This is a genomic window from Streptomyces sp. G7(2002) (assembly GCF_028870195.1).
GTDB classification, from domain to species: Bacteria; Actinomycetota; Actinomycetes; order Streptomycetales; family Streptomycetaceae; genus Streptomyces; species Streptomyces nigrescens.
In genome coordinates this window covers 9,268,111-9,364,413 of record NZ_CP102609.1, presented here as the reverse complement: position 1 = coordinate 9,364,413, position 96,303 = coordinate 9,268,111, and the positions used below count along the sequence as shown (strand labels likewise).

Genomic DNA, 96,303 nt, shown 5'->3' with positions numbered 1-96,303 from the left:
CAGCTTCGGGAGTACCGGGCCATGACCGAGCGCCTGGCCGAACAGGCCGCCCGTGTACGGCGGGAGGCCGACCAGGCCCGGCGCCAGCAGGAACAGGCCCAGCGGTGGCGGCGCGAAGCCGCTACCCGACCGGCCCGGCCCTGGAAGCCCGCCCTACTCCCGCCCGTGCGGCCAGTGCCCCGGCCCGCGGGCCGGGGGGGCCATTCTGCGAGGTCTGCAACCGCCCGCTGGCCGAACCCCTGGTGCGCTACGGACGGCACATCCTGTGCTGAACAGGAGCCGGGACGCTCCTGTGGGCCGCCCGGACGAGGGCGAGCCCCGGGGCGTTGCTGCGGCTACAGTCCACGCGACGGGGGCCGGAGCCACTGGCATTGGCTCCCGCCCCCGTCATCCGGCGGTGAGGACGCGGGTCAGTCGGTGTCCTCGTGCGGTTCGAGCAGGGCGAAGTACGTCGCACGCTGCTCATCGGTCAGCTCACCGTCGAGCGAGAGCGCCGAGCGCAATGCGCTCAGGGTGTCCGCCGCCGGCGCCTTCCACGTGTTGCGGGCCTGGCGCTGGATCTCACCGATGGTGGCGTACGCCTCGGCGGGGAAGCACCGGATGTACCAGCCCAGCGTCTTGGCCACCGACGGCGTCAGGTTGAGGTGCCACCACGCCTCGAGGCCCTCGCCGTTCTCGTCGTCCTTGAACATCCCGACGGACTCGGCGAAGTCGAACAGCACCGGCACCGCGGCCCGCACGGCCCGGCCCAGGTGCTCGGTGGGGACGATCTCGTCAAGACTGACGGCCACCGACCAGGCCAACGTGCCGGCGACCTCGGAGACGGACTCCTTGTTGCGGTGGCGCAGCACCCACCGCTTGCGCACGTCGGGCCGGTCGTACAGCGTGTGCTGGAAGTCGACGGCGAACCGGTCGCGGACCTCGACCGCACCGGGCGAGAGGCTGTCGGGGTCCCCGCCCGACATGGCGGTCTTGACGCCCTGGTAGGAGCGCTGGCGGGACTCCACGAAGCTGCTCGGGGTCTCGCGGACCACGCTGTACAAGTACGTGCCGGAGCTGTCGGCCGCCGGTCGCGACTCCCTGGTGCCGAGCGCCGCGCCCGCCGTGCTGCCCGCTCCGCGCTGATCCCGTCTCATCGCTCTCATGACGGTGTCCTGTCCTAAAAGACAGGACACCGTCATGTCACAGGTGATTGATCCACCAGAGGATGCCGGTGACGAGTGCACCACCCGCAGCCGCCGCGATGCCATGCACGAGGCCGTGACTAGCGGTGCGGGCAAGGGAGCGCAAGGGGACTCGGCGTGCCGGCTTCTTCGGTTGCCCCGTAGGGTCGGATGCAGTGCTGATGGTTCCTCCTGGTGCGGAGCTGTCGGTCGCTTAACGAGGCGGCTCCCTGGGCCAACAGGGGGCCGCCGCCCCTTTTCGGGCGGCGGCCGTCGCCGCAGCCGAACCTCACCAACTGCTGGGCGAGTTCGACGTTCTCGTACCTAGTCTCAGGGCTGCTCCGACCAGTTGGTCACTTGTGTTTGCGCTGGTCACCGCTGGTTTTTCGGTTGCCAAAGCTGGCCATGAGGAAGTCTTCGTATGCCATGGGTTGTCATCGGTAGACTTTGCTGGTCAAAGGCCAGGGGAGGGCTCGATGGCACAGGTCTTGCGGATGCCGAGCACAATGGAGCTGCCGACAGGTCCGCGACGGCAGTTCGTCGAGGAGTTGTTCTCGCACTACCGGGATGCCGGGCGCCCCACGCTGCGGGTCATCGCTGAGGAGATAGACGAGAACCCGGAGTTCGACGCTTTCACGGCTAGCCGTGAAACCATCCGCAAGATGCTGCGGGGCAAGACCGTTCCGTTGAGCTGGGCAGTGGTCGACGCAGTCCTGACGGTGCTGTGCGCGCGAGCCGGTGTCGACCCCGACGCGGAGCGATGGGCGGACGGCTTCAATGGCGAACCAACCTCACACCGGCAGAGCCTGCGAAACTTGTGGAACGAGGCGATAGACGCTCCGCCCACTCCTCCTGCTCGGTCTTCCGCCTGGGGAGGTCAGAACGATCCCTGGGCAGCGTCGAGTAGGCCCTACGCTGACGAACCGCCGTTCTGAGGCTCCCAGGCGGCCGAAGCTGGGCCGTGTGTCCGGCTTCGGCCGCGTGTACGTCACGTCTGCGGCTCGGAAGCCGGGGATTGGTCGTCGCTCCGGCTACTGCTGAACCAGAGAGTGCGAACCATGTCGGCCGCCGCGCGGCGCCGCGCAGGCTTCTTCGCGTACACCGCGGTAAGTGACAGCAGGATGATCAGCAGCAGGTAGAGCAGCACGACCGCGAGCAAGGCCCACACCAGCAGTGGAACCCGGGCGATGAACGGCAGAAACGCCGTCACGGCGACCCCCATCAAAGTGTCAGAGCAATCTCCGCACTGACGGGGCGGCTTACCGCAACGGCCAGCGCCCGATCCGACGATCTTGAATCGTCGGCCGGGTCCACCCTCCCTTGACTTGGCTGGGGGGAAGTGCCGTTGCGTACCCTCCGGTGGTCGTGAGCCACCTGCCGAGCGGTCCCGGTCGAGAGCTGCTTCAAGGATGCCATGTCGGCCAGCGCGGCCGTCTCGGTGTCGCAGAAATCGGCATAACTGTGACACCGACCGCCACTCAGAAACCGCCGGCTGTCCACTTCCGTCCATTCGGCACCCGGCTGGTGCCAGCGTTTACCCGTGACCGAACTCGCACTGAACGTCATCGCGGGCCCGAGCGCTGGAATTCGCGCAGGTCAGCGGTATCGCCCCGCGGGGCAACACCGCTCGGAGCGTCACTGTGCTGGTGGCCCGCCGCTTCCGCCCGTGTTCATCAGGAGGTAGGCGAGAGTCACCACCCCGACCCCGACGAGTACCGCGATGCCGACAGCGGGGTGCATGTACGCGATGTATGCCGCGACGGTGCCTAGCAGCAACAGGACAAGAGCGCGCAGATCCAAGGGGCCGGTCACCGGGCCAGCTCGGGGTCGAGTTCGCGGGATACGGCCGCTGCCAGGTCGGCCTTCGCCTTTTCCGCCGAGCGGTCCGCCATCCCAATCGTCTCGGTGTAACCGGCCTGGCGCATGTCGCCCCGCTGGACGCCGTAGGGGAGGTGGAAGACGTTCCGCCAGAGGCCGAGGACGGCGGCCTCCACGGCACGTGCCTGGTGGCCGAGCATGGAGGCGCTGATCAGCTCATGCCAGCCCTCCCGCTTGTGTTCCTCTAGCCGGTCGCTGCCGTGCTTGCCGATCCCGACCTTTACCGCGGCGAGGCCGTCGTGCGTCGCGAGGTACACAAACGCCGGGTCGTCAGCGCGGATGCCGTAGCCACCGCAGTACCTGCATGCGCCAGTCTTGGCATGTTTGATGCTGTCGAAGACCGGAGCGACCTCGCGCCCGCACTCCTCGTTAAGGCATCGGGCTTGCCACGGTTTCTTGACGCCGGGGAACCGCACCAGGGGTTCGGCGCCGGCAACGCGCATGAGGTCGACGGCCTCTTCGGGTGCAATGGCGCCGTTGCGACGGCAGAGGTCGCAGCCCCTGCCTTGTTCCTGGCGGAGGGCCTTACGGACGCTGGTGAGCGTGGGCGCGGTGATGCCGTTGCACGTGCCGCACACAGACATCCAGGGGGTGCCGTTGCCGGGGTAGGGGCCTTGGGGGGTGAGTCCGCGCTCGGCCATGATCGCGCGAGCTTCGCCCTCAGTGCGCTTCTCACAGCCAGAGCAGCGGCGGCACGGCCCCTGCCCGCTCGTGACGACGTTGGCGTAGCGAGGAGAGCAAGGGTGTCCGCACTTGTCGCAGGTGCCGGGCCATGGGGCGGTGGCGCCGGGATAGGTGACGGACGGGGTGAAGCCGCGGGCGCGCATCTCGGCGGCGGCCTCCTCCGGATCCTTTTTCTTAGGCATAAACAAGCATCATGGTTCTTGTGGAGCAGCCGTGTTGGCCGTTTATGGAAACCGGCCTCACGGAGCGCCGCGTTCGGCGCGACCGGCGTGGTCCTCTCCCTGACCGGGCACGAAGGGGCCGGCATCGCCCTGCTGAGCGCCTGCTCGCTGGGGCGGGGCGTCAGCCTGCAGCACGCTGGGGAGCTGTAGAGCTGCCTGCCGCGACATCGCGGCGTACCCCAGGGGCCGGACGATTCGTCCGGCCCCTTCGGCGCACCCGGGGCGGTGCTGAGGTTCTCGGGGACGGAAGGCGGGGCCGGGCAGGGGCGGGATCAACACCACGGGCGGGTCGCGGCGCACGCTGGAAGACGAGACGCCCCGAATCACTCGGAACACGTCGGGTGCCGCTGCTGTCCTCGCGGCCCCCGGGATCGGCAAGGGGCGAAAGACGCTTCGCCGATGCCCGGAGGTTCCTGTGTTCCTCGACCTGCTCCACGCCCTGCTCGACCAGGCGGCCCGCGCCGTCCCCGACGGCGGCGCCCCGGCGCTGCTGGGAGAACTGGCCCGTGCCATCTCCGCGGTGACCGGCCTGGTGCAGCTGCTGCGCCGTTCCGGCCGGCGCCGCGTCCGCCGGGTGGTAGAACCGGGCATGACCTTCGTAACGGCGGGCGTCGCCGCTGCCGGCATCAAAGCGACGGGCAGCGTCACCTCCGCGCTGATCGGGCGCTACCGGCCCTCAGGCGTGCCCCGGCTGGGCAGCAAGGAAGACCGGGCGGAGGCGTACCGGCGGCTGCTGGACGCCTCCACCCGCTCGTTCAACTGGGCGTTTCAGTTCTCCCACCTACAGCGCGAGGCGGGCCGGGCGGCGCACAAGCTGCTGCTGGGCCAGCTCCCCCAGGCGTGGGAGGTCAGCGGCGAACTCATCGGCGCGCTGCACGGCGTACGGCTGTGCGGCACCGTGCCGGTCATTGCCGCGGCGGAGGACCTGGTCGCCGCGACCAGCGACCTGGAGCTGAACGAGAAGGACGGCGACCGCTTCCAGCAGCAGGCTGAGGCGGTCGTCGCAGCCCAGGGCGCATTCCTCGACGTCTGCCGGGAGGACCTGTCGTACGCCACGAAGCGGTGGCAACTGCTGCGCCGATACAAGGAGCGGCGCTTCCTGCGGCAGCAGGCCGGCCGCTGACGGTGCCCGTCGGACACAGCCTGCTCCCTGTCCCGTCGAGGGGCCCTCTGAAATCGCGTTCTGTGGCTCGTCTCTCGCATCTGATCCACAGGGCGAAAGCCCTCTGAACGGCGGCTAGTTGTAGGCGGGGGAATGGGTGTCGGCGGACTCGCTAGAGTGGTGCCTGCTTACCCGGATCCTCCCTTTGGACTGGGCGCGAGGGACTCGTTCCCGGACGCCCAGCGCCTGCGATCAGCAGGTGCCGTTTTGGAGGAGAAGGGGGGTGCTGATGAGCGGCAACCGGCGCAAGCGTCGCGGCAGGAAGTGGACTGGCAGTGAGAAGGTCCAAACCGTCCTGGGTGCGGCGCGCTTACTGGTGACAGTCATCAACGCCCTGTGGGGCTGATACCCCACACCGAACCCGTCGGACACGACTTGGGCCACGCAAGCAGCGAGCCCGGTCGGCATCTACTCGACCGGGCTCGGTAACTGCAGGAGAGGCTCGGATCGGTCTTGCACCGCTTGAGGCATGCCTGGAGGTGCTCGTTCGTGGCACCAGACGTGGACCGCAACAACGGAAATGGAGCAGTGGGACCCATCAGCTCTTGGTCGTGACGTCTGTCGGGTCGTGAGCAGGGGGCCTCAGGCCAACGGCCTGGAGGGCCTGTCGGCGGTCGGGGGTGAGGCTGTGCCAACGACGTCGGATGTTGCTGATCCATTGGCCCAGGCGCATCGGCTCTGCACCCAGATCTTCGACATGGCGCTGCGGAACGTCGAGGTGGCCCTCACGTGCGCGGAATGCACGCGCCGCCGCAAGTCCGCGGTGGAAGGCGCGATCGCGGGCTGAGCGCCTGTCGAGAGCCGACTGCCGTTTTGGCAGGCTGCCGCTGTTCAGGCCCAGGTGGGTGAGGAGTTGCTGTTGTTGGGGGTTTGCTGGGGGTCGGTTGCGTTGGGTATGGAGCCACTCCCCCAGACGCAGGCCGTCGTCGGTGACGTAGTCCCGGCGCAGGTCGGTCAGTGAATGGCCGGCGTCGCTGTGTCGGTGGGCGGCGTGGTAGGCGCGCTGCCAGGTCAGTGGCCAGGCTGGGTTCCAGTGGGGATCCAGGTCTAGCAGTGCCTGCGTGCGAGCGGGGGTGAGCTGGTCGGCGCGTTTGCGTTGGGTGGCGAGCCAACGGCCGAGGGCGAAGCCGTCCTGGCGTTGATCGACGGGCACGGACAGATGTCCGTGGGTTGCGGCGTAGGCGGCCGCGTGGGCGAGTCCACGGTCGAATGCCTGCTGGCGGGGGTTCCAGACAATGTTCAAGCGTTCCAGGGCTGCGGTGCGAGCGGTGTCCAGGGCGTCGGTGCTGTGCAGGTGGCGCTGCCAGGTCAGCCATCGTCCCAGCGGGTAGTTGGTGTCGTCCTCGTATGCCTGGGGGATGTCGAGGTGGTGGTGGGTTCGGTGGTAGCGGCGGGCCGCGGCCAGGCCGCGGCGCCATTCGGCGCTCTTGGGGTTCAGGACGCGCAGGGTGAGGGCGAGGGCGACTTCTTCTTCCTGGGTGGGTCGGTCGAAGCGGAGCCAGGCGCCGGGGTCATCGCTGGGGAGGGTGGGGCGGTGGGTGCGGGGGTCTGCGAGGCGGGCGGTGAGGCGTTCGTCGTGGGCGCGCAGAGCTTGGACGGTGCGCCATAGGGGGGTGTAGGCATCGGCGCCGAGGAGATCGTCGGGGTCTTCATCGGGGGTGAGGTAGACGGGGACGATCAGGGTGGCTTTTTTGCCGGCGCCGGGTGGTTGGCGCAGGGCGCGGCCGACAGCCTGGACGGTGTCGACGGGGCTGTTTTTGGGGTCGGCGAAGACGACGGCGTCGATGGAGGGGACGTCGATGCCTTCGCCCAGGACGCGGGCGTTGGCGAGAACGGCGGGGGTGTGGGGGTTGGTGTGGGCAGCAAATTCGAGCAGGAGGCGGCGGCGGATGCGGGGTGGGTGGGTGCCGCTGATCCAGTTCGCCCAGAGGCCGTCGGGTTGCAGGTCGGTGGGGAGGGCTGCGGCGGTGTCGGGGAGGGTGGTGGCGAAGGCTCGGGCGTCGGCGACGCGATGGTGGAAGGTGAGCACGCGGCGCAGTTTGTGGTCGTGGATGGCCCTGAGGACGGCGACTTGCCGGCCGGCTAGGCGCAGGCCGTCGGCGCCGGCGTCGGGTCCGGTGGCGAGCCAGTCGCGAAGGTCGGTGTTGTCGACGACGGGGACGAGGATCTGGTAGTCGGCGAGTAGGCCGAGGTCGATGGCGTCGGAGAGGGTCAGGCGGTAGGCGACGGGCCCGTAGAGGGTTTCGTCGTCCATGGAGGCGACGGGGTCGTCGGCGCGGTCGCTGTCGGGGTCCCAGATCCGAGGGGTGGCCGTGAGGTAGAGGCGGCGGGTCGCGGGGACCTGGTCGTCGTGGTGGATGGCAGCCCAGGCTTTGCCGAGGCGGCCGGCGGTGCGGTGCGCTTCGTCGACGACGGCGAGGTCCCAGGCGGGTAGGTGAAGGGTGTGGTGGGCGGTGAGCAGGGTGGGCAGAGAGGCGTAGGTGGCGTAGACCGTGACTGGCCCGTCCTCGGCCGGGGTGAGGGCTGCGAGTTCGGCGGGGTCGGTGGTCATTGGGATGTCGCCGGCCGAGGGGTGCTCGACTGCCTGGCGTGCTGAACAGACGGCCACGGCACGGCCTTTGCGGCCAGCTGCGTGCCAGGAACGCACAGTCTGAGACAGCAGGTCCAGCGTGGGGACGAGGACAAGGACGCGGCCGTGGGCAGCCAACCGGGAAGCGGTTCGCGCGGCAATGAGGGTTTTCCCGGTGCCGCAAGCGGCCACCACGCTCGCGCGATCGTGGGTGCGCAGCGTCTTGACTGCTGCTGTGACCGCTTCCTTCTGGTGTGGCCTCAGTTCGAGGTCGGTGGGGGCCATGGTGTGTGCCGCTCCGGTGCTGGGCTGGTGGGGGCGGGGCATTGTTGCATCGAGGGCTAATCGGCTGCTTCGGTTACGAGGGCCAGGGTGGAGCCGCTGGCGCTCTTGCGGACGTGGAGCCGGTTGGTGATGCGTCGGCGTAGTTCGGGAACGTGGCTGATTAGTCCGACGGTGCGGTCGTGGGCGCGTAGGGAGTCGAGAACGTCGAGGACGTGGTGGAGGGTGTCTTCATCTAGGGTGCCGAATCCTTCGTCGATGAAGAGGGTGTCCAGTGCGCGTCCGCCTGCTTCGTGGGTGACGACGTCGGCGAGGCCGAGAGCGAGTGAGAGGGAGGCGAAGAAGGATTCTCCTCCGGAGAGGGTGTCGGTGTCGCGGTCCCGGCCGGTCCAGGCGTCGGTGATCTTCAGGCCGAGGCCTGAGCGGGCACCGCGGGATGCTCGGTGGTCGCTGTGGGAGAGGGTGTAGCGGTGGTCGGACATGCGTAGCAGGCGGGTGTTGGCGGCCGTGACGACTTGTTCGAGACGTGCGGTCAGGACGTAGGCCTCGAGTTCCATGCGGTCTCTGTTGCTGGGTGAGGTGCCGTGGATGAGGTCCTGGAGGTGGTGGACGGTGTCGTACGCGTCCTGGAGAGGTTCCAGGCGCTGGATGCGGGTGCCTAGTTCTGTGGTGAGGCTGGTGAGGTTGTCGTGGCGGGTGCGTGAGGCTGTGGTGGCGGCGACGGCCTGGGTGTGACGTTCTGCGGCGGTGTCACGCAGGGCGACGGCGGCCTCAAGGTCGGCGGGTGGCTGGGCTGCGGCCTGCACGAGCTCGGGTTTGTCCAGGACGGCGGTGTGCGCGGCGCACTGGTGGCTCCATTGCCTGATCTCTTCCTCGATGGTGTTCAGTGCATCGTCGTCGAGGAGTGCCTGCTCGGCGGCCTGAAGAGTCTCGAAGCCACGGGCCTGTGCGGCGGCAGCGGCCTGTATGGTGCGCTCGTCCCGTTCCGAGGCGGTGCGGGTGGCGGTGGTGGCGGCTTCGCTTGCAGCCTTGAGATGGTCGGCACTGTGGGTGAGGTCGGCGACGCGTGCAGCAACCGAGGACGCGCCTTCACGTGCCGCATCCAGCTTGGCGTGGAGGTCCTGCAGCCGTGCAGCAGCGTGGTCGTATTCCGCATTGCGCGCCGAGAGCTGTTCGCCGGCCGTAGTGCCCTTGTGGACCATGTCGGCCTGTTCGTGCTCCAGGGTGGCGAGTTCCTCGGACGCTGTGCCGAAGCCTGCGGCTTGCTCGAGGGCTTGGGCCAGCTTCTTTTCGACGGTGTGGCATTGGGCTTGGAGCTCTGCCAGAGATGCATCGCCTGCCTCTCCGCCTGCCGATGCTGCGCGTTCACGGGCCTGTTGCAGTGTGGCGCTGATGGCCTGCTCGTCCTGCTGGGCCTTGGTGTGGCGGGTTTCTGCGGCCTGCTCGTCGGCGCGTGTCGGCTGTCCGGGGTGGGGGGCAGCTGGCGCAGGATGAGTACAGGATCCGCAGACAGGACAGGGACTACCGTCCTCAAGGCCGGCGGCCAGCTCGGCCGCCATGCCTTCCGTGCGCTGACGCCGGATGTCGATGTAGGCCGCGGCGACCTGGGCGGTGACGGCGCGGGCGTTGGCCAGGTGCTCCTCGGCTTCGGCCACCTCGGCTCGGCGGGCGTCGCGCAGTTCGGCGGCTTTGACGCGTCGGTGTACGTCATCCAGGGCGGTCTCGTGGTGGCGGATGTCTGCCTCGGCGCTGCGGGCAGTGGCCATGCGGGCGGTGAGGGCCGTGCGGCGGGTGGGCGCCTGCTCAAGCCAGGTGCGGGCCTCGCGTTGCTCGGCCGCTAATTCCACGCGCTCGGCATCGAGGCGTTCGAGGTCGCTGGTCAGCTGTTGAACAGTTGCTTCTTGCGGCAGCAGCGCTGCGGCGAGGGCGGCCTGGGCACGCAGCTGTTGTTCGGCAGCGGTGAGTTGCTCGGCCGTGGTCGTGTCATGGTCGGAGGCGAGACTGCTGCGGGCGTCGGCCTCGTGGCGGGCGGCGCGGTCGTGCTCGGCGCTCGCAGTGTTGGCCGCATGGACGACGGCTGCCAGCTTCCCGGCGCGACGGGCCTTCTCGAGCTGGTCGTTGAGTTCCTGCTGTCGGGGCGCCTGTTTCTGGAGCAGGTCAAGCTGGTCTCGGGCGCTGCGGTGTTGGGTCTGCTGTTGATGAAGTTCGCGGACGGTGAGCTCGAATGTCTGCTGGGTGCTCAGGTCAGCGGCTGCCGTCGCTGCTTCAGCGGTGGTGCGCTCCAGGTGCGTTGCCGTAGCCTCCGCCAGCGCTGTGGCCCAGCTGTGGGCAGGGCCGGTGAGAGTGTGTGGATCGTCGCTGGTCGGAGCGTCGTGCTCGTGGTCGAGGTCCCCGGCTGCCTGGTGGATGCGTTCGATCAGGCTGGTCACGTCTCCGCGGGCGGCCTTGAGGGCCTTCTCCGCTTCGCGGCTGCGGTCGAGGAGCCATCGGTCGATGTTGGTGAACCTGCCGGTGCGGAAGAGTTTGCCGAGGAGGTCCCTGCGTTCGGGTGCCTTGGCGCGCAGGAACTGGGTGAACTGGTTCTGTGGCAGGAGAACGACCTGGCAGAACTGGTCACGGCTCATGCCCAGCAGCGCAAGGATTTCGTCGCCGACCTCTTGATGGGACTTGCTGGATGCCTCCCATCGGCCCTGCCCCAAGGTGTCGTCGTGCGTCCACTCGCGCAGAGTGGTTTTCGCGCTTTGTGTGGTGTCCCCTGTCCCTCGGGTCTTGGGCCTGGTCTGCTGCGGGATGCGGGTGATCTCCAGGCGGCGGCCGGAGAGGGTGGCCTCCAGCGTCACCTGTGTGAGCAGATGTGGGGCGGCGTGGTCGCTGCGCAGCAGCAGGTCCCGGTCCCCGGGCGGCTTGCCGTACAGGGCAAAGCAGATGGCGGCGAAGACTGTGCTCTTGCCGGCGCCGGTGTCGCCGTGGAGGAGGAAGAGGCCGTCGGCGGAGAGGGATTCGAAGTCGATGGTGTGGATTCCTGCGAAGGGTCCGAAGGCCTGCAGGGTCAGGCTATGCAGGCGCATCTAGACGGTCTCCTCTTGCATGGAACGGATGCGGGAGGCTTCGACGGCCTGGCGCAGCAGGTCTTGCTCGGTGGGGGTGGGGTCGGTGCCGCGGACCTTCTTGATGAAGTCGCTGGCAATCTCCAGGTCGGTGCGGCCGTCGAGGCGGTCAGTGTAGGTGGGGCCGTCCGTCTGGGGGTTCTCTGGGGGTTTGTGCAGGAGGTGCATGGTGTGTGGGAAGCGGCGCCGTAGTCGGGCCATGGGCTCGTACGGAAGGGCCGGGTCGGTGAGGGTGACCTGTAGCCAGCTGCCTGTTAGGTGCTCGTGGGCGGGGTTGGTCAGTAGGTCCTGGAAGGTGCCTTTCAGGCAGGCGAGGGCGCGCGGCACAGGGGTGGGCATGCGGGTGAGGGTGACCGTGCCGTCGCCGGCCAGGTCGACCACGGTGAGGGTCTTGGTGTGGCCGGCTTCGGAGAAGGAGTACGCCAGGGGGGAGCCGCTGTAGTGGATGCGGTCGTTGATGTTCTGCGCGCCGTGGAGGTGGCCGAGGGCGACGTAGTCGATGCCGTCAAAGACGCTCGCCGTGACATGGGCGACGCCGCCGACGTTGATGTCGCGTTCGCTGTCGCAGGGGGCAGCGCCGGTGACGAACGCGTGGGCGAGGACCACGGAGCGGGTTCCGGGCGGGTAGGTGGCGAGGTCGGCCCGGACGAGATCCATGGCCGCGGTGGCCACTGCCTGGTGAGAGGTTTTGTCGGCGCCGAGGTCCGTGCGGGCCAGGGAAGGTTCTAGGTAGGGCAGGCCGTAGACGGCGACGGTGCCATGTGTGTCGTCCAGCAGGACGGGGGTGGTGCAGGCGGTGACCGGATCGGTCCGCAGGTGGACGCCGGCGCGGGCCAGGAGGCGTGAGCCGACTCCGAGACGGTGGGCGGAGTCGTGGTTGCCGCTGATCATGATGATCGGCAGGTTGAGGCCGGCCAACTGATTCAGGGCATCGTTGAACAGGCGCACAGCGTCCAGGCTGGGGATGGCACGGTCATAGATGTCCCCTGCTACCAGGATCGCCTCAACCTGCTGATCTCGTGCCGTGTCGTGCACGTGTGTAAGGAAGGCATTCTGGGCGTCGATCAAGTCTGCCTCGTGGAACCGGCGGCCCAGGTGCCAGTCCGAGGTGTGCAAGAACCGCATGGGCACAGACCGTAACCATGAGCGGAACCCTACCGGGCGGTTTTCCCGATAAACATGCTGGCTTGTAGGGGTATGAAGGTAGATGAGGAATCGTTTTCCCTCATCGTCTGAGGGCTCTGACAGGCAACGGGCACGCCGGGTGATTTGTCAGTGGCAGGGGGGAAGATGAGCAGTGGGGGAAGGGAGAATGACATGTCCTTACCGCGTTCTGCTCGGTCCGAGTGCGTGCCGGCGCCCAGCGGCTGTCGGTGGTGCGGGATCGAGGCACGTGGACATGCTCGGCAATGGGTTGCGGACGTGGGCTGGCACGCGTGGACAGCGCCGACGGTCCAGCAACGCAAGGAACGCATGCTCAAGCGGCGTAAGGGCCGTCCGCATTCCTAGTCAGTGAGCCAGCTTCTGCAGCTGAGCGAAGACGTCACGCAGTTGCTGTGGGACATCCTGGGCCGCCGTGAGGGTGGTGGCCAGGCCGTAGACCATGGCGGGCTTACCGCTGGGGCTGTCATCGGCCGCCTGTTCTTTGATCATGCGCAGAATGTCCCCACTGAATTTTCTGCCTCCGCGGTGGGCGGTGAAGTCGTCTGCCGTCCAGGTCTGCGGTGCAGGGCGGGGCCAGCGGGCGTTGGCGGCGGTGGCCCATTGCGCGTCGGTGAAGAGTTCTTCCAGTTCGTTGAAGCCCTCGCCTTCTCCCACGTAGGTGACTTGCGTGTCGAGGTCGAGTCCGGCGCGGCGCAGCCTCTCGTCCTTGAGTAGCTTGTTGCTGCGACTGTCAGCATCGATCATGAGCATGACTGTGCGCTGGTGTTTGACGAGGTATCGGGCCAGGTGCAGGGCCCCCTCGTTATTCTCGCAGCCCCACAGAGCGATACCGGCCGCCTGCAGGGACAGCTTCTGAGAGAGGCGGAACAGCAAAGGCATGGCCTGCTGCTCGGTCTCCCCTTCCACAGCGAGGAAGCAGCGCTCGTGGAGCAGGACCGAGTTGCGCAGCCCCAGAGCAGCAGCGATCTGCCCCAGCACGACGGTGCGGCCGCTGTCGTTGAGCTTGAGGTGGACGACGTCGGCGATATCGACGCCGTCGATGAGGTTCATCGAGTGGGTCGCCACCATGACGCTGACATGCGGTAAAGCGCACTGCTTGCGGATGATGTCCATCACGGTGCGCTGGTGGCGGTAGTCGAGGTGGGTGTCGGGCTCGTCGTAGACGACGATTGTCTGGGTTGGCTCGCCGTCCGTCTCCTCCGTCGCAGCCAGTTCGGTGCTCTCCAGGAGGTCGCTGGTCCACTCCCATACCGCGAGGGCAATCCGTCGGGTGCTGCCCTGCCCTGAGCGTGTCAGGTCGACGGGTTCGCCATCGGCCCGGGAGACGTGCAGGGGAGCCCGCTTGAAGCCTCCTTTGAAGGAGACTTCAGGTTTGACGTCCACTCCGACGAATTCGCTGCAGTGCTGGCGGATGTGGCTGCACAGGGAGTCGGCCTCCTTCTCTAAGCGCTGGGTGATCGCTGTTTCGATCTCCCGCACCTGTCCTTGCAGGGTCTCGTCCTCCAGATGCGCCTCGTAGCAGTTGCTGAGGGCGGTCCGTACAGCATCATCGGGGCTCTCGTCCTTGCCGCTGAAGGCGAGAAGTCTGGGCAAGCGGGCTTCCAAACTTTTGGGAAGCGGCTGCCACTCTTCGGTCTGAGGCAGGGTAGCCGCGTGGTCGATGACCGCGGCGAGCAAGTCCTCCTTGAGGGTGCCGGCCGGGGTAAGCCCGAACTCAGCAACGAGGGTGGCGAGGGCCGGCTTGAGCAGCCTGTCCAGTCCGTGGAGGCGGCTATCGGTGGGTTGGCTCCCGAAGTACTCCCAGCAGGTTGCGTCACCCGACCTGGCTCGGCGGCGGATGCTTACCTGGGCGGGAAGACCGCTGCTGTCCCGTTCACCGGAGTCGAGAGTGAACCTACCCTCCACCCAAGTCTCCGAACAGCGGCGCCCCTTGGCCCCTTCGCCTTGCTCATAGGTCCGGTCCTCTTCGGTCAATCGGTATGCGCCCACCAGGAAGGCGAGAGCGGTAAGCACAGCGCTCTTACCGCCGTCATTACGGCCCGCGAGGATCGTGGGACTACTGATCGGAATGTCCGTCACGTGTGTCAGGGAGCGGAAGCCGCACGCGGAAAGGCTGTCGAGGTGCACCGTGAGCTGCTCCGTATCTCCCCTGCTCAGACCAGACAGAGGTATGACCTGCGGGTAACGCGTGCGCTGCAGAGTCAGCTGGGTCGTCAGCGCAGGCAGTCATACTAGAGGCCATTGAGCAACAGGACGCTACTTACCGGCTGTTAACGGTGCGCCTCACAGCGGCCGAAAGGGCATCGCGCTGGGTTCGATCCTGGCTTGAACACCATCGCCAAGCGTCCATTGCGGTCCCCTCCGGCCGACGTGGATCTATCGATCACGCACTCCGAGACTCGAACCACCGAACACTTCCGCACTTTTGTTCGCATGTGGGCGCGGCAACAGGCGGCACCTCGATGACGGACGTCCATGGCGAGAGCCCACTCCTGTTGACAATGTCCCTGTGTTCGAGAGCGCTTGACAGTGCATGTCACGGCCCGCAACGCTGAGAGGGATGAACGCTGCCGCGAGCCACGAAGGATTAACCCGAGCCAGTGCAACCCGGGCATTGGTGGCTGCCTGCAGCGTTGCGGGACTTGGCTCTGACCAGGCGGACTTGTTGCGTCTGGGAGAGAACGCCATCTATGCACTGCCACGCGAGGGCGTGGTTGTGAGGGTGGCTCGCTCGGATACGGGAGAGATCGAAGAGAAGGTCACCAAGGAGCTTGCTGTCGCTCGGTGGCTGATGTCTACGGGCTTCCCCGCGGTTGGGCCTCGCGAAGACCTCCCGCAGCCTGTGCGGGCTGAGGGGCGACTCGTTACCTTCTGGGAGTACATCCCTCCGAGTCGGACTGAACCGGGTTTGACGGATCTCGCCATGCTGCTGCGCAACCTACACACGCTGCCCGGACCGGACTTTCCCGTTCGCGCTTTGGACCCGTTTCCGATCATGTGGCGGCGTCTTGAACAGGCTCACGGAGTTAAGCAGCAGGACGTGGACTTTCTCAGCGAAGCGTGCGCCGGCAGCGAGGCCGCCTTCCGCGAGGTCGTAGGCCAGCACCCCACGGGCCTGGTTCACGGAGATGCCCACCGCGGAAATCTTCTCGCGCGCGGTGAGCAGGTTCTGCTCATTGACTATGAAGCGGTTGCTGTGGGTCCTCAAGCCTGGGACCTTCTTCCCACCGCCATTGCAGTCGACAGGTTCGCACTCCCCCGCCGCGACTATGAAGCTTTCTGCCGCAGCTACGGGCAGGATGTCACCGCCTCGGCGGGCTACGAGGAGCTGCGCACGGTGCGGGAGTTGGGGATGACCACCTGGCTTATGCAGAACGCCCAATCAGGTTCAGCTGCCCAGGAGTTCACTCTTCGTATGGAGTCGTTGCGAAAGGAAGACCGTGAGCGCCGCTGGCACGCACTCTGACGGGCCGGTGCCCTTACCTTTCGATCCCTACGTCTCCAGGGAAAAGACCCGCCTGACCACCGTCTACTCGACCCCCTGGACTTATGACCCGGCTCAGGTCGACGGGGCCGCCGAGCGGCCCGGTGACGTCCTGAACCTAGGGCGGCTGGCGAGGCACTACGGCAGGTCCGGCCAGCAGCTGCCGCGGGTCCTCAAACGTGAGGCGTTCGACTGCTCCAGCCTGACGTTTCAGCGTTGGTCGGGCGGGGAGCCGGCGGCTGCGCAGCTGTGGCACTTCCTTCTGCCTTCCGGGCAGGTGGTTGTAGCCCTCACTCTGGATGTGAGCGCAACGCTCATCGAAACGATCCCCCTGCTGGAGGACCTTTACTACGCGAGCGTGGAGTGCGCGGGGCTGCCTTTGGAGCAGATCGCAGCGGAGCGGATCGGCTGTGCCCCGAACGGGGACGGGCAGGTCCCCGGGTTCCTTCCTGAACGCCACCAACTGGTCTTCAGCAGCATCGATGCACCGGAACGAGTTCCTGATGAGGACACGGTCCAGCGCGTCATCTACCGCACCGACCTGCCCTACCGTGCGCAGCACAGTTCGATCTGCTACCCGATGGAGCTCAATCGCCGCCCGACCACTGTGGGGGCTCTGGGCCCGTATGTGAGTCTTGTGTGCGGGCATCAGGACTACATCGAGAACTGTGTGCTGCTCTCTGCCGTGCAGGCTGTGGGGTCCGCTGCCCGGCTCCGCGAGATCCGCGAAGTCGCTTATGCCTACGTTCACAGGTTCCGGCACCGCAGCGCCGGCCAGGGCAGCGCTCACGACCGCCGCGCGGCGCTGGAGGACATCACTGACGGGCTGAGCCAGCTCGAACTCGAGCTCAGTTACAGCGTTGAGGTCGGCAGCGATATCGGGACGCTCGTACCGGCCCTGCGTGTCGAGAGCTTCCACCAGGAACTGTTCGGCGCCATGGGCCTGACCGAACGGGCCGCCACCATCGGCCAGATGCTCCAGCGTCTCGGGAACGCCACCGCTGCGGAGTTGACTTCCGTGGAAAGCATGGAACGGCGTGCCGCTGACCGCCGGCGGGTCCGCACCGTCGTGTCCGTCACCTTTGTCACCACCATCACCGGAACACTCAGCCTGCTGTTCGGCTTCTTCGGCATCAATGCACGACAGGTCGACCAGCAGCGGTCGATGTTCGACGACCACTACACACCGATTTACGCACTGATCACCGCCATCTTGCTGTGTGCCATGGCGATCTTCGGTGCGATGCGCCTCCAAGAACGGTGGGAAGAACGACGCGATCGCGGCAGGACACGGACCTGGGAAGGCACCCACCGGCTTTTGGCGCGCGAAGTCGGCACCGTCATCCTTGATCCAGCAGATGCGCCTGGGGCCCGCCGCATCCCCGGTTCACGCCCTGCGGGCGGAGCTGACCGGCGAACGCGCTCCGCCGGCCGCTGACGTGCAAGCTGAGTGAGCAGGTGCGGGGCGGCCTTCAGCGGCATGGTGACCACCACGACCTCGGCACCGCATATCACCTCGGCCACGGTGGTGGGGGTGGCGCCGGTTTCCTCTGCGAGCGAGGTCAGGGTGTGCGGGCCGCGCGAGTTGGCGACGGCCACCTCGTGGCCGAGCGCGGTGATAGCCGTGCGAAGGGGGCTCAGTCGAGCCAGGCGAGGGGGTCCTCTTCCTGAAGGTCCGTGGGAACGGACGTCTTGAAGAAGACGGGAAGCAATAGAGTGTTGAGTTCTGCCAGGGTGCTTGGCGACAGGCGAAGTTTTGCGCCTGTCTCGACTGTTCCGGAAATCTCGATGTGAAGCGCGTGCCCAGAATTTCGAAGTTCGCGCATTCCCTCCGCGCGGGAGGAGAGGATTCCCGACAAGGCCTTCACTTGATCTTCAATGTTTCGAGAGTGGCGTTCGTCGCACGAGAGCGACCACTGCGCGCCATCGCTACGCAGTTCGATTCCCTGTTGTGTAGTGTCTTCGGCGGCGAGGTTCGGCACGAGGGTTTCGGTGATGAGCTGGGCAGAAATGACGTCTTTGGTAACAATCAAGGAGGTTCGGAAGTCTTCCCAGTTCATCGCTGACCCTTCGTTCTCAGAGTAAAGTATTTCAACATCCGGTTAGCGAGCGTTTGTGTTTGGCGCCAGTTCGAGGGAAATGCCGAGCTGAGAAATACGGTTCCACTCGCGTTGCGAGAACGCAATGGTTGCCTCATGGTGAGTGAATCCGTAGACCCTGAGGTACACCTCATAGCCTTCGGATGCGAGGCTCAGGATTTCTTCCTTCACCGGTACGGCACCGGAGAGGACAGTATCCAACTGCTCAGAGAAATCCCGTGTTGTCCGCTCGTCACACTGAATGCGCCATTCACCACTGGGGTCTCGTGGGTCGGATCCTGGCTCCACGACGAGCGTGGGCGTGAGTCCCAGCCGCTGGGTGAGCATCGCCGAGTCGAGGCTGCGGGACTTGATGACCAGTGCGACATCGGTCAATGCCCATTCCTGAGGCACTCGCGTGTGGCGTTCCGTTTCCACAATCGCTCCTTCAATAGATTCAGCTGACACGAATTCTACCCCTTGTATTCACGGCAAGCTGCCCAGTGGACATTTCCCATGCCCGGCTTGAGCAAGTCACCCAACGAGGTCCTCTGAGCGACGGTGGCCGAGTTTTCGTAAACGGTGAATCCTCCACCCCCGCTGGCTTCTGGAGGAGCAAGGGTGTAGTTGGGGATCCGCTGTCCCGGATGAAACGTCTCTACCGCTGCCCCGGGGTAGGTGCCGCCCTCCACCGCCACACCGTTCAACCCGGGTATGAGCTCGCCGTCTTCCACGTAGAACGAGATCTTGGTTCCCGGCGGCACCGTCACCTCGCCGGCACCTCGCTCCAGGTATCCGTGTCCGGCGAACACCTTCTCCCCATCTGCCCGACCGCCCGCGAGGACTCGTGTTGCGTAGTAACGGCCGTCGTCGTCTGGCCACTTCCGCGAAACGATCTGGGGCCGGCTTTCAGCTACTGCTTTCTTCACCTCATCGAAAGGTGGCAGGTGGCCGCCTGACCCCCGGCTGCCCATAGATCCGAGGCGAGGGATATGAAGGCCTTTGAAGGCACCAGCTTCCGCGACGGTACGAGCTGCGGCCCCCGCGCCACCGAACGCACCACCCATCAACATGCCGTACGTCGCCGCTGAGCCAGCCTCGCTCAGGTTGATGCCCTGCTGGTCGCCGAGCAGATTCCTGCCACCTTGAGCAACGACGACGTCCACTGTGATCGCCTCGACGCCGCCGATGGCTGCGGTCGCCAGTACAGTGCCGGCGATCTCAGCGATGGTCGTGGATACAGCCACTCCCGCCGTGCTCGCCGCAGCGACAATCGCTTCGGTCGCGGCCCCCGCCGCAACTTCGCTGATGCCGCCGGTGAACAGGGCCAGAACGGTGCCGGCGACAAGGACCGCTCCCGCGATCTCCAGTTCGTGTTCGATCTTCTTCTTGGCTTCAGCTATCTGGTCCGCGTACTTGTCGAGAGCCTTGGCCATGTCGCGAGCGGCAGTCGCGACATCGTCTAAGTAGCCTTTGCCGCCCCCGTGATACTGGCGCCAGAACTTGCTGAATGCCTCAATTCCTTGACCCTTGTTGTTGTCGATGACGTCCTGCGCCTTCTTGTGGCAGGCGGCCGTGCAGTCTTCGACGTCGTCGGCGTAGGTACGCCAGGCCCGGGCGGCTTCGCGTAGCTGGTCTTCGTCGCCCTCGGGCCACCACATGCCTGTGAGGTCTTGGACGATCTCCTTGGCTTTGTCGGCCGCGCTCACTTCGCCCCCCGGTGGCCGTCGAAGCCGGAAGCCGCGGAGCGGTCTGCCTCCTCGTGGTTGTCCGCCATGTCCTTCAAGGTGTCGTGGATGCTCTGAAGGCCCTTGGTCAGGGCGTGAGCCGCCTTCTCGATGCTCTGAAGGTGCGGGGTGTAGGCGTGCTCGAACTTCTGCCCCTGCTCATCGTCACCCCACGGCTTACCGAGCCCCGCCAGGCTGTGCTTGAGCTTGGTCGACGCCCGTTCGAGTGCGGCCGACTCCCTGTGGAACGTCGGTGCAGCGGACTTGAGTTGGTCTGTGTCTACGTCAAAGCCAGACCCGGCCATGCTTCCCCCCGGAGTATGTTCCCGATTCCGAACTGCAACCAACGTACAAGCAGGCACTGACAACCCGGCCGCCGACTGCGACAGGAAGGGTTTCACTGGCAGGTGCTGCACTCAACTCCGTTGCAGGGCAAGCACCTTCGCCAAAACGTTGATGCGTTGAATTGTTTACAAGTGCGCACATCGAGCGGAGGCGGCTGCTCAGACCCCTCCCACTCTGGGGCCAGCAGTCCGCCTCGTCGGTGAGGGCCAGCCCGATCGGTTTCCATTCGTAAACCGCGCAGTTGGTCTGTTCATTTCTTGTTAAAGGCGCACCCCAGCGTCCTGCGCGGAGCCGTTGCCAGCGCACCACGCAGGTCTTGGGCAAGGGTTCAACCGTGCCAGGTACCGCCTGACGCAGGCGGTACCTGTTCTGGTGCGGCAGTCGGCTGTAACAGCCTTGCGCGAAGCGCACTTGGTCCAGCAGCGGCCAGCAGCTCACCACCCTAGGTGCACACTCCCCCGCGCCTACCAGCACAAACGCAACACCCCTTACACCCATCCAGACGCCCCAAGGGATTACCGCTGGTGCGGCCGACGTGCTTCAGTGGCCGGGCGGCTTCCGTCAGGGTGCTGATCGACCCAAGCAAGGCCCCCGATATCGAGTCGGGTCCGCGTTCGGGTCACGGCGACGTAGGCGAGACGGGCTTCGCCGTCATCGATCGGGCCGGGAATGGGACGGCCGGAATCGTCCTGCTCGTCGCTGTCGCGAGGTGGTGGGAAGTCGCCGGCGATCCGCACGCTGGGCCATTCGCGGCCTTTGGCTTTGTGCGCGGTCGAGACAGTCACGTGCGCCTGGTCTTCACCAGTGAGCTGGTTGACGGCGGCGAGGATGGCCTCCGTGCCGTGCTTGTCGACGAGATCGACCAGCGGCTGCAGGTCGCGACCTGCTGGGTCGTAGGAGGCGTAGTCCTGCAAGTCGCCCCAGGAGGTGAACAGCACGAGTTCGGGGTGACTGGTTCGACGGCCTTCCTTCAGATCGCGGGCAGCCAGGGCCAGGGCGCGCAGGCTGCCCCCTCCCCCGACGAGGGCTACGCGGCGTCCGGTAGCGAGAAGTTGGATGACTTTCGGTGATGGCGCCGACGTTCGTGCGGCACAAGACGGCGTCCGGGCAGGGGACCAGGCCGAGTTCGGTCGGGATCGCTTCGCTGCCTTGCAGGCGGATGGGCGCGTCGGCGATGGCGAGCCAGCGGTTGGCTTCGTGGGCGAGGAGAGGGCCGAACCGGAAGGACTTCGACAGGGTTAGGGCGGTGCCGTCGAAGCCGGTCATGACGTCTTTGGCGCCGCGCCATTGGTAGATGGCCTGTGCGGAGTCACCGACCATGACCAGTTGGGCGTGGCTGCGCTGGTTGTTGAAGATCTGCTCGACGACGGGGTTGGTGTCCTGTGCTTCGTCCAGGAGTAGGAAGTCGGCGGCGATCTTCGGGTTCGTGAGTGACCAGATCTTGAGGTAGTGGTCGTGGTCGAAGCGGACCTTGCCGTCGTCCGGGTGTTGGAGGTCGGCCCAGGCTTTGTGGGCGAAGGGCGTGATCAATTGGGCGAGTTGTTGGTGCAGCGGTGGTTCTTCGAGTCCTCGGAGGCGGGGGACGTGGTGGTGGGTGATGGCGGGGTCGGCGGAGTGGCAGAAGCGGGTGACGGTGCGCAGGGTGGCGTGGGAAAGGGTTTTGGGTGAGAGGTCGCGTTCGCCGATGCGGACGGGCTTGGTGATGCCTAGGTCGTGTCCGGTGTGCCAGGCGGGGCGGCGTGGGGCGTTCAGGCGGCGGGCGTAGCGGTGGCCGATGGCTGCGAAGGCCAGGGCGTGGGCGGTCTTGCAGGTGACGGTGGTGGGGAAGCGGGTGGCGGCGTCGCGGGCGATGGCTTTGTTGTAGGCGATGTAGCGGCCGAGGCGTTTGGTGTTGTGGGCGAGTAGGGCGAGAGTGGTGGTTTTGCCGGTGCCGGCTCCGGCTTGGAGGGCGAGGTGGTCGCCGGCGTGGAAGTGGTCTGCAGCGGCGGCTTGTTCGGCCTCGGGGAACATCGGTACAGCGGTTATCGGCGAGAACGATCATGGTTAGGGCGTGAGCGTGCTGACCCGGTGCTCGTACTCGCGGCGGGCCTTGCGCTGGGCCGGAACAGCCGGAACGCCGTGGCCACCGTCGAGCGGCTGGCAGCGGGCGAGGAGCTGACGGTGCACGGCGGGGACGGCGGTCACGCGCAGGATGTAGCCCTGGCCGCGCCGTACGGCCACCCCCTGGTCGAGCGCAGCCTGCTGGGCGGGCTCCAGCTCGGTGGTGCGGAGGAAGCCGGCGATCTTGCCCGGCATGTCGAGGGTGACCGGCAACTCCGGGGCGGGGGCGTCGTCCTCGTTGGCGGTGTGGTCGGGCAGGAGGTCGGCGACGGCGGTGCGGATCGCCCCGCGGCTGACGCCGTGGTCGCGGGCGAGGGCGGCGATCGAGCGGCCTTCCAGGTACGCGGTGCGCACGTCATCGGTCTTCGCGGCCGCCACGGCGGGGCGGCGTCCGCCCTTGCTGCCCTTGGCCTCGGCGGCGCGCAGTCCGTCGTAGGTCAGTTCGCGCTGGAGGTCGCGTTGGAGTTCGCCGGCGGCGGCGAGGGTCTGCACCATGAACTTCACCGTGGACAGCAGCTCTCCGGTGCGTGGGTGGCGGGCGGTGAGGTCCATCGCGGAGAACGCGCCGTCGTGGATGCGCAGGGCGAGGCGTTCGCGGTGGAGGACGTCGAGCACGTCGAGGATGTGCCCGGTACCGCGTACGAGGCGGAACATCTCGGAGATGTCCACGGTGTCCCCGGGCCGCGCGTAGTCGAGGAGCGCGCGGAACTTCGGGCGCTGGAGGGGGTGGAGGCGGCTGGAGGCGCCGTCGTCCTCCTCGAAGACGACCGGGTCCTCGATCCCGGCCTCGTCCAGGACGAGGTTCTGCCGGGCGGTCGACTGCTGGTCGGTCGAGACCCGCTTGTAGACAAGGTTTGCCACCGAGGGCCCCTTCCGTACGGAGGAATGGACCCCATCCGTCGTCAAACCCTGTCATCAATCACCGTCGGATCTGATTTGATTCGAGCCGCCGCGAACCCCCGGATCACACGGGTTCATTGGGCACGCTGCCGCCCTGTCTTCAAAGGATCGTTTGCCGACAGGCAGCAGGCGCGTCCGGGTGTTGTAGTCGGGACAGACTGCTGTCTGCCATCGGTGAACGCCACCCCGAGCGGGCGCAACGGTCATTACCGTCCAGACTCATGACAACGATTACGACGCGCACGGTCGAGTATCCGGCCGACGGTTTGACGATGATCGGGCACCTCGCGCTCCCGGCCGGTGTCGACCGTCGGCCCGCGGTGCTGCTCGGACCAGAGGGCACGGGGCTCAGCGACGTCGAGCGCCGCCGGGCCGATGCTCTCGCGGAGCTGGGATATGTAGCGCTGGCCTTCGACCTTCACGGTGGGCACTATTTGGGGGACCCCGAGGAGATGCTGGCCCGCTGCATGCCGCTGCTCGCCGACCCCGACCGGATGCGAGGCATCGGCCACGCGGCGCTCGACGTACTGCGCGCCGAACCGCGGACCGACCCCGACCGGATAGCCGCCGTCGGCTACGGCACCGGAGGCGCCATCGCGCTGGAACTCGGGCGCGACGGCGTCAACCTGCGCGCGATCGCGACAGTCAACGGCCTGATCACAGGCCGACCGGGCGAGGCGGCACGCATCTGCTGCCCGGTGTGGGCCGGGGTCGGGTCGGAAGACCCCATCATGGTGCCCGCCCAACGGGACGCGTTCACCGCAGAGATGCAGGCCGCAGGCGTCGACTGGCGCCTCGTGGTCTACGGAGGAGCCCTGCACGCCTTCCACCATCCACCGGTCGACCACACCGTGCGTCCCGGCGTCGGCTACCACCCACGGCACGCACAGCGAGCCTGGCGTGACATCGTCGCCCTGCTCGCCGAGTGCCTGCCCGTCACGGATTGATCCGATCGGCTCCCGATACTCACTCCTGCCCGCCGTCGTCGTCTTCGTCCAGCTCTGGGGCATCCGGGTCGCGCAGCGGGCGCAGGGCGCCGGCGGCCGGGGTCGAGGCGGTGAAGCTGTAGCGGCCGAGCAGGTTCAGGTTGCGATGCTTGAGCGGGGAGAGCCGGGCGATGTCCTCGTCCCGGATCTCGTGGCCCTCGGCTTTCAGCTGGGCGACGGCAACGTCGATGTAGCGGGTTGTCCAGAGCACGATGGCGTTGAGGACCAGGCCGAGCGCGCCGAGCTGGTCCTCCATGCCGTCGCGGTACGCCTGGTGGATGGTGCCGCGCTTGCCGTGGCACACGTCCCGGGCCAGCTTGTGGCGGGACTCCTGCACGGTGAGCTGCCGGTTCATCTGTCGGCGGTAGGTTTCGTCCACCGGGTCGATGACCCGCAGCAGGTGTTCGGTCTTGGCGATCCGCCCGTACTCCGCGAATGCCGCCCCGAGCGGGGTCGGGCGGCCGTCGCGTCCGAACATGCGCAGCAGGTCGTAGGCGCGGACCTGGTTGGTGACCAGGGAACCGGCGACCTTCAGCATGTCCGGCCAGTGCGTGATCACCTTGTTCAAGTTCACGCGGTTGCGGCCCAGGTCCTCCACCACGCCGTAGCTGGCGGTCTCGACGCCGGGCATCGTGGCCCGCCAGAACCGCTGGTCGTCCAGATCGCGGAACCGGGGGCTGAAGTTGTAGCCGAGGATCTTGAACAGGCCAAACACCATGTCGGAGTACGAGGCGTTGTCGGTCGCCACCATCTCCGGCTTCACGCCGCCGTCCAGGTTCAGCAGGGCGTCCAGGATGTGCAGGGAGTCGCGCGGGGTGCCGGGTACGACCATCTGCCCGATGCCGGCGACCTGGTCGTTGACGGCGTTGTACAGCGTCTGACGGCGCTCCGTGTACCGCTTGACCACCGACGGGTCCTCAATGCCGAGCTGCACGGCCAGGTGCTCGATCACCGGCCACGGCACCGCGAGCGGGTCCTCCAGGAACAGGCCGACGTACCGCACCGTGCACATCTGGAGCGCGAACCCGAGCCGGTGATGCTCCGTCCGCCGCAGGGCGATCAGGTCCCGGTCCACGTAATCCAGGAAGAAGAACCGCTCCAGCTCGGGCCTCGTCGGCTCCTCGGCGAACGTCCCGTACACCTCGGCCTGCTCATCACTCAGAAATTCCACCGGCACGAGCCGGACCGTAGCCAGCCCCGGACCAGGGCCGGAGGCGTTTCACCGAACCCCAGCGGTGAAGTGGATCACTGTGCTAGACGGCCGTGATCGTTCTCACCGATAACCGCTGTACCGATGTTCCCCGAGGCCGTCTTCGCGGGCGAGTGTCTGCCAGTGGACTGACGGGCGTCGTGCAGCCACGAGAAGGGCAGTTCGAATTCCTGGAGCGGCGATTTTGGGCCGAAGTCACGGGATCTTGCAGAAACGTACTGAGTCCCTCTCTCCTGGCCAGGCAGGCCAGTTCAGCTGCCACGGTGAAGTCGTCGGCGGCGGCCGAAAGCCGCTGCAGGTCTCAAGGTGCTCTTCTGGGTGCCCTTGCAGGCGGGGATGGGCATGCTGGACCCTGGGCCTGTTAAGGGCAAGCCTGATTGCAAAGAGCTGCGGGACTTGATTCCTCTTTCTCCTGCTAAGTGAAAACCTCATCGGTTGAAAAGCTGACTGGCCCCAGATCAACGGCAGAGCCGGACCGCCTCATCACATTTTGCTGAACCATTGCCCGTAGTGCTCAGGCCGACGAAAAGGGCATTCCTCATGGCTCACCCTCCACAGCAGAACGTCCCCGACCTGGACGCGCCCGGCCCGGCCCATACCGTCGTCTACCCCGGGGACAACAAAACCCGGAACTACCCGATCATCGTCCAAATCCAGGCCCCGCAATACACGCACATCACCGACATCCCCATCGACTGCTCCGGTGCCAATTGCTCGATCTCGATCGCCGCCGACGGCAAGTCCGCGACCGTCACGATCACCGCCAACACACCGATGACCTCCAGTCGCCCCTTCAACGTCTCCGTCGCAGCAGACGCCAACGCACCTCTCGCCGGCGGCCAGTACAGCGGCTCCTTCACCTACGACTCCGACACCACGCCCCTGACGGTGAACATCACCCCTGGCGCCCCCGGCAACCTCCAGATCGCCACGAGCAACGCCCCCAGCAACGGCGGCGTCAGGATCCAGTCCGTCCCGCCCACCTCCAGCGGCGCTAGCGCCGGCCTCCAACCCAATGACGTCATCACCGCCATCGACGGCCTGCCCACCCCGAACATCGGCACCTACTACCAGGTCATGAACAACTACCGCGTCGGTGCCACCGTCCCCTTCACCGTCCAACGCGGCGGCCAGACCATCACCGTCCAGGTCACCCTTGAGCCCTGACACACCTCCCACCCACCTGAGACGTGCACGACGGGGTTCGATCAGGTCCTTCCAGTAGGCAGGCGCGCGGGTCGGACCACCGGTGCAAGGGGGACACGTAGATGGGGGCTGGCCGGAGTACGTCGGAACCGTGCCGTTGACGCAACGGCCCGCAGGCCAGACGTTGTGACGCTGTATCGGGAAGTAAACCGCTCGCGGGTCGTGATGCAGATGGGCCAGCGGAAGATCGAGTGCACCGAGACCATCACACGCCGGGAACCGGCAGACCTGCGCGAGATCCCGAAAACGAGCGTCGTTCACTTCGACCGCGAGATCGTCGGCGAGGGCATGTGGAGCGCCGTGCGCGACCGGCTGACCGAAGCCAGCCCGGAAACGACGCTCTGGGAGAGCGAGAACGAATACCGGTTCAGCGGCTTTCTGATGAAGCTGGTGGGACTTCTGATGCCCAGCGCCTTCCGCAAGCAATCGCAACAGCACATGCAGGACTTCAAGGCGTTCGACGAGCAGGGAAAGGACGTCCGCGAGGCGACGGACTGATCTGCCGTAACTGGTCAGGCGTCTGACGGCGTGGCGTGTTGATCTTGCCTTCGTTCGGGCTGTGGCCACCCGCTACGAAAAGCTCGCGGTCCACTTTGAGGCCACTGTCCTCGTAGCGGCCATCAACGAGTGGCTGTGATCAGCACGCAACTCTAGAGCTCGAAGTCCTGGGCCAGTTCCTCCCAGTGAATGCTGCGAAGCGCGAAATCAGCGTCCTCGCCTGACGGGACAACCGGGACGGGCTGGAACCAGGCCACGGTGAGCACGGAATGGTGCAGCACGGGGTCGAGCTCGGGAGCGACAGCTGTCGAGTGGAAGACGCCGATGCAAGCCACGGAAGGCAGCACTTCAACAGGGCCGAAGGGGCCGGCCGTCTTGTCTGGGTGCTCACGGAAGGGCGGAACGAGGTGGACCGGCGCGAAGGAAAACTCGCGTTCGGCCTCCCGCTGGAGGCCATTGGCCTTCATGTCGTTGATGGACTTGCACGGGTAGCCCTCCAGAATCCCTCCATAGGTCGAAGACATCCGCAGCTCGGTGAGCTCAATCGAACGACCAGACGAGAGGACTATGTGGCTCAGCGACATACCGACACCCTATGCGCATGATCCACTTCTGATACACGACCTAGCAGATACCCGAGCTCAGCTACTAAGGACTGTCCCGTAAGTGATCTTCGAACCGGTGGGATCAGAGCCTCAGGACGCGGGTGGCCAAGCCTGATCTGATGGCAGGATGATCGACCCGACGATCCTGAGGGGCCATGTCCGTGCATACGCCTGCCGACTACCTCGAACTGGCGCGTGCCGAGAACGACAGCGCCGTTCTGCATCGACTCGCGCGTTGTCCGTACCCCTTCGTCTGGCAGGCGCTGGCCGCCAATCCCTCCACGGCGCCTGGCACTCTGCTGGAGCTGAGCACGGCCCAAGACAGCACCTGGAACGACAACAGGCTTCTTTGCCTGCTGGCGGAGCATCCGAGTGCGGACCACACGGTGCTGCGAGCCGTCCGTGACGCCGTGGCGGCAAAGCTTGCCGAGGGCGAACGCCCCTACGCTGCGGTGCTCGCGCTGGCGGGACAGACGGAACTTGCGGCGGCAGAAGTGCGACCGCTCGGGGCGCTTCGTGGAGCTTCTGCTCGGCTGCGCAGCCATCTTGATCGGCGCCTTGGGCTCCGTAGTTGACCCGCGCACGCCGCAGTCAGGTCACGATGGAACGATCTTGATGTGACTGCAGTGATCACGGCGTCGGAGCCGTCCTGGATAGGCCCCTTCACCGGGCTGAGCCCGCGCTGCTTCGGCAAGTTGGTGACCGCCGTGCGGCGCAAGATGGCTGCAAAGTTGAAGCGTGGGCGACCCTGGGGGCTCCCGCTCGAGGACCGCACTCTGCTGATAGCGGCCTACTGGCGGACAAATTTGACTATGCGCCGGATTGCTCCACTGTTCGGCATCTCGAAATCCGCTGCGGACCGGATCATCGACCATCTCGGACCGCTGCTTGCCATGCAGCCGCGTGAGCGGTTCCGCAAGGGCACTGTGCTGATCGTGAACGGCACCCTGGTGCCCACTCGCGACCACACGGTGGCCGAGCAGTCCAAGAACTATCGCTACTCCACAGCCCATCAGGTGGTCACCGACGCTGACAGTCACCTGGTCGTCGTGGTCGGCCGGCCCTTGCCGGGCAATCGGCACGACTCCCGTGGCTGGGAGGAGTCCGGAGCCAAGGCCACCGTCGGCAACACCATGACCATCGCCGACGGCGGCTACCAAGGGACCGGACTGGTCATTCCACACCGTCGACGCAAGGGCGAAGAACTCCCGGCCTGGAAAGAGGAACACAACCGGTCGCACAAGCAGTTCAGGGCCCGCGTCGAGCACGCCCTCGCCCGCATGAAGGGCTGGAAGATCCTGCGTGACTGTCGCCTCAAGGGCGACGGCGTCCATCACGCCATGCTTGGCATCGCCCGCCTGCACAACCTGGCCCTCGTCGGATAGGCGAACGGAAGGCACCACAGCAGACCTTGCCTCTCCCGGCTCCGAGATCGTTACGGGACGAGCCTTAACCGACGATTCATAGGTGTGCGCTCGTGAAACACGCCGAAGGTCGCCGGTCACGCTGCGGGTTTCATGGGCCCGGCCCGGCCCGAGCTGGATAGGGCCGTCAAGCTCGCCGGCGAACTGCGCGCCTGCAGTGTGCTCGTCGCCCTCGTCGTCCACGAGCACAAACGGCCTCGTCCGGTCCCTGTTGGGCGGCTGACCGCAGGACCGCCGCAGCGTGAGGGGCAGGTACGCGGCTGGAGCTTGATCAGATGCACCGGCTCGCCGTCGAGCAGCGGCTCGTCGACTAGGGCGTCGGTGATCTCACTGCCCTGCGCACAGCCCACGACTACCGACACGCTCCGCACACCATCAGGCGAACGGCCCGACATCACCAATCAAGGCCAGTAGCTACAGGGGTTGTCGAGCCGGAGGCATTGAGGGGGCAAGGCCGGACGGTGCCTCCACCGGAGTCCGTGAGCCACGACGGCTTGCTCTGGTGGTTGCCACGGTGCGCCGCCTCGGAGCTAGTGCCGCGCGCAGCGCCGGTGTGAGCACGCGGCGGGTCTCGGACGGGAGGAGGGCGGCGGGGGTGGGCAGGGGGTTGAGGTAGCGGGTGTAGATGAGGCCGCCGAGGATCGTCACCACAGCCGTGGCGCGGGCGGTCGCGTCCCGGCCGCCGAGAAATTCAACAAGCCGGGTCAGCAGCTCGCGTTCCAAGTATTCGCGGATCACCTCGGCGGCCTCCTCGCCGCGGGCGGTCAGCTGTCGGAAGTCCGCGTCCTCCCACAGGTCCGTCACCGCGTCGATCAGGCGGTCGGGGAGGGTGGCCGGGTCTCCGCTCAGGACGGCGTCCACCGTCAGCGCATTGGCGCACTGGACCTGCATCACGTCCGCGAACAGACCCTTCTTCGAGCCGAAGTGGTACGCGATCAGCGCCGGGTCGACCCCCGCGGCCCCGGCCACCGCACGCAGGGTGGTGCGCCGGTAGCCGTGCTCCAGGAACAGCGCACGGGCCGCGGAGACGATCGACTCGCGGGTCGGTGGGTTGCCGCGGGGACGGCCTCTGGGCCGGATGGGTGCGGGGGCAGCGTTATTCATCAGTGATGAGACTGCGTTTCGTGATCGGCACAGTCAAGGGCATTCCGGGAACCACACGAAGGGATGCCCCGACACCATGCGTATCGCCATCTTCGGCGCCAACGGACCGACCGGCCGCCGGCTCACCGACCAGGCCCTCGCAGCCGGCCACGAGGTCGTCGCCGTGACCCGCCGATCCGGCTCCATCCCCGCACGGCCCGGCCTGACCGTCGCCGTCGCCGACGCCACCGCCCCGGCGGCCGTCGACGCCGCGATCGACGGCACCGACGCCGTCCTGTCCGCGCTGGGCGCCCGCTTCAGCAAGCAGACCATCACCACCTACTCGGCGAGCGCCACGGCGATCACCGGGGCCATGGCCCGCCACGGCATCAAGCGACTGCTCGCCGTCAGCTCCAGCATCGCTGACCCGAACTGGCGCCCCACCGGCGCCCACTTCTTCAATCATGTACTCGACCCGCTGGTGAACCGACGCCTCGGCCGTACCCTCCACGAGGACATGCGCCGCATGGAGGAAGTGATCCGTCAGACAGACCTCGACTGGACCCTCGTCCGGCCCTCGGGCCTCTTCGAGCACCCCGTCGTCACGGCCTACCACACCGCCGAGAACAGCGCCGACGGCGTCTTCACCGCCCGTGCCGACCTCGCCGCCGGCATGCTGCACGAGATGGAGGAGCGGCGATATGTCCGTACGGCCATGGGCATCATCACCACGGCCGTGCAGCCGAACATCGCCAAGCTGATCTGGAACGAGGGCGTGAAGAAGAAGTGAGCCGGGCGCGCGCCGAACCCACGGCCGACGCACGGGCATTCCCCCGCCCCCACACAGCCACACTCACCACCCTCCGCCCCGACGGCACCCCGCACGTCACCCCCGTCCGCTTCAGCTTCGACCCGGCCTCGGGCCTGGCCCGGGTGACACCCGGGCCCGGGCCGCGCTCGGCCAGGCGGACGGCATCCGCTGGATCACCCTCAAGGGGCAGGCCGTGGTCAGCGCCGCCCCCGCATGCCGAGGACGACCGCACGGTCGCGCGGTTCGTCGGCCGCCCGGTGGCGCTCATCCGGGCCGGTCTGGGCTTCGACCTCAAAGGGCCACCGCTCACCGACAGCAGTTGGGAACACGTCCTGTTCCCGCCCGAGGAGGACTACCCCACCTATGACTGGCCGATCCGCCTCGGCGACGCGGACCGCCTCTCGGACGGTCTGATCGGGTACTACGCAACGGCAGGGGAGCCGGGTGACGAGATCAGCTATGACCGTCTGCACGCGGTCGACCCGCTCGACGACAGCGGCTACACCATCCCGATCGGGAAGGACGAAGGACTGGCCATGCCCGCCAGGACCACCTGCCAAGAGCCGCTGACCCACCACCTCCTCCTGCTCGCCGACCCGCACGTCCCCGTGCACGCCACGACGGGGATCCTGACGATCGCCTCCCTCGCCCTGCCGGCCGACCTGATTCACCAGTCCCTGCTCCGGATCCGGGCGTCGTTCCGGCTGAACCCGCTGCTGGCACCGGTACGACAGGCGGCAGCCCAGGAGAAGGACGAACCGATCCCGCCCGGCCTCGTCATGCCGCAGCCCGCCTCCTGGCACGGGACGTCATCTTCGCTGCCGAGCCGTTCCGCCCCGGCGGCGAAGATGACGTCCCGGAGTGGTCGGAGACCGCCATCGCCCCGGCCGACACCCGCTTCCACCCCGACGACCCCGCCCCTGAGGCCCGCGCCGGATACCTCCAGCTCGACCCGACCCGGCCCGAGTAGGCAAAGGAGACACCAGCGCCATGCCCCAACTCATCCGATCCGCTTCCTCATTGCTCGAGTACGCCATCGAGACCTATCCGCCGCAGCTCAACGCCAGCACACCGAGCGACCCCGTCACCGCGACGCTGATGGTCACGGTCCGCCGCAAGGCACCGTCGAGGAACGTACGATGCGACAAGCTCTCACTCAGGCTCCGTACCGGTGCGCTACTTCCACGACTGCTACTCGGTCGGCGACCACACCCTCTGGGGCGTCAACCGCCGCAAGAAGGGAGCCGCGAACACCCTGGCCGCCCTGACGACGCCTCGATCTACGTCATCCTGGACAACCTGTCCGCCCACAAGGGCGCCGACATCCGTCGCTGGGCGAAGAAGAACAAGGTCAACCTGTGCTTCACCCCGACCTATGCGTCCTGGGCCAGAAGGGCATCCGCTGGGGCTGCAAGCCTCTCCAAGTCACAGCCTGACCCAGCCCGGCGAAGCCCACACGGTCACGACACTAGCTTCGGCTGCGCATCATCGACATCAGCAGCCCGTGGGTTTCGTCGTCGGCGGCGACCACAAGCCCACAACCTGCCGCACCAATCGGGGCACCGTCGATCCCGGTGACAACGCAGCCAGCAGCCCGGCACAAAGCAATGCCGGCCGCGAAATGCACACTCCTGGAGAAGTCGCCACCATCAGTGACATACGCGGCGCGCTTGCCGGCAGCAACCCAGGCCAGCGCCAGCGTCGTGGATACGACGCGCGGCCGGAAACGTTCGACGAACTCAGGGTGGGCCAGCAGATCCACGGCTCGGAATCCGGGTGCGCTCGGGAACGGCGGATCCAGGTTGACGTCCACCAGCCGGGTAGCGGGTGTGGGCGTCAGCAGTGCGTCGTCGGCCCCGTCATGACGCACCCAGGCGCTCTCCCCGTCGGTGAAGAAAACCTCGCCGCTGAACGGGTCGGCCACGGCCGCAGCCCCATCGCGCAGCGCCACGTTCACGGCTACCAGCATGTTGCCGACGGCGTAGTTCAGCGTGCCGCACAGGGGATCCACCAACCACTGGCGCACAGCCTCGGCGGCGCCCTGCTGCCCGCCTTCCTCGCCGAGTACCGCGTCATCGGGCCGTACGGCACGGATGACGCCGAGGATCGCCTTCTCGGCCTCCACATCGGCGGCGGTGGCAAAGTCCCCGGCACCCTTGTCGATACGGTTGAGCCGCTGGCCGTACATGTTGCGGACCACATCCGCGCCAGCCCGCGCCCCGGCTATCGCGACTGCAGCATCGTCGGAGCTCGCGTATGAGTTGATCACACCGTGCAGACTATCGAGGCGAAGCTACCGCCCCGGCGAACCTTCCCGGTCAGAGCACTAGCGCAGGTGGCGTCCTTGGCGTGCGGCATCCATTCGACGGCGTCCTAGTCACCCTTGCTCGAGCAGTGAATCCCCAGTTGGCGAAACCGGGGACCCTGCGCACCATTGGTAATCCACCGCCACTCCCTGACCGCCACGCCGAAAGGCAGCACCACAACCGACCCACAGCGCAACATGCTCCGCCCAGTCGGCCCAGAGGAGAAGCTCCTACGCCGCGGCGTAGCTGAGGCGGAACAGGTCTTGGGCACGTTCCAGGTCTCGGTTCGTGCGCAGCTGCAGCTCCAGGTCGCCCGTGCCGTGGTGGCCGAGCCCTGTCACGTCCCGGGTGAAGCCGGGAATGAGGCCGACCTCCTTTGGGTCGGCCTTGAGGTAAACGAGGACCTTGGCCTGCTGTGGCGGGCAGACGCACGCGAAGTTCCGCAGCCGCTGGTAGGCACGGAACTGCTTGCGCTGCACCCGGGTGATGCCATCCCCAAGGCCGAGCAATGCCTCGTCGACCGCCGCAGCAGGTCCGTCAGCGCGCCGTCCCGCCTGCGCGTGCTCGTAACGCCGCCCGCGCGACGGCGTGCCGCCGCGGGGGCAGTCTTCTGTCCGGTGTACGAAGCCACGGTCTCAAGGCCGATGTGGTCGTCGCCGAAGAGGCGATAGCGGACCAGGTCGATGCTTCGCCGCCTGCCTCGCGGTCGCGGCCTACGGGATCGACCTGATCGTTCCCGGCTGACACCACCCCTGCTGCCTCCATCGCCTGGTGCGCGAGGTGCCCCGCGCACCAGGCCCGGGAAAGGCTGCGTGGGCGTTCGTGGGTGATCGAGGAGAGACTGGAAGGGGTGTCGGCGCCGGGTCGTGTCGAGCCACTCCCTGACCGTGCACAGAGCTGGAAGGAGATCGCCGTGCGGTCGTGCTGTGGCTGGAGGGGCACCAGCTCTGACAGCCGGGATTGGCACCGGGCCGTGTTGAGCGCGGCGAGGAGGAGAACATGACCGCCCCATACGAGACCATCAGCGTCAGCACCCGGTTGGACGGCAACGTCCTGTTCGCCACCTTCAACGCCCCGCCGATCAACCTCATCGGTCCCGAGGTCGTGCGGGACCTGGTCGGGCTGCTGGAGGAGGTTTCCCGGCCGGCGAGTGCACGGGTGGTGGTCTTCGACAGCGCGGATCTCGACTTCTTCTTTCCGCACGTCGACCTGACAAAAGTGTCCGAATACACCGCTGAAGCCGCGAAAGCCGGGGGTCCGGGCGACGCCTCCCTGGGGATGCTGTTCCGCAAGCTCAGCGAGATCCCGGCCGTGACTGTCGCCAAGCTGCGCGGCCGTGCACGAGGGGCGGGCAGCGAGTTCGCCCTCGCCTGCGACATGCGCTTCGCCTCCCGGGAGAACGCTGTCCTGGGCCAGCCCGAAGTCGGCATCGGCACCCCGCCCGGCGCGGGAGCGATCCAGCACCTCACCCGTCTGATGGGCCGGGGCCGAGCGCTCGAAGCCGTACTGACGTCGGCCGACTTCGATGCCGAACTCGCCGAACGCTACGGATGGATCAACCGCGCGGTGCCCGACGCCGAGCTGGACGAGTTCGTCGCCGGCATTGCCGCGCGCATCGGGGACTTCCCCCGCGATGCGCTGATCGTGGCCAAAGCAGCCATCAACGCCATCAGCCTGCCAACTCCGGCCGACGTACGCGCGGATGCTGCCATGTTCCAGCAGCTCGTACGGGGTGAGGCCACGCAGCAACGCACGACGGAGCTGTTCGAGCGGGGCTTCCAGACCCGTGGCCGCACCGAACTCAACCTCGGTGACGCACTGGGCGACTTGAAGGCCGTCGACTGATACCAATGACCAACCATGCATCCGACCAGTGGCCTGCAGGTACTTCGACCCAGAGCTATGACGTTGATCGGCCGCGTCGACCGTGGCCGGGATCGCGTCCGACCCTGCCAAGCTGGCCCTCCTCGTCACCGGCCTCATCTCCGCCACCTTGCGGGTGTCAGCAGGGGTAGGCGCGTCCGGCTTCTCCGCCTCGTCGGGCTCGGCACGTCTGTATGTGAGGGCCGGGATACGGCCTGCGGCCTGTCCGTGGGCAGTGCAGAGTGGGGGTATGGGCTTCCGGCGCCGCGTTGCGGATCTGTGGCAGCCGTGGCAGACGGGTCACGCGCTCTTGGCGATACCGCTCGGGCTGATCGTTGTGATCACGGTCGTGGACGTTCTGATCCCTGGTGACATCCATCTGGGGCCGCTCCTAATCGTCGCCCCCGCCATCACTCCCTGGTTCGCCGGCCCCTGGCTGACCGGACTGGTCGGCGCGCTCGCCGTGGTGGCCCAGGCGCTCATCGGGGTCCTACGCGACCCGAACGAGCTGTTCTCGACCAACCACCAGGTACAGATAGCCTCCCTCGCGTTGCTCTCCCTCGTCATCGTGGTCTTCAGCCGCCAGCGCGAGCGCCGCAGACGCCAGCTGGAATAAGTACGGTCGGTGTCCGAAGCCACACAACGGGTGGTCCTGCCGCCGCTGCCCCATCGCATGGGTCCGCTGCGGATCGCCTCGGCCTACCGAGCAGCCGATGACGAGTCGCTGATCGGCGGGGACCTGTACGCGGCGACCCGGACGGGCAACGGCGCACGTCTGCTCATCGGTGACGTCCGCGGCAAAGGAATGACCGCCATCAGCGACGCCTCGGTGATCATGGGGTCCTTCCGCGACGCCGCCCACCGGGCCGCCACCCTCGCGGACCTGGCTGCCGCTCTCGAGGAGAGCATCTGCCGGCACCTGGCCGAGCACGCCCCGCACCCCGAGGCGGACGAGCTGTACGAGCAGTTCGTCACCGTCCTGATGCTCGACATCCCCGACGAAGATCCTCTGGCTCAGATGATCAATTGCGGGCACCCGCCGCCCCTGTTGCTGCGCAATCATCACGTCACCGCCCTCTACCCCCGCCGCGCAGAGCCCCCGCTGGGCATGTGCGATCTGCCCAGAACCGGCCTGACCGTTGACCCGTTCACCTTCGAGGGCGATGACACGCTCCTGCTCTACACCGACGGGATCATCGAGGCCCGCTCCTCCGATGGTTCGTTCTACCCGCTCGCCGAGCGCGTCGCCCAATGGACCGACAGCGGCCCCGAAGCACTGCTGCATCACATCCGCGCCGACCTCATAGCCCACATCGGAGGGCAGCTCAACGATGACGCGGCCGCAGTTGCGATCCAACGCTCCCCCAGGCTCGCCACCGGCCACCAGCTCAAGAAGATGGTCCACCTCACCGGCTCACCCGACCAGGCCGACTGACCAGCTGGCGGGTCTCGGCGACCCGTGAGCGACCGAGCGGCGACCGAAACCTGCGGTAGGTCCTGGGGCCCTGCCATGAAGACATGGCCCCGAACCGCCCCGACCTGGTCGGGCAACTGCCCGACGACAACGAGATCTACCGCGACGGCGAGACGGTGGTAGGCGCGGTCCCGGTGTTCGTCTCGCTGGTCTGCTCGGCATTACGCTCCGGTAGAGCCCGACGCGGTTATCGGCATCCTCGTGTAGTCGCGACTGCCCCTCCGTGTCGTTGTTCATCTGCCGCGGGGCGGATGCCTTCTGAGACGCCCCGGTGGCCTGAATAGGGTCGCACTAAACCCGTTCGAACTGGGAGGCAACGTGGTGCAGTTAGTGCGAAGGCAGGAGTTGCAGGTAGGTGTGGAGTACCACAGCTTCGCGCTGCAGGAGTCGGATGATGCATTGCTCTCCGTGCCCTACCCGGACGGCAGCGAGTTCGGGAAGTATCTGAACGTTTTTCCGGGCCGTCTCGACTTCTACAGTGCCGGGCATACGCACACCGCTGCGGTCACGGTGGAGGTGTGGGATGAGCCCCCTGCTGCGTGGTCGGAGGCGGACTGGGAGGAGCAGGAGGAGGCGGTGCTCGAGACGGCTGGAGGCCAGCTGGCTGTGTGGGGCATGGAACGCGCGGACGACATCGTGCTTCTGGGAGATGCCGGGGGGCTTTGGCGGGTGCGAGTGGGGTCGGCCGGGCGAGCTGCGGTGGAGCGGATGACCGAGGATGTCGGCGTCGTCCACGGGGTGGAGCGGTGGCTTGTGCAGGTCTGGCCTGACCAGGCGTGAGGTGGTGCGGGGCGCACGACGGCGGGGCGTTCGGTGGATGGCTCACCCCAGGGGCGCACCGCCTGGCTCACCGAGCCCTACCTCACCCCGCCCGACGGTCAGGACGAGGACTACCGCGGCTATGCGACCCTGCCGGATAAGGACGTCCTGGCCCAGGTCCGGGCGGGTTTCGCCAACAACTGGCACGTCATCGCGCACGTGACGGCGACGCCGCCATCGACCAACTCCTCCAGTGCGTGCGCGCGGCCACCAAGGAAGCCGGACAGGACCGGCGTACGACGGCCATCCACTGCCAGACCGCCCGCGAGGACCAGGTCGAGGCGTTTCGGGAACTCGGCATCATCCCGTCGTTCTTCTCCATGCACACCTACTACTGGGGTGACTGGTACCGCAAGACCGTGCTCGGCCCCGAACGCGCTGTCAACATCTCGCCGGCCCGGTGGGCGGTGGACCGCGGCATGGCCTACACCTCACACCACGACGCCCCCGTCGCCCTGCCCAACTCGATCGACATCCTGTCCAGCCAGGTCACCCGCGTCACCCGCACCTCAGGAAGCGTCCTGGGCCCGGACCAGTGCGTGTCGATCCTGGACGCGGTGAAGTCCGTCACCATCAACGCCGCCCGCCAGTACTTCGAAGAGGACACCAAGGGCAGCATCGAGGTGGGCAAGCTCGCCGACTTCGTGATCCTCAGCCACAACCCGCTCACGATCCCCGAGCAAAAGATCAAGGACATCACCGTCGTGGAGACCAACAAGAAGGGCAGGATCGTCTACCCGCCACCCAAAGCCCGCCCCCGTCCTACAAAAGGAAATGTCCGTAGCAATTGCCCACCACTGCTGACGCCCTGGGAAGGTCACCTAGTTGAGGGGCTGACCAGCAGTCCAGATCGACTGAGCCGACGTGCGGCATCCGCGCGCAATCCGGATTCCACCGACGTGGAGTGAAGCGCTTTTTCTGGCCAGAACGTCAGCGCAGTTGCTCGGTCAGTCCGACGATGATGCCCTCCGGGCCGCGGACGTAGCAGAGCAGATGGCTGTCCTCGAACCGGGCGATCTCACCGACGAGTTCGGCGCCGTGAGGGCTCAGGCGGGCAACGGTGTCCTCGATGTCGTCGACGGCGAACATGACACGGTGCGTGCCCAGAATGTTGTGCGGCCGGTTGCGCGGCCCAGCGCTGATCACCGCGGGGCTGCGGTACTTAGCCAGCTCGAGCCGGCTGTGACCGTCCAGGGTCCGGACCATCGCGATGTCACAGCGGACGCCGTCGAGTCCGGTGCACCGGTGCGCTGCAGTCCGAGATCGAGCGCGCCGTAAGCCACCACCGGCTCCAGCAATCCGAGAAAAAGGTAGTGTCGTAGCAGTACGGTCCTGCGGGGACGTACGCGCAGCATGGTGATCCACAGCGCGGCCGCAGCAGTGCCGACCTCGATGAAGAGGGTAGTGAATGGGCCGATCCCGTCCACGGCGTATTTCGCTACGGCGGTAGCCACACCCCAGCTTCCCGCAGCGGCAATCAAGGCCCGTAAGGCCGCAAGCGATGCAATTCAACTCCATGAACGACTCTCGCGGTGAAGTCGGAGGGATCCGTTCGCGCTTTCTCCCTGGATGCCGAAGAAAGGAAACGGATCGGCCACACACCGGTGGCCGGGCGATCATGATCCTGAAGGTCAACGCGCGGAACTGTCAAGGGTGTTGGTGTTTCCTCCGTTCCTCCGCAAGGCGCTCCCCTTTGGGCACCCGAGGCCGCATCTGTCACGATTTACGAATGCCCGGACGGTAAAGGACCGACAAAGCTGGTCCGGCATGCTACCGAATCCGTACGGTCGCTCTGCCAAGGTGATTCTGATGTCACGCTTGTTCTGTTGTCGCCGCAACAGCGTTGAACTTCGAAATCAGTTGAGAGTAAGGCATGCGCAGCCGGTGACTCCGCTGTCGTCGCGAGGCAACAGAGCGGACAACGCGATGGTCCGAGTAGTAGGCGGGGAGGGGAACGTGGGAGCTGACGACTAGGCGTTGTCCGGCCGATCACGTCCGGAGCCAGATGGTGAGGGCGGCAACGGTAGCGGTGCCGAGGTAGACATAGCAGCGCTTGTCGTAGCGAGTGGCCACGGCCCGTTCTGCTTCAGCCGGTTGATGGCTCGTTCAACGGTGTTGCGTTTTTTGTACCGCTCTTCTTCGAAGCCGGGTGGCCGTCCGCCGCGTGAACCTTTGCGCAGGCGGGCGGCCTGGCTGTTGGTCTTCTCAGGGATGGCGTGTCGGATGCCCCGGCGCCTCAGATAGTCGCGGCAGGGTCCGTTGCTGTAGGCCTTGTCCGCCGCAACGCTGTCAGGCTTCTCGCGGGGCCTGCCCGGCCGGAGTCGTGGAACGCGGATCCTCTCCAACACCGGCGTGAACTGGGTACAGTCCGCTCGCTGACCTGGCGTAACCACCAGGGACAGCGGGCGGCAGCGGCCGTCCGCGCTCAGATGGAGCTTGGTGGTGAACCCGCCGCGCGAGCGACCCAGGCCCTCACTTCCCGCACCACCTCCGCCAGGCGGGCGTGCAGGGCCGACCACGGCGCCTCGTTCTGGTGTTCTGGCGTTTCGGCTCCTTTTGAGGCGGGCGCCGGCGGCGGATCGGTACGAGCGCCCGCCGCGTGCTGATGTGCGCGCACGATGGTGGAGTCAACCGAGATGTCCCAGTCGATTTCGCCCGCCGCATCCTCTGCCGCCTGGACCTGCTGAAGTAGACGCTCCCAGGTCCTGTCGGCCGACCACAGCCGATGGCGTTCATAGACCGTCTTCCATGGCCCAAACCGTTCCGGCAGGTCCCACCACTGCACGCCGGTCCCAACCCGGTGCAGAATTCCGTCGATCACCTGTCGATGGTCCCGCCACCGGCCGCAACGCCTGTCACTGACCGGCAGAAACGGCCGCAGCCGGTCCCCCTCGGTATCACTCAGATCACCCCGCCACACGTCCACATCAACGACCTCGCCACGGAGCAGTCACCTGAACGACTGTTCAAGTCCCAAGTACCGCAGGTACCGAGGGCCATAACAGACGGTTCTGGATGCCAGAAGATCAAGATCTTGGACTTATGGCGGATACCCCGCAACCCTTGCATTCATGGAGATGCCGCCGAACCCCGCGCTGGTGGCAGCCCCGGCACCCTGCCACCTACCAGAGCCGACCACACGCCCCAAGAGCCAACGTACTGGAGCCGACGAACATGCGCATCAAAATCGTCCACGGACTCGCCCTGCTCTCCACCGGCCTCCTCGCCGGCGCGTTTGGCTACGGCGCGGCCAATCTCGTCCCCACCTTCAATGCCGTACCGCTCGGCATGCGACTGTCGTTCCATGCCGAACTGATGAAGATGAACGGCATCACCATGCAGGCAGCGATGGGCACGGCGTTCCTCAGTTCCCTGACCCTCGCCGTCCTGACAGGCGGCCGCGCCCGTCTGATCGCGGGTGCGGCAAGTCTGCTGACCCTCGCTTCCTTCCTGATAACCCGGTTCGGCAACGTGCCGATCAACGGACAGATCAAGCGATGGGCGGTTACCTCAGCCCCGGCCGAGCACGCAGAGATCCTGGGGCGCTGGGAGTTGTTCAACAACATGCGCATGCTCACCGCCCTCGCAGCCTTTGGCCTGCTGATCGTCCTCGCCGTCCGCGGGCTACGTCCGGTCACCCGCCCCGAACATGATCGGGCGGACAAGTCCTAGTACTCCCGCGAGTGACCACCATCCCTGTTCGGCGACGACCGACGCTACGGCGCTATCAACAGATCATGATCAAGACGACTGTCCGCGCCTTCGCGGCCTGTGGGAGCGGGGCGAGAACGATGGCGCCCTGATTGACCTTCGGATCAGACGGTCAGCCAGGGCTACGCGTCGCTGCACAGGGTTGCGGTCTTCGTCTCGGTCCAGGAGTCTGGCCCAACAATGAGCTCGTAGCGTTGCGGGGGTCCTGGCGTCGGCAGCTGGTTGAGGTCGGTCGGGTCCCTCCGCCAACTGATTCCGACACGATCAACGAAGAACAGCGCGGCAGGCTTGCCGCCGCGGGTCCACAGTGTGGTATCGCTGGTGGCCCCGACGAAGCCGCCCTTCTTGGGCATGAAGACGGTTTCACTGCACGGCGCCAGGCTCCCCAGATAGATGGCGACCCTGCCCGTGTTGTAGGTGCGCACGAGGTACACCGAAGTTACGACGTCCGGGGACCTGTTAGCGATGTGTGGTCGGAGGCCGTCCTTGGTCGGCGCGAGCCAAAACGTAATGCGGCTGGCCTGGCTGCTCCTTATTTGAGCGGCCTCTTCCTTGGACTGTTCGAGCTGGTCCTTCGCAGTCTGCTGACTCCAGTACGTGGTTACGGCCTGGGCCCAGAGACCTCCGATCGCCGCGATTGCTGCGATCGCCGTACCAACCACCGTGATGATGTGCGACCACCGGGCGCTTCTTAGGCGCTGCCAGATCCTCGAAGCCCGTGTTGCCTCAGGCTCGGGTTGCGAATCGGGTTCCGGCTGCGGCTGTGGACTGGGTTCCGGCTCCGGCTGTGGCCCGGGTTCCGGCTCCGGCTGTGGCCCGGGTTCCGGCCCGGGCATCTCGTCGCGCATTCGCGCACGGACGCGGCCCGGGGCCGGCCTCCGTCGCACGAGCCGTAGCCGGACCTGACGCTGTGGTTCGTTGGTCACACGCCCTCCTTGTCTCATCGGAGGCTGGGACGCTCACACGGCTCGCCTGGCTCCCTGAGCTCACTTGCCGATCCTCCTGCTGTACGCCGACGCCGTCCCGCTCGTCCGCCCGGACAGCTGCGACGCCGTATGTAGGAGCCGCGACAGAGCATCGAAACCGGCAGCGGCGCCCGAGCAGCGCTGCGTTGATGCGGGCCGAGGTCGGTCTGCCTCCCGCGCACACCACTGTCGGCTGGATGTGGATTGCTCCGGCCACAGCAGCGGGCTGGGTGTGCGGACTGCCGACGGGCAGGCGGATGCGCACCTTCTTCAGGGCGGGGATGAACCTCTGGGATCGCGCGAGGTTCTTGGCGAGGTACGCGGCCCGGGTACCCTTGCCGGCCCCCAGGGTCCGACGAGGACGATTCGCATCAGCGGAGGAACCCTTCGTAGTTGCGCTGCTGAAGCTGGCTCTCGATCTGCTTCACGGTCTCCAGGCCCACACTCACGATGATGAGGATGCTTGTCCCGCCGAAGGGGAAGTTCTGGTTCGCGTTGAAAAGCACCAACTCCATTGTTGGTACGAGCGCGATCAGCCCCAGGTACAGCGAGCCCGGCCACGTGATCCGGTTGAGCACGTAGCTGAGGTACTCGGCCGTCGGACGACCGGCCCGGATGCCCGGGACGAAGCCACCGTGCTTCTTCATGTTGTCGGCGACTTCTTCGGGGTTGAAGCTGATGGCCACGTAGAAGAAGGCGAAGAACACGATCAACAAGACGTACGCGGCGAGGTAAACGGGGTGGTCTCCCTTGGTGAAGGTGGTGGCGAGCCAAGTCGCCCATGCCGCCTTCGACCCGCTGAACTGTGCGATGAGCGCCGGGATGGAGAGCAGCGAGGACGCGAAGATGACGGGAATCACGCCTGCCTGGTTCACCTTGAGCGGGATGTAGGTGGACGTACCGCCGTAGGACCGGCGCCCGATCATGCGCTTCGCGTACTGCACCGGAATGCGCCGCTGGGCCTGCTCGACGAAGATCACCAGGGCGACCATCGCCAGGCCCACCAGGATCACGGCGAAGAACTCGATCCAGCCGCCGGCGAGCTCGCCCTCGAGCTTGACCTGCCACAGCGCGCCCGGGAAGCGGGCGGCGATCGAAATGAACATCAGGATCGACATGCCGTTGCCGATACCTCGGCCGGTGACCAGCTCACCGAGCCACATGGTCAGGCAGGTACCGGCGGTCATCGTGATCACCATCGTGATGGCGATGAAGACCGAGCCGCTGGGCACTATCTGGCGCGTGCAGCCCGGGAAGAGCGTACCGCCGCGGGCGGCGGCCACCAGACCGGTGCCCTCCAGGGCGGCGAGCGCCACGGTCAGATAGCGGGTGTACTGGGTGATCTTCGCCTGGCCGGTCTGGCCCTCCTTCTTGAGGGCCTCCAGCCGCGGGATCACCACGGTCAGCAGCTGGAGAATGATGCTCGCCGTGATGTACGGCATGATCCCCAGCGCGAAGATCGTGACCTGCAGCAGCGCACCACCGCTGAACATGTTCACCAGGCCGAACAACCCGCTGTCGGCGTGGGGCCGCTCCATGCAGAACTCGACGTTCGCGTACTTCACCCCTGGGACCGGGATGTGCACTCCGATCCGGTAGAGCACGATGATGCCCAATGTGAACAGCAGCTTCTTGCGCAGATCGGGCGTCTTGAACGCGCGGGCGAACGCGGTGAGCACGGTACCTCCTGCGCCTCCCGCCACTGTTAAGGCCGGGAGGCGACGGTCTTGAGGATCGACGAATACATAGCGGATGTACGGCGCGGAGCTCGTCCGCTCGGCGGGAGCCGAGGCAGGGGCGTGTGGCCGACTTGGTTGCCCAGGGCGCGGTACGCGCGCAAACGAAGTCGCCGTCTCCCTCTCACCGAGGTCTACGGAAACTGGGCTTCTGTACACACCCATCGGGACCGCTTGAACGCGGCCAGGGCGCTACCTGGCGGTCGAGGTTTGTGTCGGCGTCGGAACCGGACCGGTAGTTGAGGTGCAGGTCGGCATCGGAACTGGCTTGAGGGGTGATGTACGGCTGGGCATCGAAGGCGCGGCGGTCGAGAGGTGATAGGGCATCGGCACCGGCCGGGCGGTTGACGTGCAGGTCGGCATCGGCGCCGTGGCAGTGGGCACGGGGCGGGGCCTCGACGGCGTCGGGCCCGACTCCGCAGGAGTGCCGCGGCGGTGCTGAGGGCCGGTGGGGCCGTCGTGAGCGAAGGAGCTCGGCAGGACCATCAGTCCGACTCCGAGTCCGGCAACGGTCAGCACGGAACCGGTGGCCGTCCAGGCCGCTCGAGCCCTCCGGCGTGCGCGAACGCCGGCGTGCAGTCGGTCTCGGTGCCGGTCCTCATAGAGCGTTTCCTCGTGGCTGTCGCGCATCATCCGCGCCAGCTCCTGTTCGAAGTGATCCATAGCTCCCTCTTCACTCCACCGGCTCTGCCTCAGCCAGAAGCTGACGCAGCCGTGCAACGCCGCGGGTCGTCAGTGAACGGGCGGTACCCACCGGACAGCCCAGCACCTCCGCGACATCCCGCTCGGGCAGGTCCTGGTAGTAGCGCAGCACCACCGCAGCCCGCTGCCGCGTCGGCAGCAACGCCAACACGGCCTCCAACCGGGTCTGCTCGTCCACGGCAGCGGTCTCATCTGCCACCTCGGGCGGGTCGGGCAGCTGGTCCACAGGGTGCTCGCCCCACCAGCGACGCCGTGCCGAGCGAGCCGCAGCACGGGCCAGAACCCTGCGGACATACGCCTCGGGCGCCTGATCGGCCACCTTCGGCCAGGCAAACCACAGTTTGACAAGCGCTTCCTGCAGCAGATCCTCGGCCCGGTGCCGGTCTCCGCCGGTGAACAGCCGCGCCAGGTGAAGCAACGCCGACCACCGAGCCGCCACGAACCGGTCGAACTCATCGGCCCGCAACTGCCCCATCAGCGTCACTCCCTCACCTCAACACGCCCCTACACCCTCAATAAAGACACTGGCCCCTGCCCCGCTATGCACCCCCGACAAGTGACATGGCTCACGCATGCCATCCCGGCCGTGTCCACGGCTCGACGTGTCCGGGGCGGCGGCAGCCGGTCGGACGGGATGTTAGCGGGCGGTGGGCGGCGGTCAGGGCCGCGTACGGGTTGCCGGGCGGGCCCACGACCCAGCGTTTGTCGCGGAGTTGGGCGAGCAGTTGCGGGTGTCCGGGGCGGACCGGAGGTACTCGGCTACGGGCGTGGCCTCTGCTGACGCCTCATCGCGCCCCCTTCCAGGTCACCTTGGCGTTCGGGCAGCTGGCGGCAACCTGCTTCAGCTTGGTCTTCTCGGCCCCGTCCGCGGTCAGGCTCCAGCGCAGTTTCGCGGCCACCCAATCCGTAACGTAGGTGCAGGCCGCAAATTCGGAGGGCGGCATCGACTCGGCCGGATCCTTGTAACACACCTTCACCAACCCTCATGCGATCCGCGAGGTCACCTCGAAGCAGCGACTCGGTCGCGGCGACGACGCTGTGGGCTTGGGTTTCGGCGTCTTCGGCTGCCATGCGGGCGTCGTCGTCCCAGGGGACGATCGGTGGTGCGGCGGATCAGTGGGTAGTGGACGGTGCCGCCTCGTACGGTGATGCCCCGGCGCTCCAGTAGCAGGCAGTAGTGGCGGACCTGGGCTGCGTGTGCGGGTGAGGGGGCGCGTGAGGATTTCGTCTCGTGGACAACGGCACCGGTGGTGACCCAGTCGATCTTCGCTTCGCCCAGGTCGATGTCGCGTCGGCGGGTGAAGGTGGTGTCGGCTACCACTTCGCCGAAGGCCACCCGGTCACTGCGGTGCTCGGGCCGGTAGCCGCGTGCGTACAGCCAGAGCTGTCTCGGGCAGTGGACGAGGTACTTGATGTGGACGCCGCCGACCGCGGCGCCGTCGTCGGCCGAGAAGTCGTCGAGGCTGCTCACAGGATGGTCTCCCGCTCGGCCCGCGGTCGCAGGCCGAGTGTGCTGTCGTACTCGCCGTCGATCAGGCGCATCTGCAGGTTCCGGTCGAATTCGGTTTGGTACATGGTGAGCTGGCGGTATCGGAGGGGGATGAGGAGGCGGGCCGCGAGCAGGGAGTCGCCGTTCTTTCCGCGAGTCAGCTTGCGGTATTCGTCGGTGTCGTCGCGGTGCAGGACTTCCACGCTGTCGAACTTCTCGCTCAGTTCCCTCGCGAATTCGCTGCGGTCGTGGAAGGGGTCGGTGAAGGTGAGGAAGTGCGTGGTGAACTCGTCACGGTGGCGGCGGGCTTCTTCCTCCCACCTTTTGCCCCACTCTGTCGCGTAGGCGTGGTCGAGTAGTTGGTCGATGTCCTGCTCGCTGAGGTCAGTGGCGCCTTGGTCGGTAAGGGTGGTGAGGGCCGACCAGGCGGCGTCCACCGCCCCGGCCTCGTACGGCAGGTGTCCCTCGGTGCGGTGGACGCGGAACCCGACGGGCCCGTCGGGGTGGAGTCCGCGCCGGTTGACGCGGCCGGCGCGCTGTGCGACGGCCTCGATGGGGGCGCTCTCGACGGCGCCGCGGTCGAAGTCGAGTTGGAGCGAGACCTCCACCGCCTGGGTGGCGACGACGAGACCGCCGCGCCGTGGGTTCTCGCCGGGCCGCCGCTCGGGGTGACGCTTGAGGAGTACCTTCTCGATGGCGTCCCGGTCGCCGTTCTTGAAGCGCGAGTGGAGGAGCAGGGCCGCATACGGGTCGCCGGGCAGCACCGCGCGGGCGTCGTCGGCGAGTTGCTCGAACAGGCTCTGGGCACCGGCCACCGTGTTGACCACGACGAGCACGCTGTGCCCCTCGCGCAGCCAGGACCTCAGCCGCTCGATGCTCGCCGCCGCGGTGACGGGGGTCTCGTCGAGGACCAGTCGGTGCCGTACGGGGCTGGTGCCGTGGGGCGCTCGATGCACGGTGACCGGATGTTCGACGCTCTCTTGGATGAGGCGGGTCATCACACCGGCGAGGGTCGCGGAAAGTACGGCGAACCGGCTACCGAGCTGTTCCCACAGGCGCATTGCCGCCAACAGCCGGCCGAAGGTCTCGGGCTCGTAGGCATGCAGCTCGTCCAGGATGAACAGTGAGTTGGCCTGTTCGAGCAGGACGGAGGAGTACGACGGTCCGGCGATGGCGCCGCTCAGGAGCTGGTGGGGCGTGGCCACCCGCAGCCGCTGGGTGAACAGGCGCATCGCGCCGGCCTGCGCTCGGGCCTTGCGGGCCTGGGAGGCCGTCGGCTCGGCGTGCGAGGTGCCGGCGGCGCAGTCGTCGTCGAGTGCTTCGGTGAGCAGGGTCTGGGCGACCGTGCCGTGCAGCAGACCGATGTCGGCTTTCTTCTCGCCGGGGGCGGGGACGAGGTCGTCGGCGAGGCGGCGTCGGATCGCGTTCAGCGAGGCGCGGTAGGGCAGGGTCCACACCACCCGCGGCAGACCGGGCATGGTGCGCAGCTGCCCGGCGGCCCAGGCGAGCCCGGCTTCGGTCTTACCGCTGCCGGTCGGTGCCGCGAGCACCAGATGGCCGCCGGTGCCTGCTGCCTGCTTTTGATGTGGGTAGGGCTCATACGGCAGTCGGGCGAGGTAGCCGGGCAGCAGCGGCATGTGCGCCTGGAGGCTCTCGTGCGCCGAACCGGAGTGGTCGGCGAGGGTGAGCGCGCCCTGCGCAAGGACGGCGAGCAGCCCCTGGTGCGGCTTGGCAGGGTGCCTCCAGATGTCCAGGAGCACTTCCAGCAGGTCCCGGTGCAGGAACCGCGGGACCTGGACCACTGCCTGGTCCGGTGTGGCCCCGGCGGTGGTGCCGAACGCCTCCTCCCATGCGGTCTTCTGGTTGTACTGCAGGGCCAGGGCCGGCTTGCCGCCGCCGGTGGAGGCGGCGTGCAGGGGGCGATGGTGGGTGGCCACCAGAGTCGCCACCATCACCCGGTCCTCGTCACTCCAGGCGCCCGCTCCCGCGAGCAGGTCCACGTACGCGAGGGACAGCACTTCGTGCCGTTCGCCCCACGGAGTGCCGCCCGGCTCGACCTGACGCTGAAATCCCTCGGCAATCTTGCCCGCGTCGTGGAGGAGGGCCGCCCTGCGGACGCGGGACCAGAACGCGGGCTCGGTGGCCAGGATTCCCGCGTTTTGGATGCGGTCCTCGATCTGGGCGACCGCGGCATGAATGGTGCGGGAGTGTGTGGTCAACCGCTCCCGGTCCTCGGCCGGCGTGGATTTCGCCCGGATGTCGTCCAGAGAACCTCGCCGTGGGACCGGACCGGTCACGGAGCCAGCAGCCACAGCGCCCTCCCCCGTGCGCCGTCCGGACGCGTTCCGTCGTCGTACCCGGTGTCCTGGTAGGCGCCGCGCACGCGATGGCGGCCGGCCGGCAGGTCTCACCACAGGTAGTCGCTCCAGCGGGTGCTCATCCGGTCGGTCGAGATGGACGCCGCCATGCGGTGGGCGACCGCGGACGGCACGTCGTGACCGGAGACCGGCGCCAGCGCATGCCCCACGATCGCCTCCTCGACAGGCTCCAGCACCACCTGAGCACGCGCTTCGACATGGACGAGATCCTGCGACCGGCCCAGGCGCAGTGCCCAGCGCGGTCGCCGGAACGCCCGCGCGACACGGTCGCCCTCCCTACCCGGCAGCCACACCGTCAGGTGCACGCCCGTCAGGAAGGGGCGGCTGCGGAGCGTCATACCGCCCTTCCCGGCACGCACCCGCCCGGACACAGCCGGGTTCAGGCCGGTGGCGTCGATGGGGCGATACGTCTCGGCGTCCACGCCCTCGCCCTCGGAGCAGGCCGTCATCCCGAAGGCCAGGGACTCGCAGGGCGCGCCAGTGGCAGCGGCGAGCAGTCCCCGCACCGTCGAGGGCGGCGGCACCGGAAGGCCCCGGGTGAGGCCAGGGAAGAACGGATCACGGAAGGACGCCACGGGGGCGTAGAACTCAAGCCGCCAAGCGGGCAGCGGCTCGCCGCACGACACCTCGGTCACCGGGCGGGATCCTCGAACCAGGCGTCCAGCGCCGTGGACCGCATCTCGGCCGCCAGCCCGCGCAGGACCGCCCGCGAATGGTCGATCACGACGGTCTGCTCGGCGAGTTCCTCCGCGCACTCCTTCTCGAAGTCCTCGCGCAAGTCATCGCGGAACCCGGGACGCCAGCCGATACGCACCGGGGCCTCCCACTCCCCCTCCCACGCGGCCAGTTCCTTGCGCAGCACGTCGCCGCGCACCCGCAAGCCCGTCTCCTCATCGCCGTCGATCACATGGGCGAGCGGGTTGACGCCCCCCTTGAAGGGGACCAGCACGATCAACGACGGGACTCGGTCGCCGTAGTGCAGCGCCTGCTTGGCTCCGCCGCTGAGGTGGGCCAGCGACTCCAGAAGCAGCGCGGCCCGTCGCTTGCGCTCCTCGATCGGCAGCCGCACGGCGTGCTGATCCCGGAACGTCGTAGCGGTGGCACCGGAGGCCGCCGCTTCAGCGACCTGCAGGGCCTGCTCGCTGGTCAGGTAGTTCGGACGTCCAACGCCATTGGCACCCGGCAGCGTGAAGGTGCCGATCCTCGGCAGGTCCAGGAGAAACGGGGACGCGAGGTCGGCGGTGTAGAACTCGTGGCCGTGCAGCTGACGCGATCGGCGAGTACCTCGACGCGGCGCTGGACTACAACCGTGCCGATGCCGAGGTCGCGGCACCCGCAGAGTCGTCATCCGACGGCTAGGGCGTGTCTCCCCCTAGCGGCATGCCGCAGATCGGCCCCGTTCGAGGCAGGCGGGCCCACACCCCGCTCGGTACCGACGAGGCCGAACCGGGCGCCGGGGCGTTAGCGGGACATCAGCCGGGCGTGAGCCAAACGCCAGCGGATCCGGCCAGGCTGGTCTCGCGGCGGGAAAGCGAATCCGCGAGTCCCGCACGATCACACGGGGGAACCTCAGCATGCGCACATCGCGAATCAGCACCACCGTCCTGGCCGCCACCGCCGCCGCACTGGCCCTGACCCTGACCGCCTGCGGCGGCTCGGACAGCGCCGCCGGCGCGAAGGCCGGCACGAGCCGGAGCGGCAGCACGGCCGACGACTCGAAGGCCTCGGACAAGACCTCGGAAACGGGCGGCGGCAAGGGGACGGGGGCGCAGGCGATCACTGCCACCGGACACGGCGCTTCCGCTTCCGGCTCGCAGGCCGGCTCCGGCAAGGTGATCACCGTCGGCTCCACGGACACTCGCCAGTGTCACGGCGACGAGATCTCCTACTCCGTACTGCACCGCTTCCCGAAACAGCAGGGCGAGCACCTCCTGATCACCGCGCGGAACGCCGACTCCAAGCCCTGCTGGGTCACTTCGTACCCGTCCGTCATTCTCGGGGACACCTCGAACGTCCTGCGCCTCTCCCCCAAGGACGCCCCGGGCGGTAACACCCGCATCACCCTCAAGCCCGGCGGCAAGGTCTACTCCGCCGTGAACCTCTTCACCGACAGCGCGGCCACCCACGCATCGGGGACCTTCTCCCTCGCCCTGCGCGACCAGACCGGCGACACCGGACCGGCCACCGAACAAGACACCTTCGACGGCAAGGGCGTGCCCTCGAAGTTCAGCTGGACCAGCGCCGACGTCACCAACTGGAACACCACCAAGCCCTACGACTTCTGAAACAAGTTTCGCTCGGATGCCGTGCGGGTCCCCTGCTCGCCGCCACCACCCCTCACTCAGTCGCCGCGGCATCGGTACTTCCGTGGGTATTTGGCCCTACTCATGCGTCCCGACGCGTCAACACCGGTTTCCTGTCGGTTAGTTGGTATACAGGAGCAATGTCACACTTATCCGCACTACACGGAGTGGCCCACCTCCGGCTGCTCGGTCCCGTCGAATATGTTTCGGCTGACGGAACGGCCGGACGGCCCGGAGCGCCGGGGCCACAGGCCGTCATGGCGGCGCTGGCACTCCGTGCGAGGACCCTGGTGACGATCGATCAGCTGGTGGACGGTCTGTACGACGACGATCCGCCCGCCTCCGCCCGCCGAGTGATCGTGAACTATGTCCATCGGCTGCGAACATACCTCGACCGCGCGCACGCGGCGGGCGGGAAAGGTGGCGCCGCGGCAGGTGGAGACGGTGGGGCCACGGTCATCGGGACCATGGCGGACGGCTATGTCCTACGACTGCCGGCCGAGCGTGTCGACGCTCTGCTGTTCGGCCAACTCACGCTGCGGGCCCGGCGCGCGGCCGCGCAGGGCGATCCCGCGTACGCCGCGTCCGTCCTGAAGGGGGCGCTCGGTATGTGGCAGGGCCCGGCGCTGGCCGGGCTTCCCGGGCCCTACGCGCAGGAGCAACGCCGGGCGCTGGCCGAACAGCGGGCGTCGGCGACGGAGCACCACCTGGAGCTGTCGCTGGCGTGCGGGCGGCATGAGGAGGTGGTGCCGGAGATCCTGTGCGCTCTGGAGGCCTATCCGTACCGGGAGCGGCTGCACGGTGCGCTGATGCTGGCCCTGTACCGGTCGGGGCGGAGCGCCGATGCGCTGCTGGCCTACGATCACGCCCGCCAGGTACTCGCGGACGAGATGGGCATCGATACGGGCCCCGCCCTCGACGAGTTGCACGCCGCGGTGCTGGCGGGTGACCGGACTCTGTTGGCGGTTCCTGATACGGCGAGGACCGCTGCCGTCCCGGCCGAGGTGCAGGTGCGGTCGGCCGTCCCCGCACTGGGGGTACCCGCCCAGTTGCCGGCTGTACCGTGCGACTTCACCGGGCGGCACGACGAGGTCTGCACCCTGGTCGCCGCGCTCAGCGGGCACGCCGCGCACCCCGTCGCGGTCATCACAGGGATGGGCGGCGTAGGCAAGACCGCGTTGGCCCTGCGCACCGGGCACGCGGTCATGGGGTCCTTCCCCGACGGCCAGTTGTACGCCGAACTGCGCACACCGTGCGGCGCTCCTGGTGACCCGGCCGACGTTCTGGCCGGTTTCCTGACCTCACTGGGCGTGCCGCACGAGCGCCTGCCGGCTTCGGTGAGCGACCGCGCGGCACTGTTCCGCACCCTGCTGTCGGACCGCGCCGTGCTGGTGGTGCTGGACAATGCCGCCAGCGTCGCCCAGGTCGAGCCGTTGCTGCCCGGCGCCGACCAGTGCGCGGTCCTGGTCACCGCCCGTGCGCTGGCGGCGCTGCCGGCCGCCGTCAAGGTGTCGCTGGAGGGCCTCGAACCCCACGATTCCGTGGAACTGATCGGCAAGGTCGCCGGTATCCAGCGGGTCGAGGAGGAGCCGGACGCCGTCGCGGCACTCGCCGCCGCCAGCGGCCATCTGCCGTTGGCGCTGCGGGCGATCGGCGCTCGCCTCGCGCTCCGGCCGGCCTGGCCGGTCGCCACGCTGCTGTCCCGGATGTCCGACGATGCCAGGCTGCTCGGGGAACTGCGGGTCGGTGAGCTGACGGTCGAGGCGGTGTTCGAGCAGTCGTACGCGCAGCTCTCCCCGCAGCGGGCCCGGGCGTTTCTGGAATTGTCCCTTCCGCACTGCGTCGAGTTCGGTGTGAAGGGCGCCGCCGCGGTTCTCGAACTTCCGGAGCGGGAGGCGGAGGACGTACTGGAAGCCCTGGTCGACGCGGTACTCCTGGAGACTCGCGCACCTGGCCGCTACCGCTACCACGATCTGGTCGGGGCGTATGCGCGGGCGACGGCCCGAGTGGAGCTGACCGACGAGGAACTCCGCCAAGTCGTGTGCCGCGCCGCCGACTTCATGTGTGCCAGTGTCGCCGGAGCGGTCCTGGCGACCCAGCCGCTGGGCGGTCGGCTGACCGCTGAGCTGCGACCGCGGCGGTCGGCGGGCGAGGACGTGGGGACCGGCAAGGAGGCGATGCGGTGGATACAGAGAGCGCTGCCCACCGTGGCCGCCGTGGCGGAGCAGGCGGCCGGCAGCGGAGACCCGGAGGCGGTGGCGCTCGCCGTCGACGGGCTGATGCTGACCCCTTGCTTCGAGGAGACCGTGCCCCTCGGGATGTTGGCGCCGGCGGCCACCGCTCTGGTGCGGTCCGCGGTCGCGTACTGCGACGAGGACGTGGTGGGCACAGCTCATTACGCGGCCGGGGTGATCCTCAAGAAGCACTCCTCGCTCGACTGCCTCGACCGCTCACGGGCGCATCTGCTGAAGGCGCTGGAGATCTTCGGTGAGTCTCCCGCACCAGCCGATGGCCTCCGCCCTTTCCTGACGGTTCTCTTCACCCATGCGATGCTGGCCCACCTCGACGCCATGTGCGCCGACTTCGCCTCGGCCCGCGCCCATGCGGAGCGGTCGGTGGAGATGGCGTTGGTCACCGGCGATCAGGGGCTGGTCACACGGCGGCGCACCCTTCTGCTCCAGATCCGGGCCCAGGACCCCGGCAGCAGGAGGGACCTGGCCCGGATCCGCGAGCAGTGCCGGGAGCTGGCCGCCCTGCTGACCTGCGGCAATGACGTGAAGTGGCTGATCCGGGTGATGACGACGGAGGCGGACACCCTGTTGTACGGCGGGCGCCCCGCGGAGGCGGCCGCGCTCTACCGCCAGGTGTTGCAACGTACCCGGACCAGCGGCCATGCCAGGAACGAGACCGAGTGCCTGTACCGGCTCGCCGAGGCGCTGCTGCTGACCGGGGACAACGATGCCGCCGTCGACCATGCGCAGCAGGCTCTTCAAGGCGCTCAACTCGCCCAGGAACACCTGCTGATGGCGCGCAGTCACCAGGCTCTCGGCAGGTCCCTTCAGGCCGTCCGGGCCGAGCAGGTGGACGAGGAAGCGGCGGGGCATCTGGAGAAGGCCGCGGAACTGTACCGGGTTCTCGGACTCCATACGGGTTCCGGGGTCGCGGCCGGTCACTGACCGCGTCCCGCCCGGACTCCGCTGGGAATCCGGGCGGGACGCGATCAGTCGTACTGTGGCCTCACTTCCTGCGCCCGGCACACCAGTTGGCCAGCACCGGGCCGATCTGCGCGAGCTGCTCGGGGCGGGTCAGCTCGCCGTGCGCGCCACGTACGGGTGTGACGGCGAGCCGGCCCGCCACGTGGGGCCGCCAGGCCTGCGGGCGCTGCATGCCCGGAAGCCAGCCCTCGGTGGCCTCGAAGAACAGCACATCACCCCGGAACGAGCGCGGAACGAATCCGTCCTGGAGGCGGCTGTTGCGCGCGAACACCCGGACCATGGCCGCCAGGCCCTGTTCCCCGAGCAGGGCGAGCGGGCCGGCCGTGGAGTCCGCCTGGTGCCCGAGGGAGTCGAACAGGGCCTGCCGCAAATCTTCCGCGTCCTGTGCGTCGTCCCCGTCCGTCCCTGATCCGCTCTTCTTCGCCCTTCCCTTGTCGTGGCCGTCGACGGTCGCGCTCGACGGGTAACTGTCCATCAATACGAGCGAGTTGACCTTCTGCCCGGCCTCCTGGAGCCGTACCGCCATCTCGTGGGCTACCACCCCGCCGAAGGACCAGCCGAGGAGCGAGAAGGGGCCGTCCGGCTGTACCGACCTGATCTGCGCGAGGTAGGCGTCCACCATCTCCGTCATGCTTTCCGGAGCCGCATCGGGCTCGGTGAGCCCGTGTGCCTGGAGGCCGTACACGGGCTGGTCGGGTGCCAGGTGGCGGAGCAGCCCGGAGTACACCCAGCTGGTTCCGGCCGCCGGGTGGACGCAGAAGAGCGGCTCGGGGGGTGTGGCGCCCCGTGTGCGGGACGGCGTGGCCGCCCGGCGTACGGAGCGCAGCGGGAGCAGGACCGCGAGGGAGTCGTCGGGCGTGTCCTGCGAGAGCCGGTCGGCGAGTCCGGCGACGGTGGGGGTATCGAACAGGGTCCTGATGCCCAGCTCGGCGCCGAGCACCGAACGCGCCCTGGCGATCAGGCGGGTGGCAAGCATCGAGTGGCCGCCCAGGGCGAAGAAGTCGTCGTCGATGCCCACTTCGGGCACCCCGAGGACCTCGGCGAACAGGCCGCACAACAGCTCCTCGCGTACCGTTCGCGGGCCTCGGCGGTGCTCCGCCGTCCTCTCCCCCGGTGCCGGCAGCATCCGCCGGTCGAGCTTTCCGCGTGAGGTCAGCGGCAGGGCGTCCAGGAACACGAAGGACGACGGCACCATGTGGCGGGGCAGCGACGCCGTGGCGAGGCGGCGCAGCTCCCTGGCGTCCGCCCGGCCCTGCTCCGTGGGAACCACATAGGCGACCAGCTTGCGCTCCCCCGGCTGGTCCTCGCGGACGATCACGGTCACCTGGCGGACCGCGTCGTGTCCGGCGAGCACCGACTCCACCTCGCCGGGTTCGATCCGGAAGCCGCGGACCTTCACCTGGTCGTCGGTGCGGCCGATGTATTCCAGGACACCGTCGGCGCTCCAGCGCGCCAGGTCCCCGGTCCGGTACATGCGCTCCCCCGGCTCTCCGAACGGGCAGGCCACGAACCGCTGTGCCGTCAGCCCCGGCCGGCCCAGGTAGCCGCGGGCCGTCCCCGCTCCGGCCAGATACAGCTCGCCGACCACCCCGGCGGGCAGAGGCCGCAGGCCCACGTCGAGCACGTACATGCGGTTGTTGCCGATCGGCCGGCCGATCACCGGCCGCTCGTGTTCCGCCGCCGCGCCGTGCGAGACGTACACGGTGCACTCCGTCGGGCCGTAGGTGTTGAAGCCCTCGGTCCCGGAAGTGGCGCGGAGTTCGCTCCACAGCGCCTGGTCGACGGCCTCGCCGCCGAGCTCGACGATGCGTGGTTGCGAGGGCTGCCCTGCGGACAGCATGCCCGCCGTCATCAGCTGCCGGCAGTACGTCGGCGAGATCTCCATGTAGTCGATGCCCGCGGCGCCGATGTACTCGACCATCGCCTCCGGGTCGCGGCGGACCTCGTCGTGCACGAGGTGCAGTTCATGGCCGCCCAGCAGCCACAGGACCGGTTCCCAGGAGGAGTCGAAGGTCAGCGGTCCGGTCACCAGGGCACGGATCCGGTGGTCCCCGGCGGCCGCCACCTGTGACGCGAACACCGCGAAGTGGGCGTGGAACAGGTTGCTGAGATTGCGGTGCTCCACGGCCACCCCCTTCGGCCGGCCCGTCGAACCCGAGGTGTAGATGACGTAGGCGAGGTGGTCCGGGCGCAGCGGTACGGGCCGGTCCGCAGGGTGCGGGTCGACCGGCGCGTACCGGCTGAGGGACTGAAGTACGACAGGGTCGTCGAGAACCAGCACCTCAAGCGAGGGATCGGCCCCCGGCCGGAGCCGGGCCACGTTCTCCGTGTCGGTCAGCAGGAAGGACGGCGCGGCGTCCGCCAGCATCAGGGCGATCCGGTCCTCGGGGTACTCCGGGTCCATGGGCACGTAGCAGCAGCCCGCTTTGAGTGCGGCCAGCAGCGCGACGATGTGCTCGCCGGCCCGTGGGAGCAAGGTGGCCACACGCTGTTCCGGCCGGATGCCCTGGCTGATCAACAGCCACGCCAGTCGGTTCGCGCGGGCGTTCAGCTCGCGGAAGGTCAGGGTGCCGTTGGCGTCGACCACCGCCGTGGCATCGGGGTTGTTCCGTACCTGCTCCTCGAAGATCTCGTGCACCGGCCGGTCGTCCGGCAGCGGAAGGGCGGTGTCGTTCCACCCGGAGAGGATCCGGACGCGCTCCTGTGGGGAGAGCAGCTCCATCGCTCCGATGGGAGTGTCCGGGGCGGCGCCGGCGGTGGTGAGGAGGCGCAGCAGCCGCTGGGTCAGGGCCTCGGCGGTGGCATGTTCGAACAGGTCGGCCGAGTAGTGCAGCAGGCCGTCGACGCCGTCGGGGCTGCCGGCGGCCCCGTGCCGTTCGGTGAAGGTGAAGTCGAGGTCGACTTTGGTGGGGGCGGTGTCGAGGGGTTGGGGGGTGATGGTGGTGCCGGGGAGGTCAAGGGTGCCTTCGGCGTTGTTCTGGAGGACGAGCATGGTCTGGAAGAGGGGGTGGCGGGCCGTGCTCCGGTCCGGATTCAGCCTCTCCACCAGCTGCTCGAAGGGCAGATCCTGGTGCGCGAACGCCGCCAGATCGCCTTCCCGTGTCCGGGCGAGCAGCTCACCGAACGACGGATTGCCCGAGGTGTCCGTCCGCAGCACCAGCGTATTGACGAAGAACCCGACGATGTCGTCCAACGCCTGATCGGTTCGGCCCGCCGTCGCGGTACCCAACGGGATGTCCGTACCGGCCCCCAGCCGCGTCAACAGCGCCGCCAACCCCGCCTGAAGCACCATGAACAGCGTCGCACCCTGCTCACGCGCCAGCGACTCAAGACGCCCATGCAGGTCGGCGGGCAGTTCGAAGCGTATGAGGCCGCCGGAGTGGGTGGGCCGGGGCGGACGCGGCCGGTCGGTGGGGAGAGCGAGTTCCTGCGGAAGGTCCCTCAGCGTCCCGGCCCAGAATGCGGCCTGCTCCTTGCCCACGTCCGCCAGAAGCTCACGCTGCCACAGCGTGTAATCCGCGTACTGGACCGCCAGCGCCTCCCACACAGGAGCACTGTCGGTGAGGCGGGCGCGATAGGCCATGGACAGATCGCGCAGCAGGGGCACCAACGACCAGCCGTCGCTGGCGATGTGATGCAGGGTCAGCAGGAGTAGGTGGTCGTCGGGGGCGAAGGTGAACAGCGTGACCCGTAGGGGCAGTTCCTCGGCGAGGTCGAAGGGCGTGAAGGCCGCGGCGTGGAAGCGGGCGGAGATCTCGTCGGCGGAGCACGGCACCACGGTGACCTCGACGGCGGCCTCTTCGGGGGCGAGCAGCTGCTGGCGCGGTTCGCCGTCGTGGGCGGGGAAGACTGTGCGCAGCGCCTCATGGCGCCCGACCACATCGTTGACGGCGGACTGGAGGGCGTCCACATCCACCGGGCCCCGCACCCGGAAGGCGAACGGCGCGTTATAGGTCGGACTCTGCTCCAGACGGTCCAGGAACCACAGCCGCTGCTGCGCGAACGACAGCGGCACCACCGCAGGCCGCGCCCGCGCCGTCACCGCCGGCCGGGCCGCGGCACCATCGGCCAGCAGTTCCGCCAGCCCTGCGGCCGTCGGGGACCCGAAGAACTCCCTGACGCCCAGCTCCACACCCAGCACCGAACGGATCCGGCTCAGCAGTCGAGTGGCCAGCAGCGAGTGGCCGCCCAGGGCGAAGAAGTTGTCCGTCACGCCCACCGTCGGCACACCCAGCACCTGGGCGAACAGCTGACACAGCACCTCCTCCCGCGCCGACCGCGGCCCCCGCTCCCCCCTCTCGGCACCGTCGGGGCCGTTCCCGGACGTCGCACCGGCAGCTGCGGCACCCGCGGCACCGTCAGGCTCGGACGCGCGGCGGGCGGGGAGACGATGTTCGGCCGTCCGGTCCAGCAATGCCCGCTGCTCTGCCCGCGACGCGAAGATCTCCAGCGAACCGATGGCAGTGTCCGGTGCGTCCGCTGCGGCGTCGAGAACGCGGATGAGGAGGCGGATCAGCGTGTCCGCGGTGCTGCGGTCGAACAGATCGGTGGCGAACTGGAGGATGCCGGACATGCCCAGGGGGCGTTCGTCGGCGTCCCGCTCCTCCGTGAAGCTCCAGCCGAGGTCGAATTTGGAGGGGGCGGTGTCGAGGGGTTGGGGGGTGATGGTGGTGCCGGGGAGGTCAAGGGTGCCTTCGGCGTTGTTCTGGAGGACGAGCATGGTCTGGAAGAGGGGGTGGCGGGCCGTGCTCCGGTCCGGATTCAGCCTCTCCACCAGCTGCTCGAAGGGCAGATCCTGGTGCGCGAACGCCGCCAGATCGCCTTCCCGTGTCCGGGCGAGCAGCTCACCGAACGACGGATTGCCCGAGGTGTCCGTCCGCAGCACCAGCGTATTGACGAAGAACCCGACGATGTCGTCCAACGCCTGATCGGTTCGGCCCGCCGTCGCGGTACCCAACGGGATGTCCGTACCGGCCCCCAGCCGCGTCAACAGCGCCGCCAACCCCGCCTGAAGCACCATGAACAGCGTCGCACCCTGCTCACGCGCCAGCGACTCAAGACGCCCATGCAGGTCGGCGGGCAGTTCGAAGCGTATGAGGCCGCCGGAGTGGGTGGGCTGCGGGGGACGCGGCCGGTCGGTGGGGAGCGCCAGCTCCTGCGGAAGATCCTGGAGCGCCTCGGCCCAGAATTCCGCCTGCTGCCCACCCACCTCCGCCAGAAGCTCACGCTGCCACAGCGTGTAATCCGCGTACTGGACCGGCAGTGCCTGCCACGTCGGCGTGCTTCCGTTGCGGCGGGCGCGATAAGCGGCCGACAGATCGCGCAGCAACGGAGCTTCCGACCAGCCGTCGCTGGCGATGTGATGCAACGTCAAGAGCAGTACGTGCTCGTCGGGAGCGGTCGTGAACAGCGAGGCGCGCAAGGGCAGTTCGACCGCCAGGTCGAAGGGGGCGAACGCCGCGTCATGGAAGAGGGAGGCCAGCTCCTCGGCGGCACACGGCACCACCGCCACCTTCACCGTCGCATGCTCGGGTGCCAGGATCTCCTGGAAAGGCTCGTCGTCGCGGACGGGGAAGACCGTGCGCAGCGCCTCATGGCGCCCGACCACATCGTTGACGGCGGACTGGAGGGCGTCCACATCCACCGGGCCCCGCACCCGGAAGGCGAACGGTGCGTGGTAGGTCGGGCTTCGCTCGAGACGGTCCAGGAACCACAGCCGCTGCTGCGCGAACGACAGCGGCACCACCGCAGGCCGCGCCCGCGCCGTCACCGCCGGCCGGGCCGCGGCACCATCGGCCAGCAGATCCGCCAGCTCCGCCACGGTCGGCGAACCGAACAGTTCGCGGACGCCCAGCTCGACGCCCAGCACCGAACGGATCCGGCTCAGGAGCTGGGCGGCCCTGAGCGAATGGCCGCCCAGGGCGAAGAAGTTGTCCGTCACCCCCACCGTCGGCACACCCAGCACCTGGGCGAACAGCCGGCACAACACCTCCTCCCGCACCGACCGCGGACCCCGCTCACCCCTCCCGGCACCGCCGGGGCCGTCCCCGGACGGGACTGTGGCGTCGGTCTGCTCCGCGGCCGCGGGGCTTTGCGCTTGCGTCATGGTGCTCCTCCCTTGGAGACGGAGATGGGTCAGTTGCCGGTGGCGGGCTGCGGCGACAGGTCGCGCCAGTGCTCCTCGATGTGGTCGAGGCAGGCCTGATATCCGTCGGCGCCCCGGGTGACCGTCCAGCCCTGGGGAGGTGCAAGGTGCGACGGCCAGAGGGAGTGCTGGTGGTACTGGTTGACCAGGACGAGATAGGTGCCGTCGACGTCTTCGAAGGGGTGCGTGTGCGTCACGGGGAATGTCCTTTCAGGTGGCACGGAGCGGTGTGGGACGGAGCGGTGCGCGCGATGGGGCAGTGCGGAATGGCCGTGTGGGGCGGAGCGGACGGGCCCCGTCCGGCGGGCTCAGACTGCGGCGGGTGATGCCGGTGCGGTGAGCGGTGCGATGTAGGCCGGCAGCTGCCGCCAGATCTCCAGGGTGTAGAAGTGCCCGCCGGGCAGCACATCGTGGCGGTACGCACCGCGCGCGAGCCGGCGCCACTGGTTTCCGGCGTCCGGCTCGATGACGTCGTCGTCCGTCGCGGAGAGCATCTGGACCGGGACGCCTACCGTGGCCCCCGGCCGGCAGCGGAAGGTGTCACGGACCCGGATGTCCGCACGCATGAGCTCCACGGCCATCTCCTGGAGTCCCGGGTCCGCCAAGACGTGTTCGGGCATCAGGCCGTTGGTGCGCATCCAGTCCAGCAGCTCGGCGTCGGTGTCCTGGCGCGCGGGGAACATGTCCCGTGGAGTCAGTCCGCGGTCGGGTGCGTTGCACGAGGAGACGACCAGCGCCTCCGGTGCCGGGCCGGCCGCATCCTCGATCCGGGCTGCGACGTCGAAGGCCATCCATCCGCCCATGCTGTGGCCGAACAGGACGTACGGCCCGTCGGCCGCGGAGAGCACGGCGGTGGTGGCATCCGCGGCGAGTTCCTCCCAGTCGGCCGCGTACGGCTCCAGGAAGCGCCCCTCCCGGCCGGGGTAGCAGATGGCGGAGAGGGCCACCTCGGCGGGCAGGCTGTCGCTCCAGGAATGGTAGGGCCCGGTGCCGCCGCCGCAGAAGCCCAGGCAGAGGAGCGTGCGGACGGTGTGGCGGTCCGGTGGTTTGATCGGGATGACGGTGGTGTCCTGAGGTCCGGCCATCGTGGCCATCTCCCTGTCTGTGTGGGGGCTCTGTGGTGCTTCTTTGGTGTCTCTGTGCCGTCTCTGTGGTGGCGGATCGCGGTATCCGCGGAGGCGACTCGGTGACGGTGGCGCAGGAGGTGCGCGGTGGCCGCGGGAGGGGGATGCCGGACCGTCAGCGGCCGGTGCGCAGGCTTTCGACGTGCCGCGCCAGGTCCCTGAGCCGCGGATGGCGGTAGACCTCGCGGGCCGACATGGCGACCCCCAGCTGCTTCTTCAGCCGGGCCACGACACGCAGGGCGATCAGCGAATGGCCGCCCATGGCGAAGAAGTCGTCGTCGGCCCTGATGTGCTCACGGCCGAGGACCTCGGACCATACGGCCGCGATCAGCGTCTCGGCCTCGCCCTCCGGAGCGCTCTCCGGGGCCGCCGAGGCCGGTTCGGGCGCGGGCAGGGCGGCGAGGTCGACCTTGCCGTTCACGGTCAGCGGTATCGCGTCGAGTGCGAGGTAGGTGGTCGGGAGCATGAACTGCGGCAGGACGGCGGCCAGATGCGCGCGGAGCGTCCCGGGGGTGGGTGTGCCAGTGGCAGGCGTGTCGCCCACGGCACCAGTCGCCGCGACGTAGTACGCGGCGAGCTGTTCGCCCGCGGCCGTGCCGCTGTGCAGGGTGACCACGGCGGCCGCCACGCCCGGATGGGTGGTCAGTGCGGCCTCGATGTCGCCCAACTCCACGCGGTATCCGCGGAGTTTGACCTGACGGTCGCTGCGTCCGCGGTATTCCAGTGAGTTGTCGGGGCGCCGGCGCACCAGGTCTCCGGTGCGGTACATCCGCGTGCCGTCGGCGGCGAACGGGTCGGCGACGAACCGCGTGGCGGTGAGCGCGGACCGGTTCACATAGCCGACGGCCAGCTGCCGTCCGGCGAGGTAGAGCTCGCCCTCCTCGCCGAACGGCACCGGCCGCAGCGCGGTGTCGAGGACGTGGCACCTTACTCGCGGCAGGGGACGTCCGATGTGCGGAGCGGAGTCCTCGATCCAGGCAGCGGTGACGTCCACCGTGCACTCGGTGGGGCCGTAGAGATTGACCGCTTCGAGACGCCGGGCGTCGTGTGCGGCCGCCAGCTCCCGCCAGGTGCCCTCCGGTACCGGCTCGCCGCCCATGAACAGCCGGAGCGGTCGCCCCTCGGTGGAGCGTACGAGCAGGTCGTCGCGGAGCAGGGGCCAGTGCGACGGGGTCAGGTCGAGGTCGTGCACCCCGTTCTCGTCCAGTACTGCCCGTAGCAGGGCCGGGTCGGTGCGCTCCGCCTCCCCCAGGACGACCACGGTGTCGCCCCGGCACACCCGTGCCCACTGCTGGACCGAGGCGTCGAAGGAGACGCTGGCGTTCCAGGCGACGACCCGGTGCCGCTGGTCGTAGAGACCCGCCTCTTCCAGCCCGGCGACCAGTGCCGCCACCGCGCCCCGGGTGGATTCGACGCCCTTCGGTACGCCCGTGGAGCCGGAGGTGTAGATGACGTACGCCGGAGTCTCAGCGGAGACCGGTACGGGCGGTGCCGGAGTGTGCTCCGGGGCCTCCGGAGGGGGTGCGACCGGAAGGGTGCGGACACCTTCCGGCCACACCGGGCCGTCGCTTCCGCCGGTCAGCACCACGTCGATGCCCGCGTCGCGCACTATCGCGTGCAGGCGTTCCTGCGGATATGCGGGGTCGAGCGGTACGTAAGCGGCGCCGGTCCGCCAGACGGCGAGCAGCGCGACGACGAGGTCGGTGCCCCGGGGCAGGCTGATCCCGATCCGCCGGCCGGGCGCGGCGCCGTGGCCGGCCAGCACTCCCGCCAACCGGGCGGTGTGCCGGTCGAGTTCGGCGAAGGTGAGCGCACCGTGATGGCTGACCGCGATCCGGTCCGGGGCCGCCGCGACGGCCTGCTGGAAGCGGGTCAGCAGATCGACGGTGTGGTCCGGTGCGGTGTGGCGGGGGTCTTCGAGGATCTCGGTCATGCCGCCCGCTCCTCTCCCGGGGCGGGCGGCACGGTGGGCCGACAGCCCGCGAGGTCGACGGGTTCGCCCATCGCGACGACGATGCGACGGTCGCCGCGGAAGGGGTCGCGGCCATGGGTGGCCAGCACGTTGTCGACGAGCAGCACATCGCCCGGCTGCCAGGTCTCGCGCACCGTCGCGCCCTCGTAGGCGGCGTTGATGGCGTCGAGTTCGTCGCGGCTCAGCGGCACGCCGTCGCCGAGGCCGGTCTCGAAGGGCAGGCCGTCCGGCCCGAATTCGTCGAGCAGCGCCTCTCGGATCTCCTCGTCCAGCGACCAGGAGTTCCAGAACGCCATGTGGTTGAACCAGACCTCCTCCCCCGTCTGCGGATGCCGGATGATCCCGGGCCGCAGTTGCCGGGTACGCAGTCCGCCCGAGGCGTCCCATTCGCAGGAGATGAGGTTGTCCGCGCAGTACTTCTCGGCCCCCTCCCGGGTGTCGGCGGCGAACGCGGTGCGCCAGTCCAGGGAGATGTGATCGGAGTAGTTGCGGGTCAGCAACCAGCCGGCCGAGCGCATCCGCTCGACGAGCGGGGTGGGTATCCGGCGGAGCACTTCGCGGCAGTCGGCGACCGGTGTCGCTCCGCCCTCCTCCGGCGCCGTCAGGCAGGAGAACAGCAGCAGACCGGGGAAGGTCAGGGTGTAGCTGTTCTCGTTGTGCATACGGATCGGCTGGTTGGGCGGGAGGTCGGTGGAGGAGTAGACGTCGTTTCCGTAGCTGCTGCGGGGGGTGGCCTTCTCGCGGTAGGGAGTGCGGCGGGGCACCAGGACGTCGCGTACCGTCGCGAAGTCCTCGACGTCACGGACCGGGAGGCCCCGCAGGTAGACCGCACCGTGCCGGTGCAGTGCCGTGCGCAGCTCCGCGTGGACCGAACCGAGCCACTCGGCTGCTTCGGCGGCGTCGGCGAAGCGGGGGACGTGTGCCATCGCCGGCTTACCGGGTTCGAGGGTCCAGACGGGGGGTCCCGCGGTTGCGGACCGGGAAGAGCTCATGGTTGTGCGCTGCCTCTCGTGTGGTTGCTGACGGTTGTCCTCGGACGCTGACCGGGGGAGGTCACCCCCATCCGGTGTCGTTCCGGGTCCCGGACGGCTGGGGCATGTGCTGCGCGGGGTCGGAGAGCGAAAGCATGGAATTCCTTTCACGTCATTCGGAAGGGGTGGACGGTTCCGCCGGGGGAATCGGCGCGGCAAGTGGAATCGGTGCGATACGTCGAATCGGCACCGGACTCGGCTCGGTGCACCGCACCCGGCTCGGTCCGTCCCGCGTACTGAGCACGCGACGTTCTGCCGAAATGCGCTGCGGAATTGCTCGGGCCCCGGGCCCCGGGTGCCGGACGCATTTTCGGGCCGTGCCGACCCGCTTCACGTTGTCATCGGGAAAGGCGTGCACCAAGAGCGTTCGGGGAGGGTGTTCATGCCTGTCGCATAAAGGAGAGGGGACAAAAGGGGCATCCGTGGATGCGGGTCCGGAGCGGCCGGCGCCCCGTCGGCACGGCGTGGACGGGTGGGAACGAACCCAGACGAGCCCTGGCGAGCACGCAAGAGGGGCACGGCCGTCGTCCGGTTCAGCTCGGTTCGGCCTCGCGCGCGGGCAGGTCGCGGCGGGAGCGGATCGGGGACCACACCAGGATCAACGCCGCCAGCGGCATGCCTGCGGTCAGCAGCCACATCGTCGCCCTCACCCCCACCAGCGTGCCGAGGCCACCTGCGAGGAGCGCGCCCAGCGGCAGGGTTCCGTAGTTGAGGAACGCCGAGCAGGCAGTCACCCGGCCGAGGACACCGGAGGGGCAATACCCCTGGATGAAGCCTGCCTTGATGATGTTTCCCGCCACCACGCCGAGCGCGGCAGCGCCGTAGCCGACGACGAAGAACGCCAGTCCGGCGCCGTCACGGGTGAGCGCCATCAGCGGGGCGAGGGCGGGCACACCCAGCTCGAACAGGAGCAGGGCCCGAGCAGTGCCGAGCCGGGCCGCGCCCCGGCGCACCAGCAGCGCGCCCAGGACGCCCCCTGCGCCGCCGAGACCCACCAGCGCCCCCACCGCACCGGAGGACAGACCGATGTCCCGCACCAGGAAGACGACGAGCAGGGCCTGACAGCCCCCCAGAGCGAGGTTCGAGGCAGCTCCGAAGAGAGTGAGGCTGCGCAGATAGGGATCGTGGGCGACCAGCCGCACCCCCTCCCGTACGTCCCCGAGCAGCGGCGCGCGACGTCCTGGCCGGGAGGCCGCTGCCGGCGGCTCGCGGTGCCGGATGCGGCCTATGCACAGGAAGGAGATGAGGAAGGTCGCCGCGTTCGTCAGCATGCCGTCGACCGCACCGGCGGCCTGTGCGATCAGGCCTCCGGATCCCACACCGGCGATCTGCGCCGCGGCGGCGCTCCCGTGCAGCTTCGCGTTCCCCTCGGCCTGGTCCGGGGCGCTGAGCAGGGTGGGGAGATAGGCGGTGTACGCAGTCTGGAAGAAGACGGCCGCCGAGCCCACCAGCAGGGCGACCAACAGCAGTTGGCCGATGCCGAGCACACCGCACCATGCGGCAACCGGGACGCTCAGGAACAGGGCGCACGAGACGGCGTCGCAGACCAGCATGACCGTGCGGCGGCGCAGCCGGTCCACCCAGACTCCGGCGGGCAGCCCGATGACGAGCCAGGGCAGCCAGGTCGCGGCGTTGAGCAGGCTCACCGCGAAGGTTCCGGCATGCAGCACGGAGACTGCGGCCAGCGGCAGCAGCACACCCGTGACGGACACGCCGAACTTGCCCGCGGTCTCCCCGTACCACAGCTGCCGGAAGTCCCGGTGCCGGCGTAACAGTCCGCCGCCCGCGCTGCCTGCCTCCCGGTGCCCGGTCTTCACCGGCACGGGGAGGTGCCCGTCTGCTGCATGTTGACTGGCTGTTGATCAAGCATGTCTAGCGTGCCTTCCGATCGGGGGATATCTCTGATGGGGCTGAGGGATGATGAATACGTCAGAACCACTGGGGCGAATTGAGCTCAGCGAGGAAGCGTCGCGCGTATTCGGCTACGCCGCGCAGCGCGCCGTATGCGGCATCGAGGAACTCACCGCCGTGGGACTCGACAGTGCGGACGCGGAACGAGCGGTAAAGGAACTCGTGGAAATGCGATTACTCTGCCGCGCCGAAGGAGCGGCCGACCGGTTGACCGTGGTGCCGCCCCGGACCGCCGCGGACCGGTTGCTGCGTCCCTTGGAGCGCCATGTGCGGGAGCGCTATGAGGAGATCGAGCGGCTCCGGGAGACGTTCGCATCGCTGCTCCCTGCCTACGAGTCGGGGCGGGCGCGTCGTTCGGACGCCGAGCCGATCGAGCTGCTCACCGACCTGAGGACCGTCCAGGAGACCATCGAGGAGTTGACGATCGGCGCCCGGCAGGAGGTGCTCACCGCCCAGCCGGGCGGTGCCCGTTCCGCCCGCGCGCTCCAGGAGGCGGATGAGCGGGACCGGCGGATGCTCACGCGCGGCGTCCAGATGCGCACCCTCTACCAGCATCCCGCCCGCTACGACCAGCCGACGATCGACCACGTCCGGCGTGTGATGAACCTCGGAGCGGAGGTGCGGACGCGGACCGACGGCCTGTGCCGGCTGCTCGTCTTCGACCACCGCGTGGCCCTGCTGGGGCTGCGGGACGACCCCGAGGCGGCCCTGCTGGTGCGCGAGCCGCATATCGTCCACTACATACGGGTGTTCTTCGACTGTCTGTGGCGCGATGCCTCGCTCTTCCCGGTCAGTTTCGACTCGGCCGCTGCCGTCCGGATCTCCGGCGAGATCCAGGAGTCGATCGTCGCCATGCTGTCGGAGGGACTGGAGGACAAGTCGATCGCGCGGCGTCTGGGGATGTCCGTACGCAGCTGTCAGCGCCACGCCTCGGAAATCATGAAGGCGGTCAACGCGAAGAGCCGGTTCCAGGCGGGGTATGTGCTCGGGCGGCTGCATGCCGCGGCGCGGGACCGGGAGTGAGCCGGGGATCGCCCGCACGTCACCGGAGCCGGCGCAGGGCTCGTACGGGGACGCCCGGATCCACACCGGCCAGTTCGCGTACGAGCCCGCCGAGGCCCTCGGCGTGCCGGGCTGCTTCCTCCGCCGTGTAGTTGGCGGGGTTCGCTTCCACGCACACGCTGGTGCCGGCGTCCTCGGAGTGCACGTCGAAGTACAGGCCGAGGTCCGGGATGGGCCCGGTGACCAGTGTGCGCACCACGCCGGTGGCCGATCCGAAGCGCAGATCGCGGTCGAAGTTGACAATGTTCACCACCGGTCCGACGCTGTGCTGTTCCGGGCCCGCGGCGAGCGTGCGCCGGAACTCCTCGTAGCGGTAACGGTGGTGGCGCAGCGCCTGCCCGATCTGGCGGTCCGTCCGCTGGAAAGTGTCGGTCACCGACCGCTCCGGCTCCACGGGCACCCGGAACGGCAGGAGGTTCGCCATCGGGGCGACGACATTGCGCAGCAGGCGGGTGGGCCGGCTCGTCGCGGAGCAGCCGAAGGTCACCTCGTCGGCGTCGGTGAGCTGCCACAGATAGAGGGCGGCGGCGGTGATCAGGAAGCGCGCGGTGGACACCTCCAGCCGCTCGCTCCGGGCTCGGACGGCGTCGACCACCTGCCGTGGCAGATGGTGGCTGTACTGCAAGGTGACAGGTGCGGGCGGAGCGTCCGCCCGGAGCCGGCCGGTGGCCGGCCAGTCGAGCGCGACCTTCTCCCAGAACTCCCGGTCGGCCGCATAGATCCGGCCGGCCCGGTAGGCGCGGTCGTGCTCGACGGCGGCCGTGACCGGCGCGAAGGGGTTGGGTTCGCAAGGGGAACCGGTGTGCATCGAGTGGTAGAGGGCCGCGGTCCTGCGGGCAACGGCGGCAGTTCCATGGCCGTCCGTGATGATGTGGTGGAAACGGCGATACCAGAAGTGGCGGTCCCTCGATACCTTGATCAGCGCACCGGCCAGCAGAGAACCGCAGGTCAGGTCGACCGGGCGGCCCATCTCGGCACGCATCCAGGCCACCGCCGCCGCGTCGGGGTCGGGCCGCTCACTCATGTCGAGGACCTCGAAGGACCATTCCGCGGGCCCCAGTTCCTGGTAGGGCGTCCCGTCGGTGGCGACGAGGAACCGTGCGCCGAGCGATCCTGCTTCGTCCACGGCGGTGCGGGCGGCCGCTTCGAGGAGCTTCGCGTCGACGGCGCCGGTGATTTCGTAGTAGTCACCCACGTTGTAGACCGGACTGCTCGGTTCGAGCACCTGCGATATCCAGATCTCCAGCTGCCCCGCGGTCAAAGGGGATTGCACGTTTCCGCTCCAGAGGTCTAGGGAACCGTTGTCCGCCCAGCCTGGCAGCCGCGCCGGGCACCGCACAGGCCGTGCCGGGGGTGTGTCTGCGCCAGTCGTGGACCCGAGGGGGCGCGGCGCCCGGCGCTCCGCGCCGAGGAACGTGGGCGCATACTCGGTTGGCGAACATCGAGGACGCGGAACACGCTCGGCGCTGGTTGGAAGCGCAAGGGGTGACGCAGAACGGCCCGCGCTGACGCACGAACGCGCAAATTTTCTCGGGCAGGCCGACAAGCGTCGGCCTGTTGGAGCGGGTGGTGCCCTGCCGTCGTCTTCTCGTTGCGGCTTGGCGTGCATCGAGCCGTGAGAGAGGCTCCGCAAACCTACGAGAGCGTCAGCGGGGGGAGTCAGCATCGCGCTGGGCATGGGTACGTTCGTCGCCGACTCGAAGTAGGCTGGCTCAACCTCAAACTGCACGGCCATGTTTCCCGTCAGCCTGCACTGGGGGGCCTGTTCGCCATGCACCTCTTACACATCGAAGCGTGGATCGGCGACGGATGGCAGCGCGTCGTGCGGCTGGGGGACTACGAGCCGCCCAAGGACGGCAGCTGGGACGACGACCTGACAAATGAGCCTGAGACCTTCTTGGGGGCCACCCCCGGCACGTTCTGGATCGACACCGCCGACAGCGCACACACTGCAGGTCGTCCTCCACCTGCGGCGTGTTCTCGGCCGTGTATGTCCCCGCCGATAGCGCGTGCGCGCCAACCCCCGCTCCCCGACATTCTCGGGAGCCTCCTCACCCAGCAGCCCTGCCAGGTGCGCCCGTTAGGCGCTGGCGAGGAAGTAGACCGCGGCCGCGGCCAGGGCGAGAGCGGTCAGGAAAGCCCCTCGCCCTGGTCGACGGCATCCCGCCGGTAGCCGGACGCCCGGGACCCAGACGCGTTCGCCTTGCAAGCACGCTCAGCAGCCGTCTTCGGTTCCACACGGTTGGCTGACCAACGTCTTCTCGGCCCCGGGGAGCACCCACCGTGCCGAAGAGATGCGATTTGGTGAACATAGCGGTGTGGCCCCGGCCGTATGCGTCCCATCACGGGACCGGGGCCTATCCCGGCACTCCACTCCGGCGCGGCCGCAAAGAGCCCAGCCCGGCTCGGTGCCGGGGCTGGGCGGTGTTGGGCGGCCGGAGCGCACCGACGTGCGAAGGACAGTGCACCCGGCCTCTTCCCGCCCATCGGAGTCGGGCTCCGCCAACGATGTTATGAGCGTGGCGGGCGCGTCGCGATGTGGCGGTGCTCGTCGAAGGACATCAACGCAGCCGCGTCCCCGGGAACGGTGAGACCGGCCTGTCGGAGGCGGTAGCGCGCACCGGACGCATTCTCGTGGACCGCCTTCAACCAAGCCCGGCCTCGACCTCCAGGTAGCGGCGGCCGCCAGGGCCACGGACCTCCACAGTCTCGAAGCCCCAGCTGCGCAGCACCGCCTGGCAGCGCTGGAGCTGCTCCTGTTCCTGGTAGCGAGCGCCACTCCCCCGCGGTCCCACCCAGCGCACCTGGACCTGCCCGGCCTGGCCGCCTTCGCTGGTGCGGTACCCGGTCCGCGCCGCCTCGCCGGCCCGATCGACGGCCGACGGGGGAAGGCCTTCAGCTTCCAACAGCAGGCTCACCGTGCGCAGCAGCCGACGCTGCTCCCACTCGGCAGGGCGCGCACCCGGGTCGGATCCGAGGTTGGTGAGGTTGCGGATGTTGCGGATGCCGTCAAGCGCGGATCGCAGCTCAGCTGACCGCGCCCCGGTCTGCCCCATCTCCGCCTCGTCGGGAGGTTCAGCACCGGTGTGTACTCGCAGGCGGCCCGCTTGGCTGTGCTGGTCCTTCATCGTCACCCCGAGCTGGTTCGGCTTTCTCTGTACGACGGTACGGCGCTGTGTCTTGCGTGGTGCTCGTTGGCGAGACCTGGTTGGTGCGGGAGCTGGTCAGTCCCGGATCGCGGGTGTGGCCTGGTCGGAGAGGAGCAGCACCGGAGGCTGAGTTGGGTGGGGTCGTCGTCGGCAGCCGCGGAGTCGGGGAGGAAGTCGTAGAAGCCGCCGATGGCTTCCATCCGGTGCACCAGGTTCAGCAGGTCGGACGGCCTGTGCGGGTCGAGCTTCCCGCACGCCTGGAGCACCTTGCTTTCGATTTACCCGAATGCTGCTGCGGGGAGCCGGCCGCCGGGGCCGAACGCTGCCCGGCTGGCGCTCAGGTATCCGCAGGGCGGCGGCCTGAGTCTCTTGTGCCCGGAAGAATCACGTGAACAAGGGCGCGTTCGCCAGCTCAACAGCCTCAGATGCCTTGTCGGCTGGCCCGCGCAGTCCCCCTCCTGGACGCGGGCGTGTCCGGGCTTCGAGCTGCTTCGGCACGGGGCGAACGACGTCGTGGGTCGCGAGGACGGCCGGTCGGCGCGGACCGAGGACGTACGGCCGACGGGCGGGCGGCGCAGCGGATCGACTGCCCCTGCGAAAGGGTCTGGCAGCGCCCAGGGGGCGCCGCCAGACCCGGCGGCGGTCGCCCCTACTCGGACAGCGACTTGGCGAAGAGGCCGTAGAGCTGCTTGTGCGCGTCGTCCTGCGTCGGGTAGAGCACGAGGACGCGGATGACCAGCTTGCCGCCCTTGGGGACTACGTGGATGCCCTCGGGGGGCGAGCCGAGGAGGACGTCCCCGTTGGATCCGTCGTCGATGATCATTCCCCAGAACGTGCTGGTGAACTCCTTGTACAGCACCGATCCGACCGGAAGCTGGCCGAACCCGACGTTCCAATGCTTCACATTGGATTCGCCGGCGTGCATGGTGATGTCATAGGAGTAGATGTACTTCTGTGTTTCCCAGTCCTGCCAGCTGGAGTTGAATTTGTAATCGACGGTGAGGTTCTTCTTCGCCGCAGTGAAAGTGACCGTGTCCGGTTCCGATTCTTGGCTGCCGCGCACGGCCTTCGCTGTCACCGTGTGACTGCCCAGGCTCCATCCGCCTTCGTGGGAGAAGGACCAGTTCTGACCGTTCACCTTGGCGCTGCCGAGCTTGGTGCCGCCCTCGGTGAGGGTCACCGAATCGGCGTTGAAGGCGACGCCGTCGATCGAGGCTCCGGGGTCGACTTCCGCGCCGTTCTGGGGCGACCTGACGTCCACGACGGGGTTCGGGAGCGTGGCGTAGAAGCGCAGATACACCTTGCCCGAGGTCACGTCGTCGCGCACGGCCACGGCGGCGAGATCGTGCTGCCCGAGCGGCCAGTCAGCGTCCGGGGTGTACTCCCACTTGTTGCCCTTGACCGGGCAAGTGCCCAGCTGCTTGGCACCCTCGTAGAGCAGCACCTGCTGCACGTCGGGGGCGGCTGTGCCCTGGACTGGCTGGCGGCGGTTCTCGGTCGGCGCGCCGGCCGTAGGGGCGGTGAAGACCGGGAGCGGCACCGGCTGAGCGAAGGCGAGGGCGGACTGGGCCTGGTCGTTCCACGTGCCGGTCGGGCTGCCCGCCAGAGGGATCTTCGTCATGTCGTCGATCGACGTGCCGGCCTTGACGGGCAGCTGGCTGCCGCCCTGATTGGTGCGCGTGAAGAGGATGTTGTCGTTGTCGGTGTTGTTGACGACGGCGCTCACGCCGTCGTCGCTCTGGTCGAATCCGTAATCGCTGAAGTTGTTCGCCGTGCCCTTGGCCGGAATGACGAGAATCTTGTCCCGCGGTCCGCCCACGTTGTAGTTGACGTCGGCGAATAACGCGAAGGCGCCTGCGGGGGCCTTGTCCTTGCCCCGGCCGCGGATTACGTACGGCTCGTCGGCGGCTTTTCCGTTCCCGTCTACCACTCTCGACCTCGCTCTCTCAGTGCTGAGTTTTTCATCGCAAAGGCTGCCCGCGGCCTGAGTCCCCGTCAATTTCGGTAGATTTGTTCGACGGCGATCAGGCCAGATTCCGCGCTGGCCGGATTGCGCTTGGAAGTGGCCGGGGAATTGCGGTAGTGCTCATTCCACCGCAATGGCCGCGCACCGCACCCGTATTCACTGTCCGCGTCCGAGCGGCGGCCGCACCGGGCGGAGTCCGCACGTGGGCAGCCCTGTGACCGCGCACCGCCTGTTCGATGGCTTCGGGGTAGGCCTGCCGCCTCGAGTGCTCGGCAAGGGCTGATCAGAGGTGGATGACTTACCTAACGTGCCTTAACTGTACGTATGCCCCTCACCAGGGAATTTGCTTGTCAACGCTAGATGAGGGCGGCGTGCTGCCGCTGCACATCGCGTGGTCGGGCCTGCGGACCTACAGCCTGGACCGTGCAGGTCAGCGCATAGTGCTACCGGACCGTCCTGGCGGAGGGGCAGCCCGACGCCTGACCTCGCTGCTCGACGGGGGCTTGCTCGTCTCGCAGTGGCCCGTGGCGCGCACCCAGCCGGCGCATCCGCGAGGTGCGGGAAGCGGCCTTCCCCGCTCTGGCCGGCGGAATGTCCGCAGCCGCGTGAACCTCAGCGCACTCCACCGCTGGCTCCTGGCCGACGTTCTCACCATCGGCACCCCCTACCCCCTGGTCATCACCGGCGGCTACGCCGTCCAGGCACACGGGCTGGTCGACCGCCTCAGCCGGCATCCGGGCGGGCAGCTACTGCGTCGACTCCGGCTCCACGCAGCTTGCGGGCGAGGTACTCCACCTCGGGCAGCGTTCCTGAGTAGGCCCCTTCCAACACCTGGCCCGCGACAGACTTGACCTCCGTCAGGCCAAGGCCGAGTTCAGCGCGCAGGACCCGCATGACAGTGACACGCACCGCCGACGCATTCGGCAGGCGCAACGTAGCCGGCCCATGGTCGGCGAGCAGCCGATCCCGCAGCCGGGCAGGGAGGCCCTGGCCGCAGTCAGCCGTCGCCTGCCCGCATGCCGAACACACGGACTCCACGTCCCACCGCAACGAGCCACCGACCAGGCAGTGGACGCCCCAGCACTCCAGCCATGCACCACAGTCCACGCATGGAGCGCTGTACCTGACGGATTCGAAGACCGGCTCTTCCACACCCACCCCTCAACCACCATGAGGCTATGTGGTCAGCAAACCTCCGCGGCAGAGGGGTATTGGTGCTGCGGTATGACTTGCCACTCCCCCGAGTGGCTCTTCTCTGAGCTGCTGAGTCGAACCCAGCCGATGACGCCGCCCCTGTTACTGCCGTCCGACAATGACTGCACGTGCGGCCCTGCCGGACAAGCTGTGTCAGGCGCTCAACTTGCCGCAGAAGTGCATTGCCTACCGCCCGGCCCTGGGGCGCCGTCATGCTGGCGCATTCTCGCTCCGAATACGGCTTGAAGTCATACAACCCCGTAGCGTAGTGATGGCTGTCACGTGGCTTTCTGAGCCGGAATGCCGGTTCCACTCCATAAATGCCGCTTTATGGAGGTATCCAGGCGAACGCACTTGCGTATACGTTCCCGCCCACAACTTCTTCATGGAATCTTCATTTTTGTGGGCGGGGGATGACGGGGATGCCTGTCTCGGTGCGTCGAAGACGCTTTCATCGGGTGTTATCGGCGGGGATGGGCGGGCTGCTGACAGCAAGCCTGCTGCCCGCGATCCTCGGCCACTCCGCCTGGGCCGCGACTCGCCCGTCGGAAGGCGCAACGACCACCGCCGCGGCACACGAGTCGGACGGCCAGGCCCCTACCGAGGATGCCGCCCTGGAGCAGGCCAAGCGCACAGGGCGGGAAGTCGAAGTCGCTTCGCTGCGCGGCGAGTCGGCCGATGTCGTGGCCACGGCGGAGGGCAAGCTCCAGGCCCGGCAGTACCTGCGTCCTGTCCGCACCAGGGTGTCGGGACAGTGGAAGGACATCGACACCGACCTGGCCAGGCAGAGCAATGGGACGGTAGCGCCGAAAGCTACGGCCGTAGGCCTGGCGTTCTCCGGCGGCGGCGACAAACCACTGGTGACGATGCGCAAGGCGGGACGCGAGCTGGCACTGTCCTGGCCGGGGCCGCTGCCCGCTCCGGTGCTCGACGGCGCATTGGCCACGTATCGCGACGTACTGCCCGGTGTGGACCTGCGGATGGGTGCGCAGGCGGACGGATTCACCCAGCTGCTGATCGTCAAATCGGCTCAGGCCGCCGGCAGTCCCGAACTCGGGCAGCTTCGGCTGAAGCTGGCGGCGGACGGCGTGGACGTCATGGAGACCGCTGCCGGTGGTCTGAACGCGGTTGACCAAGGCGCCGGCTCGTCGGTATTCGAGGCGCCGACGCCGCTGATGTGGGACTCCAGCACGGGCACCGGTGCCAGCGCTTCCCACAAGACGCTCAAGTCCCGGAAGGCCGCTGGGAAGGCGAGCCGTTCCGGCGCGGACGGTGCCGAGGGTGATGAGCCCTCGGCCGGTGAGTCGGGCAAGCTCGCACCTGTGGGGGTGGACGTCCCTGCGGGCCAAGACCAGGTCGTCCTCAAACCCGACGCCGAGGTCCTCAAGGGCAAGGACACTGTCTACCCCGTCTTCATCGACCCTCAGTGGTCCACTCCGCGGGCAACGTCGTGGACGATGGCGTCGAAATACTGGGCGTCGTCCCCGCAGTGGAAGTTCAACGGCGATCATGACGCAGGCATGGGCTACTGCAACTGGAACTACTGCCAGCCCAACGACACGAAGCGGCTCTTCTACCAGGTGCCGACTTCCTCCTTCGCCGGCAAGTCGATCCTGTCGGCGGAGTTCGTGGTCCGCAACACCTGGTCTGCCTCCTGCAGCAAGCGAGAGGTCGAGCTGTGGCGGACCAAGGCCATCTCCTCCTCGACGACCTGGAATTCGCAGAACGAGTCCGGATTCTGGCAAAAGCACCTGTCCTCGGACAGCTTCTCGTACGGCTATGAGGGGTGTGCGGCCAAGGACGGCGAGTTCAACGTCAGGTCGGCGGTGCAGCAGGCGGCGGACAGCAAATGGCCGACGCTGACGTTCGGGCTGAAGGCCGGCAGCGAGAGCGACGGATACGCGTGGAAGAGGTTCTCGGACAAGGCGTATCTGCGGGTGACGTACAACCGGCCGCCGCCGCAGGTGAGGCCCTCGCAGCTGACGATGGAGTACGGCGGCACCTGCAAGAAGTCCGGGGCTCCCGCTCGGATCCGCACCCGGGGCAAGATCCACGCCACCCACATCACCGACCCGGATCACGACAGGATTCAGGTCCAGTTCCAGGCCAGCTGGGACTCCGGAGACGGCAAGGGCACCACCGCACGGTGGAAGCCGGGACTGACCACAGCGAAGCAGTCCGGCCGGGACTTCATCGTCAGCCTGCCCGCCTCGATTCCGACAAACAAAACGGTGAGCTGGGCCGTGCGGACCTACGACGGCGCGCAGTACTCCCCATGGTCGTTCACCGGGTCAGCCGAGGCGTGCTACTTCGTCCTCGACACCAAAGTGCCCGCGGCCCCCACGATCAGCTCAGGGGAGTATCCCACCTCCGACCCCGAGAACCCGGACGATCCCTGGTACGACGGGGTCGGCCAGTACGGCACCTTCACCGTCGCGGACAGTCATCGTGACGTGAACCGCTACGTGTACGGCATCAACGGCGACCCGTCCAGCAGGAACACGGTCACGACCAGTGCCGGCGCGGCGCGGAACATCTCGGTCCAACCGGAGAAGCCCGGGCTGAACTTCGTCACCGTCCAGGCCTTCGACGCGGCCGGCAACAACAGTGAGATCCGCACCTACCGGTTCCGTGTCAAGGCCGGCCAGCCCGAGCGCGCCACCTGGCAGTTCGACGAGCCGGCCGGCGCCACCGAGGCGAAGGGTTCCACCCCGGCACGGACCGCCGACCTCCACGGCGGCGCCACACCCGGTGCGGACGGGGTGGCAGGCACTGCCCTGTCCCTCAACGGCACCGATGGCTACGCGGCCACCGACATCCCCGTCGTCGACACCTCCCGCGGCTTCTCCGTCTCCGCCTGGGTCCGCCCACGGGAGATCCCCGACCATCCGGCGATCGTTGCCACCCAGCCGGGCAACAACCGGCCGGGCTTCGAGCTGTACTACTCCTCCGACCTCAAGCGGTGGGTGTTCAACCAGTACACCGCCGACAGCCCCGACGCCGGCATCGCCCGCGCGATGGCCGCCCAGCCCGGCGGTGTCACCGCCAACGCATGGACCCATCTGGTGGGTGCCTACGACAGCACCGCCAAGGTGCTTCAGCTCTACGTCGACGGCAAGCTGGCCGGCCAGACGCCGTACACCACCGCGTGGAACGCCCGCCGCGGCCTGCAGCTGGGTGCCGGTTCCTACGGGGGTACGTCCGGCTCCTTCTTCCCCGGGTCCATCGACGAGGTGCAGATCTTCGACAAGTCCGTCTCCGCCGGTGAGGTCACCCGGCTGTACAACAAGGAGCGCATCCATGGCCCCGGGCGGCCGGCCCGCGCGGTCTTCCCGCTCGACGAGCCGGCCGCGGCGCAGCAGGTGACCGCGCACGGCGAGGTCCTGGAAGCCGTCCTGCACGGCGGTGCCGAACCCGGCACAGCAGGAGTGGCGGGCAACGCCCTGGCCCTGGACGGCAAGGACGACCACGCCTCGGTGGACGCGGCGCACTTCAACACCGAGCGGTCCTATGCGGTCACCGCCTGGGCCCGGGTCACCGACGCCACCCGCAACCAGACCGTCGTCGCGCAGGACGGCAGCTTCCTCAGCGCCTTCTACCTGTCGTACGAGGCCTCCGGTGGGGTGTGGAGTGCCCGGTTGGCCAGCAAGGACGCCACCGACGGCAACGTCACCCAACAGCGCATCGCCTCGAAGCAGAAGGTGACCATCGGCAAGTGGGCGCACCTGGCCGCCGTGCACGACACGATCGATAACACCGTGAGCCTGTACGTCAACGGCATCCTGCAGGGCAGCACCGCGGCGTCGCAGTCCTGGTACGGCGACGGTGCCCTGCAGATCGGTCGGGCTCTCTACCGGGGCGCGTACACGGACTACCTCACCGGTCAGATCGATGACGTGCGTGCCTTCGACCGCCCGGTGTCCGAGGGGGAAATCCACCAGCTCGTGCAGCGTCGACCGGTCCTGACCGGCCGCTGGCAGTTCGACCAGGCGGCTGATCCGGGGGCCAACTCCGTTGCGCGGGGGCCGGCCATGTTGCTGGGAGGCAGCGCGAAGCAGGTACCTGGTGCGGGCTTCCTGGGTGAGGGCGGTCTGGTCCTGGACGGAAAGCAGCAGGACTATGCCTCCAGCGCCCTGCCGTTCGACACGAGTGAGAGCTTCACGGTGACGGCGTGGGTCCAGGCGGCGTCGGTACCGTCCCGTCCTTCGGCGCTGGTCAGTGCCGAAGGAACCAATACCAGCAGCTTCGTCAGCGGCTTCATCCCCAATCCCAAGGACCCCACAGCGGAGGGCTTTTGGACTCTGGCAATGCCGCGGGCGGACACGGTGGACGCAGAGCTTGACTGGGCCGGTAACGCGCAGTCCTTCAACAGCGTCACGGACTGGAATCACATCGCGATCGTCTACGACGGCTTCGCCAAACAGGCACGAATCTACGTCAACGGGCAGCTTGGCGAAGCTGCCTGTATCGACGGCAACGACGACGGACAGGCCGACGACGCGGCCTGCATCGAAGCGGTCCCCTGGGCGGAGAACGTCATCTCTTTCAGGGCACTGAAGTCCCTGCAGCTCGGACGGGACAAGGGCCATGGTTCCTTCGGGGACTACTGGCCCGGCGCGATCGACGACGTGTGGACGATCCAGGGTGCGCTCAGTGACACGCAGGTCAGCCGGATCGCAAGCGAGATGGACGGCATGCCGACCGAAGTGCCCGACGTGCCCGGCGAGGGCTGACCGTGTGGCGTGCGGCCATGGGCCGCACGCCACCACACACCGAGCAGACATTTCCTGACGTAGGCAACACCGCGGCGCCATGGGCGCACCTGCGGTGAGCGGCAAAGGGTGGACGGACATGAACGGCATGCTTGGCCTGGTCGGACGCACCGGGCTGCAGCGCAGACTCGCCGTGGGCATCTCCACGGTGCTCGTCGGCTCCCTGTTACCGGTCCTGCCGGCGGTGGCACAACCCGCCGCAGCTGAGGGTGCGGGTGCGGGTGCGACAGAACGTGCGGATGTCGGCAAGGCCGTGCCCGGCTCCTCCGGCGCACGTGTCAGGCCCCGGAAGCTCCCTTCGGGGCCGCGAACCCCCGCGGAGCGCCCCCGGCGCGACTGGCCCGAGGCTGCCACGGCCACCATCCGTCTGACCGGGCCCGGCTCCTCGCCACCGTCCACCACGGCGGTCGGGAAGGGCAAGCGGCTTCCCCTGACTCTGGTTCCCACCGCGTCCCGATCGCGCAAGTCGGCCAAGTCCGCGGGGGCGAGGCTCAGTGCGCAGGCGGCAACGGCGCCGGCAGCGGTGACCGCACGCATCCTGAGCCGGCAGCACACCCGCCGGGCCGGCGTCGACGGGCTGCTGTTCACCCTTCAGCCGGCCGGGAGCCCCAAGGGGGCCGCCCGGCAGCAGCCAGGCCCGCTGCGGGTGGGCGTCGACTACGGCGACTTCGCCGGGGCCTACGGTGGCGGCTACGCCTCCCGGCTGCGTCTGGTCGAACTCCCCGCGTGCGCGGCGACCGCCCCGGACAAGGCCGAGTGCCGCATCGCGAATCCGCTGGCCACTCGCAACGACACCGAGAAGCACACCCTGACCGCTTCCTCGGTGCCCCTGCGCGCGAAAGGGCCCACCGTGCTGGCGGCGGTCGGTGACGACAAGAGCGTCAAGGGCGACTACAAGGCCACCAGCCTGTCCCCCTCCGCCACGTGGAACACCAACCTCAACACCGGTGACTTCACCTGGTCCTACGACATGCCCGTCCCTGAGGTCCCCGGCGGTCTCAAGCCGAGCGTGGGCCTGTCGTACTCCTCCGGCTCCATCGACGGCCGCACCGGCAACAGCAACAACCAGGGCTCCTGGGCCGGTGACGGCTTCGAACTGTGGCCCGGCTACATCGAGCGCCGCTACAAGCCCTGCTCCGACGACGGCGAGAAGCACGCCGACGGCAACAAACCCGGCGACCTGTGCTCGGGGTACGACAACGCCTTCATCTCCTTCAACGGCAAAGCCGGTGAGCTCGTCCCCGCCGGCAAGGACACGTGGAAGCTGCAAAGCGACGACGGAACGAAGATCAAGCGGCTGACCTCGGCGGCACGGGACAACGACGACAACGACAACGAGTACTGGGAACTGACCGAGCCCTCGGGTACCCGCTTCTACTTCGGCTACCACAAGCTGCCCGGCTGGGCCGCCGGCAAGGACACCACGGACTCGACGTGGACGGTCCCGGTCTTCGGCAACGACAGCGGCGAGGACTGCCACAAGGACACCTTCAAGGACTCCTGGTGCCAGCAGGCGTGGCGCTGGAACCTCGACTACGTCGTCGACCCGCACGGCAACGCCATCTCGTACTACTACGACAAGGAAACCAACTCCTACGGCCGCGACCTGAACAAGGACGACGACACCCCCTACACACGGGGCGGCTACCTCAAGCGCATCGAATACGGCCGGTCCTCCGACGACCTGTACGCGGGCAAGCCGCTGGCGCAGGCGTCCTTCGCCAACTCCGAGCGCTGCCTGCCCCAGACCGGGGTCACCTGCGCCGTCGACACCATCGACGCCAAGAGCTTCTACTGGTACGACACCCCCTGGGACCTGAACTGCAAGGCTGGCACCACCTGTGACCAGGGACGGCTCTCCCCCACCTTCTGGACCCGCAAGCGTCTGACGGGGGTGACCACCGAGGTCCTCAAGGACGGCAAGCTCACCCCTGTCGACTCCTGGTCGCTGACCCACCGCTGGGGCAAAGCCGACGTCGACTACCAGCTGGAACTCGAGTCCATCCAGCACACCGGCCACACCGACACCGAACCCCTCACCCTGCCGAAGACCACCTTCGCCTACACCCAGCTCGCCAACCGCCTCGACAAAACCGGCGACGGCTACGCCCCCTACATCAAAGACCGCCTGTCGACCATCGCCGACGAATACGGCGGCCAGACCGACGTCAACTACTCCAAGCCCGCCTGCACGTTCAACAACCTGCCCACCCCGGAGTCCAACACCACCCGCTGCTTCCCCCAGTTCATCGGCGGCAGCTCCAGCGACGACATGGACAAGGAGTGGTTCAACAAGTACGTCGTCGAGTCCGTGACGACCACCGACCGCACCGGTGGCGCACCCGACCAGGTCACCCGCTACGACTACCGCGATGACGCGGCCTGGCACTACGACGACGATGACGGACTGACTAAGGAGAAGTTCAAGACCTGGTCCCAGTGGCGCGGCTACGGCCACGTCCGCGTCCAGACCGGCGGCCAGGGCACGGGTGCGGACGCCATGAAGACGCAGGAGGACAGCTACTTCCTGCGCGGCATGGACGGCGACCGCAAGAACACGAGTGGCGGCACCAAGGACGTCAGCGTCTCGCTGAGCGCTGGGGAGGGCGAGCCTCTCACCGACGACGCCTCGGCGGCCGGATTCGCCTACAAGACGGCTACCTTCTCGGCACCCGGCGGGAAGGTCCTGGCCAAGACCGTCAGCCGGCCCTGGCACCACCAGACAGCCAAGAAGACCCGCGACTGGGGAACCGTCACGGCGAACTTCAGCGGCACGGCCAGCACGCGTGCCTGGACCTCGCTCGACGACGGTGCCGGCGCGAAGTGGCGCACGACCACCACCGCCTCCGCCTTCGACACCGTCGCCGGACGCGTCAAAGAGGTCAGCGACCGCGGCGACGACTCCACCACCAACGACGACCAGTGCACCCGCACCACCTACGCCACCAACACCGACAAGAACATCCTCACCCTGCCCACGCGAGTCGAGACCGTCGCCACCGAATGCGGCAGCAACCCCGACCGTGCGAAGGACGTCATCTCCGACGTCCGCACGGCCTACGACGGGGGCGGTTACGGCGCCGTGCCCACCAAGGGTGACGCCACCGCCGTCGCCACACTGAAGAAGCACGACGGCACCACGGCAACCTACCTGGAGACCGGCACCACCTACGACGGCTACGGGCGCCCGGAGAAGGTCACGGACCTGACAGGCAACGTCACCGCCATCGGCGACAGCGCACCCACCCGCACCGCCCGCACCGACGGCCGCACCACCACCACCGCCTACACCCCCGCCACCGGCATCCCCACCAAGACCGTCACCACCACACCCCCCGCCGACCCCAAGGACACCACCACAGCCCAGACCACCACCACCGAACTCGACCCGCTGCGCGGCCAGCCCGCCGCCACCGTCGATACCAACGGCAAGCGCACCACACTGAAGTACGACGCCCTGGGGCGCACGCTCAAGGTGTGGCTGCCGGACCGGGCACGCACCACGGTGCAGCTGCCCAACTACGAGTTCGACTACTACGTCGAAGACGGCAAGCCGGCCACGGTCGCCACCCGCACCCTCAAACCGGCAGGCGCAAGTCAGGCCGTCTCGTACACGCTCTACGACGGCTACCTCCGCCCCCGCCAGACCCAGGCGCCGGGGCCTGACGCCGGCTGGCTGATCAGCGACACCTTCTACGACGAACGCGGCCTGGCAGCCAAGACGTTCGCCCCGTACTACGTCGCAAGGAAGCCGGAACGCGAGCTGTTCAAGCCCGCCGATGCCCTGAGCGTGGAGACCCAGACCTGGAAGACGTACGACGGGCTGGGCCGCGAGACCGAGAGCCGGGACGTCGCCGGCAACGGCGAGGGCGGCAAGGCCCTCGCCGTGACCAGCACGCTCTACCGCGGTGACCGCACCACCGTCATCCCGCCCACCGGCGGCACCGCCACCACCACGGTGGCCGACGCCCGCGGCCAGACCACCCAACTCCTGCAGCACCACACCCGATCCGCCGACGCTCCGGCTGAGACCACCCGCTACGCCTACAGCCCGGCCGGCAAGCTCGCAGGCGTCACCGACCCGGCAGGCAACAGCTGGGCCTACCAGTACGACCAGCTCGGCAACCAGACCTGGTCCAAGGACCCCGACAAGGGCATCACGAAGGCCGTCTTCGACGACCGCGGCCAGCAGATCTCCAGCGAGGACGCCAACGGCGCCGTGCTGGCCACCGTCTACGACGGCCTCGGCCGCAAGACGGAACTGCACGACAAGGCCGCGAGCGGTCCACTGCGCGCCAAGTGGGTCTACGACACCGTCACCAAGGCCAAGGGGCAGCTCGCCGAGTCCACCCGCTACGTCGACGGCAAGGCCTACACCCACAAGATCACCGAGTACGACCCCGTCTACCGCCCAGAGCACACCGCCACCGTCATCCCCGAATCCGAAGGGGCACTGGCCGGCACCTACACGGCCAGTACCAGTCTGTTTGCAAACGGCCTGCCCAAAGGACGCAGCGTCTCTCAGGTAGGCAACATATTCGGGAAGGGCTGGACCTACGCCTACGACGACCGCACGATGCGGGTGGCATGGGTCCGCGGCACCGGCATCCGTTCCGACGCCACCTACACACTCACCGGCAAGCCCCTCACCTACAAGATCGTCGGTGGCGGCAAACCCACCCAGGTCACCAACACCTACGAGTGGGGCACCCAACGCCTGGCGAATTCCCGTGTCGACCGCCAGGACGTCGCTGGCGTCGACCAGTCCGCCACCTACGGCTACGACGCGGCCGGCAACGTCACCTCACTCTCCGACGTTTCCCGCACCGGCACCGACACCCAGTGCTTCACCTATGACTACCTGCGCCGCCTGACCGAGGCCTGGACCCAGGACGAGAAGACCTGCGCCCCGGTCCCGGCTGGCAACCTGATCGCGGGGCCGGCCCCGTACTGGCAGTCCTACGGATACGACGCCGCGGGAAACCGCACCACCCTCACCCAGCACGACCCCACCGGCGACAGCGCCAAGGAGGCCAAGAGCACCTACGGATACCCCAAGCCCGGCACGCCTCAGCCCCACACCCTGACGACCGTCGACACCACCGGCCCGGCCGGCACCAGCACCTCCGCCTACAGCTACGACAACACCGGCAACACCACCACCCGCACCCTGACCGGCGACAAGCAGACCCTCACCTGGGACGTCGAAGGCCACCTCACCAAGGTCACCGAACCAGCCGACGACAAGGGCACAAAAACCACCAGCTACGTCTACGACGCGGACGGCAACCGCCTGATCACCCGCACCGGCGACCGGACCACCCTCACCCTCGGCGGCCACACCGAACTCACCCTCGACAAGGGCGCCGACAAACCCAAAGCCACCCGCTACATCCCCCTCGGCGGCGGTAACCAGGCCGTCCTGGCCGACGACGGCACCTACACCATCACCCTCGCCGACCGCCTCGGCACCGGGCAGCTCGCCATCAACGCCGCCGACCAGACCCTCACCCAACGCCGCCAACTCCCCTTCGGCGGCCCCCGCGGCACCAAACCCGCCAACTGGCCCGGCACCAAGGGCTACGTCGGCGGCACGGATGACACGGCAGACACCGGACTGACACACCTCGGGGCGCGCGAGTACGACCCGGAAACCGGACGATTCCTCTCCGTCGACCCCGTCCTGGACCCGGCAGACCCCCAACAGATCAACGGCTACACCTACGGCAACAACAACCCACTGACCTTCAGCGACCCCACCGGCCAGCTCTTCGCCGACCCCGATGGCTCCGGACGCGGAACCGGCGTCGTCCACAACCGCCACGGCGGCATGCGCCTCTCCGGCTCCAAGAACTACATCCCCGGCCCCGGCGCCTGCATCCAGCCCTATTGCCACATCCCCTACAACGGACCAACTCGCTACGAGATCTACCCGGGAGTATCAGCACCGCTCAGCTGGGACAAAGCTCCCGAATTGGAGCGGGAGTTCAAGGAGGTCACCAGCCTATTCAAGCCGTGGGGCAACCCGCGCTTCGAAGACGGCCCGATGGCCGGTGTACGCATCATGCACGCCCTCAGCGAAGCCTGCTACCGGCTCGAGGGCGGCTGCCCCGAGGAGGTTTACAGCTTCACCAAGCACGTTGCCATGGCAGGGGTAGCTGCTGTAACCGAAGGGGAACTCCCCAGAAGGATCGCGGGGCGTCTCGCCGGCAAGGCTAGCGACTGCTTACACAGCTTCGTCCCGGACACCGAAGTCGCCCTTGCAGACGGCACGCGAAAGCGCATCGAGGACGTAAAAACAGGCGACAAAGTCATAGCTACCGACCCGGAATCCGGCGAGACCACCACCCGCCCCGTCGTCGCCACCATCGTCACCAAGGACGACAAACACTTCACCGACCTCACCGTCAAAACCCCATCCGGTGACTCCAGCATCATCACCACCGACACCCATCCCTTCTGGTCCGCCGACAAGAAGAAATGGATCAACGCCGGCGACCTCCGCCCCGGCACTCAACTCCGTACCCCTCAGGGCGCAACGGTCAAGATCGCCGCGGTCCGTCACTTCGGCAAGCAGCAGCAGACACACGACCTGACCATCGCAGGCACGCACACGTACTATGTGCTGGCAGGGGAAACGCCGGTACTCGTTCACAACAGCAACTGCGGAATTGGTCGGGAGCTGATCGGTGACGAGAGGGCGGATCACATCCTTGATGGTCACAGGTACCCGGGGGCGCCGGGTAAGGACGCTTTCCCGCAGGGGTGGTCTGATGACCAGATTTTGGATGCTGTTGCTGACGTGGTGACGAGTCCAAATAGTCAAAGGACCTGGTACAAGGGATCTGCTGTGCACGCCGAGAGAACCCTGAAGACCAGGAAGGGCGAACCTGCGGTTCAGAATGTGATCGGGTCAGTGGGAGGGGTGAGAATGCTGGTGCGTTACGAACCTCTCACTGGGAAGGTTCTCACAGCTTTCCCGCACTGAGGAAATGGTTCACCCGATCCGGGTGTAGCGAATTCGATGATTGGAGGATTAATGGAGAGAGATGCGAATCTGATGGAGCTGTTGCATCGTTTGGACGATCCCGAATGTCCAGAAACGCCAGCTGACTACAATGCGGCCGATGCTGCAGCTTCGTTCAGCCGTCTGGCTGTGCAGGTTGGTTCTCGCTTCTCGACGCCTTGTGGAATCGATCGAGACATCCAGGACTCCGCGCAGTACGGACGAATCGAAGTGCCGGGGGAAGCCACAGTCTGTGGGACGAGGATTGTTGCCCTGGTGAGCAAGTTCAAGCCATTGGCAATGGTGGCGGCCGATAATCCTGGCGCCTTCTTGGGTACGGATGAAGCGCAGGCTGAAGGCGAGCTCGACGCGAATGACCTTGAGAAGGTAGAGCAAGTTCTCGCTGAATCGGGGTACATCACGATTCCGGAAGAACTTCTTGAAAGAAGCTATGGCGGGCCCACTCTCTTGCGTTTCCACGGTTCTGGGGAGCCGAGTTGGTGGGACCGGTTCTTCGGTTCTTTCTGATGGGTCTCAAGTATCGGGTTCCGTAACGTTGGTTCTCATGGACCGCATGGGGTTCGTTACCCGATTCGACCCATCCGCGCCATGAGAAGGACCATGCAGTGGCAAAGATCAGCCCCGCCGAGCTGTGCTTGGCGGGGCTGATCTGGCGTTTGACGGCAGTAGTTGACGGCAACGTCAGCGGACGCCAGTGGCGCGGGGTGGTGGTGGTTCGTCGCCGCCGGAGCGGGCCGTCTCGGTGGTTTCCCGGCTGCCGAGCGCGGTGCCGAGGGTGTCGATGGCCTCGCGCTGGAGGCGGAGTCGGACGTGGGCGTAGACGGTGGCGGTGACGCCGATGTGGGCGTGGCCGAGGAGTTCCTTGATCACGACGAGTTCGACGCCCTGTTCCAGGAGCAGGGTGGCGGTCGAGTGGCGGAGGTCGTGGAAGCGGATGCGGCGGAGGCCGGCCTTGCGGAGGAGCGTGGTGAAGGCGCGGCTGAGGTTGGTCGGGTCGATCGCTTTGCCCTGCGGGGTGGTGAACACGTGCCCGCTGTCCTGCCACGTGGTGCCTGCGGACTCCCGTTCGCACTGCTGCTGCTCGCGGTGGAGCTTCAACAAGTGGACACAGCGGGTGGGTAGGGCGATGCGGCGCTCGGAAGCCCGCGTCTTGGTCGGCAGCGTGGTGAGCCCACCTGCGGCGGTGCGCTGCAAGGTTCGGCGGATGGCGGCGGTGCCGGCGTCGAGGTTGAGGTCTTCCCAGTGCAGGCCGAGGAGTTCGCCCTTGCGGAGTCCGGTGTGGAGAGCGAGTTCGAACAGGGCGTGCAACCGGTGGCCGTTTGCGGCATTGAGGAACTGGCGGGCTTCGTCTGCGGTGAGCGGTTCGAAGCGTCAAGGGCGCCCCGCTGACGCGGGCCGCCGCGCGCCGGCGGTCGGCGACCGCCGCCCGCTCCTGTCTGCCGCCCCGCTGGCGACGGCCGCCGACCACTCGGCGCGCAGAGCCCGGGAGCGTAGCCGGACCACCAATCGGAAGCCCCGGTCCGACCCCTCAGCAGCAGGCTGGCCGGGCACCTGAGAGGCCGCCCGGCGGGCTCGCGCCGTCCCGGACGCCCATGCTTGCTGCCTGGCTGGGGGCCGTGACGATGGAGATAACGGGGCTGATGCCGGTGCGGGGTTGAGCGAGACACACGTGGCGGGTGGTCGGTCGGCGCGCCCGCCGTCGTGGCTGACTTTCTGTGGCAGAGGCCAGAACCCCCACGGCCATGGGCACGGCACGCACGGAGGGCCCGTCCCTGCCGGGGCTGACGAGTGCGGGGGCGCCTCGATCGGCTGCGCCCGGCAGGGACGGGAGTCGGGTGGTCAGCGCGGTGCGGCGCCTGGGCGAGCGAGGCGGATCACGTCTGGCGCCAGGTCCGCCAGGGGCGGGTGATGATCTCCCGGTAAGTGTGGTGGGACGGGTTCTGACCGCAGTGCCGCAGCACCCACTCCTGCGGTTCGGCGAAGTCCTCGCTCGTCGGTGAGGTCTCTCCGTCCACGGCGCACTGCATCGCCTACAGGACCGGTTCCGCGTCCGGCTCGCGGTCGGGCTGGAGCGTCCAGGTCTCGTAGCGCAGGACCGAGCGCGGGGTCACCGTCCCCACCTCCGGTTGGCCACGGCCACCTTCGCGCTCAACTCCTCCGTCGGAGTCGGCGTACGTACGTCTTCGGGTGGCACGTCCCACTCCTGGCCACCGCGCGGTGGCCGAAGCTGCACGTACGGCCCCACATGCCCTATCACCACGCCCACCTTGCCGCTTCGCCGGTCGACCACCAGGGCGCCGGCATCGGGCGAGACGGTGTGCCCGTCGGCATCAGGGGTGGGGGCCGTCATCGTGACCACCCCGGCGAGGCGGCGCGGGGCCGGGCGTCCAGTCGCAGGGCGGGAACACGTGGGGTGGCGCTCATTCGCACGGTGACGCTCCTCGGCGGCGTTGATGCGTGCCCCTTGGGCCTGTTGGTGCCGCAGGGTTGGCACCGATCCTCACGCCGGTCACCGGGACGAAGGAACCTCCACCAAACCCCACTTCGGGACGTCCCGCACCGTGTAGAACGTCCCTAGTGCCGTCCTGGGACGAAGGGGGAGACTCGTGCCGAACGAGAGACTACGAGCCGTCATGGCGGCGGGAGGCTGGACGTACGCCGCACTCGCTCAGCAGGTCGAGGTTGACCCCAAGTCGGTCGAGCGCTGGGTGAACCTCGGGCGTACCCCACGTCGTGCCACAGCCCTCCAGGCGGCCAAGGCCCTGGGAGAAGACGTGCACGCACTCTGGCCGGCGCTCCGTCAGGCCCGCCCCGCTCGCGCCATCAGCCCTGAACTGGTCGCGCTCTACGAGCAGCGGGCCGACCTCCCCGTCTCGACGTTCACCGACCTGATGGCCCAGGCCCGGGAGCGGATCGACATCCTCGTCTACGCGGCCGTCTTCCTCCACGAGGCGTACCCGCGGCTGAACGAACTCCTCACCGAACGCGCCGCCGAAGGCTGCACCGTCCGCATCGCGATCGGGGACGCCGACAGCGGCAACGTCCAAGCCCGCGGCCAGGAGGAGCGGTTCGGGCACGGCATCGAATCCCGCTGCCGCCTCGCACTCATGCACTACAAGCCGCTCGCCGACACCCCCGGCATCGAAGTCCGCACCCACAGCACCACGCTCTACAACTCCCTCTACCGCGCCGACGACCAGCAACTCGTTAACGCACACGTCTGGGGCGTCAACGCGTACGCCGCCCCCGTATGGCATCTTCGCCGACACCAGGAGAGCGGCATGTTCGACACCTACGCCGACAGCTTCGACGCCGTGTGGGCGACCGCGACCCCCGTACGAGAGGAAGACTGACCGTGGCTCGCACCGAGTACTACGACGACCCGAACGCGCCCGAGCCGAACAGCATGGTCGTCGCCGCATCCGCCGTCGTCACCGACGACCACGGGCGCATCCTCCTCCAGCGCCGCCGCGACAACGACCTATGGGCCCTGCCCGGCGGCGGCATGGACCTCACCGACTCCCTGCCCGGCACGGCGGTCCGCGAGGTCAAAGAGGAGACAGGCCTCGACGTGGAGATCACCGGCCTGGTCGGCACCTACACCGACCCGAAACACATCATCGCCTACACCGACGGCGAGGTCCGGCGACAGTTCAACGTCTGCTTCACCGCCCGCATCACCGGCGGCCAACTGACAATCTCCGACGAGTCCACCGAACTCCGGTTCGTGCCGCCGGACGAGATCGAGCAGTTGCCGATGCACCACACCCAACGACTCAGGCTCCAGCACTTCCTGGAACAGCGCGAGAAGCCGTATCTGGGCTGAACCGTCTGACGGCAGTAGCGACGGCAACAACCCCGCACAACCACGGACGCCCGCGCACGTCACCGGACCAGCAAACCGCACTTGACCTGCGAAAAAGCAGGTCGAAGGCTTCGCGTAGCACACGTACTATGTGCTGGCAGGCCAGACGCCCGTCCTGGTTCATAACTCCAATGGCTGGTGTGGCCCCGGCTTTAGAACGGCATCGGAGGCTGGCATCAGTCCGAATGATGCCAAGCGAATCCAGAATGCCGCTGACAAGGCAGGGCAGCCAATCGTTGTGGTCGGAAGCCGCGCGGGGAATGGGAATCTAAACCCAACCTCGGACTGGGATTACATCTTGACCGGTCCGTCCAGAACCCGTCACAGCGTCAAGAATTCTCTACCTCGGGGGACGGGGGATGGCGAGGGGAGCGGCCGTGGTCGGGACTTCTATCAGAGCTATAGTCCGAACAGTCCCAGAAAAGATTACACGGTGCTGGAAAGGGACAAACCCTACGTCGTGTTCGAACCCAGGGATAGGTGAATGAATTGCGGACCTCGGAGCGAATCATCAATGAGGTAGCTCAAGGGATGCGCAGCCTGGACGAGGCCGTCGACTGGTTCTCATCCCTAGACGAAGGGGGCCAGGATTCGGTTCTGCGCGAGATCGTTCTCTACCTGATCCAGGTGCACGTCAATGCACAAGACGGGCGGGATGGCCTCACGAGTTCAGGCGTCAAGGCAACCATGACCCCTGCAGTCCTCATTGTTCGGGAGCCAATCCTCGAACAAGTAGGAAAGATTGCAAGCTTGCCGCCAAATGAACATCTCAAGGCTTTCCGTGTTCTATTGTCTACGTTCGCGGTGGCTGACACGCGAAGAAGGGAAACGGAGTGCCGGGGAACTTGTAGCCACGCCTGGCACAACCTGTCTTAGCCGCCAGCGTCCCCGGCGTACCGAAGAGGAAATTCCCGAGAGTTTCTGAGTTCACTCGGGCGCAACTGGGAGCCCCCGCCGAGTCGGTAATCGGCGGGGGCTCACGGGCGTTTGACGGCAACACTGACGGGAACGTCAGCGGATGGTGGCTGCGGCGGGGGGCCGTCAGGTTCATCGCCTGTCGGGCCGTTGTCGGTGCCGAGGGAATCGATGACCTGGCGTTGGAGGCGGAGGCGTACGTGGGCGTAGACGCCAGCGGTCACGCCGATGTGGGACCGAGAGGTTCCTTGATGACGACGAGGTCCACGCCCTGCTTCAGGAGCAAGTTCGGGGTCGAGTACCGGAGGTCGTGAAAGCGGAAATACAGCGGGTGAGGTCCTTCAGGGATCGAGGGAAGGTGGGTTGGCCGGAGAGGTGCCGTCAGGGTGCTGTTCGACCCAAGCAAGGCCCCCGATGTCGAGTCGGGTCCGGGTTCGGGTCACGGCGACATAGGCGAGACGGGCTTCGCCGTCATCGATCGGGCCGGGGATGGGACGGCCAGAATCGTCCTGCTCGCCGCTGTCGCGAGGTGGCGGGAAATCGCCAGCGATCCGCACGCTGGGCCATCCGCGGCCTTTGGCTTTGTGCGCGGTCGAGACAGTCACGTGCGCCTGGTCTTCATCGGTGAGCTGGTTGACTGCGGCGAGGATGGCGTCCGTGCCGTGCTTGTCCACGAGGTCGACCAGCGGCTGCAGGTCGCGACCTGCCGGGTCGTAGGAGGCGTAGTCCTGCAAATCGCCCCAGGAGGTGAACAGCACGAGTTCGGGGTGACCGGTTCGACGGCCTTCCTTCAGGTCGCGGGCAGCCAGGGCCAGGGCGCGCATGCTCTCGCCTCCGCCGACGAGGGCGACGCGGTGCCCAGCATCCAGCAGTTGGACGACTTCAGTGATGGCGCCGACGTTCGTGCGGCACAAGACGGCGTCCGGGCAGGGGACCAAGCCGAGTTCGGTGGGGATCGCTTCGCTGCCCTGCAGGCGGATGGGCGCGCCGGCGATGGCGAGCCAGCGGTTGGCTTCGTGGGCGAGGAGGGGGCCGAAGCGGAAGGACTTCGACAGAGCCAGGGCGGTGCCGTCGAAGCCGGTCATGACGTCTTTGGCACCGCGCCATTGGTAGATGGCCTGGGCGGAGTCGCCGATCCTTGCTTCGGCGGTCCTACCCATGCACGTGGAGTCCCTGGGTCCCGACGCATCCTCGGGAGCTCATTAGGGCTTCTCACCTCGATGTGCTGGCATTTCTCATTTGGTGTCAAATTTGGATCTCATAGGGCGTCACAAGATCTGCGCTGCGACGAGGGACACTTGAAGACATCCCAGTGAGAACACTTATTGACATCGAAGCGATAAGTCGCAACGCCCGCGCCGCCGCCCGGCGCCGCCCTGGAGCTCGAACAGCGCCAGGCCGAAGGGCTGCCGGTGGAGTCGTGGGCCGGCGCCCTGTCGGAGGAACGGCGTGAGCAGCTGGAGGAGATCGATCCGTCCTGGTGCCCAGTCTGGCCGGTGGAGTGGCAGCGGGCCTTTCACCTCACGCGGCTGCGCCTGGAGGAGGTCGGCAGCGAGCTGCCGACCGAGCCTGGCGTCGTCGTGCACCGGGGCGAGGACCTGGGACGGTGGGTGAAATCGGTCCGGCTCGGCTGGGACAAGCTCACTACCGTGCAGCAGTGGATGTGCGAGCAGGTCCTCGGCTCGAGCCCGCGGCCGAGGACGAGAAGCCGAAGCCGCGGACCAGCCAGGCCGACAAGTGGGCCGCCAACCTCGCGGCCGCCCGGCAGTTCTACGAGCGCGAGGGGCACCTTCGGGTACCCGCAAGCACATCGAACGGATCGTCGGCGAGGACCAGGAGGAACGGGAGCTCCGGCTCGGGGCATGGATCGGGAACCAGGGCAGCAGGGCCGCGACGCTGTCCCCGGAGCGGGCGGAGCAACTGTCCGCGATCGGCATGCGCTGGACATAACGCAGCGAGCCGGGCGGGCCCTGGGGCCGGCAGCAGCACGACCCGCCACCCAACCCGCTGACACCCCCCGCACATTCAAGGGTGGGGCGGATGACTCCCACCGCGCGTCGGACAGGTCGCTGGGGTAGGGCCGTGGTGGCTGCATGGTGTCTGGGTATGCGGCTACGGTCGGCCTGGGCAGGGCGTGTGCGGGGGTGTCCGGGGCACTCGGGGCGCGGGTTCGCAATCTTGTGTGAACCGGTGGGTTTGTGAATGAGACGGGAGCTCGTGCAAGGAAACCGGCGCATCACTGGTCTACTGATTGCCGCATAAGCCGTTTTCCGACGGATAGCCGGGCCGGCACCCGCGCTTGGCCGCTCAAAATCGTCATGGACCATCCGATAAGCGAACCAAACGCTCACTTAGACCGTGTCCTATGTGGTGAGGCGGATGTATCGCTTGTAGCAGCAGATGGCGGCGGCGAGTCCGAGAAAGGCCAGGTAGTTGCGGTGGTCGCGTTCGTAGCGGGGGCTGAGTCTGCGGTAGCCCGCCAGCCACGACATGGTGCGCTCGATCACCCATCTACGCCGCCCTAACCGTTCGCTGGACTCGATGCCCTTGCGGGCGATCCGCACTCCAATCCGCTTACCACGCAGCCATTTCCGCAGGTCGGGTCTGTCATACGCCTTGTCGGCGTGCAGGCGCTCGGGTTTGAAGTAGCGGCCGCGGTGAGGGTCGTGTCTCGTTTGGTGACCCTCGACCATCGGCTTCAGCCCTTGGCTGTCGTGGGTGTTCCCCGCCGAGACGCCGACGACCAAGGGCAGTCCGTTCGCGTCCGACAGGATGTGCATCTTGGAACCCGGCTTGCCCCGGTCCACGGGGCTCGGACCTGTGAGTTCGCCCCCTTTTTGGCCCTGACGTGGGCGGAGTCCAGGACCACGCGGGAGACGTCGATCAAGCTGGCATCGTCGAGCTGGTGCAGGATCGCCTCGTGCAGCCGGCCCCACACGCCGGCCCGCGACCAGATCAGAAACCGGCGGTGGGCGGTCGACTTCGATATCCCGAAGCATGGCGGCAACGCACGCCAGGAACAGCCACTGACCAGCACGTAGATGATGGCCGCGAACACCGTTTCATCAGGCGTGTCCTGGGTCCCACCACCCTGCGACCGCACCTTCGACGGCGGGATCAACGGCTTCGCGATCTCCCACAGACCGTCCGGAACAATCCAACTCCACGTACCCCGCCCCATACACAGGCCAACGTCCGCCTCACCACATAGGACACGGTCTTAGACGATGTTTCATTTGGTGAGTCGCCGGCAGCAGATGAGTGCGGCGGCTTAAAAAGCTCCAGGCGGGGCGCCATCCCAATATCCTTGATGCAGAGCTTCGGCGATACGGTCACGGCCGGCTGTGGGCAGACGCGGCAGCTCATTCACACGTGAGAGGCATCGTCGAATCGCGGAGCCCGGGCCGCCGTTGAGTCGCGCCCGGACGCTCCGGCGATCCAATCCGGACAGTTTCTGCGGAAGTCGGAAATCCCCTCTCGCTGGCCCCTACTGACCTATGCCGACAGTGCGCTCGGCTACGTGGAAGAGCTCTGCTCGATCGCCCCGGGGATTCCGGGAGGGCGACCTGTGAGGGCGCGGCTGCCATACGGGACTGCGCCCTCGCCGTGCCGCGCGATCTCGGCCACGGCAGGCTCTGGATCACCGCCTCAAGGATCTTCGAAACTTTAAGTTACCGGGCGGCAACCCCTTGACGTCATCCTCAGGGCGGGCAAAACTGCCGTCCGGCGGTCGACATTGTCGAACAGTGGATGGCATCGGGGCAGAGCCGCTCCGATTGGTCTCCGCCGGAGTGCGTCGACGAGCCGAATCGGCGCCGCCCGGTACCAGCTGGCTCCCACGTCGATCGAGCCCAGCCGCCCCACCCCCGGACCGTATTGAGCCGCTCCAGGAGCACACCGTGACCCACGCGCGAACCGCCGGCCCGTTCATCGCCGCGATCGACCAGGGCACCACGTCAAGTCGATGCATCATCTTCGACCGGGACAGCCGGATCGTCTCCATCGACCAGAAGGAGCACGAGCAGATCTTCCCCAGGCCGGGCTGGGTGGAGCACGACGCCAGTGAGATCTGGACCAACGTCGAGGAGGTCGTCGCCGGCGCCCTCGGCAAGGCCGGGATCACCCGCGGCCTCAGAGCGATCGGCGTCACCAACCAGCGTGAGACCACTGTCCTTTGGGACAAGAAGACCGGCGAGCCGGTGCACAACGCCATCGTCTGGCAGGACACCCGCACCGACGCGCTGTGCAAGGAGATCGGCGGCAACGTCGGCCAGGACCGGTTCCGCCGCGAGACCGGCCTGCCGCTGACTTCCTACTTCTCCGGCCCCAAGATCCGCTGGCTGCTGGACAACGTCGCCGGCCTGCGCGAGCGCGCCGAGCGCGGCGAGATCCTCTTCGGGACCATGGACTCCTGGGTCATCTGGAACCTCACCGGCGGACCTTCCTGCGGCGTCCACGTCACCGACGTCACCAACGCCTCGCGCACCATGCTCATGAACCTGCACACCCTGGAGTGGGACGAGCGCCTCCTCGCCGCCATGGATATCCCGGCCGCCATCCTGCCGCGGATCCGCTCCTCCGCCGAGGTGTACGGCATGGCCGGCGGAGCCCTCTACGGCGTGCCGGTCGCCTCCGCACTCGGCGACCAGCAGGCGGCGCTGTTCGGCCAGACCTGCTTCTCCGAAAGCGAGGCCAAGGCCACATACGGCACCGGCACCTTCCTGCTGATGAACACCGGCCGCCGGCCCGTCCACTCCCACAGCGGGCTGCTGACCACGGTCGGCCACCGGATCGGCCGGCGAGCGCCGGTCTACGCGCTGGAGGGCTCCATCGCGGTCACCGGCTCGCTGGTCCAGTGGATGCGCGACCAGCTGGGCCTGATCGGCACCGCCGCGGAGATCGAGACCCTGGCGAGCTCGGTGGCGGACAACGGCGGCTGCTACATCGTCCCTGCTTTCTCCGGCCTGTTCGCCCCGTACTGGCGCTCCGACGCCCGCGGCGTGATCACGGGCCTGACCCGCTATGTCACCAAGCAGCACATCGCCCGCGCCGTGCTCGAGGCCACCGCATGGCAGACCCGCGAGATCGTCAACGCGATGCACAAGGACTCCGGCGTTGCCCTGACCTCACTGAACGTCGACGGCGGCATGACCTCCAACAACCTGCTGATGCAGACCATCTCGGACGTCCTGGACGCCCCTGTGGTGCGCCCGATGGTCGCCGAGACCACCTGCCTCGGCGCTGCCTACGCGGCCGGACTGGCCGTCGGCTTCTGGCCGGACACCGACGAACTGCGCGCCAACTGGCGCCGCGCCGCCGAGTGGACGCCCCGGATGGACGCGGCCGAACGCGACCACACATACAAACTCTGGCTCAAGGCGGTCAAGCGGACCACGGGCTGGATCGAAGAGGAGCACTGAGAAAGGTATGAGCACCCTGCAGAGCGATCATCCCCTGGGCGCGCATCCGGGTCCCGGCCGAGCCGAGACCCGTGAACGACTGTCCAAGGCGGCGTACGACCTCCTGGTGATCGGTGGCGGGACCCTGGGCACCTCGGTGGCCTGGCACTCCGCGCCGTGGCGCAGCTGCACCACTCCCTCTCCGGCGATATGAAGCCGGTATCCCACCCGCCACGACGGGTACCGCTGTCCGGCCTCGCCGACCCCAACGAGGTCGCGCACCGGCTGCTGGTCCGCCGGGAGGCGGGGCGCCCGGATGGACCCGCTGACCGCGCGCCACCTGGCCACCCACTACGGGTCGCTGTCCTTCGACATCGCCCGCCTGGACAGCGAGGATCCGGCCCTGGGCGATCGGATCCACCCCGATGGCCCGGAGATCCGGGCACAGGTCGTCTATGCGCCAGACCACGAGTGGGCGGAGACCGTCGACGACGTGTTGCGCCGCCGTACGACGCTGACGGTCCGCGGTCTCGGCACGGACGAGGTCCGCGCCGGCGCCCGGGACCTGCTTGTGCAGAAGGACTGATGCGGTGAAGGCACCGGACCGGAACCGACACCCGAGTGGGAATCCATCTTCAACGTCACGATCACACGGCGCCGTTGCCGAAGTGTCACCGGCCGACGGCAGTCCGTGCCGGGAGCATCGGACGCAGCCGCTGGAGGGACAGATGCCACACATATGGGGAGTGCGCACGGTCGGCGACGGCGAGTTCTTCTGCCCCAGCTGCGGCGGCGACCGTAGCTACCTGCGCCGCATCGGCCGCCATCGGTTCGCTCTCCTCGGCATCCCCCTCCTCCCCCGCGGCACCGCGGAAACCGTGGTCGAATGCGCCGCCTGCCGGACCTGCTTCCGGACCGACGTCCTCGGCCACCCCACCACCACCCGCTTCTCAGCGATGCTCCGCGACGCCGTGCACACCGTCGCCCTCGCCGTCCTCGCCGCCGGAAACGAGGGCATCGATGGCAGCGGCACCGCGCTCACCATCGAACTCCACGAGGTCCTCGACCCGCTCGCCCCCCACCTGGCCCCCGCCGGGAGCGAGGACATCCTGCTGCAGGGCGC

General features: G+C 67.9%; 68 protein-coding genes and 12 pseudogenes (1 of these 80 only partly in view). 32 read left to right on the top strand and 48 right to left on the bottom strand.

Going from position 1 to position 96,303, the window contains the following annotated elements:
• Window positions 1-410: 410 nt before the first annotated feature.
• A complete protein-coding gene (locus NUT86_RS40405) occupies window positions 411-1,145 on the bottom strand; it encodes a hypothetical protein (protein ID WP_274732500.1) in 735 nt (244 codons plus the stop codon).
• Between the two features lie 494 nt (window positions 1,146-1,639).
• On the opposite strand from NUT86_RS40405, the gene NUT86_RS40400 reads away from it, so the two are divergent.
• On the top strand, window positions 1,640-2,098 hold the full coding sequence (locus NUT86_RS40400; protein WP_274732501.1) for a hypothetical protein: 459 nt from the start codon (window positions 1,640-1,642) through the stop codon (window positions 2,096-2,098).
• 53 nt (window positions 2,099-2,151) lie between these two features.
• Here NUT86_RS40400 and NUT86_RS40395 read toward each other — a convergent pair whose 3' ends face one another.
• The 3 genes from NUT86_RS40395 to NUT86_RS40385 all read right to left on the bottom strand — a co-directional run bounded on the left by NUT86_RS40395 (window position 2,152) and on the right by NUT86_RS40385 (window position 3,907).
• Window positions 2,152-2,373, bottom strand: a complete 222-nt coding sequence (locus tag NUT86_RS40395) for a hypothetical protein (protein WP_274732502.1) — start codon at window positions 2,371-2,373, stop codon at window positions 2,152-2,154.
• 425 nt (window positions 2,374-2,798) lie between these two features.
• Window positions 2,799-2,975 carry a hypothetical protein gene (locus tag NUT86_RS40390; protein WP_274732504.1) on the bottom strand — a complete coding sequence of 59 codons (177 nt, stop codon included), beginning with the start codon at window positions 2,973-2,975 and terminating at the stop codon, window positions 2,799-2,801.
• Window positions 2,972-3,907: a hypothetical protein gene (locus NUT86_RS40385; RefSeq protein WP_274732506.1), complete on the bottom strand. Its 936-nt coding sequence runs from the start codon at window positions 3,905-3,907 to the stop codon at window positions 2,972-2,974. The genes NUT86_RS40390 and NUT86_RS40385 overlap by 4 nt, the downstream gene beginning before the upstream one ends.
• A gap of 454 nt (window positions 3,908-4,361) precedes the next feature.
• Here NUT86_RS40385 and NUT86_RS40380 point away from each other — a divergent pair, with 454 nt between their 5' ends.
• Window positions 4,362-5,069 carry a hypothetical protein gene (locus NUT86_RS40380; RefSeq protein ID WP_274732508.1) on the top strand — a complete coding sequence of 236 codons (708 nt, stop codon included), beginning with the start codon at window positions 4,362-4,364 and terminating at the stop codon, window positions 5,067-5,069.
• Between the two features lie 577 nt (window positions 5,070-5,646).
• Here NUT86_RS40380 and NUT86_RS40375 read toward each other — a convergent pair.
• The 4 genes from NUT86_RS40375 to NUT86_RS40360 form a co-directional block, all read right to left on the bottom strand.
• Window positions 5,647-7,962 (bottom strand): DEAD/DEAH box helicase, encoded by a 2,316-nt coding sequence (locus NUT86_RS40375; RefSeq protein ID WP_274740334.1) that lies wholly within the window; start codon window positions 7,960-7,962, stop codon window positions 5,647-5,649.
• A gap of 56 nt (window positions 7,963-8,018) precedes the next feature.
• Window positions 8,019-11,027: an AAA family ATPase gene (locus NUT86_RS40370; protein WP_274732510.1), complete on the bottom strand. Its 3,009-nt coding sequence runs from the start codon at window positions 11,025-11,027 to the stop codon at window positions 8,019-8,021.
• Window positions 11,028-12,191: an exonuclease SbcCD subunit D gene (locus tag NUT86_RS40365; protein ID WP_274732512.1), complete on the bottom strand. Its 1,164-nt coding sequence runs from the start codon at window positions 12,189-12,191 to the stop codon at window positions 11,028-11,030.
• Between the two features lie 384 nt (window positions 12,192-12,575).
• On the bottom strand, window positions 12,576-14,357 hold the full coding sequence (locus tag NUT86_RS40360) for an ATP-dependent nuclease (RefSeq protein ID WP_274732513.1): 1,782 nt from the start codon (window positions 14,355-14,357) through the stop codon (window positions 12,576-12,578).
• A 406-nt stretch (window positions 14,358-14,763) separates the two neighbouring features.
• On the opposite strand from NUT86_RS40360, the gene NUT86_RS40355 reads away from it, so the two are divergent.
• Together NUT86_RS40355 and NUT86_RS40350 are read left to right on the top strand one after the other, a co-directional pair.
• Window positions 14,764-15,696 carry a phosphotransferase enzyme family protein gene (locus NUT86_RS40355; protein ID WP_342456280.1) on the top strand — a complete coding sequence of 311 codons (933 nt, stop codon included), beginning with the start codon at window positions 14,764-14,766 and terminating at the stop codon, window positions 15,694-15,696.
• Complete coding sequence (locus NUT86_RS40350) at window positions 15,671-17,152, top strand: hypothetical protein (RefSeq protein ID WP_274732517.1); 1,482 nt, start codon at window positions 15,671-15,673, stop codon at window positions 17,150-17,152. The genes NUT86_RS40355 and NUT86_RS40350 overlap by 26 nt, the downstream gene beginning before the upstream one ends.
• A 17-nt stretch (window positions 17,153-17,169) precedes the next feature.
• On the opposite strand, the pseudogene NUT86_RS40345 reads toward NUT86_RS40350, so the two are convergent.
• From NUT86_RS40345 to NUT86_RS40315, 7 genes and pseudogenes are all read right to left on the bottom strand, one after another.
• Window positions 17,170-17,364: pseudogene (locus tag NUT86_RS40345) on the bottom strand (NAD(P)-binding domain-containing protein); the annotation flags it as partial.
• Window positions 17,352-17,774 carry a hypothetical protein gene (locus NUT86_RS40340; RefSeq protein ID WP_274732519.1) on the bottom strand — a complete coding sequence of 141 codons (423 nt, stop codon included), beginning with the start codon at window positions 17,772-17,774 and terminating at the stop codon, window positions 17,352-17,354. The gene NUT86_RS40340 and the pseudogene NUT86_RS40345, both read right to left, overlap by 13 nt.
• Window positions 17,775-17,816: 42 nt before the next feature.
• Window positions 17,817-18,260, bottom strand: a complete 444-nt coding sequence (locus tag NUT86_RS40335) for a DUF4279 domain-containing protein (RefSeq protein ID WP_274732521.1) — start codon at window positions 18,258-18,260, stop codon at window positions 17,817-17,819.
• 5 nt (window positions 18,261-18,265) lie between these two features.
• On the bottom strand, window positions 18,266-19,501 hold the full coding sequence (locus NUT86_RS40330; RefSeq protein ID WP_274732522.1) for a WXG100 family type VII secretion target: 1,236 nt from the start codon (window positions 19,499-19,501) through the stop codon (window positions 18,266-18,268).
• Window positions 19,498-19,824, bottom strand: coding sequence for a WXG100 family type VII secretion target (locus NUT86_RS40325; protein ID WP_274732523.1), 327 nt, complete (start codon window positions 19,822-19,824; stop codon window positions 19,498-19,500). Before NUT86_RS40325 ends, NUT86_RS40330 begins: the two co-directional genes overlap by 4 nt.
• A 555-nt stretch (window positions 19,825-20,379) precedes the next feature.
• Window positions 20,380-21,874: pseudogene (locus NUT86_RS40320) on the bottom strand (UvrD-helicase domain-containing protein).
• A gap of 33 nt (window positions 21,875-21,907) precedes the next feature.
• Window positions 21,908-22,825, bottom strand: a complete 918-nt coding sequence (locus tag NUT86_RS40315) for a recombinase family protein (protein WP_148589885.1) — start codon at window positions 22,823-22,825, stop codon at window positions 21,908-21,910.
• Between the two features lie 260 nt (window positions 22,826-23,085).
• Between NUT86_RS40315 and NUT86_RS40310 the strand changes: the two genes are divergently transcribed.
• A complete protein-coding gene (locus NUT86_RS40310; protein WP_274740332.1) occupies window positions 23,086-23,811 on the top strand; it encodes a dienelactone hydrolase family protein in 726 nt (241 codons plus the stop codon).
• 19 nt (window positions 23,812-23,830) lie between these two features.
• Here NUT86_RS40310 and NUT86_RS40305 read toward each other — a convergent pair whose 3' ends face one another.
• Window positions 23,831-25,021, bottom strand: coding sequence for a Tn3 family transposase (locus NUT86_RS40305; RefSeq protein ID WP_274740771.1), 1,191 nt, complete (start codon window positions 25,019-25,021; stop codon window positions 23,831-23,833).
• Window positions 25,022-25,600: 579 nt separating this feature from the next.
• Here NUT86_RS40305 and NUT86_RS40300 point away from each other — a divergent pair.
• Together NUT86_RS40300 and NUT86_RS40295 are read left to right on the top strand one after the other, a co-directional pair.
• Window positions 25,601-26,227 carry a PDZ domain-containing protein gene (locus NUT86_RS40300; protein ID WP_109886498.1) on the top strand — a complete coding sequence of 209 codons (627 nt, stop codon included), beginning with the start codon at window positions 25,601-25,603 and terminating at the stop codon, window positions 26,225-26,227.
• Between the two features lie 165 nt (window positions 26,228-26,392).
• The gene (locus NUT86_RS40295; protein ID WP_204165801.1) at window positions 26,393-26,764 is read left to right on the top strand and encodes an SRPBCC family protein; all 372 of its coding nucleotides are present in this window, start codon (window positions 26,393-26,395) and stop codon (window positions 26,762-26,764) included.
• Window positions 26,765-26,916: 152 nt separating this feature from the next.
• Here NUT86_RS40295 and NUT86_RS40290 read toward each other — a convergent pair whose 3' ends face one another.
• A complete protein-coding gene (locus tag NUT86_RS40290) occupies window positions 26,917-27,348 on the bottom strand; it encodes a hypothetical protein (RefSeq protein ID WP_109886499.1) in 432 nt (143 codons plus the stop codon).
• A 176-nt stretch (window positions 27,349-27,524) separates the two neighbouring features.
• On the opposite strand from NUT86_RS40290, the gene NUT86_RS40285 reads away from it, so the two are divergent.
• Window positions 27,525-27,944, top strand: coding sequence for a hypothetical protein (locus NUT86_RS40285; RefSeq protein ID WP_266449258.1), 420 nt, complete (start codon window positions 27,525-27,527; stop codon window positions 27,942-27,944).
• Between the two features lie 42 nt (window positions 27,945-27,986).
• A complete protein-coding gene (locus NUT86_RS40280; RefSeq protein ID WP_109886500.1) occupies window positions 27,987-28,754 on the top strand; it encodes a transposase in 768 nt (255 codons plus the stop codon).
• Between the two features lie 453 nt (window positions 28,755-29,207).
• Here NUT86_RS40280 and NUT86_RS40275 read toward each other — a convergent pair whose 3' ends face one another.
• Window positions 29,208-29,897: a TetR/AcrR family transcriptional regulator gene (locus NUT86_RS40275; protein ID WP_274740327.1), complete on the bottom strand. Its 690-nt coding sequence runs from the start codon at window positions 29,895-29,897 to the stop codon at window positions 29,208-29,210.
• Window positions 29,898-29,973: 76 nt separating this feature from the next.
• Here NUT86_RS40275 and NUT86_RS40270 point away from each other — a divergent pair, with 76 nt between their 5' ends.
• Window positions 29,974-30,666: an NAD(P)-dependent oxidoreductase gene (locus NUT86_RS40270; RefSeq protein ID WP_274740325.1), complete on the top strand. Its 693-nt coding sequence runs from the start codon at window positions 29,974-29,976 to the stop codon at window positions 30,664-30,666.
• A gap of 218 nt (window positions 30,667-30,884) precedes the next feature.
• On the opposite strand, the gene NUT86_RS40260 is transcribed toward NUT86_RS40270, so the two are convergent.
• Window positions 30,885-31,301: a hypothetical protein gene (locus tag NUT86_RS40260; RefSeq protein ID WP_274740799.1), complete on the bottom strand. Its 417-nt coding sequence runs from the start codon at window positions 31,299-31,301 to the stop codon at window positions 30,885-30,887.
• A 376-nt stretch (window positions 31,302-31,677) separates the two neighbouring features.
• Between NUT86_RS40260 and NUT86_RS40805 the strand changes: the two genes are divergently transcribed.
• Complete coding sequence (locus NUT86_RS40805) at window positions 31,678-32,265, top strand: transposase (protein ID WP_446750812.1); 588 nt, start codon at window positions 31,678-31,680, stop codon at window positions 32,263-32,265.
• Here the strand turns inward: NUT86_RS40805 and NUT86_RS40250 are convergent.
• Both NUT86_RS40250 and NUT86_RS40245 read right to left on the bottom strand, forming a co-directional pair.
• Window positions 32,156-32,956, bottom strand: a complete 801-nt coding sequence (locus NUT86_RS40250) for an inositol monophosphatase family protein (protein ID WP_274740324.1) — start codon at window positions 32,954-32,956, stop codon at window positions 32,156-32,158. The two genes, NUT86_RS40805 and NUT86_RS40250, sit on opposite strands and share 110 nt — an antisense overlap.
• 267 nt (window positions 32,957-33,223) lie before the next feature.
• Window positions 33,224-33,696, bottom strand: a pseudogene (locus tag NUT86_RS40245) (transporter); the annotation flags it as partial.
• Between the two features lie 296 nt (window positions 33,697-33,992).
• Between NUT86_RS40245 and NUT86_RS40240 the strand changes: the two are divergent.
• The 5 genes from NUT86_RS40240 (at window position 33,993) to NUT86_RS40225 (ending at window position 38,057) form a co-directional block, all read left to right on the top strand.
• Window positions 33,993-34,838, top strand: coding sequence for an enoyl-CoA hydratase/isomerase family protein (locus NUT86_RS40240; RefSeq protein ID WP_274740322.1), 846 nt, complete (start codon window positions 33,993-33,995; stop codon window positions 34,836-34,838).
• A 268-nt stretch (window positions 34,839-35,106) separates the two neighbouring features.
• Window positions 35,107-35,472: a hypothetical protein gene (locus NUT86_RS40550; protein WP_342456279.1), complete on the top strand. Its 366-nt coding sequence runs from the start codon at window positions 35,107-35,109 to the stop codon at window positions 35,470-35,472.
• A gap of 9 nt (window positions 35,473-35,481) precedes the next feature.
• A complete protein-coding gene (locus tag NUT86_RS40235; RefSeq protein WP_342456278.1) occupies window positions 35,482-36,291 on the top strand; it encodes a PP2C family protein-serine/threonine phosphatase in 810 nt (269 codons plus the stop codon).
• A 396-nt stretch (window positions 36,292-36,687) separates the two neighbouring features.
• On the top strand, window positions 36,688-37,110 hold the full coding sequence (locus NUT86_RS40230) for a hypothetical protein (protein WP_274740320.1): 423 nt from the start codon (window positions 36,688-36,690) through the stop codon (window positions 37,108-37,110).
• A 236-nt stretch (window positions 37,111-37,346) separates the two neighbouring features.
• Window positions 37,347-38,057 carry an amidohydrolase family protein gene (locus NUT86_RS40225; protein ID WP_274740319.1) on the top strand — a complete coding sequence of 237 codons (711 nt, stop codon included), beginning with the start codon at window positions 37,347-37,349 and terminating at the stop codon, window positions 38,055-38,057.
• Between the two features lie 22 nt (window positions 38,058-38,079).
• On the opposite strand, the pseudogene NUT86_RS40220 reads toward NUT86_RS40225, so the two are convergent.
• From NUT86_RS40220 to NUT86_RS40215, 3 genes and pseudogenes are all read right to left on the bottom strand, one after another.
• Window positions 38,080-38,400: pseudogene (locus NUT86_RS40220) on the bottom strand (VOC family protein); the annotation flags it as partial.
• A complete protein-coding gene (locus NUT86_RS40800) occupies window positions 38,292-38,576 on the bottom strand; it encodes a hypothetical protein (RefSeq protein ID WP_446750852.1) in 285 nt (94 codons plus the stop codon). The pseudogene NUT86_RS40220 and the gene NUT86_RS40800, both read right to left, overlap by 109 nt.
• A gap of 562 nt (window positions 38,577-39,138) precedes the next feature.
• Window positions 39,139-40,069 (bottom strand): annotated as a pseudogene (locus NUT86_RS40215) (IS5 family transposase).
• Window positions 40,070-40,323: 254 nt separating this feature from the next.
• Between NUT86_RS40215 and NUT86_RS40210 the strand changes: the two are divergent.
• Entirely contained in the window at window positions 40,324-40,821 is a 498-nt protein-coding gene (locus tag NUT86_RS40210) for a DUF1772 domain-containing protein (protein ID WP_018093730.1), read from the top strand.
• 161 nt (window positions 40,822-40,982) lie between these two features.
• On the opposite strand, the gene NUT86_RS40205 is transcribed toward NUT86_RS40210, so the two are convergent.
• The 8 genes from NUT86_RS40205 to cas7i all read right to left on the bottom strand — a co-directional run bounded on the left by NUT86_RS40205 (window position 40,983) and on the right by cas7i (window position 49,478).
• The gene (locus tag NUT86_RS40205; RefSeq protein WP_274740316.1) at window positions 40,983-41,285 is read right to left on the bottom strand and encodes a hypothetical protein; all 303 of its coding nucleotides are present in this window, start codon (window positions 41,283-41,285) and stop codon (window positions 40,983-40,985) included.
• A 911-nt stretch (window positions 41,286-42,196) separates the two neighbouring features.
• Complete coding sequence (gene secY / locus NUT86_RS40200; protein WP_093648296.1) at window positions 42,197-43,504, bottom strand: preprotein translocase subunit SecY; 1,308 nt, start codon at window positions 43,502-43,504, stop codon at window positions 42,197-42,199.
• Window positions 43,505-44,234: 730 nt separating this feature from the next.
• Window positions 44,235-44,738, bottom strand: coding sequence for a SigE family RNA polymerase sigma factor (locus NUT86_RS40195; protein ID WP_018093718.1), 504 nt, complete (start codon window positions 44,736-44,738; stop codon window positions 44,235-44,237).
• A gap of 310 nt (window positions 44,739-45,048) precedes the next feature.
• Window positions 45,049-45,240: a hypothetical protein gene (locus NUT86_RS40190; RefSeq protein ID WP_229838731.1), complete on the bottom strand. Its 192-nt coding sequence runs from the start codon at window positions 45,238-45,240 to the stop codon at window positions 45,049-45,051.
• A gap of 23 nt (window positions 45,241-45,263) precedes the next feature.
• Window positions 45,264-45,734: a CRISPR-associated protein Cas4 gene (locus NUT86_RS40185; RefSeq protein ID WP_274740313.1), complete on the bottom strand. Its 471-nt coding sequence runs from the start codon at window positions 45,732-45,734 to the stop codon at window positions 45,264-45,266.
• The gene (cas3, locus tag NUT86_RS40180; protein ID WP_274740311.1) at window positions 45,731-48,064 is read right to left on the bottom strand and encodes a CRISPR-associated helicase Cas3'; all 2,334 of its coding nucleotides are present in this window, start codon (window positions 48,062-48,064) and stop codon (window positions 45,731-45,733) included. Before cas3 ends, NUT86_RS40185 begins: the two co-directional genes overlap by 4 nt.
• Window positions 48,065-48,159: 95 nt before the next feature.
• Complete coding sequence (gene cas5, locus NUT86_RS40175) at window positions 48,160-48,765, bottom strand: CRISPR-associated protein Cas5 (protein WP_274740310.1); 606 nt, start codon at window positions 48,763-48,765, stop codon at window positions 48,160-48,162.
• On the bottom strand, window positions 48,762-49,478 hold the full coding sequence (cas7i, locus tag NUT86_RS40170; RefSeq protein ID WP_274740308.1) for a type I-B CRISPR-associated protein Cas7/Cst2/DevR: 717 nt from the start codon (window positions 49,476-49,478) through the stop codon (window positions 48,762-48,764). Before cas7i ends, cas5 begins: the two co-directional genes overlap by 4 nt.
• Window positions 49,479-49,704: 226 nt before the next feature.
• Here cas7i and NUT86_RS40165 point away from each other — a divergent pair, with 226 nt between their 5' ends.
• Together NUT86_RS40165 and NUT86_RS40160 are read left to right on the top strand one after the other, a co-directional pair.
• The gene (locus NUT86_RS40165) at window positions 49,705-50,415 is read left to right on the top strand and encodes a DUF4232 domain-containing protein (RefSeq protein ID WP_274740306.1); all 711 of its coding nucleotides are present in this window, start codon (window positions 49,705-49,707) and stop codon (window positions 50,413-50,415) included.
• A gap of 308 nt (window positions 50,416-50,723) precedes the next feature.
• Complete coding sequence (locus NUT86_RS40160) at window positions 50,724-53,609, top strand: AfsR/SARP family transcriptional regulator (RefSeq protein WP_274740304.1); 2,886 nt, start codon at window positions 50,724-50,726, stop codon at window positions 53,607-53,609.
• Between the two features lie 61 nt (window positions 53,610-53,670).
• On the opposite strand, the gene NUT86_RS40155 is transcribed toward NUT86_RS40160, so the two are convergent.
• From NUT86_RS40155 to NUT86_RS40130, 6 genes are all read right to left on the bottom strand, one after another.
• The gene (locus NUT86_RS40155; protein WP_274740302.1) at window positions 53,671-59,754 is read right to left on the bottom strand and encodes a non-ribosomal peptide synthetase; all 6,084 of its coding nucleotides are present in this window, start codon (window positions 59,752-59,754) and stop codon (window positions 53,671-53,673) included.
• A gap of 29 nt (window positions 59,755-59,783) precedes the next feature.
• Window positions 59,784-59,990 carry an MbtH family protein gene (locus NUT86_RS40150; protein WP_109886511.1) on the bottom strand — a complete coding sequence of 69 codons (207 nt, stop codon included), beginning with the start codon at window positions 59,988-59,990 and terminating at the stop codon, window positions 59,784-59,786.
• A gap of 111 nt (window positions 59,991-60,101) precedes the next feature.
• Complete coding sequence (locus NUT86_RS40145; protein ID WP_274740300.1) at window positions 60,102-60,878, bottom strand: thioesterase II family protein; 777 nt, start codon at window positions 60,876-60,878, stop codon at window positions 60,102-60,104.
• Window positions 60,879-61,032: 154 nt separating this feature from the next.
• A complete protein-coding gene (locus NUT86_RS40140; RefSeq protein WP_274740298.1) occupies window positions 61,033-62,850 on the bottom strand; it encodes a non-ribosomal peptide synthetase in 1,818 nt (605 codons plus the stop codon).
• Complete coding sequence (locus NUT86_RS40135) at window positions 62,847-63,815, bottom strand: TauD/TfdA family dioxygenase (RefSeq protein ID WP_274740296.1); 969 nt, start codon at window positions 63,813-63,815, stop codon at window positions 62,847-62,849. Before NUT86_RS40135 ends, NUT86_RS40140 begins: the two co-directional genes overlap by 4 nt.
• A gap of 638 nt (window positions 63,816-64,453) precedes the next feature.
• On the bottom strand, window positions 64,454-65,743 hold the full coding sequence (locus NUT86_RS40130; protein WP_274740294.1) for an MFS transporter: 1,290 nt from the start codon (window positions 65,741-65,743) through the stop codon (window positions 64,454-64,456).
• 94 nt (window positions 65,744-65,837) lie between these two features.
• On the opposite strand from NUT86_RS40130, the gene NUT86_RS40125 reads away from it, so the two are divergent.
• Entirely contained in the window at window positions 65,838-66,854 is a 1,017-nt protein-coding gene (locus NUT86_RS40125; protein ID WP_159492453.1) for a LuxR C-terminal-related transcriptional regulator, read from the top strand.
• Window positions 66,855-66,873: 19 nt separating this feature from the next.
• On the opposite strand, the gene NUT86_RS40120 is transcribed toward NUT86_RS40125, so the two are convergent.
• The 3 genes from NUT86_RS40120 to NUT86_RS40110 all read right to left on the bottom strand — a co-directional run bounded on the left by NUT86_RS40120 (window position 66,874) and on the right by NUT86_RS40110 (window position 71,972).
• Window positions 66,874-68,166 (bottom strand): condensation domain-containing protein, encoded by a 1,293-nt coding sequence (locus NUT86_RS40120; protein ID WP_274740293.1) that lies wholly within the window; start codon window positions 68,164-68,166, stop codon window positions 66,874-66,876.
• 1,372 nt (window positions 68,167-69,538) lie between these two features.
• On the bottom strand, window positions 69,539-69,949 hold the full coding sequence (locus tag NUT86_RS40115; RefSeq protein ID WP_274740291.1) for a hypothetical protein: 411 nt from the start codon (window positions 69,947-69,949) through the stop codon (window positions 69,539-69,541).
• 742 nt (window positions 69,950-70,691) lie between these two features.
• Window positions 70,692-71,972 carry a hypothetical protein gene (locus tag NUT86_RS40110; protein ID WP_159492457.1) on the bottom strand — a complete coding sequence of 427 codons (1,281 nt, stop codon included), beginning with the start codon at window positions 71,970-71,972 and terminating at the stop codon, window positions 70,692-70,694.
• 641 nt (window positions 71,973-72,613) lie between these two features.
• Here NUT86_RS40110 and NUT86_RS40795 point away from each other — a divergent pair.
• A pseudogene (locus NUT86_RS40795) lies at window positions 72,614-72,739 on the top strand (nucleotidyl transferase AbiEii/AbiGii toxin family protein); the annotation flags it as partial.
• Here NUT86_RS40795 and NUT86_RS40105 read toward each other — a convergent pair.
• The gene (locus NUT86_RS40105; protein WP_239472482.1) at window positions 72,732-72,917 is read right to left on the bottom strand and encodes a hypothetical protein; all 186 of its coding nucleotides are present in this window, start codon (window positions 72,915-72,917) and stop codon (window positions 72,732-72,734) included. The pseudogene NUT86_RS40795 and the gene NUT86_RS40105 sit on opposite strands and share 8 nt — an antisense overlap.
• A 707-nt stretch (window positions 72,918-73,624) precedes the next feature.
• On the opposite strand from NUT86_RS40105, the gene NUT86_RS40100 reads away from it, so the two are divergent.
• The 3 genes from NUT86_RS40100 to NUT86_RS40090 all read left to right on the top strand — a co-directional run bounded on the left by NUT86_RS40100 (window position 73,625) and on the right by NUT86_RS40090 (window position 85,508).
• Window positions 73,625-77,935 (top strand): LamG-like jellyroll fold domain-containing protein, encoded by a 4,311-nt coding sequence (locus tag NUT86_RS40100; RefSeq protein WP_381286433.1) that lies wholly within the window; start codon window positions 73,625-73,627, stop codon window positions 77,933-77,935.
• A 118-nt stretch (window positions 77,936-78,053) separates the two neighbouring features.
• Window positions 78,054-84,962 carry a polymorphic toxin-type HINT domain-containing protein gene (locus NUT86_RS40095; protein WP_446750811.1) on the top strand — a complete coding sequence of 2,303 codons (6,909 nt, stop codon included), beginning with the start codon at window positions 78,054-78,056 and terminating at the stop codon, window positions 84,960-84,962.
• A gap of 72 nt (window positions 84,963-85,034) precedes the next feature.
• Window positions 85,035-85,508 (top strand): hypothetical protein, encoded by a 474-nt coding sequence (locus NUT86_RS40090; RefSeq protein ID WP_229838752.1) that lies wholly within the window; start codon window positions 85,035-85,037, stop codon window positions 85,506-85,508.
• A 174-nt stretch (window positions 85,509-85,682) separates the two neighbouring features.
• Here NUT86_RS40090 and NUT86_RS40085 read toward each other — a convergent pair.
• From NUT86_RS40085 to NUT86_RS40075, 3 genes and pseudogenes are all read right to left on the bottom strand, one after another.
• Window positions 85,683-86,372 (bottom strand): annotated as a pseudogene (locus tag NUT86_RS40085) (site-specific integrase); the annotation flags it as partial.
• Between the two features lie 503 nt (window positions 86,373-86,875).
• Window positions 86,876-87,112 (bottom strand): annotated as a pseudogene (locus NUT86_RS40545) (DUF7848 domain-containing protein).
• A complete protein-coding gene (locus NUT86_RS40075; RefSeq protein ID WP_381286631.1) occupies window positions 87,109-87,351 on the bottom strand; it encodes a hypothetical protein in 243 nt (80 codons plus the stop codon). Before NUT86_RS40075 ends, NUT86_RS40545 begins: the two are co-directional and overlap by 4 nt.
• 283 nt (window positions 87,352-87,634) lie before the next feature.
• On the opposite strand from NUT86_RS40075, the gene NUT86_RS40070 reads away from it, so the two are divergent.
• The 4 genes and pseudogenes from NUT86_RS40070 to NUT86_RS40060 all read left to right on the top strand — a co-directional run bounded on the left by NUT86_RS40070 (window position 87,635) and on the right by NUT86_RS40060 (window position 89,742).
• On the top strand, window positions 87,635-88,354 hold the full coding sequence (locus NUT86_RS40070; protein ID WP_159488637.1) for a helix-turn-helix domain-containing protein: 720 nt from the start codon (window positions 87,635-87,637) through the stop codon (window positions 88,352-88,354).
• 2 nt (window positions 88,355-88,356) lie between these two features.
• Complete coding sequence (locus tag NUT86_RS40065; protein ID WP_109886522.1) at window positions 88,357-88,827, top strand: NUDIX domain-containing protein; 471 nt, start codon at window positions 88,357-88,359, stop codon at window positions 88,825-88,827.
• A gap of 118 nt (window positions 88,828-88,945) precedes the next feature.
• Window positions 88,946-89,350: pseudogene (locus NUT86_RS40790) on the top strand (hypothetical protein); the annotation flags it as partial.
• Window positions 89,347-89,742, top strand: a complete 396-nt coding sequence (locus tag NUT86_RS40060) for a DUF5958 family protein (RefSeq protein WP_266449316.1) — start codon at window positions 89,347-89,349, stop codon at window positions 89,740-89,742. The pseudogene NUT86_RS40790 and the gene NUT86_RS40060, both read left to right, overlap by 4 nt.
• Window positions 89,743-89,843: 101 nt before the next feature.
• On the opposite strand, the pseudogene NUT86_RS40055 reads toward NUT86_RS40060, so the two are convergent.
• From NUT86_RS40055 to NUT86_RS40040, 3 genes and pseudogenes are all read right to left on the bottom strand, one after another.
• Window positions 89,844-90,100 (bottom strand): annotated as a pseudogene (locus tag NUT86_RS40055) (site-specific integrase); the annotation flags it as partial.
• Between the two features lie 22 nt (window positions 90,101-90,122).
• A pseudogene (locus NUT86_RS40050) lies at window positions 90,123-90,917 on the bottom strand (3'-5' exonuclease); the annotation flags it as partial.
• A 1,227-nt stretch (window positions 90,918-92,144) separates the two neighbouring features.
• Window positions 92,145-92,962 (bottom strand): IS5 family transposase gene (locus NUT86_RS40040; RefSeq protein WP_274740283.1). Its coding sequence is split into 2 segments (ribosomal slippage): window positions 92,145-92,620 and window positions 92,620-92,962, totalling 819 coding nucleotides; the frame shifts between segments, so codons are not numbered across the junction.
• Window positions 92,963-93,680: 718 nt separating this feature from the next.
• Between NUT86_RS40040 and glpK the strand changes: the two genes are divergently transcribed.
• From glpK to NUT86_RS40020, 4 genes and pseudogenes are all read left to right on the top strand, one after another.
• On the top strand, window positions 93,681-95,201 hold the full coding sequence (gene glpK / locus NUT86_RS40035) for a glycerol kinase GlpK (protein WP_159483513.1): 1,521 nt from the start codon (window positions 93,681-93,683) through the stop codon (window positions 95,199-95,201).
• A 7-nt stretch (window positions 95,202-95,208) separates the two neighbouring features.
• Window positions 95,209-95,394 carry a hypothetical protein gene (locus NUT86_RS40030; RefSeq protein WP_266449323.1) on the top strand — a complete coding sequence of 62 codons (186 nt, stop codon included), beginning with the start codon at window positions 95,209-95,211 and terminating at the stop codon, window positions 95,392-95,394.
• Window positions 95,307-95,766: pseudogene (locus tag NUT86_RS40025) on the top strand (glycerol-3-phosphate dehydrogenase C-terminal domain-containing protein); the annotation flags it as partial. The gene NUT86_RS40030 and the pseudogene NUT86_RS40025, both read left to right, overlap by 88 nt.
• 142 nt (window positions 95,767-95,908) lie before the next feature.
• Window positions 95,909-96,303: the 5' portion of a TerB family tellurite resistance protein gene (locus NUT86_RS40020; protein ID WP_274740280.1), read on the top strand. The gene runs 133 nt beyond the window's last position; 395 of the gene's 528 nt are visible here — the first part of the coding sequence; the start codon lies at window positions 95,909-95,911; its stop codon lies beyond the right edge, outside the window.

Excerpts from the sequence above, each read along its gene's own strand:
- NUT86_RS40270 (WP_274740325.1), top strand. The coding sequence starts at position 29,974 with ATGCGTATCGCCATCTTCGGCGCCAACGGACCGACCGGCCGCCGGCTC.
- NUT86_RS40135 (WP_274740296.1), bottom strand. The coding sequence starts at position 63,815 with ATGGCACACGTCCCCCGCTTCGCCGACGCCGCCGAAGCAGCCGAGTGG.
- NUT86_RS40285 (WP_266449258.1), top strand. The coding sequence starts at position 27,525 with ATGTCCGTGCATACGCCTGCCGACTACCTCGAACTGGCGCGTGCCGAG.
- NUT86_RS40325 (WP_274732523.1), bottom strand. The coding sequence starts at position 19,824 with ATGGCCGGGTCTGGCTTTGACGTAGACACAGACCAACTCAAGTCCGCT.
- NUT86_RS40095 (WP_446750811.1), top strand. The coding sequence starts at position 78,054 with ATGAACGGCATGCTTGGCCTGGTCGGACGCACCGGGCTGCAGCGCAGA.
- NUT86_RS40310 (WP_274740332.1), top strand. The coding sequence starts at position 23,086 with ATGACAACGATTACGACGCGCACGGTCGAGTATCCGGCCGACGGTTTG.
- NUT86_RS40240 (WP_274740322.1), top strand. The coding sequence starts at position 33,993 with ATGACCGCCCCATACGAGACCATCAGCGTCAGCACCCGGTTGGACGGC.
- NUT86_RS40405 (WP_274732500.1), bottom strand. The coding sequence starts at position 1,145 with ATGAGAGCGATGAGACGGGATCAGCGCGGAGCGGGCAGCACGGCGGGC.
- NUT86_RS40165 (WP_274740306.1), top strand. The coding sequence starts at position 49,705 with ATGCGCACATCGCGAATCAGCACCACCGTCCTGGCCGCCACCGCCGCC.
- NUT86_RS40125 (WP_159492453.1), top strand. The coding sequence starts at position 65,838 with ATGATGAATACGTCAGAACCACTGGGGCGAATTGAGCTCAGCGAGGAA.
- NUT86_RS40355 (WP_342456280.1), top strand. The coding sequence starts at position 14,764 with ATGTCACGGCCCGCAACGCTGAGAGGGATGAACGCTGCCGCGAGCCAC.
- NUT86_RS40370 (WP_274732510.1), bottom strand. The coding sequence starts at position 11,027 with ATGCGCCTGCATAGCCTGACCCTGCAGGCCTTCGGACCCTTCGCAGGA.
- NUT86_RS40400 (WP_274732501.1), top strand. The coding sequence starts at position 1,640 with ATGGCACAGGTCTTGCGGATGCCGAGCACAATGGAGCTGCCGACAGGT.
- NUT86_RS40075 (WP_381286631.1), bottom strand. The coding sequence starts at position 87,351 with ATGACGGCCCCCACCCCTGATGCCGACGGGCACACCGTCTCGCCCGAT.
- NUT86_RS40090 (WP_229838752.1), top strand. The coding sequence starts at position 85,035 with ATGGAGCTGTTGCATCGTTTGGACGATCCCGAATGTCCAGAAACGCCA.
- NUT86_RS40300 (WP_109886498.1), top strand. The coding sequence starts at position 25,601 with ATGGCTCACCCTCCACAGCAGAACGTCCCCGACCTGGACGCGCCCGGC.
- NUT86_RS40115 (WP_274740291.1), bottom strand. The coding sequence starts at position 69,949 with ATGGGGCAGACCGGGGCGCGGTCAGCTGAGCTGCGATCCGCGCTTGAC.
- NUT86_RS40195 (WP_018093718.1), bottom strand. The coding sequence starts at position 44,738 with ATGGGGCAGTTGCGGGCCGATGAGTTCGACCGGTTCGTGGCGGCTCGG.
- NUT86_RS40290 (WP_109886499.1), bottom strand. The coding sequence starts at position 27,348 with ATGTCGCTGAGCCACATAGTCCTCTCGTCTGGTCGTTCGATTGAGCTC.
- NUT86_RS40155 (WP_274740302.1), bottom strand. The coding sequence starts at position 59,754 with ATGACGCAAGCGCAAAGCCCCGCGGCCGCGGAGCAGACCGACGCCACA.
- NUT86_RS40030 (WP_266449323.1), top strand. The coding sequence starts at position 95,209 with ATGAGCACCCTGCAGAGCGATCATCCCCTGGGCGCGCATCCGGGTCCC.
- NUT86_RS40365 (WP_274732512.1), bottom strand. The coding sequence starts at position 12,191 with ATGCGGTTCTTGCACACCTCGGACTGGCACCTGGGCCGCCGGTTCCAC.
- NUT86_RS40145 (WP_274740300.1), bottom strand. The coding sequence starts at position 60,878 with ATGGCCGGACCTCAGGACACCACCGTCATCCCGATCAAACCACCGGAC.
- NUT86_RS40375 (WP_274740334.1), bottom strand. The coding sequence starts at position 7,962 with ATGGCCCCCACCGACCTCGAACTGAGGCCACACCAGAAGGAAGCGGTC.
- NUT86_RS40140 (WP_274740298.1), bottom strand. The coding sequence starts at position 62,850 with ATGACCGAGATCCTCGAAGACCCCCGCCACACCGCACCGGACCACACC.
- NUT86_RS40210 (WP_018093730.1), top strand. The coding sequence starts at position 40,324 with ATGCGCATCAAAATCGTCCACGGACTCGCCCTGCTCTCCACCGGCCTC.
- cas7i (WP_274740308.1), bottom strand. The coding sequence starts at position 49,478 with ATGACGACTCTGCGGGTGCCGCGACCTCGGCATCGGCACGGTTGTAGT.
- NUT86_RS40550 (WP_342456279.1), top strand. The coding sequence starts at position 35,107 with ATGGGCTTCCGGCGCCGCGTTGCGGATCTGTGGCAGCCGTGGCAGACG.
- NUT86_RS40275 (WP_274740327.1), bottom strand. The coding sequence starts at position 29,897 with ATGAATAACGCTGCCCCCGCACCCATCCGGCCCAGAGGCCGTCCCCGC.
- NUT86_RS40070 (WP_159488637.1), top strand. The coding sequence starts at position 87,635 with ATGGCGGCGGGAGGCTGGACGTACGCCGCACTCGCTCAGCAGGTCGAG.
- NUT86_RS40805 (WP_446750812.1), top strand. The coding sequence starts at position 31,678 with ATGCCCCAACTCATCCGATCCGCTTCCTCATTGCTCGAGTACGCCATC.
- NUT86_RS40100 (WP_381286433.1), top strand. The coding sequence starts at position 73,625 with ATGCCTGTCTCGGTGCGTCGAAGACGCTTTCATCGGGTGTTATCGGCG.
- NUT86_RS40340 (WP_274732519.1), bottom strand. The coding sequence starts at position 17,774 with ATGAACTGGGAAGACTTCCGAACCTCCTTGATTGTTACCAAAGACGTC.
- NUT86_RS40385 (WP_274732506.1), bottom strand. The coding sequence starts at position 3,907 with ATGCCTAAGAAAAAGGATCCGGAGGAGGCCGCCGCCGAGATGCGCGCC.